Genomic DNA, 112,327 nt, shown 5'->3' on the forward strand with positions numbered 1-112,327 from the left:
GTGCTGGCTAATCTCAGATGGCATCCTTTTGAGCTGAACCCCAATATGCCGCCAGAGGGCCAGAACCTGCGCGAACATATTATGAAGAAGTATGGCTCTACGGTTGAGCAGAGCCAGCAGGCTCGCGATCGGCTGTCCCAGATCGGCGCCGAGCTTGGCTTCACGTTCAACTTCAATGACGACAGCCGGATGGTGAATACTTTTGCAGCACATCAACTGTTGGACTGGGCCGAAACGCAAGGCCGCCAGCATCCGTTGAAGACGGCCCTGTTCGAGGCTTACTTTACCAATCAACAGGACGTATCCCAATCCGAGGTCCTGCTTGATGCGGCCCAAGCGGCGGGTCTGGATCGGGACGCCGCCAAAGCGGCTCTGACTTCGGGCGATCACATTGCGCCAGTTCGCCAAAAGCAGCAATTCTGGACCAGCCGTGGTGTTTCAGGTGTCCCGTCAATGGTGTTTGAGGGCAAGTACCTGGTGACCGGTGCGCAAGGGGCCGAAACCTATTCTGACCTGTTGCAGCGGTGCCTGACCGAAGCTGCGTGACCTCTTTTCTTCGCCCTGCCCCGGCGGTAAGGAGCACTTATGGAATGGAAGATCACTGACGGGCTGACCGATTACAAAGATGCCGTCGCCTTCATGGAGGCGCGCGTGGCCGCAATTGCGGCGGGAGAAGCGGATGAATGTGTGTGGCTGCTGGAGCATCCGCCGCTTTACACCGCGGGCACCTCGGCCCGGATCGAAGACCTGACCGACCCGGATCGCTTTCCGGTCTTTGCGGCCAAGCGCGGCGGTGAATACACTTATCATGGCCCCGGCCAGCGCGTGGCCTATGTGATGCTGGACCTGAACAAACGCGGCAAGGATGTGCGTCGTTTCGTCAAGCAACTGGAAGAATGGGTGATCGCAGCGCTTGCCGAGTTCAACGTGCATGGTGAAATCCGTGACGGTCGCGTTGGAGTTTGGGTGCGGCGCAATGACAAACCGCTGACCCCTTCGGGCCAACCTGCCGAGGATAAAGTGGCCGCGATCGGATTGCGCTTGCGCAAATGGGTCAGCTTCCACGGCATCTCGATCAATGTCGAACCTGACCTCGAACATTTTTCGGGCATCGTCCCCTGCGGCATCACCGAACATGGGGTCACGTCGCTTGTCGATCTGGGGTTGCCGGTTACCTTGGTGGACGTGGACACAGCCCTGCGGAAAACCTTCTCAGAGGTTTTTGCCCCCAATGGGGGCTAAATCGATACCTGCGAATCGTTCAGAATCAATGCGCTGTTAACAATCCGGCAATTTTTAACCCCGCTGTTTCCATACTGAGCCAAAATTTCCCAATGGCTACAGTACAAATAGGGCAAATGGGTGAAAAACTCACTCAAATGGATACATCCCGCGTGTTTGCGGGTAGTATAGATTTACCGTTCTTAGAGTGAGTGGTGTGTTAACCGGTGATCTTGGGTCATCCTGAGTAATCGGAAAATTTTTTGTTAACGAGTCTGCCGTTCCGACCCCAAATCGGAGCGGCAATTCACATCCCACTCTATAGCTTCTCTTCTGTATGCCCAAAACGAGACGACCCGACACACGCGCGGTCGATCTGCTCAAGCTCAAGCGTGGCGTGACCAATGGCAAACCGGTCACGGAGCGATTGTCTGACGCTAGCCCTCACCCCTTCCGCATCGGCCCAGGCCGCCGCGTCCACGACCAGATGGGCCGTCAACGCTGGCTCTCTCTCCTGCATGCTCCACAGGTGGACATGGTGAACCTCGGACACACCCGGTATGTCCTCGATGGCCGAGGCGACCTCCTCCGGTTCCAGTTCTGGGGGCGCTGCCATCATCAGAACGCGGATCGTTTCGCCAATTTCACTTTTGACATGCCACAGTATGTAGACCGAAATCAGGATCGTGACGGCGGGGTCTACCCATGTCCAGTTGAACAGGATCACCGCGGTGCCGGCAATGATCACGGCCACCGATCCCAAGGCGTCCGCCACGTTGTGCAGAAAGGCCGCCCGGATGTTCATGCTGTCCTTGGCCATCGAGTAAGTTAGCGCAGCCGTGACAAGGTCCACAATCAAAGCCAGTGCCGCGATCCAGACGACCATCCAGCCGTTAACCGGCTCAGGCTCAAAAAACCGCATCACGCCTTCGTAGAACAAGTACACCGACAGCACGACCAGAGTGGTGTAGTTGACCAGCGCTGCGACGACCTCGGCCCGGCCATAGCCGAAGCTCATGCGTGGATCGGCAGGTCGGCGGGCGATTTTGCTGGCGAAAAACGCGATGACCAGCGCGATGGCGTCAGAGAAATTATGCAGGGCGTCGGCGATCAACGCCAGCGACCCTGAAAAAATGCCCCCAATGACCTGTGCCAGCGTCAAGAACATGTTGACGGCAATGGCCCAAGCAACGCGCGCGTCCCCTGCCTCCGGGTCTATGTGGTGGTGCGCGTGGCTGTGCCCCTTATGAGAGTGATCATGTGCCATCTAAAATGTGTGTCCCTTGTTACGGCTGCACATTGCATGTAATTCCTCTAGTGACTAGAGGTTCAAGAGCCCTGAGGAAAAAAGATGTATTCAATTGGGTATCTGTCGCGTCACACGCAGGTCAAGATTCCGACCATCCGGTTTTACGAAGACAAGGGGCTGTTGCCGCGCCCGGATCGAACAGCGGGTAATCAGCGCCGGTACGACGACACTGCCTTAAAACGACTGCTTTTTGTTCGCCATTGCCGCGATCTGGGTTTACCGCTGACCGACATCGAAGGTTTGCTGTCTCTGGAAGGCGCATCTGGCGGCGACCTTAACCAAGCGCATGAAATTGCCGAAAGACAACTGGCCGACCTACGGGACCGTATTTCCCGCCTGCGCAGCCTCGAGGCGGAACTGTCTCGAATTTCCAAAGCCTGCGATGGCAAGCACGACCATGTCTGCGCCGTGCTTCACGCATTTGGCGATCATAGTGAGTGCGCGGGGCCACACACGCACTTGACGTAACTGCCTCCCAGTCAGCTCAGCGCAGCTTTGATCTTTTCGGCATGCTGCGCGATCAGGTCGAAATCGCCCATCGTTCCGGGTGCCCGCACAGCAACACCATCATGGCGCGGCAGAATATGGAAATGCAGGTGGAACACCTCCTGCCCTCCGGCGGCCTCGTTGAATTGCTGGATCGTGACCCCGTCCGCATCGAACGCTGCGACGACAGCCTTGGCCATTTTCTGGACCGTTGCGGTCACAGCCGCCAGTTGTGCAGGCGTTGCATCCAGAATGTTGCGGCAAGGGGTTTTGGGGATCACCAGCAGATGCCCGTCCGCGCGCGGCATGATATCCATGAAGGCCACCGTATCGTCATCTTCGTATACTCGGCTCGAAGGGATCTCTGCGCGCAAAATCTTGGCAAAAATATTCTCGGGATCATAGGCGGTCATTTCAATTCTCCGATTGACGCGTTGCCGACAGTTCTGCGGCGCACCCCGGCCCGGGTCAAGCGGGGAACGCAATTCCCAGCCGCCCCCTTGAATTCGGGGCGCTGATACCCAGATGAATGCGGAATTTGGTGAAAATTTCGCGGGTCGCCCTCCTGCCCGCGACAATTAATCTTGATCCAGATCAAACTCGACCATTGAAGGTCGTCCCCCCGCAATCTAAAACCAGCAGGAATCCCGCGCGTTGGAGAGGTCCAACTGCGCGGTGCAGTTGCAACAGGAGGCACCTATAATGGCAGACGCAGCCATTCATGGTCACGACCATGAAGACCAGCGCACATTTTTCCAGCGCTGGTTCATGTCGACCAACCACAAGGACATCGGGATTCTATACCTGGTCGTCTCGGCACTTGCCGGTCTGATTTCAGTTCTGATGACTGTTGTCATGCGGATCGAATTGATGGAACCCGGGGTGCAGCATATGTGCCTGGAAGGCTTCCGACTGTTCGGTAGCGGAGCCGAGCTCTGTACGCCTAACGGACACCTGTGGAACGTTATGATCACCTACCACGGTGTTCTGATGATGTTCTTCGTGGTCATCCCCGCGCTTTTCGGCGGATTTGGCAACTATTTCATGCCGTTGCAGATCGGTGCACCGGACATGGCCTTCCCGCGGATGAACAACCTGTCTTTCTGGCTTTATGTCGCTGGTACGTCGCTGGGTGTGGCCTCGTTGCTGAGCCCCGGTGGTAACGATCAGCTCGGTTCGGGCGTAGGCTGGGTTCTGTACCCGCCGCTGTCTACGACCGAAGGCGGCATGTCCATGGACCTTGCGATCTTTGCCGTGCACGTATCGGGCGCCTCCTCGATCCTCGGCGCGATAAATATGATCACCACCTTCCTGAACATGCGTGCCCCGGGCATGACCCTGTTCAAGGTGCCGCTGTTCAGCTGGTCGATCTTTGTCACCTCGTGGCTGATTCTGTTGTCCCTGCCGGTTCTGGCAGGTGCGATCACCATGTTGCTGATGGATCGCAACTTTGGCTTCACCTTCTTTGATCCCGCCGGTGGCGGCGATCCGATCCTGTATCAGCACATCCTGTGGTTCTTTGGCCACCCGGAAGTGTACATCGTGATCCTGCCTGGGTTCGGCATCATCAGCCACGTCATCGCAACCTTCTCGCGCAAGCCGGTCTTCGGTTACCTGCCGATGGTCTGGGCGATCATCGCGATTGGTGTGCTGGGCTTTGTCGTGTGGGCGCACCACATGTACACCGTTGGCCTGTCACTGCGTCAGCAGGCGTACTTCATGCTGGCCACGATGGTAATTGCGGTGCCGACCGGGGTTAAGGTCTTCTCGTGGATCGCGACCATGTGGGGCGGTTCGATCGAGTTCAAGACACCAATGCTGTTCGCCTTCGGCTTCTTGTTCCTGTTCACCGTTGGCGGTGTGACCGGTGTGGTTCTGTCGCAAGCCGGTGTGGACCGTGCGTATCACGACACCTATTACGTGGTTGCGCACTTCCACTACGTGATGAGCTTGGGTGCCGTGTTTGCGATCTTTGCGGGAATGTACTTCTACTTCTCCAAGATGACAGGTCGCCAGTACTCGGAATTCTGGGGCAAGGTTCACTTCTGGATGTTCTTCATTGGCGCCAACCTGACCTTCTTCCCGCAGCACTTCCTGGGCCGTCAGGGCATGCCGCGCCGCTACATCGACTACCCTGAGGCATTCGCCCAGTGGAACTATGTATCGTCGATTGGCGCGTTCATCTCGTTCGCCTCGTTCCTGCTGTTCTTCGGCATCGTGATCTACGCCCTGCTGCGTGGCAAGCGTGAGACCCGGCCGAACCCCTGGAACGAATACGCGGATACGCTGGAATGGACCCTGCCGACCCCGCCGCCCGAGCACACGTTCGAGCAGCTGCCAAAGCAGGAAGACTGGGATAAAGGCCACGCCCACTAATCCCGGCAAGATAGACTGACAAAGCCCCGCAGATGCGGGGCTTTTCATTTTTCAGACCTCGAGAATTAAACAACGCTGGCATAGACTTGCCCGAGAATAAGCCGTTAGACTGATCTGCAATCGCCAATTGCGCAGGACCCGGTCGGTCATGATCCTTCACGACGGAATAACTGTACGACAGATGGTCAAAGGCTCCTTTGGCTTTATCTGCATCGTGCTGACATGGACGCTGCTGGTTGTACTGGCGGATGAACTCACGACAATCGAGCTGATCTCGAACCCCAGCCCGCCCGTCACCATGCTCGGGCTGGCAGTGGCATTCTTTCTGGGCTTCAAAAACACATCGGCCTTTGCGCGCTGGTCCGAAGCGCGCAGCATCTGGGGCGAGATCGTCAATGCCAGCAGGGACTGGGGCAACACTATTAGCAATCTGGTGCTGCCCGACGGCACACCGATTGATCCCGCGCTGCGCGACGAACTGATCGAACGTCACATCGCATGGCTCAATATGCTTGCCTTTCAGCTGCGCCAGCCCTCGCCGACAGGACGCAGCCGACGTCCATGGATGTTTGGACACAAACCTATTTCAGACCGCACCGAGCTGCATCAAAAGCCCGAATGCTGGCGTGAACGCCAATTGGAAAGCGACTTGCCCAGGCTTGAAGGCAAGAGCAATCGCGCCGCCTATCTGATGTTTCTTCAGGGCGAAAAGCTTGCTGAGTTGGCGCGCAGCCGTGGCATTGACCCCTATTGGCACGTCGCCCTGATGGACCGCCTCGCGCGGTTTACGACGACGCAGGGGCAATGTGAGCGTATCAAAAACACACCGTTCCCAAGACAGGTTGCCGAGGTCGGTCGCGTCTTCAGTTGGATCTTCATCTTCATGCTGCCGCTGGCGTTCAACGACGAGCGATCGATCATCCCCGAAACAGATATCTCCGTATTGCAGCTCGTGATTTTTGACTGGCTGACATTTGCGCCGGTTGGGGCGCTAGTCTGCTGGATCTTCTTTGTCACCGAACGCGTCAGCGCCTCGATGGAGGATCCGTTCGAAGGGGATGTAACCGATGTTCCGATCTCGGCCCTGTGTCGCAGCATCGAGATTGACCTGCGGCAGATGACCGACTGCGGGGTTGCGCCTCAACCCGCGCAACCCATCAAAAAAGTTCTGTTTTAGAGCGACCCGATTTGGCGCGTCCGCAACGGCGTTTCAGGGTGCGTTCGGTAATCTGCCAATTTTAGGGTATCATGTATCCAGAAACCCTGGGATCGGAGCCATCAGATGCCCGAAATTGACTTTTGGTTTTCCATCGGCAGCACATACAGCTTCCTGACAATCATGCGCCTGGATGATTGGTGTGATGAGCATGACGCGACCGTCAATTGGCGCCCGTTCAACGTTCGCACCATAATGTCCGAACAACAGAACATTCCCTTTGCGGGCAAACCGGCCAAATCCGCATATATGTGGCGTGATATCGAGCGGCGCGCCGCAAAGTACCACCTGCACGCAACGCTTCCTGCACCCTACCCGATCTCGGATCTTGCGCTGGCCAATCAGGTCGCTGTGCTGGGTATGTCGGATGGCTGGGGCAAGTCCTTTACCCAAAACCTGTACCGCATCTGGTTCGAAGAAGGGATTGAGGCGGGCAGCGAAACGGCGCTGTCAGAAGCACTGCACCGGTGTCAGCAGGACCCGCGCCTGACCCTTGCACGCGCCCGCAGCCCGGACACGATCTCGGCGCTTGAAACCGAAACAGAACAGGCCACAAAGCTGGGCGTTTTTGGCGCCCCCAGCCTGGTCGTTCGCGGCGAGGTTTTCTGGGGCGATGACCGACTGGATGACGCGTTGTCGTGGGCCAGAGTTGGGCACGTCATCTGATCTTTCCTGTTAGACACCGGCAGGTGTTGCGCTATTTTTGCACCATGCCGTATCGATGGAATCAAACCTCAAGTTCCGAGCAAGAGTTGCGCCTGTGGCCGCATAACTCTCTGCCCCCACGCTGGGCGATGCGTGTGGTGTTGGCGGTCTTCCTGTTTGGCTTGATTCCCCTGATGGCTGTTCTTGGGTCGGTTTTGCTGTGGGGTTTGCTGCCATTCATGCTGTTGACCGTTCTGGGACTGTGGTTCGCGATCCAGTCCAATTACCGTGCACGCAGCGTTTTCGAGGTGTTGACCTTGACCGGCTCGCAGGCCCGTCTGGTGCAGCATCACCCACAACGGGGGCAGCAGGAGTGGTCCTGCAACCGCTATTGGGCGCGTCCCGAAATGCATGAGCGCGGCGGCCCGGTCCCGAACTATGTCACACTGACCGGTGACGGCCGCGAAGTTGAAATTGGCGCCTTTCTGTCTGAGGAAGAGCGGATTTCGCTGTTTGATGAGCTCACAAAAAAACTGCGCGAACCTGTCGCGCAGCCTTAGCATCTTAGCAAACAATAATGCTTAGCAGCTGCCGCCTGGCGCAGCGCAGAGCTGATCTTTGACCATCGGGCCAACCTTGCCGAAATCCATCTGGCCGGTGTAACGGGTTTTCAGCTCACCCATCACTTTGCCCATGTCGCGGATCGACCCGGCGCCGGTGGCCGTGATTGCGGTCTGAATGGCCTTGCTCACCTCGTCATCGTCCAATTGCTTGGGCAGGAATTCCTCGATGACCTCGACCTCGCGCAGTTCCCGTTCGGCAAGATCCAATCGGCTGCCCTCTTCATAAGCACGGGCGCTTTCCTTGCGCTGCTTGGTCATTTTACCAAGAATTTCAAGCACCTCTGTGTCGCCGCAGCCTTTGGCTTCTTCGTTGTCAGACGCGCGCGAGGCGATGTCACGGTCCTTGATCGCAGCATTAATCAGGCGCAGCGTCGACAGACGCTCGGCATCCTTGTCTTTCATTGCTTGCTTCAGGGCAGTGTTCACCCTTGATCGCATATCCATATGTTCTGTCCATCCCCATGGCAAAGGAACCCCGACCATATCGAAACAAAAAGCGCGATACAACAGGGGGTTCATATGGTTAACTTATTGATTTTAAACAATAGCCTAAAAATTGAACAGACTTGACCCGAGCGTACAACCCCCTTAGGTATGCGCCGGTTTACCTTGCAGGAGAGTCGCGCCATGGCCCAGAACGCCCCGTCCAAGCCCACCGCATGTCTGGCATTGGCCGACGGTACATTGTTCTACGGTATGGGCTTCGGCGCCACCGGCCAAACCGTGGCTGAACTGTGCTTTAACACCGCCATGACCGGATATCAGGAAATCATGACTGACCCCTCTTATGCGGGACAGATCGTGACCTTCACCTTCCCTCATATCGGCAATGTCGGCGTGAACCCCGAGGATGACGAGACCGGCGATCCGGTTGCCGCCGGGATGGTGGTCAAATGGGACCCGACCGAGCCCTCGAACTGGCGCTCGGCCGAAGAATTGAAAACCTGGCTGGCCCGCCGTGGCCGCATCGCCATCGGTGGTGTGGACACGCGTCGCCTGACCCGTGCCATCCGTCAGCAAGGCGCACCACATGTCGCGTTGTCACATGATCCCGACGGAAACTTTGATATCGAGGCCCTGGTTGCTGCCGCGCGTGGCTTTGCCGGTCTGGAAGGTATGGATCTGGCCAAAGAGGTCACCTGCGCCCAAAGCTATCGCTGGGATGAAATGCGGTGGGCCTGGCCAGACGGGTACAAACGTCAGGAAGCTCCGGTTCATAAAGTTGTCGCCGTGGACTTTGGCGCAAAGCGCAATATCCTGCGCTGCCTCGCCTCGGCCGGATGCGACGTCACGGTTCTGCCTGCAACAGCGACGGCCGCCGAGGTGCTGGCCCATAATCCCGATGGCGTGTTCCTGTCGAACGGCCCCGGAGACCCGGCAGCCACCGGTGAATACGCCGTGCCGATGATCAAAGACGTTTTGGACACCACCGACCTGCCCGTCTTTGGCATCTGTCTGGGACATCAGATGCTGGCGCTGGCTTTGGGCGGTCATACCGTCAAAATGAACCACGGCCACCACGGGGCCAACCACCCGGTCAAAGACCTGGATACCGGCAAGGTCGAGATCACCTCGATGAACCATGGCTTCGCGGTGGACGCCCAGTCCCTGCCCGACGGCGTTGTGGAAACCCACCGCTCGTTGTTTGACGGGTCCAACTGCGGCATCCGCATGACCGATCGCCCTGTCTATTCAGTGCAGCACCACCCCGAGGCCTCGCCTGGCCCACAGGACAGCTACTATCTGTTTGAACGCTTTGCCGAAGCTATGGCAGACAAGAAAGAACAGGCTTAACCACTTCATCGTTTAGTGTTAACGCGCTGTTAACCTTGATTGAGCAACCCTGACGCGGGTCACCGTGTCAGGGTTTTTTTATGGTTGAACATAGCCTGCAGCAATTCGCGCGCGCCGCGCCGATTTCCAATCGGTCGCGGAAACCCCTAGGCACCCGTTTGGTCGAACGTGGATGTATCACCACCGCGCAACTGGAAATGGCTCTGCATCTGCAGTCCAGACAACAGGCCCCACTGGGCGAGATCCTTGTAGGTGAGGGTTGGATCAGCCGTCAGGAGGTCATGGATGCCCTGTCCGAGCAAACCAACCTGCAAATCGCCGATCTGAAAGACACGCCCCCTTCCCCGAGCTTATGTGACATCAAACCGGTCGAGTTCTGGCTGAAGCATAATGTGATCCCATGGCAACGCATCGGCCCAATCCTGCTGATCGCGACCGCAGATCCGAACCGCTTTGCCGCGGTGCGCGCCGCCCTGTCCCACACTGAACACACGATTGCCCCGGTACTTGCATCGGTCAGTCAGATTGATCATGCAATTGCCAGCGCATTTTCCGAAACTTTGGTAAAAGGCGCGGAAACCCGGGTCGACAAGGATCAGAGTTGTCGATCGTGGACGCCGACAAAGCGCGCGGGTCCCATCGCGGCCCTTGCGGGACTTCTTTTCTTTTTTACAGCCTTTCCTCTGGTTGGTCTGGCTGCTCTTTTGACCACGGCCACCGTTTCACTGCTCTTGTTCATGGTTTTGCGCATTGTGGGCTTGGTCTCATACCTTATGAGATGCCGCCAAGTGTGCCCAACCCCCGAGCCTGTTCCACTGCGATTGCCGCGCGTATCGATGATGGTGCCCCTTTACAAAGAACGAGAGATTGCAGGCGCTTTGATAAGGCGGCTGCAACGCCTGACCTACCCAAAAGCGTTGTTGGACGTCATTCTGGTACTGGAAGCCTCAGATGAGGTCACGCGCACCACATTAAGCCGAGTGGATCTGCCTAGCTGGATCAGAACGGTGGAAGTCCCGGAACTGAACGGACTGACGACAAAGCCCCGAGCGATGAACTACGCGCTGGATTTTTGTCGTGGGGACATTCTGGGTGTGTGGGATGCCGAGGACGCCCCGCAACCGGATCAGATCGAACGCGTGGTCCGGCATTTTGCGCGGGCTGGCGAAGATGTCGTCTGCCTGCAAGGTGTTCTGGATTATTACAACCCGCGCACAAATTGGCGGTCACGCTGCTTTACCATCGAATACAACAGCTGGTTTCGGATCATCCTGCAAGGCATTGCGAATCTGGGTCTGGTCGTCCCCCTTGGGGGCACAACATTCTATTTTCGCAGGGATAAATTGCTGGAGCTTGGCGGCTGGGATGCCCACAACGTAACCGAGGATGCAGATCTGGGCGTGCGCCTCAGCCGTGCGGGGTATCGAACCGAGATGGTCGATACCACCACCTATGAAGAGGCAAACTTTCGTGCCTGGCCGTGGGTCAAGCAGCGCTCGCGCTGGCTGAAGGGGTTCATGGTGACCTATTTGGTGCACATGCGTGCGCCGCGGCGTCTGATAAGCGACATCGGGCTCAAGCGATTTCTTGGTGTTCAGGCGTTCTTCTTGGGGACTATTGGCCAGTTTCTACTGGCACCAGTCCTATGGCTGTTCTGGTTGGCGACACTGGGCTTGCCTGGCCCGTTCGATCCGCTTTTGTCTGATTGGGCCTTCTACGCACTCATCAGCCTGTTTCTGGTGGCCGAAATTACCAATCTGATCGTTGGAATGCTGGCCGTAGCAGCACAAGAAAGACGGTTCCTGATGCCGTGGGTTCCAACAATGCCGCTTTACTTTCCGCTAGGCGTATTAGCCGCCTACAAAGCCCTGTGGGAGCTGGCCAGCAACCCGTTCTTCTGGGACAAAACTCAGCATGGGCAGGCCCGCGAAGAAGTACAGCCGCACTGACGGTCATTTCTCGCGCAACACCGCGTCCTGTTTCAGCCGGGTCATGAACGCCACCGAGATATGTTCTTTCAGCGCGCGCTCTGCCGCCTCTTCATCACGGGCGGTGATCGCCTCGACAATGCCCTTATGCTCACTTTGCGCAATCTCGCCACGGCCCTGAACGGCAAGCGAGGTCGTAGCCATCAGAGCCATTGTGCGGTGCACAAGATTCAGCTGCTGCACCAGATACCGGTTGTGCGAAGCCAGATGGATCTGTTCATGAAACCGCCGGTTGGCCCGCGACAGTGCCGTCGGATCATTCACCAAAGCATCGTCAGCGGCGACCATGTCCTGCAGCACTTTTATCTCTTCCTCGGTGGCGTGTTTCGCGGCCAGCTTTGCGGCCAACCCTTCCAACTCGCGCCGGACCACATAAAGTTCGGCCATTTGGTTGTGATCCAATGAGGCCACGATCAGTGATCGTCCGTCACGCTCTAGCAGGGACTGCGTCTCAAGTCGCTGCAACGCTTCGCGGATAGGTGTACGAGACACGCCAAATCGTTCTGCCAGCTCACTTTCGACCAATCGGTCGCCGGGCTTGTAAACGCCCACATCAATCGCTTCGAGAATAAGGCTATAGGCGTCTTTGTTGGGCTGACGGGATTGCGGCATGGGGTGTTTTTTCTCCTCGTTCGGACATGTCTATCCGCCTCAGGCCTGTGCAATCAAGTGTAGCATTGAAAACCTGTGCATGGCGGCCTAAACCCAACTCATGGTCAAACCTTCTTTTTCGCACGTCACCCAATGGGTGTTCGACCTCGACAACACGCTGTACCCGCCTCATATGCAACTATTCGACCAGATCGAGGTTCTGATGACGGAATACGTGGTGCAGGCTATTGGCGTCGACCGGGCCGAGGCGGATCGTCTGCGCTCGCACTATTGGCGGGAATACGGCACCACGCTGGCCGGCTTGATGGCCGAGCATGACCTGGATCCCGAACCCTATCTGTACGCTGTGCATCAGGTGGACATGAGCCACATGGACCCCGACGCCGAACTGGCCAATCACATCCGGTCCCTGCCCGGCCGTCGCATCGTTTACACCAACGGCAGCGCGCCTTATGCCGAACGTGTGCTAAAAGCACGCGGCCTCAGCGGTTTGTTCGATGCGGTTTATGGCGTGGAACACGCGGGCTATCTTCCAAAACCTGAACAGGCCGCGTTCGAGGCGATCTTTGCACAGGATGGCATCGACGCTGACAAGGCGGCCATGTTCGAAGATGATCCGCGCAATCTGGCTGCTCCGCACGCGATGGGAATGCTCACAGTTCACGTCGCGCCCGAGCCGCATAAGGCTGAGCATATCCACCATCATACCGACGATTTGACCGCGTTTCTGGCCCGCCTGCGATAGGCTGTCACACTGCGACGATCCGCACATTCTGCAGGTGCATCATCGACCCTATATGCGCCTCAGCGACGAACAGAATCGGAGACCCCATGAGCGCGATCGAGATGCCCGGACGCCTGCCCATCTGGCAGCGCCTGTTGTTTGCAATTCCCCTGTTTGGCTGGTTAGCCAAAGATGCCGCTCATGCAAAGGGCGAAGAGTGGGGTTATACAGCGGCCGCGATTTTCAGCATGTGGGGCTGTTCTGCCCTGTTGTTCGGTCTGCCGGGCCTATACATCCCAGCCGTGATGATGGTGCCGGTGATGTTCCTGATCCTCATCCTGATTTCACGCGGCTAACACGCGGGACAGGATGTCACTTGGCGCCCGATGCAGAACCGAACTAGGGTCTGCCAAACACTCGGAGGCCAAGGTCATGAAAGACAGCTGTGACATCCTGATTTCCGGCGGCGGAATCGCTGGTCTGACCGCTGCGGCGGCCTTTGGAACCGCCGGGTTCGACGTCATTTGCGTCGACCCGACGCCCCCGATAACCGAGCGCGACGTGGACGGCTCTGATTTGCGGACTACCGCCTTTTTGCAACCAGCGCACGGCTTGTTAGAGCAATGCGGGTTGTGGCAACGGCTGGACGCACACGCGGCCCCCTTACAGATCATGCGGATTGTGGACGCAGGCGGAGATGTTCCTGAACCCCGCGTGGTACGCGATTTCAACGCCGCAGATATTTCGGATCTGCCCTTCGGCTGGAACCTGCCCAACTGGCTGCTGCGGCGCGAGATGGTGGCACGACTGGCCGAACTGCCCAATGTCGATTTCCGCCCCGGTACTGGCACTGTCAGTCTGTTCACCCGCACTGCCGAAGCGCGTGTCGGCCTGAGTGACGGCAGCCGCATTCGTTGCAAACTGGTGGTCGCCGCTGACGGGCGCAACTCTCCCATGCGCGAGGCGGCTGGGATCAACGTCCATTCCACGCGCTATGGCCAGAAAGCATTGGCCTTTGCAGTCACACATCCCATCCCGCACGACAATGTTTCGACCGAGATTCACCGCTCGGGCGGGCCGTTCACCCTGGTCCCCCTGCCCGATTGGCAGGGGCAACCGTCTTCGGCGATTGTGTGGATGGAGCGCGGACCCCGCGCGGTTGAGTTGCTCAACACCGAGTCCGAGGCGTTTGAGGCGCTGATGACCGAACGGTCCTGTGGGTTGTTCGGACCGTTAAAACTGGCCTCGCGCCGGACCATCTGGCCGATCATCAGCCAGTCAGCAGAACGTCTGGCTGGCGAGCGAGTCGCGCTGATGGCCGAGGCCGCCCATGTGGTGCCGCCAATTGGAGCCCAGGGATTGAACATGTCGCTGAGCGATCTGAGCAGTCTGCTGGAACTGGCGCAGGCCCGTCCTGAAGGTCTGGGCGATGCGCAGATGCTCGAGGCCTATCACAAGGCTCGCCACACCGAAATCGAGATGCGGGTCAAAGGCATCGACCTGTTGAACCGCGCCTCGATGATCGAGGCGCGGCCGTTAAGGGACGTCCGGGCAATGGGGCTAAATGCGCTCTATTCTCTACCGGCTGTTCGCAAGACCTTGATGCAAATGGGCCTCGGCGTACGCTAAGGCCCGAATGGTTTCACAGAACCTGATCCAGCACGCGCTTGAGCCGCCCGATGGTGCCGTCGACGTCGTACAGTTTGTCCAGACCAAACAGACCAAGGCGGAAGGTGCTGAACCCTTCTGGCTCATCACATTGCAGCGGCACACCTGCTGCGATCTGCATGCCCAACGTCGCAAACTTCTTACCATTCTGAACATCCGGGTCCGAGGTATAGCTGACCACGACACCCGGCGCGCCAAATCCGTCCGCTGCTACCGAGACGATGCCCTTGTCCCGCAGCATCGCCCGCACTCCATCGCCCAACGCCCATTGGGCGTCCCGCAGCTTGTCGAACCCATAATCGCGGGTCTCGACCATCGTATCGCGGAACGCCTTCAACGCGTCCGTGGGCATGGTCGCGTGATACGCGTGCCCGCCATTTTCATAGGCCTGCATGATCTGCCGCCATTTCTTCAGATCAACGGCAAAGCTGTCAGACGTCGTCTCCTCCAACCGCGCTTCGGCGCGCTCAGAAAACATGACAAGGCCCGCGCAGGGCGATGCGCTCCAGCCTTTCTGGGGGGCCGAGATCAGGACATCCACACCAGTGGCCTTCATATCGACCCAGGCACAACCCGACGCGATGCAGTCCAGCACCATTAACGCCCCAACCTCATGCGCCGCGGCGGCCATGGCGGTCACGTAATCATCGGGCAGAATGACACCGGCCGAGGTCTCTACATGTGGGGCAAATACAACATCCGGACTCTGTTCACGGATTGTTGAAACAACCTCGTCAATCGGTGCGGGGGCAAAGGGAGACGGGCTGGAATTGCCGGTTTCACGAGCTTTGAGAACCGTCGCTGACGCCGTCAGATCACCGGATTCGATAATCTGGCTCCAGCGGTAGGAAAACCACCCATTCCGAACGACCAATACATTGGCGTTGCGCGCAAATTGCCGGGCGACGGCCTCCATGCCATAGGTGCCACCACCAGGGATAATCGCCACACCATCCGCATTATACACATCCTTCAGCAAGCCCGAGATGTCGCGCATCACCTGCTGAAACTGAACCGACATGTGGTTCAGCGACCTATCCGTAAACACGACCGAGAACTCTTCGAGCCCAGAGGGATCGACGGTGTCCAATAGCGCTGGCATGGTTTGTCCTTTCAAATTGTCGTCAGCGGCCTCGCGACCCGGGTTAATTTGCCGAGACCCGTACTGAACCCGAATATCTGACCTAAGGGAACTAAAAACAAAACACTCAAATGATATTTTGTTGGTCGAATTTGGCAAGAAATGACGCCAATTAGTGTCAGCTGCCCTTTACACTCTGACGTGTTTCTGACCAGATGCACTCACTTTACAGAAGAAAGGTATTTCGACAGGTGAATGCGCATAAGCGGATCAGTTTTCAAGTTGTAAGGGACGAAGTCAAACGGCGGATTGAAAGCCGCATTTGGCCGCAGGGATCGCTTCTGCCAACCGAAACGCAACTTGCCGAGGAATTCAATTGCGCACGCGCTACAGTGAACCGTGCCCTGCGCGAACTGTCCGATCAGGGCTTTGTCGAGCGCAAACGCAAAAGCGGGACCCGGGTCAAAAAGGAACCCAGCAAGCATGCCAAGCTGGAATTTTCTTTGGCTCGTCAAACGGTTGAAAACCAAAATGCAACCTATCGGTACTCGCTGGTCGAACGCAACGTGGTCGCAAGCCCCGGTTGGCTGGCTTCACAGATCGGTGTATCGGCGGACATTCGCGTCCTGCAAGTCATCTGTATGCACTATGCAGATAACCGTCCCTTCCAATTGGAAGAACGCTGGATCAACATAGATGCGGTGCCCGAAATCGAACATGCCGATCTGACCAACCACGGCCCTCATGAATGGCTACTGAACGCCTCTCCGTTTACCGAGGCTGAGGTCTCCTTTTGCGCGATCTCCGCGGACGGACGATTGGCGGAATTCATGGGAACAACCCCCGGAACGTCGATGATCCAGCTAGAGCGCACGACCTGGAAGAACGGAAATCCGATGGCATTTGCCCGGATGACGCACCATCCCGGATATTGCATCCGCACTCGGTACTGAACGGGTTTATCCGATCGGTCCCGGCAAACGTTCCTCACTTAGCAGGACGTTGGCTTCGACATCTCCTGCGCCGGGCAAGGTCATAATCCGACGGCGCAGGACCCGCTCAAAATCGGACAGGTCGCGGGCAACCACTCGCAGGCGATAATCGTACAGACCCAGCACATGCTCGACGGTCTGAACTTCTGGAATAGCACTGACGGCACGCTCAAAATCCTCCAGACTGACCTGCCCCTTGCGCGCCAGTTTCACGCCAAGGAATACCGTCACGCCAAATCCCAACGCCTCGGCATTCAGGCGCAGCCGGCGACCTTTGATAACGCCCGAGGTTTCCAGCCGGCGGATGCGGCGCCATGTCGCCGGTTGTGACAGACCCAGCTTACGCCCCAACGCCCCGGCGCTCTGGGAGGCGTCCTGAGCCAACGCACACAGTATTTTTCGGTCCAGCTCATCCAATTCGGTCATACCGGCAAGACCTCTTCGCTCTTGACCCTCGCGATATGCATCAAGGCCTCAATATCCGCGATATGCGGCAGGGTCAGAATGCGGTCACGGTAGAGTTGTTGGTAGTGTGACATGTCCCTGGCAATCACCGACAGCCGCACATCCACCCTGCCCAGAAATGTTTGCAATTCGATCACCTCGGGCACTTGCCGGGCGGCGGCAGTAAATTCGTCAAACGCGCGCGATTGCGTCTTGTCCAGCGTTACGCGCAGCGAAACCTCGACCGCATACCCAAGCGCCGCCCAATCGATCACGGCCTCCTGCCCCTGGATTATTCCGGTTGCCTGCATCTTTTCGACCCGGCGCCAGCAGACACCCTGGCTGATACGGCAACGCTCGGCCAGTTCCGCAGCAGTCAGGCTGGGATCGGCCTGAAAGTGGCGCAGGATTCGGCGGTCTATGTCATCAAGCATGAATTTTTCGCATTTCTGGTGTTACACGAATTATTCTTCATCTTTTTCACAAATACTCAAGTGCAACCCTATCGCCAATACAACATCCGGCAGGTAAAAACCTCGGCAATCTAACCAGAAAGGACCGGCGACATGCGCGTCTATTACGATCGCGATTGCGACATCAACCTGATCAAAGACAAGAAAGTGGCGATCCTGGGCTACGGCTCGCAAGGCCACGCCCACGCACTGAACCTGCGCGACTCGGGCGCGAAGAACCTTGTCGTCGCTCTGCGCGAAGGCTCCGCATCGGCCAAGAAAGCTGAAGCCGAAGGCCTGGAAGTCATGGGCATCGCCGAAGCGGCAGCCTGGTGCGACGTCATCATGTTCACCATGCCCGACGAACTGCAGGCCGAGACCTACAAGAAATACGTGCATGACAACATCAAGCCCGGCTCTGCCATTGCTTTTGCCCATGGCCTGAACGTGCACTTCGGATTGATCGAGCCGAAAGAAGGCATCGACGTCATCATGATGGCTCCCAAAGGCCCCGGCCACACCGTGCGCGGCGAATACGTCAAGGGCGGCGGCGTGCCTTGCCTGGTTGCCGTGAACAACGACGCGACCGGCAAAGCGCTGGAAATCGGCCTGTCCTATTGCTCGGCAATTGGTGGCGGTCGCTCGGGCATCATCGAGACCAACTTCCGTGAAGAATGCGAAACCGACCTGTTCGGCGAACAAGCCGTTCTGTGCGGCGGCATCGTCGAACTGATCCGTTGTGGTTTCGAAACTCTGGTTGAGGCAGGTTATGCGCCCGAAATGGCCTATTTCGAATGTCTGCACGAGACCAAGCTGATCGTTGACCTGATTTATGAAGGCGGCATCGCGAACATGGATTATTCGATCTCGAACACTGCCGAGTACGGCCAGTACGTCACCGGCCCACGGATCCTGCCCTATGAGCAGACCAAGAAAGCGATGAAAGAGACGCTGTCGGACATCCAAACCGGCAAATTCGTGCGTGACTTCATGCTGGAAAACGCTGTTGGTCAGCCGACCATCAAAGCGGCTCGCCGCCACAATGATGAGCACCAGATCGAGCAGGTTGGTAAGAAACTGCGCGACATGATGCCGTGGATTTCCGCCGGCAAGCTGGTCGATCAGGAAAAGAACTGATCCTGCCAAGCGAATGCGAAAGGGCGGCCCATCTGGCCGCCCTTTTTTGTCCATGCCCCAAGCCGAGACGAAGATGGTCCAGCACCCCACATCCCGCGATTGGAGCGGCGTTATCATCCTCGGCCTGATCTGGGGCGGGACATTCATGGTCGTTGCCATGGCGCTGGAAGGGTATGGACCTATCACCGTCGCCACCGCGCGGACGACGCTGGGCGCAGTAATGTTGCTGGGGCTGATGGCCGCTACAAACCGCAAGCTACCCTCGGGGTCGGCCGCCCTGTGGGCTTCGGTCATCGTGATCGGTATCTTGTCCTCGGCCCTGCCCTTTGTTCTGCTAAGCTGGGGGCAGCAATACGTACCGTCCGCCTTCGCGGGACTGTCCATGGCCGCAATCCCTCTGATGGTACTGCCGCTGGCGCACTTCTTTTCGGACGAGCCCCTGAACCTGAGAAAACTGGTGGGCGTGACCCTTGGATTCTGCGGTGCGTTGGTGCTGATCGGCCCCGGCTTGGCGCAACTCGGCCACGGGTCGGAACCTTTGGCGCAACTGGCCTGCATCGGGGCCGCTTTATGCTATTCCTGCGCGTCGATCTTCACCCGGCAGTGCCCGCCCATTGATCCGGTGGTTCTGGCCGCCCTGACCCTGCTGGTCGGCGCAGTAATCCTGCTGCCGATCATGTTCGTGACTGAAGGCGTCCCGACATGGGAAGGTACCCGCCCAAGCATTGCCATCATCGTTTTGGGGTTGGTCCCTACGGCATTCGCAACACTGCTGCGCGTATCCGTCATTCGCAGCGCAGGATCGGTGTTCATGACACTCGTTAACTACCAAGTGCCAATCTGGTCGATGGTGTTCGGCGCATGGGTTCTGTCCGAGGCGTTGCCGGTGCGCTTTTTCGTGGCGCTGGCTATGATCCTGACCGGGCTGGCCATCAGTCAGTGGTTCAGCCTGCGAAAGATGCTGACCGGGCGCTAGCCTGTGACGGCCTCGACCTCGGCAACGATGCCGTCGACAACCTGGATCAACAGCGCGTCATCTTCACATTCCGCCATGACGCGGATCAGAGGTTCCGTACCCGATTTGCGGATCAGCAACCGCCCCTGCCCGTTCAGCCGCGCCTCGGCGTCAGAAATTGCAGCCTGCACACTGGCGGCCTCAAGCGGGGCTTGTCCTTCGCCATAGCGCACGTTCTTCAGCATTTGCGGTACGGTTTCGAACTGCACCGCCAATTCCGATGCTTTGCGACCCGTATGAACCATCTCCGCCAGGAAATGGAGGCCCGCCATCAAGCCGTCACCTGTGGTCGCGTAATCGCTCATGACGATGTGGCCCGATTGTTCGCCGCCCAGATTGAACCCGCCTTCGCGCATACGTTCAACGACATAGCGGTCCCCGACGCCGGTGCGCTCCAGACGCAAACCATGGTTTTCAAGATGACGTTCCAGGCCTAGGTTCGACATCACCGTAGCAACCAACGCACCGCCTTTCAGGCGGTCTGCCTCGGCCCAGCTGGTCGCCAAAAGCGCCATCAACTGATCGCCATCCGCGACCTGACCATTCTCGTCGATCATAACGACGCGATCGGCGTCGCCGTCCAAGCAAATCCCGACATCTGCACCATGGGCCACGACGGTTTCGGCAGCCAGCTGCGGTTTGGTCGAGCCACAGTTTAGGTTGATATTCTTACCATTCGGCGTAATGCCGACCGGGATCACTTCGGCACCCAATTCCCACAAAACCTCGGGCGCCGTGCGGTGCGCGGCCCCATTGGCGCAATCGACAACAACTTTTAGCCCGTCCAAACGCAAGTCACGCGACAGCGAAGATTTGACGCGTTCACCATATCGGAACCGCGCATCATCCACCCGTCTGGCACGGCCGATATTCCGTGCCTGCGCAGGTTTGACACCTTCTTCGATCAGCTTTTCAATCTCAAGCTCCGCCTGATCAGACAGCTTGTATCCGTCAGGACCAAAGAACTTGATACCGTTGTCCTCGGCCGGGTTATGGCTGGCCGAGATCATCACCCCAAGGTCCGCGCGCATCGATCGTGTCATCAGTCCGACAGCAGGCGTTGGCACCGGCCCAAGCAGCAACACGTTCATCCCGGTCGAAGTCAATCCGGCAGTCAGGGCGTTTTCCACCATATAGCCGGACAGGCGCGTATCCTTACCGATCACCACACGGTGGACGTCGGATTGATCGCGGCGGAAGTAACGGCCAGCGGCGGCCCCGATGCGCAATGCCATTTCAGCCGTGATTGGATGGGTATTGGCGGTGCCCCGCACCCCATCGGTTCCGAACAGCTTGCGCATAATGTCACTCCGTCATTTCTTGCCTGCCTCTGGCTTACCGGACGGCGGCCCAAAGGCGCAAGGCCTGAGCGGTTTCTGCAACATCGTGCACGCGCAGAATTTGAACGCCTTGTGACAATCCAGCCAGCCCGACGGCGATTGATCCAGGCGCGCGGGCGTCCTTGCGCGGCTCTTTGCCAATTTGTCCAATAATACCTTTTCGGGACACGCCCAACAGGATCGGACAACCTAAACCATGAAACAGGCTGATCCCCTGCAGCAAGGCCAGGTTATGTGCCTCGGTCTTGCCAAACCCTATGCCCGGATCAACGATGATCTGATCCCGATCCAATCCGAGGTTTTCGAGACGATCCACCTGACCTTCAAGGAAATCGTAGACGTCCAGCAGAACGTCGTCATAGGTCGGGTTGTCTTGCATCGTGCCCGGATCGCCCTGCATGTGCATCACACAGACCGGAGCGCCAACTTGTGCGCAAAACGGTGCCAGCTGCGGATCAAAGGTAAAGCCGGTTACGTCGTTGATCAGCCCTGCTCCGGCCTCCCACGCTGCTTTGGCGACGGCGGATTTGCGCGTATCAATGGATATTAACGCATCAGTACGGGATTTGATGGCTTCGATCAGGGGGCGGGTCCGGGCGATCTCTTCATCTTCGGGCACGAAGGTTGCGCCGGGTCGGGTCGATTCGCCGCCGATATCCAGAATGGTTGCGTCTTGTGAAACCATCTGTTCAGCCGCAGATTGGGCCGCGCTGACCGAATTGTGCACACCGCCGTCCGAGAAACTATCTGGGGTCGCATTCAGAATGCCCATAATGTGCGGGCGATCCATGGCAAGGCCGGCGACATCGACACGCGGACGCGACAGACGGTCCAGCGTGTCGCTCGGCACATCCTCCACAGCAATAACCCTTGGGGACTCTTCACGGCTTAACCGTTCGACATTGGTAAACCACAGCGGCTGGCCCGCAATTGGGACAGCCCCCGAAGGACGGTTCAGACCATTCTGAACCAGTGGTCGAAAATACGCGGTCACAGTTGTGCCTGATCCACCGAGATTGCACGCAATGGGGTTTCAGGGGCGTCGGGCAGCGCGCCGCCGATCACCATCATCTCACTCGCCTCAAAAGTGGCAGCAAACCATGCCGCCAGCGCCACCGCATCCGAAGGTGCCGCCGATTGGCCGTCAACAGCATCCAGCACGATTTTTGAGGGTGCCCAGACGCAAATCTGGCCATTTTTCATGGCCCAATCCAGCTCAGTCCGCGTTGAAACGACAACACAGCGGTGATCGCGGGCAGCCAAAACCCAGGCGTTCTGTTCAATCGCCAACAGATCAATTCGGCGTTGTGTCATCGCGTGGCCAGTCTGTGAAACAGGCATATCCGCCGCGCCGACACATAGGATCAACGGGCGTTCACGATTTTCCAGCTGATCGATCCACCCGGTCAGATTTGTAGATGCGATGGCCTCATTCGACAGGAAAGCCAGTCGGGGATGCGGACGCTCTTCCTCGACGACGTCGTGGTGAGCCTTGTCTTTCCCGCGCACGATCTCGACACCCAAAGCGCCAGGACCACGATCCAGTTTTTCTATTCTGACAAAAGCTCTTACGGCCTGCGGTTCAAGTAAAATTCGCTCAGCCACCCGGTCTGCCAAAGTCTCAAGCAGGTTAAGACGTTCCGCCGCAAGCTCATACGCGATCGCCTCAGTCACCCGGTCATAAGACAGGATGCGATCCACGTCATCGTCGATGGGATCACTCAAGGGGCGAACCTCGACCACGATGTTAAAGCAAATCCGCTGGGTCGTTCCACGCTCGGCCTGAAACGCGCCGATTTCAACCTCGACGATATGATCACGCAGAGAAATACGATCCAACGGCCCCCGGGCAGCGGTCGCTTCGGACCGCTCGGACGGGTGCGCAAAGGCAAGACGGATTTCAGAGCTCATACAGGCGGACCTTTTCGGGCTTTGTGGACGTGTTTGCCCAAAATAAACGATGCGCGGGCGTATAACACCGCAACATGCGTCTTTCCAGCCATCGAATGCGGCGTCAGGTTACGCGGAACCAGCTCATCATACCCGAAGCAGCGTGTCCCAGCATATGGCAATGCAGCAGCCAGTCTCCCGGATTGTCCGCGACCAACGCGATCTGACGGGTCTGGCCCCGGTCCACCAGCACGGTGTCGCGCCAGGGCCCCAAACTGCCATCCGGCAGGACGAGCCGGAAGTGGTGACCATGCAGATGCATCGCATGTGGAAAGACAGTTTCGTTCACAAACTCGATCCGGTGCACCTGACCCAGACGCGCATCCAGAAACGGATCCTTGGGTCGTTCCGCGTATCCGTTCAACGCCCAGAACCGGCCCAGTTGAGCCAGCTCACGGCCTGTCAGGTCCTGATCGCCAAGCTTGGCCCCTTCCAGCCATCGCATCGCACCGCCCTGCAGGGACATACGATGCAGCGGTGCCTGATCATACTGAAATTCAGGCATATTGTTCGCAGGCAATGGTTCAATACCCTGCCTTTGCGATGTGGACGCTTCGGAAACTTGAAAGCGTACCAAGCCATAGCCGCCATCCCGCTCGATACTTGCGAGACCCGCGACATCTCCGGACGCGGACGTCACATCCACGACAAGGTCTGCCCGTTGTGCGGGCGCAAGTGGGAAGCTCTCCTCTACAGGCAATGGAACTGCCAGAGGCATGCCATCCAGCGCCACGATCCAACCCGCCAGCCCGTCCAACGCCAAATCAAATATCCGAGCGTTCGATGCATTGATCAGACGCAATCGCAATCGTTCCCCCGATCCAACAGGATAAGCCGGATCAAAGCCGCCATTGACGGACACCAGATTACCCAGCCGCCCCGCATGGCTAAGGTCGTGTCCATTGTCAAAATCATCCACGATATGCGCGCTTTCAGGGTCCAGCCGCCAATCATCCAACATCAGCGTCAGATCCTGATCAACATCCGGCGGGTTAGATTCTTCAACGATCAGGGGTCCATAGAGACCTCGGGCAACCTGTTCGGTAGACCGGTTATGCGAGTGATACCAATAGGTTCCTGCATCTGGCGCAACAAAGTCATAGTCGAAGGATTGGTCCATCTCGACCGCGTCCTGCGTCAACCCGGGCACGCCATCCATTGCGTTGTCGATCCGAATTCCGTGCCAATGCACTGCCGTCGGTTGAGACAGGTTGTTTATCAGCTTGCGACTGACGCGCCCGCCCTGAGGCAATCGGATGTCGACTCCGGGAACGCGGCCGCCATAGGTCCAAACCGGCGTAGCTGGATATCCGTCAGGCGCAATCTGTTGCACCGCTTCTTGCGCGACCAGATCAGAGCTGACCGCATGTGCTACCTTTGGCAGCAGAGCAAGCGCGGTCGAAGTTTGCAGAAACCGTCTGCGGGATAACATCATGGCGGACCTCCTGGCCCGCTACATAAGGCAGAAAACGCCCCGCGCAATCAAGGTTCCAGCGCGGGTGCGTCAATCAGTTGCTCGCGGTCCGATAGTTGTGGCGGTAGAAAATGTGAACGCCGATCCGGGCCGTTTCTTTGTAGACACGTGACCATGACGGGCGCACCGCTTTGGTGTGGTAGTGGGTCGCCCCTTCGGTCAGCCCGACGCCAACGCCGTCGATTGCCGCGCGGGCAACCTTGGACACACGCTCATAGGCTCTTTTCTCGCGGATAACTTCTTTCTGACCATCGCAGGTGTAGGTGAACTGGCATTGGTACTTCTTACCGGTTCCCTGCTTGATCACCCCGCACAGCGAACTTGGAAAGCGGCTACTTTTGACCCGATTCAGGATCACCTCGGCCACGGCGAACTGACCGCGAACGCTTTCGCCGCGCGCTTCAAAGTACAGCGCCTCGGCCAGACATTTGAAGTTCTCGTCCCCAGTGGCGGTTGGCAATTGGTCTAGCCAATTCTTTGAATAGGATACTTTTTCAAGCACAGGCGATTTACGCGGCTTGAACAGGCCCAAATAATCGCGGAACTTTTGCCCGGGCAATTCGCTTCGGGTCACAAGTTCGCGTTTGGCAGATTCGGTGGCTTCCCTCTCGGCGATGGAAACACTCGGCAGCACGGTTGCTGCCAATGTGGCAACAGCCAATATGTATCGTAGCATCAGATAACCTCGCACAGGCACATTCAGCGCCAGACCCTCCCCCGGCGGGCGCGATGAGGCTCTTACCGAATTCAAACGGCGACGTCCAGTTCTGACGGAAAAGCAAGTGGAAAATCGCCGTTTCGTCAACAATATTTGACGACGGCGCTTTCTGTTACCTACTAATTCTAGAGTGCCGCCCTTCTGTCAACCCCCAAGTCTGGACGAAATCGCCAGTTGAGCGGCAGCCAGCCGAGCGACGGGCACCCGGAAGGGCGAACAGGACACATAGTCAAAGCCCAATTCCCGGCAAATGGCGATTGATTCGGGGTTTCCGCCATGTTCACCGCAGACTGACAATGTCACTTCTGGCTGTGCTTGCCTGCCGCGTTCAGCCCCCAGCTTAAGCAATTCGCCAACTCCGTCCGCATCCAACACATGAAACGGATCTTCGACAAAGACACCCTGCCGGACGTAGGCCGACATGAACCGACCAGCGTCATCGCGGGACAGGCCATAGGTCATCTGCGTCAGGTCGTTGGTTCCGAAACTTAAAAACGCGGTTTGCGGCGCGATCTCGGCTGCCCGTAAACAGGCACGAGGGGTTTCGACCATCACGCCTAGCCGATACTCAAATTCCTGCCCGCGTTCACCGGCGACGGCTGCTGCCACAGAATCGATGCGCGCCTTGACCAGTTCGACCTCGCGCTTGGCGGATACCAGCGGGATCATCACCTCGGGCACCACCGGTGCGCCGTCTTTGCTGGCTTCAAGCGTCGCCTCGAAAATCGCACGCGCCTGCATGTCGTAGATTTCGGGAACCGTCACACCCAGACGTACGCCGCGCAGGCCCAGCATCGGGTTATATTCGGTCATGGCGTCGACCCTGCGTTCGACATCTGAGACTGGCAGGTCCAGCGCTTCGGCAAGTTCGCGTTGGCCGGTGCGCGTCGTCGGAAGAAACTCGTGCAACGGTGGATCGAACAGACGGATACAGACAGGCTGTCCCTCCATGATCCGGAAAAGCTGCGCGAAGTCATCGCGCTGCATCGGCAACAAGCGTTCCAACACCGCTTCGCGACCGGATGAGGTCTGCGCAAAGATCATTTCGCGCATTACGATCAGACGACCGGGGTCAAAGAACATGTGCTCAGTCCGACACAACCCGATCCCTTGCGCCATGAAGTTCCGCGCTGTTTGTGCGTCTGCGGGTGTGTCCGCATTGGCGCGAATTGCGATGTCCCGCTCTGCGTCAGCCCAGCCCATCAGGGTCTGAAAACAGTCATCCAGCGCGGCCTCGAGCATCGTCGGCTTCCCAGCCAACACCTGCCCCGAGCTACCGTCGATGGTCAATGTGTCGCCGGTTTTGAAGACCCGCCCGTCGGGAGCCATCAGCTGTTTTTTCTTTGTCTGAAACCGCATCTCGGACGCGCCGACGATACACGGCAGACCCAAGCCCCGGCCAATCACGGCCGCGTGGCTGGTCATGCCGCCCTTTTCCGTCAGGACCGCCACGGCGGCATGCATACCGCGCACATCTTCCGGAGAGGTCTCGCGACGCACCAAAATGCACGGCTCTCCCCGCGCGGCGCTTGCCTGCGCCTCCGCCGAGGTGAACACGATCTTGCCGGTCGCAGCACCCGGACTGGCGGCAATTCCGGTGGTCAGGGTGTCCCGTTCCGCATCAGGGTGAACCTGCCGGTGCAACAGCTCGTTCAGGGAATGTGGATCAACCCGCATTACAGCCTCTTGCGGAGGAATGATCCCGTCTTCGGCCAGGCGCACAGCGATCCGCATCGCCGCGCGTGCGCTGCGTTGAACCCGGACACCATCCAAAATGTGAACGTGGCCGTTTTCAATCACGAACTCGACCTGCATTTCCTCGCGCAGCTTGACCCGCATCAGCGCCGCATGCGTTTTGAGGTCCGCAAATGCCTTGGGCGCGACCTCCTCCAGGGACTTTCCGCGCGGATCCTTTTCCAGGTACAGCGCCGCGACGCCTTCCCCCAGCGCATCCCGCCCCTGACTTTGGCTCAGATACCGACCGGTGATCTGAGGCAATCCAGTGGTCGGATCAATTAGTTGCAGCACACCCGATCCGCACTCGCCCTGCCCAACGCCGGGGATCATCTCTTGGATCACCAAACCCAGACCCGCGTCCGCCGGCGCCCCCTTTGCCTGACGCAACAATCGCGCCGAGGTGCCCTCCCATGCGCGCGCCATCGAACGCAGCACGGCAATCAGCTGCTCTCCGCGATCCTGTGGAAAGGCTTCGTCCGTCTCGTCTTCGTAAGCCCTCAGAGATTTCTGCAGCCCCTCACGGCCATCTGCATCGATCTCGTCAAACACATCCGGGTCCAGCCGCGCAACATGAACCGCGTAGCTTTGGACAAAGCGCAGATACAGCGCAGCCGCGGCCTCGACCCCCATCGAATCCGACAGGTCAACATAGCGCGCGTCATTCATGCCGATGTTCAGGATGGCACCCGGGCCGCCCCAATCGGGATCTTCTGAACTGGGCCGGACACACAGCAGCGCGGTCTGTTCAAACTGCTCAAGAACAGCGGCCAAATCCGGCACCTGCCCATCCGATATCTGATGCACCGCATCAAACGACAACGCGACCGTTCGTGGAACCGGCAGTTCCAGACGAACCAGACGTTGCAGACATTTCGCCCGCCCGCCATGCGTGTTGGCAGCAACGGGCGCTTCGGACGTGATAAGCGTAGTATGCGGATTATTCTGCACTGCGGCACCTTTTGATTTCACCGCAGCATAAGCCCCTGCACCAATGGCGCAAGGGCGTTCTGGATCAGCCTTCGATGCGGCTCAGATCAGCAACACTGGAGCAGACCTGACGGATCTGGCTTAGCAGGTTCAGGCGGTTACGGCGCAGGATGTCATTGTCGGTATTGACCTGAACATCCTCAAAAAACGCATCCACCGGGCCGCGCAGGTCGGCCATGGCCGACATCGCACTTGGGAAATCCTCGGCTTTCAGCGCCGGGTCGATCTTGGCCTGTGCAGCTTCTAACGCGCCGAACAGAGCCTTTTCACTGTCAGTCTCCGCAAATTTGATATCAGCGCCATAGGAATACTCGACCCCGTCCTTTTCCTCGGCCTGGGTCAGAATATTGTTGGCGCGCTTGAACCCCTGCACGAGGTTTTCGCCATCCTCGGTCGCGATCACGGCATTCAGCGCGCGGGCGCGCTTGACCAGCAGGTTGAGGTCATCATTGCCGTCCATCGCGATGCAGGCGTCGATGATGTCGTGGCGAATGCCCTCGTCGCGGAGGAAGGTTTTGAGTCGGTCGTGGAAGAAGGAGAGGAGATCGTCGGACGCGTCCGGGACTTTCTTCTCCAACCCCAGAAATTCAGCGGTCGGCTTGTCGCCGAGATTGTCTTTGACCGCTTTGAAGGCTGCACCGAAGACGCCGTGACCCGCGATTTCTTCCAGCAGGTCCTCGACATCTGATTTCGGCAACGCGTCATTGATGGCACCCTCTGCCCGAACCAACTGGCTATCAAAGAACCGATCCAATCTTAGACGCAAATCGTTTTCGAGTATCAATCGCGTCACGCCCAACGCCGCGCGGCGTAGGGCAAACGGGTCTTTCGATCCCGTGGGCTTTTCCTCAATCGCCCAGAACCCGGTCAGCGTGTCCAACTTGTCGGCCAGCGCCACAGTTACTGACAACGGCGCGGTGGGCACATCATCCGACGGCCCCAACGGCGAGTAATGTTCCTGCGCCACGGCGGCCACGGCGGCGTCCTCGCCGGCGGCTTCGACGTAATAACGACCCATAAGCCCCTGAAGTTCCGGGAATTCATAGACCATCTCGGAGCTTAAATCGGCCTTGGCCAATCGAGCGGCTTTCTCGGCCTGATCGGCATCCACGCCCGTCACCGGGGCCAATTCGCGGGCAAGCGCCGCGATGCGGTCGATCCGCTCGGCTTGAGTTCCCAGCTTGTTGTGGAAGGTCACATTCTCCAGCGCGCGGGTCCATTGGGCGATGTCCGATTTGGCAACGCGCAGATCGTTCTCCCAAAAGAATTTGGCATCGGCCAGACGGGCCGACAGCACCTTTTGGTTCCCTGCCAGAATAGTCGCGCCATTGTCGGTGGTTTCACGGTTCGCAACAGTGATGAACTGCTCAATCCGGCCCGTTTTGGGGTTCTTCACGGAAAAGAACTTCTGATGCTCTTTCATCGAGGTCTGCAGAACCTCGGGAGGCAGTTCCAGAAACTCGTCGTCGATCTGCCCCATCAGGACAACTGGCCATTCCACCAGACCCGCGACCTCGGCCAGCAGGCCCTTGTCATCGACTACTTCCAGACCCGCCGCAAAGGCAAGGTTCTGGGCGTCGTTCCAAATATGCTCAGCGCGTTCTGCAGGCGACAGCACAACGAATGCGCGTTTCAGCTTTGCGGCGTAATCCTCAAAGGACGACACGGCGAACCGACCCGGGGCCATGAAACGATGACCCTCCGTGGTATCGCCGGACTTGATGCCTTCGATCTCCATCGGAACGACCTGCGCGCCAGCCTCATCGGTCAGAATACACAGGATCGAGTGCAACGGACGCACCCAGCGCAGACCGCCATTGCCCCATCGCATGGATTTCGGCCAGGGGAAGTTGCGGATCGTCGCCTCGAGTACCTCGGCGATGATCTCGGCAGCGGGACGGCCCGGTTTTTCGACGGTGGCGAAATAAACCGCGCCTTTGGGCGTTTCACGCTCTTCCAGTTGATCGCGGGTCAGACCTGCGCCCCGCAGGAAACCTTCGATGGCTTTGTCCGGCGCGCCGACTTTCGGACCCTTGCGTTCCTCGCGGATCATGGGGCTTTCCGAAAGCAACCCTTCGACCGCCAGCGTTAGGCGGCGCGGCGTTGTCAGCGTAGCAGCAGATGCGTAGGTCAAACCGGCCTCGACCAAACCATCGGTGATCCGCTTTTTCAGGTCTTCGCCGGCACGGGTCTGCATGCGCGCGGGGATTTCCTCGGAAAACAATTCGATCAGCAGGTCGGGCATATTCGGTCCTTAGAAATTAACGATCGTCTGAATGACGATGGCATTAGCGATATCCACAAAGAATGCGGATACAAGGGGCAATACGATAAAAGCAATAGGCGATGGGCCATATCGTTTGGTGACAGCGGTCATATTTGCAATAGCAGTCGGGGTGGCCCCTAGGGCAAAGCCTCCGAAACCGGCGGCCAGAACGGCGGCGCGGTAATTGCTGCCCATGACAGGAAACAGAACCCAGATCACAAATGCCACTGCGAACAAGGTCTGGGCCGACATGATGACCACAATGGCAAGGCCGAGTTCCGCGATGGTCCAAAGCTGCAGGCTCATTAATGACATGGCCAAAAACGCACCCAGCGAGAATTCCGAAATCAACGCCAGCGAGGGGGTGCGTTCAATTGGTGGGCGGCTGGGTGCAAGCCATGCGCGCAGGTTCGCGATGACGATGCCCATGATGAGACAAGGCACGAACAGCGGCAGCTTCAAACCGGCAGCGCTGATCGCCTCGCCCAGCGAATACCCCGCAATGATCGCCAGGTTGAGGAACAGGAGAACGCGCATGATCGACAGATGATCGATTTTGCTGGACACGTCATCGCCGTCAGTGGGAAGCCCCACTGTGTGATCCTCGTCGGGGCGTGCAGGGCTGAGGTTGCGCCCTTCGACCAGAAGCCGCGCTATCGGTCCACCAACCAAAGCAGCCAGAACAAGCCCAAGTGTTGCAACGGCAACGCCTAGCTCAGTTGCGCCGTCCAGACTGGTGGCCTCGGCCACCTCGGGTGCCCAGGCAATCGCAGTTCCGTGCCCGCCGATCAGAGATGCCGAGCCGAACAGAACCCCAGCCTGCGCCGGATACCCGAACATAGACGCCCCAATTGCCCCGATCCCGTTTTGCGCGACTATCGTCGCCAAAGTCAGGATCAAAAGTAAAAACAGAGGCTTGCCGCCTGATATAAGGTCAGAGAGCCGCGCGTTTAACCCGATGCCCGCAAAGAACACCACCAATAGAAAATCCCGTGTGGCAAGGTCAAAGGACAGCTCAAGATCGAAGGCCAGATACAATATCAGCACGACCAGTGAGGCCAGCAGGCCACCCGTGACAGGTTCGGGAATGTTAAACTGGCGCAATGCGGCGACGCGCGCATTGATCTCTACCCCCAAAAGATACACCGCAAAACCCAACGTAGCGGTCAGGAAATCAGGTATCTGCAGGGTCTCGGCGGTCATCTTATCCTCAATTCTGTGGCCGGTCCGGGCATTCTTCGCCAATCACGGTGCCGTCATAGGCCTTTTCGCCGCAATTGTTCAGCGCGTGCCAGACATAGCCTTTGCCGCCATTTGTAACGGCAACAATTCGGTCAACGCCAAAGTGGATGTTTTTTGCGCCCAGAAAGGCTTTGGCCTCGCCTGATTTCAGGGCATCCGCCACCGCCACGGCCTCAAAGCAATCGAACCATCCGGGCGCGGTCAGCGGCTCTGCATTCTCGACCGCGACATGGGTTTCCTTAATCTGCGCAAGCGTCAGATCCGTTTCGAAACAGGCACGGTAGCGGATGGGTGAGCTGTCCGCGTCAATCGCCTGAAACGCACTGTAGGATATAGGCGTCGGCGCCTCGGCCCCTTCCGTCATTAACATGACATCCTGACCGGGCTTGGATTCCACGTCATAATAAAATCCGTAGATCTGCAGGTAATACATCCCAAAACCGGCTACTGCCGCCGAGATCAGCACTATGATCGCAAGCACTTTTCCTGTCATCGTCTTTTCCTTTTGCTCACGATGCCTCTTTCACGATCGGTAAAAATAGGACAGGTTCCAATTGATTACAGGCCGGAAAGAGACTTTTGAAATGGACAGCACCCTTGCAGTAGGATTCTTCGGAGCGCTTTTTGCGATCATGAATCCAATCACGAACCTGCCAGTGTTTCTTAGCGTCACCGACGGCCTTGCCCCGGCTGAGCAACGCAAAGTGGCTACAAAGACGGCGCTCTACTGCCTGATCCTCGGCGCATCGTTTGCGGCTGTGGGAAGTCAAACGCTCAGCCTGTTCGGCATCAGCGTCGATGACCTGCGCGTCGCGGGTGGTCTGGTCGTTCTGATGATTGGCCTGAACATGCTGAACGGAAAGCCCAGCACGTCGCATCACGGAACCGAGGGGGAACGGCAATCCTATCCTGAACCGGACACGGTTGCCTTTTATCCGCTGGCCTTTCCGATCCTTGTCGGGCCGGGCACAATCACTACGTTGATCCTGTATGCAAGCCACATCCATAAACCGGTAGATGCCATTGTTTACGCTGGCGTTTTTCTGGCCGTCCTGCTGTTGCTGTTCGTGACATTTTGGAACGCCGCAGCCATTGCCAAACGTCTGTCTGACAATGCTCGTGTTATCATGAGCCGGTTCATGGGCATGATCCTGTCGGCCATCGCAATCAGCATGATCGCTGCTGGCCTTAAGGTCTTGCTGCCCGGACTGGCCTGAGCGGCGCATTAAGCTTGGAACCCGGCGGCCTCGGTCAGCAGGAATGCGTCTGCGCATTGCTTAGCCAAGGCCCGCACGCGGCCGATATAGGCCTGACGCTCGGTTACCGAGATCACGCCCCGTGCGTCCAGCAGGTTGAACACGTGACTGGCCTTGATGCACTGATCATATGCTGGGTGCGCCATGATGATGCGCTTGCCAGTTTTTGGGTCGTCATGCTCTTGTGCCAGAATGGCGGCGCACTCAGCTTCGGCTTCTTCGAAGTGGCGCAACAAAACTTCGGTGTTGGCCACGTCAAAGTTCCAGCGGGCGTATTCTTCTTCGGTCTGCTTGAAGATATCGCCATAGGAAAGCGGGCTTGGTGACTGCGGATCGTTGAACGGCATGTCCATCACGTGGTCGATGCCAAGCACATACATCGCCAGACGCTCCAGACCATAGGTCAGCTCGCCCGAGACCGGTGCGCAATCATGGCCGCCGACCTGCTGGAAATAAGTGAACTGGCTGACTTCCATGCCGTCGCACCAAACTTCCCAACCCAGACCCCATGCGCCAAGGGTGGGGCTTTCCCAATCATCCTCGACAAACCGGATGTCATGCAGGTTCATGTCGATGCCAATCGCCTCAAGCGAGCCCAAATACAGGTCCTGCAAATCCGGCGGACTGGGTTTGATCAGCACTTGATACTGATAATAATGCTGCAACCGGTTGGGGTTCTCGCCATAGCGCCCATCCGTCGGGCGGCGCGAAGGCTGCACATAGGCTGCGGCCCAGGTTTTCGACCCCAGCGCGCGCAAGGTGGTCGCCGGGTGGAACGTACCTGCACCAACCTCCATGTCATAGGGCTGCAGAATGGCGCAGCCTTTTGAGGCCCAATAGGTCTGAAGCCGCAAGATAATCTCTTGAAAAGAACGTGGTGCGCTGGACTGGTCGGTCATGACATTCCCTTTGGACGCCACTGCGCCCGGTTCCGTTGGGTTTTGTCCTTCCTATGCAAGGGGCCGTTGGGCGTCAACGGGCGGCAAAGCCTATGCTGTCACTGCGCAGCCACACTGGAAATTCCCCGTATTCCGGGCATGGCTTTCAGTACGTTGTTTCGCGTAGGGTCCGGCAAAGATAAAACACTGCAGACACGGGCAGACAATGACTCGCATATTTACGGCAATTTTGTTTCTTTTTCTCATCGGCGCGCGCGCTGTTTTTGCACAGCAGGACGCAGGCGTCTGGGTGCAGGTCGAAGCGCAGCCCTCGCTGCGCGAAGCGCAGGAACGTGCGCGGGCCTATGCCGGCACCCTGCCGGACGTAAACGGGTTTCGATTGAACTCTGGCTGGTATGCCATTGTTATCGGTCCTTATTTGCGCAACGACGCGGAACAGGTTCTAAGCGTTTACCGCGCCGAGGGGCAAATCCCTGCGGACAGCTATATCGCGTTTTCTAGTGCACTGGGTCAGCAATTCTGGCCGGTCGGAGAGAACATATTGGACCGGGGTGTCGTGACACCACCAGTTGAACCCCAGCCGGAACAGCCGGTTGTTGGCGTAACCCCGCAGGCCTCTGACGAGACACGCTCACAAGCGTTGCAAAGCGAGCGTCTTCTAAGCACGCAGGAACGCATGAATTTGCAAACCGCCCTGCAGGCCGCGGGTTTTTACAATTCAACGATCGATGGCGCATTTGGCCAAGGCACGCGGCGCTCCATGGGCGACTGGCAACGGTTCAACGGCTTTGAAGCAACCGGCGTTCTGACGACCGCACAGCGCAAGGCGTTGATTGACGACTTTAACGCCCCCCTTCTGAGCGTTGGGATGGAGCGTTACTCCGACCCGCAGGCCGGTATCGATTTGGATCTGCCGATGGGTGTCATCGCATTCGACCGTTATGAGGCCCCGTTTGTTCACTTCAAAAGCACAACCGATCTGGACGCCAAGGCCCTGTTGATCAGTCAGAAAGGCGACAAAGCCACGCTGCGCGCCCTTTATGAGGTGCTGCAATCGCTGGAAATCGTTCCGCTCGATGGCCCACGGCAGCTGCGCGGCGACAGCTTTACGCTGGAAGGGCGCGGTAAGGGGATCGTGACCTATAGCGAAGCACGGCTGGACGATGGCCAGATCAAAGGCTTTGCACTGGTTTGGCCCGAGGGTGACGATGCCCGGCGCGCCAGAGTGCTAGCCGCAATGAAGACCGGCTTTACCGCAACTGGCACGGTGCTGGACGCCGCAGCGGGTGCCAAGGCCGAGCAGCGGATTGATCTGGTGTCCGGACTGCAGGTACGCACACCGCGCCTGTCCCGTTCGGGCTTTTTCGCTGATACAATCGGCACGGTTCTGACCGTATTTGAGGCAGCGGACAGCTGCACACGCATCACGCTTGATGACGATCAGGAGTTCCAGGTCGCCTTGTCAGATGCAGATCTGGGCGTGGCAGTTCTGCGCCCCAGCCGCAATCTGGTTCCGGTCAACGTGGCAGAATTCAGCGCCGATGCGCCGCGTATTCAATCTGAGATCGCGGTGTCGGGCTTCTCGTATGAAGGCGCCTTGGGCGCACCGACACTCACCTTTGGTCAGATCGCTGATGTGCGCGGCCTGAACGGAGAAAACGGCGTGAAACGTCTGGCATTGGCGGCCCAGCCCGGCGATGCGGGCGGACCGGTATTTAACGGCAATGGCCAGGTTGTTGGCATGCTGCTGCCAACCCCGACCGAAGGACGCACCCTGCCCGCGTCCGTCAGCCTTGCTGCAACGGCCAACAGTCTGAACGAAGTTCTGGCCAAGGCGGGTGTGTCCGGTCAATCGGGTCAGCCGACGGCGCAAATCTCGCCCAATGAACTCAGCCGCCGGGCGACCGGAATGACCGTATTGGTTCATTGCTGGGATTGATCTCTGCGCCAAATTGCACAAAGCGACGCTCGTCCGAGCGGCGCTTTTTTTGTTGGCTAAAGGATATCCGGCGTGACACGGATCAGTGTCGGGACCGGGGCCGTAAAGGCGGCTCGGACCGCCTCTTGCATCTCGGGCAAACTGGAGGGCGCAGAGGACAACGCGCCAAAGGCCTGGGCGAGTTTGCAGAAATCCGGGTTCCGCGCGACAACCGCATTTGGGGCGATCTGACCTCGGACCATGCTGTCCTCAATCTCTTTGAGCTTTCCGTTGTCCCAAAGGATAATCGGCAGAGACAGGCCCAGTTCGACTGCTGCACCAAGCTCTTGCATCGTATAGTGAAAACCGTAGTCCCCGGCGATCACCGCTGTAGGCTTACCTCGGCGCGCCACAGCCCCGCCAATTCCGGCCGGCAGCGCATAGCCAAGCGTGCCGAATCCGGTCGGATGGTGCCAGTGATAGGGATAGCCCATATCCCAAACCTCTTTGGCGACATAAGCGAATTGGGTCATGTCAGAATAGATCATGGTGTCGCCGGGCATCGCCGCGCGAAGGGCATCCAGCACCGGGACGATACCCGGTCGTTCCGCATCCACTTCGGCCCGCCAACGGCGGCGCGTGTCAGCGACTTCCTCCGCTGTCCAGCCCGTCGAAGGTTTAACATGGTCGATAGCCGCCCAAAGTGCATGGGCAAAGCTTTCCCCGTCAGCCTGTAATTTCACTGCGGCGCGATGGTGATCGGACAGAACCTTCGGGTCCACATCTATACGCACCAGATTGCCGGTGTGGCCCAATGCATTTCGCCACAGGTCGACCTCGCCCAATTCCGCGCCCACGACGACCACAAGGTCGGCGGAAGCGATAACATCGGCGCTGCCCGGTCGTGGCAACATGGCTCCGTAGTCCAAGGCATAGCCCAACCCCGCCATTCCGCGCCCGGCATACGTGGTAAAACAGGCCGCACCCAACTGCGTCAGGATTTGCCGCCACAGATTCGACCGCGCACCACCACCCAGAATAAACAACGGGCGCCGTGCGATGTTCAGCATGGACATTACCGGAGCCAAGTCCGGCGGCAGAACTTTTGAGCGCAAACCAGGTTGGTTGGGAAACGGTGCCGGATCAGCATCGGCCTCAAGCTGTGCAATCGGCACCTGAATGTGCTTTGGACGTGGACGGCTGAGTTCAAACTCTTCAAACGCCCGCTCGACCAGACCATAAGCGGCCTGAGCGGTATTCGCCTGATGCGACCAGTCAGTCACGGTTTCAGCCGCAGCGCGTTGGTCTTTCATCTGGTGCAACTGCCCGTGCACGCCTTGCGTTTCATCAAGGCACGAGGACATCACCAGCATCGGGACAGAATCCGTATAGGCCTGCCCCATCGGTGTCATGATATTGCACAACCCCGGTCCGGTGATGACATATGCAACACCCGGCTTGCCGGTCGCACGGGCATAGCCGTCGGCCATGAACCCTGCCCCCTGCTCGTGCCGGGCCAGCACATGGGTGATTCCGGCCTCTTCGATCCCGCGATACATTTCCTGATTGTGCACGCCGGGAATACCAAAGATCACATCCACTCCGCGATCCCGCAGCATATGCGAAATCTGCGCACCAAGGGGTCTTTTCATCAATTCCTCCAGAACTGGACAGTGAAGAGTGCATAAACGGCCAAAAGCTCAAGCCGCCCTACCAGCATACCGATTGACAGCAGCCATTTCGCGGTGTCGCTGAGCCCTGCAAAGTTGCCGGCCGGTCCGATTTGATCCCCCAGCCCCGGCCCTACATTGGCCAGCGCTGTGGCTGCACCGGAGACGGCAGTTATGAAATCCAATCCCGTCAGTGCCAGCGCCCAGGCCAGCACGCCCAACGAGAGCACAAAAAACATGAAGAAGCTCATGACCGAGGTCAGGACGTCCGGACCAATCGAACGGCCATCATATTGCGGCTTAAAAACACCATGAGGTGAGCGGATGCGGCGGATCTGGGTCTTAATCGAAGCAAACAGCAGTTGATACCGGAAGATCTTGATAGAACAGGCGGTTGAACCCGCGCAGCCGCCAATCAGACCGATCAGAAAGAACATCATGATCGGGAAACTGCCCCAGCCCATGTAATCTACGCTGGCATACCCGGTACCCGAAATGATCGAGGTGATGTTGAACAGTGATTCCCGAACAGCCTGTTCCCAATGATGCGGGAAAACGGAGGTCAGAAAGACCGCCATAATGACCACCAGCACAAGAATGGTCGCCAGAAAGGTCCGTATCTGGCTGTCGCGGAAAATGGACCTCGTATTGCCATTGGCGAATTGGACGTAACGAACAAACGGCAGTGCCGCGAGGATCATGAAGACTGCGGCCGCATATTCTGCCGGGCCGGAAAACGTGCCAAAGGACGCGTCATAATTTGAAAACCCGCCCGTTGAGATCGTCGTCAGCGCGTGCACCACGGCATCAAAAAAGCCCATCCCCAGACCTGCATAGACCAGCGCGCAAACAATCGTCAGAAAGACGTAGATCAGGGAAATCTGGCCCGCGATCTCTTGCGCACGCGGCAGAATTTTCCCCATGGTTTCAAATCCTTCCGAGCGGAAGATTTGCATCCCCCCGACGCGAAGCTCGGGCAAGAAGACCATGGCCACGACGATGATGCCGATGCCGCCCAGCCATTGCAGCAGGCCACGCCAAAGCAGCAACCCCTGTGGCAGGTTATCGAGGCCGGAAATCACGGTCGAGCCTGTCGTCGTCAGGCCCGACATCGCCTCGAAATACGCATCGACAAAGCGCAGTTCGGTCTCGCCGAACAGAAACGGGATGGCGCCAAAAAACGGCAGTGCGACCCAGACCCCTGTGGTCAGCAAAAAGGTCTGACGGATCGTCAGACCTTCGCCCACCCCGTTCGAGCAGCTCATCGCCAGAATGACGCCGGTCAGAATCGTGATGACGCCGCTTTCCAGAAAAACGTGCCATTCGCCCCGGCCTTCGATGAAGTCCGCAAGCATAGGCAGCAGCATGGTCGCCCCAAGAATGGCGACCAATAGGCCAATCACATATCCAACCGGGCGCATATCCGTCATGAGGCGCAGCGTTGGCGCGCCTGCACGACTGTGTCAAGCCGGTGTCGGGTTTTACCCGTCCGTTTTGCGTGCCGTTGTTGGCATCGCGGGCGGATTAGACGGGGCGCGCGGGCGACGCGCCGCAGCTTCCTGTGCCACCTCGGGCTTTGCAGCATCGGCTTTTGCAGGCACAGGCTGCGCTGAGACCGGCTTGGCAGGTGCAGGTTTCGCCGCGACCGGCTTGGGTGCGGTTGGTTTGGCCGGTGTCTTTGGCACTGTGGTGTTCGCTGCCACAGGTTTCGGCTTGGCAACCGCTGCCGGTTTTGGCGCAGGTGTTTTTCTAGCAACGGCAGGCTTTGGTTTGGCTGCCGCTGCGGGTTTGGCCGCTGGCTGCCCTTTGGCGACGGCAGGCTTGGCGGCAGGCTTTTCTGCAACTTCGGTCGATTTGGCTGCAACCAGAGTGGGTTTGGTTACAGCAGCCACCGTTTTGGTCGCGGTCAACTTGGGTGATTCGACCTTAGGTTTTGCGGCGGCTTTCTTGCGGGCTACAGGCTTGGGCTTGGCCACCACCGCAGGTTTTGCCTTGGCAACCGATTTGGCCTTCGGCGCGGGTTTTGCCGAGGGTGCAGCCGGGGCCGGAGCAGCAGCCGACGCGTGCAAGGCACTAACCGACACAAACGGCAGCTCCATCGCCGAACGGGTCAAAATCTGCATAATTTTCATTTGGTTGCTAACCGCATAGCCGGCCACTCGGATGGCCGCAGCCTGAAATTCCAGCGGTTGGGAAATTGGATTCATACTTTAGTTCTCCTCTGAAAGCGATGCAGCCTGCAAAAGAGTGAATTGAGCTGCCCGTCCCGATTTTTCGGGCGGATCAAGCAGTCACGAAGTCCTGAGCGTCGCACGTCTCAGCTTCCTTTCAGAATGGCAGACGCACGAACAGAAATTCGCCTGCCACGGCTGCATTCCACAGCAGTGTTACTTGAATGACCGTGCAAATGCAGCATGAATTGCCGCGCTGCGGCGGAAAACCGCTCTTGGTCTAAAAATGATACTTTATTGATCCACCCTGCCCCGTCACCCGACGTGGAACAGGGTGGTGAACAGCCGCGGGTCCAGGCTGGGTGACACAAAGGTCGGACCTTCGGTCAGAACCGACACCGCATCGTGGCTGTGCAGGCTTTCCTGGTGGCTTGCGACCACGCGGAAATCGCCGATATGGTGATCGGCCAGCAATTCGGCACAGAACAAACGGGCAGCGTCTTCGACAAAGATCGGATTGGCCGCGTTAAGCTCGGCAAATGCCTGTTCATCCTCGCGTTTGACCATCACCTGCGTTTCTGTCGGAACGGCACGGCGGCACATGGCAATCAGATCCTCGAACCAAAGGCAATCCGCGTCGCAATCGACCACAACAGAAATCCGCGCCACTGAGCGTTGCGAATGCGGTGTGGCCAGCTGTCCACGTGTTGCGCGTGCGTGCTCGCTGAGTTCCAGCGAACAGGGACATGTTGAGGAATAGACATAGTCCAGATGCATGATCTTCTGGCGCACTCCGCCCTGTTCAACCAGCTCAAGTGCTATGTCGTAATACTGGTATCCTTCCAAACCGGACCGCAGGCTTTGCACACGGTCGGGATAGGAAAACCGCATCTGGATACGGGCGTCAAAGCTGTCCAGATCAGTCATATAGTCATCCAGCGCGGCCTCCATGACCTCAAAGCTGAACGTACGCTCGGCGTGTTTGTAAAACGAGCGCATGATCCGGGACATGTTGATGCCCTTCTTTTCGGCATCCAGACTGACAGTCCCGGTCACCGAGGTCTCAAGCGTCAAGTCATCGCCGCGCTTGCGATGAAAGCGGATCGGCAGGCGGAAGTTCGAGATACCAACATGCTGGATTTGTTGCTTTGCGCCCCGGATCAAGCTGGACGGGCCATTCTGCAGGTCCGGCAAGGTCGCACGATACGCGCTGTCGACCGTGAACCCATCAGGGTATTCGCGCGACAGGGACGGATAATTCACGGGCACCAGACCAGGCACAAGGCGCGCAATCGCCGGATCGAGCTGGCTGATCTCGGCCTCGGTTGCGGACTCGGCCCATTTGCGCAGCGTCTTCAGAGCGGCTGCGGCTTCGTCATTGTCGGGCGTGTCCTCAATGTCGCGGGGGTGCACGTTCATCGATCGGGTTCCTCGGTTGGTCGCCGAACCTTGTTTGTATTCGGCTTGCTTTCCAGTGTAGCTTTATACGCTGAAAAACACAGCCCGGATCGAAATTCGGCGAAAATCGCATGACTTACGTCATTTTCACCTAGTTTCGACCCGGTTGTCAGTAAACCGCTGCCGTTAGTTAACGTTGCGACACGTCCAGCGCATGCTTGATGTCTGCAAGCAGATCGCCCGCATCCTCCAATCCTACGGAAAAGCGGATCAGGCCCGGTGTAATGCCCAATTCGTCCTTCTGATCGTCACTCAGACGCTGGTGCGTTGTTGTGGCCGGATGTGTCGCGATTGACTTGGCATCGCCCAGATTGTTCGAAATGACAGGGATCGTCAGCGCGTTCAGGAACGCAAACGCTGCGTCCTTGCCGCCCTTGATGTCCAGTGACAGAACTGTTCCGCCCTTGCCGCCCAATTGGGCTTGGACCAATGCGTTTTGCGCATGGGTTCTCAGACCCGGATAAAGCGTCCGTTCCAGCGCCAGATGCCCCTCAAGCGCTTCTGCAATGGTCTGTGCCGTATCTGCCTGAGCGTTAACGCGCAGCGCCATCGTTTCCAGACCTTTCAGCATGACCCAAGCGTTGAACGGGCTCAGCGCACCACCGGTGTGTTTCAGATAGGGCTCAACCGTACCCCGGATGAAATCCTTGGTGCCAATGATGACGCCGCCCAAAGCACGCCCCTGCCCGTCGATATGTTTGGTCGCGGAATAGACCACGACATCCGCCCCCTGTTCGATCGCGCGCGAAAAAACCGGTGTGGAAAACACATTGTCCACGATGACAAGCGCGCCAACCGCATGGGCCAGTTTGGCAACCGCCTCGATATCAATGACCTCAAGCGTCGGGTTTGACATCGATTCAAAGAAAACCGCCTTGGTCTCAGGGCGGATCGCCGCCTTCCAGGCGTCCAGATCGGTGCCATCAACAAAAGTGACGTCCACACCATAACGGGAAAGGATGTTTTCGAGGATATACAGACAGGACCCGAACAATGCCTTGGCCGACACCACATGGTCGCCAGCCTGCAACATCGAGGTCAGCGCCGCGTTCACCGCAGCCATGCCGGATGCTGTGGCAAACGCGTCCTCGCCACCTTCCAGCGCCGCGATGCGCTGTTCGAACATCGAAACGGTCGGGTTGCCATAGCGGGCATAAATGAACTCATCCGGGCCGGATTCGATGAACCGCGCCTCGGCTTGTTCGGCTGTCTCATAGACAAAGCCCTGTGTCAGAAAAATTGCTTCGCTGACTTCGTTGTATTGGCTGCGACGGATGCCGCCATGGACGGCTTGGGTGCGTTTGTTCCAGCTCTCGCTCATCTCATTCCTCTCGACCCTTGTCTGGCAAGGGCATCAAAAAAACCCCAGACGCGGTCAAGCGAAAGGGGCCTTTCATCCTGACCTTTTAGCGGTGTTGTTTAGCGTGGCCCGCAATCCGGTAACAAATCGCCACGTAGCTTCTGCGATGCAAATACGCCGCGTGTACTTGGCCGTCAAGCCCGGTTGCCCTGTGTCACGCTTTCGTAACCGCCTCTTGCCGATTGCGCAGAATACCGCATGATCGCCTCAACCTGAGGAGGCACAATGATCGATCTGTATTTCTGGCCCACGCCGAATGGCTGGAAGGCGTCCATCGCTTTGGAAGAGATGGACCTTCCCTACACGACCCACCTGATCAATATCGGCAAGGGTGATCAGTTCGACCCCGAGTTCCTGAAAATTGCGCCCAACAACCGGATGCCTGCCATCGTTGACCCGGACGGCCCGGATGGCGCACCTATCTCGGTGTTCGAAAGCGGCGCGATCCTGATGTATCTCGCCCGCAAGACCGGGCGCTTTTATGGCAAAACCGAACGTGACCGGATCGCCGTCGAGGAATGGCTGATGTGGCAAATGGGCGGCGTCGGCCCAATGGCCGGTCAGGCGCATCACTTCCTGAAATACGCGCCAAACCTCGAGCCACCGCAGGACCTGCCCTATGCCAAAGACCGCTACCGCGCCGAAGTCGGGCGGCTGTACGGAGTATTGGACCGGCGGTTGGCCGAAAATGAATACGTCGCGGGCGATTTCTATTCCATCGCGGATATGTCGATCTGGGGCTGGGCAAGCCTGTGGGAAGGGCAACAACAGGTGTTGGAGGACAAACCGCACTTTGCCCGGTGGCTTGAGACAGTAAGTGCCCGTCCGGGCGTTCAATCCGGGCGCGCGTTACACGCCGAGCTGCGCGGCGATCACAGGGACAAGCAGGCGCAGGGAGTGTTGTTTAAGCGTTAAGGCACGTTGTTCCAATGTCCTCTATGAGCCCAGCGCCGACCTTGACCGATGCTTTTTACTTGGCTCGTGCAGCACTCGCGAACAACACAAACTGGACGTTGGACATATTGAAGAACAAAGGCGAGATAGAGGACGGGGCAGTCATCTGTCGTAGAGCCGAGAACTGACGCGCCGGAAGCATAGACACTCCACGCGTCTGGATGTAGCGCGAGACAAACCTTTGCCCGGAACCAAAATGACGGAAACGACATATCCTAGCCCTATCCGATCGCACCGCCATGCCGACATTGCCGTCCATGCGTTCGGGCAGGTAGCGATCCTGACGGCCGGGGGAGTACTTCTTTCAAAATCAATCCTCGGCCTCGAACCTAAACTGGTTCTCGCGGTTGTGGTTTACGTTCTTTGTGCGCTGTCATCCAACTTAGCATCCGTCGCCTATCACTTTTCCACGTGGCACCACGGGCGCAAGCTGATGCGGCGCATTGATCACGCAGCGATCTACCCCAGCATCTCGGGCACCTTCACACCGTTTTTCGTCTTGGCAGGCACGACATGGACGATGGCCTTGCTGTGGATTTGTTGGGGGCTGACAGCCGTGGCCATCTGGAACAAGATCACGAACGAAGCGGTCAAGTCACGATGGTCAACTGCATCCTACCTTGGACTGGGCGCAATTGGGTTGAGCGCCCTTCCAGACCTCACGAATGTACCCATCACAACATTGTGGTGCATTTTGGCTGGGTCCTCCGCCTACGTCATTGGAACGGTTTTTTACGCCCAAAAAACTATGCCTTATCGGTATGCTGTTTGGCACACATGGGTGAATATTGGCGGAGCGCTGATGTTTGCGGGCATATGGATCGCCCTATCCACTCAATGGTAGATTTTGTAGAGGCAGGGACTAACAGTTTCGCAACCGGTATGTTGGATAATGCCGCGGAATAATAGGTCTGCTTTGGGCTTATAGGACCTGTTATGTCTCACCGCAGAGAACGGCTGCGTTGAGCCCTTAAGGAGCGATGCAAAGTCCGCTATGCGGATGAATCCGCCCTTCGATCTTCTGGCACTTAGGTCAACTATTTGCTCTTCGCAGCCGCTGAAAAAAACACCACCAGCCGAGAGCGGAAATTCGCTGCGTTCCGTCTGAACGTCCGCTTTCGCAGCAACTGATGAAAGATACTCCGAGCGCAGTTCAGGCTAAACAGCAAATACGCAAAGCGTCTAGAATCGCGGCGTGCATATTGCGGCCTGCGATCGCGTCACCAATTCGAGCCAGATAGAACTGGCCATCCGGCTCTTCGTCACTGAACGGGAATGAGCCATTGATCAGCGCCTTGTGATCGACCTGCCCAAGGTTTCGCGAACCTGGCTTTAGATCGTGATAGAGCGCGTCCGTCGGGATTAGACCATGTTCGACAACCACGTGGTCGACAAGACGCTTGGTGATATCACCGGTCAAGATATTGCGCAGGCTGGCGCACACCCGGTTTCCCTCTTGGCTTAGAGCACCGAGTTCGTGGAGGCAGGTAAAGGTCACCCCGTTTGCTGCCAGATCGCGCAAAGCAACGGCAGAGGTCGTTGGGCCAAGGTCATGCAGAAGCGCACGGTCGGGGGTCACAAGTTCGACGCTGTGGCCGGCCCTTGCCAACGTGTCGGCCGTGACTGCCGCGGGATGGTCTCCAACCTCGTCGAACAACAGAACTTCGCCCGAGACACGTGCTTCTCCGGACAGAACCTCCCAGCTGGAGAGCGCCAGATCGCCGCCCGGAATGGATAATGGCTCGGGCCATCCGCCGGTAGCAACTATGACCAACTCCGGGAGTTCTCTTAGCACGTCACTGGCCTCGACATAGGTATTCATGCGGAGATCAACATTGAGGGCGGTCACCTCGGAAATCAACCAATCGGCAACACCCCATACCTGCCTACGTGTCCCCCCCTTGGCTGCCAAAACAAGCTGCCCGCCCAGTCGATCTGATGCCTCGAACAAAACCACATCGTGACCGCGCAAGGCACTGACCCGCGCCGCCTCCAGCCCACCAGGCCCGCCACCGACGACAACCACCTTCTTTCGGGTGCGGCTGGCAGGAATAACATGGGGTAAAGTTTGCTCCCGCCCGGTGGCGGCATTGTGTCCGCACACGGCAGGCTTGCCCTGATTGACGCGGTCTACGCAATACCCGAGACCAACACAGGTGCGGATACGTTTCTCTTCCCCGCGCGCCAGTTTTGCGACCAGATAAGGATCAGCCATTTGGGCGCGCGTCATGCCCACAAGATCGACATGACCGCCGGTAACCGCGTGTCGGGCCGTTGCAATGTCCGCGATGCCGCCTGCATGCAGGATCGGCAAGTTGACGGCTTCGCGGATGCGCCCGGCCACAGTAATATGCGGGGCAGCTGGCAGACCCATTGGGCGCACCCATTCAGCAAGACCAAGGTCATCGTAGGGCGCCCCGACCAGGATGTTGAGCAGGTCGACATGGCCACTGTCTTCCAGCATCCGGGCGGCGGCAACGCAATCCGCCGCGCTAAGCCCGCCCTCTATCAACTCATCGCCGGTGATACGCATGGACAGTATGAACTTTGGACCAACCTCTGCGCGCACCGCATCCAAAACCTGCAGGGTGAGGCGCATGCGGTTTTTCAACGTTCCACCAAAGGCATCGTCGCGTTGGTTGGTAAGCGGAGAAAGAAACTGGCCCAGCAAATGCGAATGGGACAGAAGCTCGATTCCGTCGAACCCGCCCTGCTGACAACGTCGCGCCGCAGCGGCAAAATCGCAGACCACTCGTTCAATGTCCTCTTGTTCCATTGCTTTGGGAAAGGCACGGTGCGCGCGCTCGCGCACGCCGGATGGCGCCAAAACCGGCAGCCAATGACCGTCATCCCAAGCGGTTCGACGCCCCATATGGGTGATCTGGCACATGACCGCGGCCCCGTGCGTGTGAACGCCATCCGTAAGCTTCCGGAACCACGGAATGATACTGTCATTGCCAGCATAGAGCTGGCCAAAAACCGAAGGGCTGTCGGGGGCAATATTGGTTGACCCGCCGATCATGGTCAGGGCTACACCCCCCTTAGCCTTCTCTTCGTGATACAGCCTGTATCGGTCTCGAGGGTGACCGTCTTCGACATAGTTGGGTGCATGAGATGTACTGACGATGCGGTTGCGCAGCGTCAGGTGCTTGAGCTGAAACGGATCAAGTAGTTTCGCCATGATCAACTCCCTTCGGTAACCACACATAGCCCCGGGTCGGGCCCGTTTGCCGCCTTCTGTGACTGACGACGTTTGCTGTCAAAGTTATGCTACTTGGGAAGTACGAGGAGAGAGTTCACTAATTCCGACACTGATCCACAAAATGACGACCAGACTAAGAAATGCAATTGCAGTAACTTCTTGGGACAAGGGAGACCGGACTGTACCGTTCATCTTGGTATGGCCTAGCAAGAGCTGGACCGCTTTGAGGTTGCCGGTTTTCTCCTAGATTTGGGTGACTTTCTTGCGCCTCATTGAATGGGTTCCGTTTGCGCTTGCTTCCAGGCCGATCGATGTAAACTTTCCTCGAACAATCCGCGCATATTTGACGCGTCGAGATGTGTGATCTTTCGTGGAATCCGCCAGGCCAAAGGTATTCTGAATCGGCCATGAGTTCATCTTCCATCCATTTCTGGACAGAGGCACGGGTGCCCTCGGCATCTCAAAGCGCACAGGTTTCTGCGTCTTGCTTTGCAGTACGAAAGTGCGTGCCTTGATCTGCCCCGATGACATAACATCGACCATCTTCACCAGATCACTGCAGCGAATCTTGCTGTCGATTGCCATGTTGAAGAGTGCAAGATCGCGATTGTTGCCGACAAGCTCGAGGCGAATTCGGATTGCCCAGGCGTGTTTTGGTTTGAGCGGGTGCTTTTGACCAACGATACGGCCTTCGTTCCAGGCTGGGTGAAGTGCCCGAATGACAGGTAAGATTGGTGTTCCCGTGACTGATCCTCCGATCCGCCATGCCCAGCCACAACGACAACCCGACTTTGACGCGGTCCAATATCACAGGATGCCGCGATTGCTCCGAGGTCCTCTCAGAGCCCGTTTTTCCAAATGCTGCAATGCGTCAGGGTGACTAGGATGGGCGCAAAGCTGACAATGAGCAGTATCGTTCCAGTCATTCGTCCAGCGCTGCGCAAAATGAGCCTTCAAGAACTACCGACCTACCAAATCATCAAAAACTGCCATCATGTCGCTTCTCAGGCGTGCGACATCCTCGTCCACTGATGCGGAAAGATCGCATTCGAATGAGGGCAAGACCTCGACGCGGATCGTTCCGCTTTTGGGTAAGTGTTTGCCGCGGGGCAGCAGGCGGTCCGAGGCGTGGATGACGATGGGCCGTATTGTACGGCCAGTAGCGCGCGCAGCCATCACCGCACCCGCCTTAAACGCCCCAAGACTTTCAGACTTAGTGCGCGTGCCCTCAGGGAAAAGCACGACTGAGCAGCGCGCGGGCATTGCGTGCACGGCAGCCGTGAGTGTTTCGAGCGCCACCGTGCCGCTTTTGCGGTCAATCTCCACCAGGCCCGCGCCTTTAAATCCTCGGCGCAGGAGGGCTGCGTCGCACAGTTCCTTTTTGGCAGCGAAGGTGATCCACTTGGCGTCGGGCACCACGTCCATCAGAACAAAGCCATCTAGGTGGCTGCGGTGATTGATCACGATGATGCTGCCGGTGTCGACGGCCAGCGTGGCCCTGTCGGCCTCTGTAATGTCTGTCCGGATGCTCAACAGCCATAAGAGTCGCGAACATGCGCGTTTGACTTGCCGCCAGTACCAACCGCGAAAGCCTCGCCGTTTACCGCAAAGCAGGGGAACAAAGGCGATGAAGAAGAAATAGAAGGGACCCATCAGGAACAACGCGGCGCGCTTTATGGCGCGCAGGCCTGCCTGGTCTGTGGCCGCTGGAGCGGCCCGTAAGTTCGGAGGTTGGAGTGACATGGGTCCCCGTTGCGCATGCTGTCTGCCGGGGGAAGTTCACTAGGACCCTTCGCTTGGCTTTCGCTGCCTGCCCTTTGAGCGCGTGGCCCGACAAGCACCCTGCGCCCCACCTCTATGGGGCAATGGGCGGGTCCAATCAATAGAAAGTCAGATATTGGCGATTGGCTTCAATGGCTGGTTTGAGATCAATGTGTTCATTCGATTTTATGCTGTGAGCGCAGGCCGCATCAAATATTCTGCAACTGTGTAGTTCCTGGTCCCGCCATGCGGCGGAGAAGTCAGCCGTTCGGTCGGCCTGCAGCGATTGTAGGACTGCGAATTCGCGCAGTACGCAGCAATGCCGCCATTGGCCATTTTCAATCAAAAGCCGCTCTGCGGTGTAATGCGAAACTTTGGCAAGCTAGCTGAGCTCGCGAAAACGTCTTAGTCGAACCACGATACGTCCCAGTTGGGCGTCTTTTATTGTTCTTCACATCACTGGTCACGCCCGGTGTTTGGCCAGTTCACTCCAACACAGTTCAAGAGCAGTCGACGTGTTTTGGGACTTGCGCGCCGCGCAGATGTTCCATGAAAGGCTCTGCTTCATCGAAACAGGTTTGACTTTCTTTGTGCTGATCAGTTCTGAAAAAGTGTCTGGCATCCCTCCCACGATATAGTCTGGCTCTGCCAATAATCCGGTCAGAAAGTTGTAGTCGTCGCATTCAATATTCGGCTGGGCATTGACCTTATTGACCGCATCGGTGTTGCCGCCAAGTGACTTTATCAGGGTCGCTCTCCAGTGTTTATGAAGATGCGGTGATGCAAAGGGAAAGTCGAAAACACCTGCCATTGTTTGTGGGCCGCGTTGGTGAATTTCATGATCGGGGTGCGCAACAAACTGAATTTGCCGTTTTTCCATCACCATGATTTCGACATTGTCGGCATCCGGTGTGTAGGTCAGATCGCCCAGAAACACATCGAACTGCCCCGCTTGCAACAAGTCGAGCGGACGCGCGTAAGCGCTCACCAGTATTCTGAATCGAAGGTCGGGCATTACCTGCCGCACAGATCGCAGGACGGGCACGATCAGAGATCTTGTGGTCAAAGGCCCGCAACCGATCAGAAAAGTGCCAGGTCCGGCGTCACGCAAACTGGCGACACGCGTCGCATAGCGATCCAGGTCTTGCCGCAGAGCCTTAGCGATAGGCAAAAACTCCTGCCCCGCCCGCGTCAGCGTACTGCTGTTGCGCCTTCGATGAAACAGCACGAGCCCTGCATGGTCCTCGGCTTGCCCGATATAGCGGGAAAACGACGCGTTGGAGACACCCATCACGCGGGCCGCGTGTTGGAAGCTGCCAGTTTCAGCCAAAGTGAGAAAGGCGGTTAATGCGTTTTCATTCATCGTACGGTCAATATCATCTCAGTTATCGGTTTTTAACTTTCATAATGTGAAATCCTAGTAAAGCTTTGTTGCAGCATTAAAGTTTCGACCGTTATCCCTGATGAACCTTCCGATATTCCCAGCATCGGTATCGCCTTCCACTTCCACAGAGGTCAAAATGTTCAACCTTCGATCCATTGCGTTTTCGGCAACGGTGGCCACAGCTTCGGTCTGTGCTACGTCTGTTTTGGCCGAAACCGACCAACCCAATATCCTTGTCATCATGGCCGACGATGTGGGATGGGCCAGTCTTGGCAGCTATCATCAGGGGGTTAAAAGCATCAAAACCCCCAATCTCGATCAACTGGCAGCGGATGGCATGCGCCTGACGGATTATTATGCTCAGCCAAGCTGCACGGCGGGGCGTTCGGCCTTTATCACCGGGCAGTTGCCGGTTCGTACCGGAATGCATACCGTCGGCCTACCCGGAGACCCCGAAAAGGGTCTGAGTGATGACGATCCCACCTTGGCCAACATGCTGAAATCCTTGGGTTACACGACCGGCCAATTCGGTAAGAACCATTTGGGCGATATGAACAAGTTTCTGCCAACAGTGAAAGGCTTTGATGAATATTGGGGTTGGCTCTATCACTTGAACGCGATGGAATACACGTCTGACCCGGACTGGCCCAAAGATCAGAAATTCAACGACACTTTTGGTCCTCGGAATATCATCCACGCTTATGCGACAGATACGGTTGATGAAACGGTAGACCCGCGCTGGGGTCTGGTCGGCAAGCAACGCATCATCGACGATGGCCCCGCTCCGCCTGAACGGCAAAAGACGCTGGATGACGAAGTGACGGCCCATACACTGGGCTTCATCAACCGCGCGGTTGAAAGTAACACTCCGTTCTTTGTCTGGATGGCACCAGCGCGTGCGCATGTCTGGACACACCTGAGCCCTGAATACGAAGACATGCTCGGCGATGGGCGCGGGCTGCAAGATGTGGTGATGAAGGAACTTGACGACAACGTAGGAAAAGTCATGGCTCGGCTGGAAGAACTGGGCGTTTCCGACAATACGATTGTTGTATTCACGTCCGACAACGGCCCCGAAACCATGACTTGGCCCGACGGGGGAACAACGCCGTTCCACGGTGAAAAGGGCACGACCTGGGAAGGCGGTTTCCGCGTGCCTGCCATTATTCGCTGGCCCGGGAAAGTTCCCGCCGGAACTGTGAGTAATGGCATCTTTGCCGGGCTCGACTGGATGCCAACCCTGGTCGCGGCTGCTGGTGGACCGGATGACTTGCCGGATGCTTTGTTACAGGGTCACGAAGGCTATCAGGTGCATCTTGATGGTTACAATCAGTTGTCGTTCTTGACCGGCGCAAGCGACAGCAGTCGCGAAGAAATCGTCTACTACGAGGGGCCGGACCTGCAGGCCGTACGTCACGGTGACTGGAAAGCGCATTTCACAATTCAAACCGAAGGGTGGGCTGGACCCAAAGAGGAACTGAATGCTCCGCTTCTATTCAACTTGCGCCGTGATCCTTATGAAAAGGCGGCCGAGGAGTCGGGGATGTATACCCGGTGGATGGGCAACAAAATGTGGGCCTTCGGTCCTGCGGCTAAGATCGTTCAGAACCACCTGTCTACGTTCAAGGACTATCCTCCGCGGGGATCGGACATAACCAATCAAACTCACGTGGAAGAACAAATCTCGACCGAAGGCGGGATGTCACAGTAAAAATGCTATATTAGGGAGGCATCCAATGGTGCCTCCCGATCTTCGCAATCGAGTACGGGAAAATACCTGCGCACGTGGGTCCGCTTTGATACCTTGCCCGGCCACTCGCGTATGCCGCAGCATCAAAAAGTCTGGGCTCGATGCTGATGTGGGAGCAGTCGCGGCAACATTTCGACTGCCCCACCTGGATCAGGTTTGGATCGGTTCTTACGGCGCGCGCTCACTCCGCCGTTCGCCATGCCAGAACAGTTCTTTATCGTCCGTGCGGCATCGGGCCGTTTTGAGCTCTTTTTTTTTGAGGCTGCAGTGCGCACGAAGGGCAAAAGTCCCCGGATTACTGCTATTCGTGACCGGACGGGAAATCCAAACCAAACTTGACGAACGACCCAAACTCGCCAGGTCGCAATAAGCAAATTCGCTTCACCACATGAGTTTCTGGTAAACACGTTTCACCCCACCGAAGCCGCCGCTGTGGCCGCAATCTATGCCTTCTTCATCGCCACCTTTGTCTACAAAGACATGGGGCCACTCGCCGCCCCCAAAACCCGTAGCCTGTTCGCCGCCGCTGTGATCGAAGACGCGCCTGCTGGCCCACGCATTCCCCTGAAGAGCAAGCCTTGGGCAGTTTTCACCGCGATTGTGCATCCGGACACTCAAAAGACCTTGTTTGATGCCGGCAAACTGACGATCACACCGCTGTTTGTGATCGCCAACGCGCTGATCCTGAAACACGTGTTGATGGATGAGCAAATCCCGCAACAGGTCGCCAATGCGATGCTGTCGGCGGGCTTTGGGCCTGTGATGTTCCTGGTCGTCGTAAACATCGTCCTGCTTATCGGTGGTCAGTTCATGGAACCCTCGGGCCTCTTGGTCATCGTGGCGCCTCTGGTGTTACCGATTGCCATCGAGTTAGGCATCGACCAGATCCATCTGGGTATCATCATGGTGGTCAACATGGAGATCGGCATGATCACCCCGCCGGTCGGCCTGAACCTCTTCGTCACCTCGGGCGTTGCCGGAATGCCGATGATGAGCGTGGTCAAAGCAGCCCTGCCGTTCCTGGCCGTGCTGTTCGTGTTCCTGATCATCGTTACCTATGTTCCGTTCCTATCTACATTCCTGCCCAATTCGTTCATGGGACCGGAAATCATAACCCAGTGACGCGGAAGGCGCTGGTCAAGTCTTAGGGGTGTTGTGAAGCGAACCCAGGGGGTGTTGATGTTAAACCGACCAAGGTCCGCTTAGTCCGCACAGCAAACATCGGCGCTCCTTATTGTAAACTGTCCATGGGTTTCTATCGCTCTCTACTTCCCACCATTTGTTCTGAAGTAGTAGAGGTAAGCCTAAGCTATGAACACCAATGAAAAAGCTAAGTCGACACCGAGATAAGAAGCACCAGTTGCCAACCTGACTACAACCATGGCCGCAACCATCACGCACAAAACCGCGAACTCGATCGATCGCCTATTCATGACTGCTCCTTATTGTGAACTTCGTTGCCTTAAGTATCCCCACCGACTCCGCAACGCTGACATTTAAGAAAAGGAGCGTCAGTAGTCCAACGTGCACGTCACTTGTAACCAAATATCCGACAAAACAACCGTTTCATCAGCACTCCTACCCAGTTTTTGAGTTCTTGATGTCGGCTAAAAACTTGTTACGCATCAGTAAGAAGGCAGCAACCAGGATCAAGGCCACGTAAAAAACTAGTTTCTCGTGGGAGGCGTATGGCTTTGGGAGGAAGTCGACGTCGGGGATTTCAATGCCGAAGAACTCTATTGGTAACGTGTACCTGACCGCTACTAGGTAAGCTACTGCGCTGAGAATATAGCAAACCTTCAGGGCGACCTTTTGATTAATCATAACGCCTCCACGCTCCTTATTGTGAACTAGCTCAAAAAATTCAGGAGGGCTTGTGACCCAACTGCTAAGAACGCAAATGTCGCTGCAAGCTTACCCCGGCCACTGATCGTCTCTTCACGGTTCGTCACTTGCTTAGGTAGATGGTAAGAGGCGTTATACCAGTTGAAGGCTGAGAATCCGCCGAATATCACCACAGCCCATTTTAACACTTTAACAAAAAAATCAATTCTCCTTATTGTTGACTTAGAACGTCTGGTCCGAGCCCATTTTAATCAATACTGCGCGTTCGATGGATGACTGCTTTGCCGGTCATTTTGCAGCTCACTGTAAGGGCAGACGTCTTCTTCAAATGGAACATAGCGGCGGCGAAAGCTAGTACCTTCCACGGCTGCTGGAAGACTGATCCTATCCATCCTGAAATGCCGAAAATCCTCCCTTACCGGGTCCCAGCCCACGAGGTACCATAAAGGGGGCAGGATCAGCATTGCCTGTGGCTCCACTTTACGGCGGGTCCGCCGTCCTTTTGCATCGCGATACTCAAACGAGATGAGCCTGCGTCCAAGGAATGCCACTTCAACGGCGGGAAGCAACTCAGCATCCATTTTGCCCAAGTCCGAAAGGTCTTGCAGCGGGGACAATTGACCAATGTGTAAGCAGTCCAAGAAAGCGCGCAGGTCGCGCACTTTGTCTGCGGGCAGGGCCTTTTCGATCTTGGCTAGTCCGGCATCTGCCAGTTCCAAGAAAGGAAGGTTTCCCGCCGCCCGCATGGCTGCCACGCTGATGAGCAGTGCAAAGACCTCTGGCACCGATAACTTGGCAGTTGTCTGCATGGATTGCGGATCAAGCTGCAAGCCGCCACCCCGCCCCACGTCGGAATGGATCACATAGCCTTCATCCCGAAGCGCGCTGATATCACGAAGGACAGTGCGGCGGGACACCCCCACCTCATCAGCAAGGGCATCAATAGTGGATGTACCGTTTCGGCGGAGGGTCCGCACAATCTTTTCATGTCTGAGTCGAACATTCATTCTGACACGATAGCACAAACGGTGACAACTTTTGTCACTGTTTTGATTTAAACCGTTTCCAGAAATGCAAAAAATGGAGAATTCGACATGGAACGGACAGCAGTGAATCCCTGGGAGTGGTCGCTCAAACTTGGCTACAATCAGGCCGAGGTGATCAAAGGCACGACACGTCTGGTCATTTGCGCAGGGCAGACAGCGGTGGACGAGAACGGCGCGCCCCAGCACCCTAGCGATATGCGTGCGCAGATCAATTTGGCCCTGGACAATCTGGAAGCCTTAATCAAAGAAGCTGGCATGGATCTGAGTAATGTCATCAAGCTGGGCGTCTATGCCACTGATGTGGATGAGGCATTGAAGAACTTCGATCTGCTGGGGATGCGCTTTGGCCCGCATCGGGTCGCCCCGCCCATGACCTTGCTGGGTGTCACACGCCTCGCTATCCCCGGATTGCTGTTTGAGATAGAAGCAACCGCAGCTGCATAGGTGAGATCATAGCGGCCATTTGATTTCGAAAACCAAGTGGCTGCCATGTCCCGCTTAGCGGACCTATCCCTCCCCCCGCACCAGCACATCCAGCATGCCCGAGATATCCTCAACCTCTTCCGCGATCACATGGGTCACCGAATGCGCCCGCTGCATCCGGCCCGTGACCCGAAGCAGCCGCCCCGAGATCACCGCCCGGCGGAAGGTTTCGTAGATTTTGCGCCAGACCACCACGTTCACGATACCGGTCTCATCCTCGAGCGTGACAAAGATCACCCCCTTGGCCGTTCCGGGCCTCTGCCGCAGGATCACCAGCCCCGCAACCGCCACCAGCGCACCCTCGGGCGGATCGTCCAGACGATTGGCCGGCAGACACGCGGGCGGGCGCGGCCAGTTCCGGTCCGAAGCCACAGGGCGGGTAGGTAACGCAATCATGAGAACAAAAATAGAACAAACGCAAGGAAAGTCCATAGGCGGCGTGACGAGTCGCAAATGAGGCTGGAAAGACCTAAATGCCTTCACTATGGAAGAATTCGACAAGCGAAAGAGGAAGACGCACGCAATGGCAAAGATTACCTATGTCGAGCACGGCGGTACCGAACATACAGTCGAAGTCGCCAGCGGCCTGACCGTCATGGAAGGGGCCCGTGACAACAATATCCCCGGCATCGAGGCCGATTGCGGCGGCGCCTGCGCCTGTTCGACCTGCCATGTCTATATCCACCCCGACTGGGTCGAGAAGGTTCCGGCCAAGGACGACATGGAAGAGGACATGCTGGATTTCGCCTTTGAACCCGACCCGGCCCGCTCGCGCTTGACCTGCCAGATCAAGGTCACTGACGAATTGGACGGGCTGGTTGTTCAAATGCCCGAAAAGCAGATCTGATGCTTTTCAAAGCGATCGCGGCTGCCGCGATCGCAATTGGAATCTTTCCGAGCCAGACAAGATCTCAGCAGCCATGGCAGTATGAGCCGCTGGGTTCGGCAGAGTACTCCGAACCCACTGCGCGATACCCGCACGGGGTACTCGGTGATCAGATTGAATACGGCGCCCTGATCCTGCAATATGCGCCGGAATGGGCGAAATACACAATCCGGCTGCCAAAAGAGCGCGTTTTCGAAGATATCCGACCGCGCCTGATTGATATTGACAACGATGGCCGTCGCGAAGCTCTGGTGGTTGAAAGCCATCGTGACAAAGGTGCACGGCTTGCAATCTACAATGGCGGCGGCCTGATTGCCGCTACGCCCTACATCGGAACCCGCTTTCGCTGGCTCGCTCCGGTCGGAGCGGCCGACATGGATGGCGACGGCAACGTCGAGATCGCCTATGTCGATCGCCCTCACTTGGCCAAAACCCTGCGCATATGGCGATTTGCAGACGGCGAGCTGACCGAAATCGCATCGCTGCCCAATCTCACCAATCACCGTATTGGAGAAGATTTCATCTCCGGCGGTCTGCGCGATTGCGGCGGCACTCCGGAACTGATCCTCGCCAACGGCAACTGGACCCGCGTCATCAGCGTCACTTACGAAAACGACTGGACCACCCGCGACCTCGGCGCGTTTACCGGCCCCAAAAGCCTGAACAACGCGCTCAAGTGCTGATCCGCCTCTTCATCTGGCTAAAAATTTCCTGTGAGTGAGGCGATAGGCCGAAGGGGCAAAGCCCCCTGACCTACCGACTGTTCAAAGAGCCCGCCAGCCGATATCGCGGCGGTAAAAGCCTTCGGGCCAATCCACACCTTCAATCATCGCATATGCCCGATCGCGCGCCTCTTGCAGAGTATTCCCGCGCGAGGTCACATTCAGCACGCGCCCGCCTGCGGCTTGAACCTGCCCATCAACGGCCTTAGTGCCAGCGTGAAAGACCATGTTGCCGCTGTCCTCAGGAAGCGCATCCAAGCCCTTGATCGCAGATCCTTTTACGTAGGAACCCGGATACCCCTGTGCCGCCATCACAACAGTGATCGCATGATCGTCGGCCCAGTTTACCTGTGTCTCGCTCAAACGGCCCTCGGCCGCGGCATGAAGCAGGTCCAGAACCTGGGCACCAAGCCGCATCATCAGAACCTGGCATTCCGGGTCACCAAAGCGGACGTTGTATTCGACCAACCTCGGTTGGGCATCCTTGATCATCAACCCCGCATACAAAACGCCTTGAAATGGCATGCCCCGGCGCTTCATCTCGGCCATGGTCGGGCGCACGATCTCTTCCATCGCGCGCGCCTCGATCTCGGCACTCAGGACCGGGGCTGGGGAATACGCCCCCATACCGCCCGTGTTCGGGCCCGTGTCGCCTTCTCCTACGCGCTTGTGGTCCTGCGCCGTGCCAATGGACAGAATGTCCTCGCCATCACACAAGACGAAGAGAGACGCCTCTTCGCCCTCCATGAATTCCTCAATCACCACCTCGGCCCCTGCGCCACCAAAAGCTCCGCCGAACATGTCGTCGATGCCCTCCAGCGCGGTCTGTTCGTCCATGGCGACGATCACACCCTTACCCGCCGCCAAACCATCGGCTTTGACCACGATCGGCGTGCCCTGTTTGCGGACGTAAGCCTTGGCAGGTTCGGCCTCGGTGAACCTTGCATAGGCTGCGGTCGGAGCGTTCGACGCGTCACAGATTTCCTTGGTGAAACTCTTCGATGCTTCCAACTGCGCCGCATCTGCCGACGGACCAAAGACCAGCACACCCGCTTCACGTAGACGATCCGCGACTCCAGCGGCCAGGGGCGCTTCGGGGCCGACGACCACGAAGTCAATCGCGTTCTCTTCGGCAAAACTGACAACTGCGCCGCCGTTTTCGACATCCAGTGCCGCGCACTCGGCAATTTGTGCAATCCCTGCATTTCCCGGCGCCACGATCAGTCGGTCACATTTGGGATTTTGCATCACCGCCCAGGCGAGGCTATGTTCCCGCCCGCCGCTGCCGAGAATAAGGATGTTCATGAAGGTCTCCGATCTGCTTGGCCTCGCCTTCCGGGCGTTCTAAGCTGGCCGGGCATTTGACACAAGGCGCTGAAATGTCCGACCTGCTTGATGACCCGATCCCGGGCCAAAACACCCCTGAATACACCGTTTCGGACATCTCGGGTGAGGTGAAACGCACGCTCGAGGGCACGTTCGGGCGAATCCGTGTGCGTGGTGAGGTCGGACGCGTGTTCACAGCGCGCTCGGGGCATCTGTACTATGACATCAAGGATGACCGGAACGTTTTGGCCTGCACCACCTGGAAAGGTCAGGTTTCGGGCCTCTCGGTGGTGCCGGAAGAAGGTCTTGAGGTTGTCGTCACCGGGCGCCTGACGGCCTTTGGCGCGCAATCGAAATACAACCTGAACGTCGATGAGGTCGCGGTCGCCGGGCAAGGCGCTTTGATGGCCCTGCTGGAAAAGCGCAAGAAACAGCTTGAGGCGGAAGGTCTGTTCGCACCCGAACGCAAAAAGCCTCTGCCCTACCTGCCCCAGATCATTGGCGTGGTGACATCACCATCTGGCGCTGTGATCCGGGACATCCTGCACCGCCTGCGGGATCGCTTCCCGCGCAAGGTGCTGATCTGGCCTGTCGCTGTACAAGGTTCCAACTGCGCACCCGAGGTTGCGCGGGCCATCGACGGTTTCAACAAACTGACGCCGGGCGGCTCGCTGCCCCGGCCCGACCTGATCATTGTCGCCCGGGGTGGCGGATCGATCGAAGACCTTTGGGGGTTCAACGAAGAAATCGTTGCACGCGCGATTGCCGCGTCGGACATTCCGCTGATTTCTGCCGTGGGTCACGAAACGGATACAACGCTGATCGACTTCGTCTCGGATCGACGCGCGCCAACCCCGACCGCCGCGGCTGAACTTGCCGTGCCGGTTCGGATGGAACTTCTGGCCTGGACGGGTGAGCAAGGTGCACGCCTTTCTCGTGCAGCGACGGACGCGGTTCAAAGACGCTCTCAACGGCTTCGCGACCTGTCACGCGCGTTGCCGCGCCCGGATAGCTTGTTGAACACCCCACGCCAACGCCTTGACTTAATTGCGGATCGGCTGGCACCCGCACTAAATCGCGGCGTGCAGAACCGACGTCTGCAAGTTGTCGAGCTGTCTGCACATCTGCGCCCTTCGACGTTGCGCAATCTCGTTTCGACCAGAAACGAGGCCTTACGCAACCTGTCATCCCGTCTGTCTCTGCGCCCAATCCACAGAGAGATCGAACAACAAAAGCAGAATATCAACAGGTTGGCCGACCGTATGAACGCGGCACAGGCCACGCGCCTGGATCGGATGCGGCAACAGCTGGACGCCGCTGATCGCCTGCGTGAAACACTTAGCTACAAGGCGACGTTGCAGCGTGGCTACGCTGTGGTCCGAGCTGAGGGCGAGGTTCTGACAACCAAGAAACAGGCGTCAAAGCACAGCGCATTCGAGATCGAATTCGCAGATGGTCTGCTGAATACGAGCCAGCCCACGACTTCACCGGCGGCACCTAAGAAGTCAGCAAAGAAAGATGCACCGGACCAGGGCTCGCTGTTCTAGCCGAATGCGCCTTCAGACCCCGACTTCGGGGCCGAGACAAACCATTTCTTCATTGATGTCCTCGGCCTCGTACAGCTCGGTGGCGTCCGAGTTGCCCTCGAACAAGGCGATCAGGCCCCCGTCAGACTTGGTAAAGACCCAGCATTGCGGGTCAATCCGGTCTTCGTAGACAAAGCAGATCTGGCCCGCTTGTTCGTACCAGACACCCTCTTTGCAATTGCCGTCCAGAAAAGACCAGATCACGCGGCGATTGGGCAAATAGCGCTCGACGCCGTAAACCGTTCCCTGAAACCCATAGAACATGGTTTTTCCGCGCGTATAACTGTCGAATTCAGCCCCAGACAAAGCTGACTGAGCCGCTGCCGTCTGCGCAGAAAGTGTCAGAAGAATCGCAATACGCCTGAGCATGGGAACATTCTGACAGATGCCGGTCAGCATCGCCAACAGACAATCCCCTAAAACCGGCTGCCTTAACGTCACCGCTTGAGTTGTAATGGCGATCCCGGTGATGCTGCCAAAAATAGCCAAATGGGGGGCATTTGATGACAACCGCTTTTTTCTGGATCGCTGCCGCGAGCGCGCTGGCCTATTTGCCGATGTCACCGCGCCCGGCCAGCCCCCTGCGATCCCTCTTCAAGACGGCCTCTGTCGCGCTACTGGCGCTGGTTGCTGTCTTAAGTGGCGCCCCCATGCTACTGACCCTTGCGCTAGTCCTGTGCGCCTTGGGCGACGCGCTGTTATCACGCGAGACGGACTCGACCTTCATGGCAGGGATCGGTGCATTTGCAGCAGGCCACCTGGCCTATATCGCTCTGTTCCTCAGCCACCCATCCAGCGACACCGCTCTGATCTTCGACAAGTCCGGCATCTTTTGGTCGCTGATCATCCTCGGGATCGTTGCTGCAACCCTGCTCGCCCCCCGCGCCGGTGACCTCAAGGTACCGGTTCTGGGCTATATCCCGATCATCCTTGGCATGGGCATTACGGTCCTCGCCTTGCCCGAGGCGGGCGCGTTACGCTGGGCCCTGCCCGCCGCACTGGCCTTCATCGCGTCGGACCTGATACTGGCGACTGAAAAGTTTCTGCTGCCTGACGGCCATCCGGCGCTACGCATCACGCCCTATATGATCTGGATCCTATACTGGGGCGCGCAAGCGGGGCTGTTGATTGCGTTTTTGTGACCCTTTGCAACTGCCGCAAATCCGCATTAGGTGAGAGGAACACCTGCGGAGACTAAAAATGGCGTTTTTCTCAAAGCTCAAGGACAAGCTGTTCAAATCCTCGTCCCGCCTCGAACAGGGGCTGGATGCCATCGTCGAAGACGGTGGCGAGGAAACGACCGCCCCCGATCCAGTTATCCCCGAGCCTGAGCCGCAGCCGGAACCGGTTCCCGAAGTTCCACAGCCGGTGCCAGAGACACCTGAACCCGCCCCTGTGCCACAGCCGGTCGAAACACCTGAACCCGCACCGGTCGACCCAACCCCTGCTCCGCCCCCGCCTGAGGCCGCGCCATCCAAAGGGGTGTTGGGACGCCTGTTTGGCCGGAACGAAGCCAAGGCCGTCATCCGTCGTACGTTGGACGACGATATGCTTGAGCAGCTAGAGGAACTGCTGATCGCCTCGGATATGGGCGTCGACACCGCTTTGCGGGTCACATCCAACATGGCCGAGGGGCGATTGGGCCGGAAACTCTCCACGCAAGAGATCAAGCAATTGCTCGCCCAGGAAGTCGCCCGTGTGATGGAACCGGTTGCCAAGCCTCTGCCCATCTACCCCAAGCGCCCGCAGGTCGTGCTGGTCGTTGGCGTCAACGGGTCCGGCAAAACCACAACCATCGGTAAGCTGGCCAGCCAGTTCAAAGCCGCGGGCAAAAAGGTCGTCATCGCCGCCGGGGACACCTTCCGCGCAGCCGCCGTCGAGCAGCTACAAGTCTGGGGCGACCGCGCCGGTGTGCCGGTGCTGACCGCACCCGAAGGGTCAGACCCGGCCTCATTGGCTTTCGACGCCCTGACCCGCGCGCAGCAAGACAGTGCAGACCTGCTGATGATCGACACGGCCGGGCGCCTGCAAAACCGATCGGATCTGATGGAGGAACTGGCCAAGATCGTCCGCGTGATCCGCAAAATCGACGAGACCGCCCCGCACAACACGCTGCTGGTGTTGGACGCCACCACGGGCCAGAACGCGCTAAGCCAGGTCCGGACATTCCGCGACCTCGCTGACGTGTCAGGGCTGGTGATGACCAAACTCGACGGCACCGCCAAAGGTGGCGTATTGGTTGCACTGGCTGACAAGTTCGGCCTGCCAATCCATGCCATCGGCGTCGGAGAACAGATCGACGACCTCGCCCCCTTCGACCCCGAAGAGTTCGCCGCCGCCCTCACTGGCCTGGACCAAACCTGATCCCCCCTCTATCTGGCCCCAAATATCCTCCGGGGGGCTGGGGGTGGAAAACCCCCGACCTCTCCTCCCAGCAAAAAGACTGACATTTGAGCGACTGGCTGATTTCTCTCGAAGGCACCGAAGCGGGCCATCAGCTGGCTCTTGGCCTCGCTCTGATGGCCGCCTTCCTGCATGCTGTATTTGGCGCGCTGCAGAAGGGCCGCCACGATCCCTGGCTGTCCCGAGGGGCAATCGACGCCTGCTATTGCCTGATGGCCGCCCCTTTTGCCTTTTTCGTGGTGCCGTGGCCTGAACCCTACATGTGGTCCATCTTCGCCGTGGTCTGGGTGATCCACATCGCCTACAAGGTCCTTCAGGCCATGGCCTATACAAAGGGTTCATACACTGTCGTCTACCCTGTCGTACGCGGCACTGGCCCCCTATTCACGGTCATCGGCGCCTATCTGCTCTTTGGCGAGACCTTTACCGGGATTCAATGGTTTGGCGTTTTGGTCCTGCTGGCCGGTATCTTCGGCCTGGCCGCCTATAATTTGCGTTTTCTGGAAACCAACCGGGAAACGCTGGGCATCGCCCTGGTACTGGCCATCGCAACCGGCCTGTTTGTCGCGCTCTACACCACTTATGACGCCTATGGTATCCGGGCCACCGCCGACCCGTTCACCTTTCTGGCGTGGTTTTTCATGATCGACGGTTTTGCGATGCCGATTTACGCCTTCTTCAGATGGCGCGCCATGATCAACCGCCCGGCCGTTGGACCATTGATGTTGCGGGGCTTGGCCGGAGGCATCATCGCCCCTATGTCCTTCGGAGCAATCATGCTGGCCACCCGTCTGGACAAGGTCGGCGAAGCCGCCGTTCTGCGAGAAACCTCGACAGTCTTCGCGGCGCTTATCGGGTGGCTGGTGTTAAAAGAAACTGTGGGGCCAAGACGGGTCGCGCTGATGGCATTGATTGCATTGGGCGCCGTAATAGTTGAAATGGGCGGGTAAAAATCAGGAAACCGACATGCCAGGCAAAAAAGAAATCAATCCATTTCTGAAACAAGCGTTAGAGCTTGGGCCGCCACTGGCCTTTTTCTTCATCTACCTACGTCTGCGTGACGACAGTTTCCTGATCGGAGGCATTGAATATTCAGGCTTTATCATTGCGACGATCATCTTCGTCCCGCTGATGCTGGCCGCCATGGGCATCCTCTGGGTCCTGACCGGCAAACTGAGCCGGATGCAGATATTCACCGCCTTCATGGTCATCTTCTTTGGGGGCCTGACCGCTTGGTTCAATGATGAGCGGTTCTTCAAGATGAAAACCACGCTGGTTTACGGTTTTTTCTCGGTCATCCTTGGAATTGGCCTTCTGCAAGGGAAATCCTACCTGGCCTATGTCCTCGAAGATATGCTGCCGATGCGCCATGAGGGCTGGATGATCCTGACCCGCCGGTTGTGCGGCTGCTTTGCGGTTCTGGCCGTTGCCAATGAATTTGTCTGGCGAACCATGTCGACGGACCTGTGGGTCAAAATTGAAACTTTCGCCTTTCCGATCGCGCTGATGGCGTTCCTGATGCTTCAGTTCAGTCTGTTGCAACGCTACATGGATGATCCAGACCACCAATAGGCGAACACTGATAATCGGCGCGCAGCTTAAGCGTTTGCTTTCATATTGAGCCGTCACACAGCGCACAATCAGGCAAACCAATAAAAACCTTGGAATAATAGCCCGGCTGTGGAACATTGGGGCACCACTCAACACCAGCAGCCGGAGACCCCTCAACCACATGAAGGCACTCCCAAACAGCGGATTCCTGTCCGAGGCATCAGACCGACTCAGGGCTATGCTTTCGGCACTCGCGACCGAGATTTCCTTGGATCAAGGCCAGGTGCTGTTTGAGCAGGGGGACGAAGGCGATGCGCTGTATGTGATTTCTGAAGGTACGCTCGAGGTTTCATTCCTTGCGATGAGCGGGCGCAAGCTGTCTTTGACCCTTATGAAGCCGGGCGAAGTGTTTGGCGAAATTGCGTTGTTCGACAGCGGGCCGCGGACCGCCACAATAGCAGCGGCCGAGCCATCTAGCGTGCTGCGCGTGCGCCGCAGCGACGTGATGGACCAGATCCGCCAGCACCCCGATCTTGCGGTCGACATGATCCGTCTGGCGGGCCTGCGCATGCGCTGGATGGGGTCACAGCTAAACGAACAAGTGTTCTTGCCGATGCCCATTCGTCTGGCGCGCAAATTGCTGCATCTGTCTGCCCTTCAGGACGACCCCGCCATGCGCATCACCCTGTCCCAAAGCGAATTGGCCGAGTTCGTCGGTGCCACGCGCGAGGCTGTATCCAAGACGATTTCCACTTGGAAACGCGACAATGTTGTCGAGGCATCCCGAGGCGGGTTGATGATCCAGGACTTTAACGCCCTAAAAGAACTGGCCGAATCCGACTTAATCTGACCTTGTGACCTCCTTCACATACGGCGCATGCCAAAATAGCTAATGTCTTAGTTGTTACCGTAGGGGGCCAGAGAATCATCCCCGATATCTGTCCACTGGCCTCTCCCTGTACCAGAGCCATGCGCCTCCCCGGCGTGTGGCTCACTTACTTTCAGCGCCACGTGGAACGGAAAAGGCCGAGGCATTGCCCCGGCCTTGTCACAACGTTTGATGTGGTGCGTTACTCGCCCAAACTCAGCGCCACAAAGCGGGGGTCGCCACCGCGTCGTACAAGCAACAACAGCGATTTACGCCCGGCCTCACGCGCTTCTTCCATGCGTGCTTCCAGATCTTCAATCGACGTCACCTTTTGCTGTCCAGCCTCGGTGATCAGATCGCCGGCGCGCAACCCTTTGGAAAACGCCTCAGAGGCTTCATCCACTTCGGTCACAACCAGCCCATCGGCGTCTTCTTCCAGACCAAGATCCGTGCGTAGCGTGTCCGTCAGCGGCGAAATGGTCAGACCAAGAATGTCAGCATTCTCTTCCGTTGGAGCCTCAGACGTTTCCTCCTCGCCCTGATCGGCCCGTTCGGCATCCTCACGACGCCCCAGAGTAACCAGGACGGTCTGTGTTCCGCCATCGCGATGCACGACAACACGCACGGCTTTGCCCACGGTTGTCTCGCCGACCTGACGCACAAGGCCGCGTGTATCTTCGACCTCGACCCCATCAAAGCTGAGGATCACGTCACCAGCCAGCAGACCAGCATCTTTCGCCGGCCCATCCGGAACATCGCTGATCAGCGCACCGCCCGGTTTGGCCAACCCCATTGCCTCGGCCATGTCCTCGGTTACGTCCTGAATGCGAACGCCCAGCCAACCACGGCGGGTTTCGCCGAATTCACGCAGTTGGTCGACCACCTTGACCACGACGTTGGACGCCATTGAAAAGCCAATCCCGATCGAGCCGCCGTTGGGCGACAAAATCGCTGTATTCACACCAATCACTTCGCCGTTCATGTTGAACAGCGGACCGCCCGAGTTGCCCCGGTTGATGGCCGCGTCGGTCTGGATGTAGTCGTCATACGAGCCGCTAAGCGCCCTGTTGCGGGCCGAAACGATCCCGGCCGAAACCGAGAAGCCCTGCCCCAACGGGTTGCCCATGGCAATAACCCAATCACCGACACGGGCGACGTCACTGTCGCCAAACTGCACGTATTGCAGCGGGCCCGGGGCCTCGACCTTCAGCAGCGCAATATCGGTTTTCTCATCCGTGCCGATCACCTTGGCAGGCAGTTCCTCCGGCGGCTGTCCATCACCGGGGAAGAACTCCACCAGGATTTCATCGGCCTCGGCGATCACGTGGTTGTTGGTGACGATGTAGCCGTCCTCGGAAATCACGAACCCCGAACCCAGCGCGTTGCTGCGGCGCGGGCGATTTTCATCATCACCGTTCCGGTCCTGAAAATCGCGAAAGAAATCTTCGAACGGTGATCCCTCGGGCACAATGCCCTGCGGGCCGGTCTGGCCTTCGATCAACGTTGAGGTGGTAATGTTGACCACGGCCGGGCTGATCTTTTCTGCCAGCGGCGCCAGGCTTTCGCTCCGCGCCTGTGCTGCGACGGTTTGGGCCAGAACAAGAATCATCCCTGCAATGGCCAGCCACATCAGCCGCATGAAACCAACACCCTCGTCCTGCCGGACTGAAATACTGCGTGCGTGTGCCTGCACTTGGGAACTCCTTGTCAACAAGTCTTGTAAAACTGCCCTCGGGCAGATCTTCTCAGGAACCAATGTAGTCGGTTTGTCCTTGCCCGCAACTCGGGATCGCGGGGAAATCACCTGCAAGTGAGGTCACCGCATCAAAACCCAACCTGATAAGCCCCCCATAGCAGGATAAAGCCACTGACCACGCTCAGCAAACCGGCCAACCGTCGCGCCTGCTCGGGCAGTGACCGCAATGCCTCTAACATGCGCTCAATAAGCGAAGGGGCCAGCGCATAGGCCAGCCCCTCTACAATCAATACCAGCCCGAAAGCCAGAAGGATCAGTCCCATTATTCGGAGGCCGCAGCAGCCGGAGCTGGTCGTCCGGTCGGCGAAGCGAGGTAGTTGAAGAACTCGGAATCCGGGCTCAGAACCAACGAGCTATTGCCGCCCTGCAACGCGTTCTCATACGCGGTCAGCGAACGGTAGAATTCAAAGAACTCCGGGTCCGCGCCATAGGCTTCCGCAAAGATCGCGTTACGTTCGGCGTCCGCTACACCACGGGTGATTTCGGCTTCACGACGGGCATCTGACACCAGTTCGACCACGGTCCGGTCAGCTTGCGCACGCACACGCTGCGCCGCCTCGTTACCACGGGCACGCTCGTCTGTTGCTTCACGTTCCCGCTCGGCCTTCATACGGTCGAAGGTCGCCTCAAGGTTGGCCTGTGGCAAGTCGGTCGCCTTCAAACGCACGTCGATTACAGTCACGCCCAGCGCCTGTGCTTCGGCGATCGCGCTGTTTCGGATGCGCAGCATCAGTGCCGCACGGTCCGAGCTCAGGATGTCACGGGACGAAACCGAGCCCAGAACTTCGCGGGTTTCGGCCCGCAAAATACGATCCAGACGATCCTCGGCAACCGGGATACCACCGACACCAACGGCCTGACGGAACTGGTTCAGATCTGAAATCCGGTAACGTGCGAATGCATCGACAACCAGACGCCGATCGTCCAGAGGGGTCACCTCAAGGGGCTGTACGTCAATAGACAGGATACGGTCGTCATAGCGGACAACTTCTTGAATCACCGGGATTTTGAACGCCAAACCGGGGTCTTCCTTGACCGCGACGACACGACCAAATTGCAGGACCAGCGCGCGTTCACGTTCATCCACGATGAAGATCGAAGACAGGCCAACGACGCCAAGGATCACGACAAGAATGAGGATAATGGGTGATTTACGCATCAGTTGCTCTCCCCGGCTGGGCTACGACGCAGCTCGTTCAGCGGCAGATAGGGCACGACACCCTGCCCTTGCCCGGATGAGTTCTGGTCCAGAATGATTTTGTCAACGTCACCCAGAATCTGCTCCATGCGCTCCAGATACAGACGCTTACGCGTCACATCGGGTGCTTTGGAGTATTCTTCCAGAACTGCGCTAAAGCGGCTGGCTTCACCCCGCGCACTGTTGATCTGTTGGGCACGATATCCTTCTGCCTCTTCCAGAACCTGCGCAGCTTCGCCGCGCGCTTCTGCCAACACCTTGTTCGCATAGGCATCGGCTACGTTCTGCAACCGGTCCCGTTCCTGCGCAGCAGCTTGAACGTCGCGGAAGGCGGCGATCACATCCTGAGGCGGGTCGGCTTTGTCAAAGTTCACGCGGACAATGTTGATCCCTGAATCATAGCTGTCCATTGTGGACTGGATCAGTTCCTGCAAGCGATCCGCGATAACACCACGATCCCGGTTCAGGATCGGTGCAAGCTCGCTTTGAGCGATAATCTCGCGCATCGCTGATTCCGACACCGCACGGATCGTTTGGCGCGGATCACGCAAGTTGAACAGGAACTTCGCAGGGTCGTTGATGTTCCAGACGACTTGATAGTCGATATCGACCACGTTTTCGTCGCCGGTCAGCATCAAGCCATCATCGCTGCCGCGCGCGCCGCCCATATCTTCGTTCTGTTCACGGGTGACCGGGATGACTTCGGCGGTAACGAAAGGCCACGGCGCAAAGTTTAGACCCGGATTTCCGACGGCCGAGAATTCGCCGAGGAACAACTCAACCGACTGTTCTTCGGGCTTGACCGTGTAAAAACTGGCCGCCCCCCACAATACCGCCGCGACGACGACACCAATAAGAACCGTACCTTTTGTGAAGATGGGGCCACCGCCGCCAGAGCCCTGACCGTTGCCACCTCGGCCTGAACCGCCGCGGCCGCCCATAAGGACGCGCAGCTGTTCTTGGCCTTTCTTCATCAGCTCATCAATCTCGGGGATCTGCGGACCATCGCCTTCGGGGGGCTTGCGCCCATCACCGTTGTCACCCCGATTTCCTCCGCCGCCCGAGGAGCCTCCGCCCCCCCAGGGGCCGCCGCTATTGCCCGCCATATGTATCTATTCCCTTGTGTTGGACCGTGTGATCACGGGTTCCCTTGTAACTTGTGTGCGCGCGGTTGCAAATCAAGCAGTGCGCACAGGTTGCCGCATTGTTACCAATTCCTCTGCCATCACCGGATGAACGGCAACCGTGCGGTCGAAATCTTCCTTGGTTGCGCCCATTTTTACGGCAATGCCAGCCAGCTGGATCATCTCACCCGCGCCCGGCGCGACGATGTGGCAGCCCAGAACCTTACGGGTCGCCTGGCTGACGATCAGCTTCATCAGCACGCGCTGCGTTCCACCGGCAAAGGCTTTTTGCATTGGTTTGAACGATGTCGCGTAAACCTCAATCGGTTCCTGTGCCGCGCCTTCTTCTTCGCTCAGACCTACCGTTCCGAATTCCGGCTGCGTAAAGATCGCGGTCGGGATCAGTTCATGATCCACAGGCGTCGGGTTGCCTTTGAACACGGTTTCGACAAAGGCCATCCCCTCGCGGATCGCGACGGGTGTCAGGTTCACGCGGTCGGTCACGTCGCCGATCGCATAGATCGAGGGTACGCCAGTCTGGCTGTACTCATCCACCACGATCTCACCTTTGCGGCCACGTTCCACGCCCAGTGCCTCAAGGCCCAGATTATCCGCATTCGGGGCACGCCCGGTGGCGTACATGACCACGTCGAACTGATCCTCGGTGCCATCGGTGGCCTTGACGCGGATCTTGTCGCCTTCTTTGGTCATTTCCAGCACATTGGTGCCCAAACGAACATCGATGCCGTTCTGGCGCATCTCTTCGCAGATCAGGCCACGTGCTTCTTCGTCGAATCCTCGCAGAATTTGCGCACCGCGATAGAATTGAGTGGTTTTGACGCCCATCCCGTTCATGATTCCGGCAAACTCGCTGGCGATGTAGCCGCCACCGACAATCAGAATGCTTTGGGGCAGCTTCTCAAGGTGGAAGATCTCGTTCGACGTGATCGCCAGGTCCGATCCCGGGAACTCGGGCACGACCGGACGACCGCCTGTAGCGACCAGGATGTGCTTGGCTGTCTTGCGTGTCCCATCCGCCAATTCGACCGTATGTGGATCCACAACGGTCGCCCGCTGGTCAAAACTTTCAACGCCGTTGTTTTTCAGGATATTGCGGTAGATGCCTTCAAGCCGGTCCAGTTCAGTCACCAGCTTGCCGTGAAAAGTATCCCAGTTCAAAGCACCGGCCTGAATGTCCCAGCCATAGGCTTGCGCATCACCGACCATACCCGAGAATTCGCTGGCGAAGACCATCAGCTTCTTGGGCACACAGCCTCGGATGACACAGGTGCCGCCGTAGCGGTCTTCTTCGGCCAGCCCCACTTTGGCACCGTTCTCACCAGCTGCCACACGTGCGGCCCGGACCCCACCTGAGCCTCCGCCGATAACGAACAGATCATAGTCAAAGCTCATTTGTCCTGCCTCTTCCAAATTTCCGCAAGCGCCCGCAGGCCTTGCATGGGGTGTACTCTATCTCGCGCTGCTGTCCAGAGTGATCGCCGGGGCTCCGGCCTCTTCGGTTGCTCGAACTTGCGCAGGGAACCGCTGCAGCGTTGTGAACAAACGCCCAGATATGGTTGCATTTGTTTTATTCAACGGCGGCCTCCGCGTCTTGGATTGGTCAAACCAAGTGCCAAATTGTACGTGTCCCAAATCGTTCGCGGTCACGACTTCACTCAAAGCAATGTAGCGTCCGAATAAAACGAGTGAAGAAAAGCGATCTGTGTCTGCTCCGCTTAATCCGCCAGATCCGAGAACAAGTTCTCGCCTGCCTCCACCGCCTGATCAAGTTCGATCGTTCCATCGTTGATATCGCGCAGCTCGACCCGACCATCGCCGTGGCCGATCACAACTTTGTCACAGATGTCGATGAACAAACCATTCTCGACCACACCCGGGACCTGATTAAGCACCAGCGCCAGTTGCCTGGCATTTCCGATGCGCTGAAGGTGGAGGTCCAGAATGTGATTGCCCTCATCCGTGACAAACGGCGCCTCTCCGTTCATGCGCAGCGCGGCAGAAGTGCCCAGAACGTCCATCGTATCCAGCGCCTCTTGGATCAGCGTTCGCGTTGTCTGCCAGCCAAAAGGGATAACCTCGACCGGTAACGGGAACGCGCCTAGCGTTTCGACCTCTTTACCGGCATCTGCAATAACGATCATCTGATCGCTTGCCGTGGCAACGATCTTTTCCTGCAGATGCGCGCCGCCGCCGCCTTTGATTAGGTTCAGATCGCCGTCAAATTCATCCGCGCCGTCGATGGTCAGATCCAGCCAACCCGCCTGATCCAGCGAGACGACCTCGATCCCCAACTCACGGGCCAGTTGCGCGGTGCGGGTTGAGGTCGGAACAGCCTTGATCCGCAAACCTTCCTCCTGCACCCGCTCTCCCAGACGGCGGACCATCCAGGCGGCCGTTGATCCGGTGCCCAGCCCAACGCGCATCCCGTCCTGAACCATGTCAGCGGCCCGAAGCGCCGCGGCATATTTGGCTTTGTCTATGGGTGACAAATCTCCGGTCATTGTTGCATTCCCCCTTGGTATTGCGGAATTTATACGGAATGTCCGACGCAACTGCGAGCGCCAATTGGCCGATCCAACAGGCCAACTTGTCGCGAAACTACGCGTTTCCAATTGGAAACGTCGCAATCGAGACGTTCGACATCCCTGCTGGTGTATAAATACAGCCTATGAACGCGCCCTATAGATTGCACTTTGCCCCCGACAATGCCTCTCTGGTGATCAGACTGGTGCTGGAAGAGATGGGCCTGCCTTATGAGACGGCTTTGGTGGATCGACGGCAAAACGCACAGGATGGCGCGGCTTACAGAGGGTTGAATCCGAACGGCCTGATCCCGGTTCTTGAAACGCCACAAGGTCCGATCTTTGAAACAGCCGCCATCCTTTTGTGGCTGGCAGATACACATGCGCAACTGGCTCCCGCCTCTGACAACCCGGATCGGGCTGCGTTCCTGAAATGGCTCTTTTTCGCATCGAACACTTTACATGCCGATCTGCGCATCCTGTTCTATGCCGAAAAATACACCGACGCGGCACAGGCCGAAACCTTGCGCAACGGTATCCGCCCGCGCCTACGCCAACATCTTCGGGTTCTGGATGACGTTGCTAAAACTGCGCCCAGCTGGTTGCACGCCGATCAACCCTCGGTCCTTACATACTACCTTGCCTGCCAGATGCGGTGGATGTCCCTTTACCCGGAGCGCGCTGATCGCAGTTGGTATCAATTGGCGGATACGCCTTACCTGCAATCCATTCTGATGCGCCTGGAAAGCCGTCCCGCAACCCGGGCTGCCATCGCGGCCGAGGGGTTGGGGGTTACCCCCTTCACCAGTCCATCTTATGCTCACCCTCCAGAAGGCTCTGCTAACTGATATGTTCTTGTCTGTTTTTGATATGTTCAAAGTGGGCATCGGCCCGTCCTCGTCACACACAATGGGGCCGATGGTTGCCGCCGCACGGTTTCTGGACCTGATGCGCGCCTCGCCGTTTGAATTCGCCGGTCTTCGCGGATCGCTGCACGGATCGCTGGCTTTTACTGGCGTAGGTCACGCAACAGACCGGGCTACGATCCTTGGGCTGGCCGGGTTTGTTCCTGACACCTATGACAACGACAAGGCCGAGGCCGCGTTGGCTGCTATTGCTGAAACGCACTCAGTCACGCCCGAGGGGTTGCCGACCCTGCAATTCGATCCAAAGGCCGATCTGATCTTTGACTACGACCACAACCTGCCGGGTCACGCCAACGGTATGATCCTGATGGCTACCGACGCACAGGGCGACGTGATCCTGCGGCAGGTCTATTATTCCGTAGGCGGCGGTTTTGTTCTGACCGAGGAAGAACTGGCCGAAGGCAAAGCCACCAATGACGGCCCTGCCGTGCCTTTCCCGTTCCACTCGGCGGCCGAAATGCTTGAGATGGCAAACGCCAGTGGCAAAAGCATCGCCCAGATGAAGCGCGAGAATGAAATCGCGCGGGGCTGTGCGGACAGTTTCGCCAAAGGCACCGCGCGCCTTTGGGAAGTCATGAACAACTGTATCGAACGTGGACTGAAGACGGATGGCATTCTGCCCGGCGGCCTGAAAGTGCGCCGCCGCGCCAAGGGCATCCACGACGCGTTGTTGGCCGAACGGGGTATGAACTTGAACGCGCCGCACACCATCAACGACTGGATGAGCGTCTATGCGATGGCGATAAACGAGGAAAACGCGGCTGGCGGGCAAGTCGTCACTGCGCCCACAAACGGGGCTGCTGGCACGATGCCTGCCGTACTGCGCTATTACCTCGATCACGTTCCGGGTGCCTCGGAAAGCCATATCGAGGACTTCCTCCTTACGGCAGCGGCCATTGGCGGGCTGGTCAAATACAACGCCTCGATCTCAGGCGCTGAGGCTGGGTGTCAGGCCGAAGTTGGAAGCGCCTCGGCAATGGCTGCAGCGGGCCTCTGCGCCGTGATGGGTGGTAGTCCCGAGCAGGTCGAAAACGCCGCCGAAATTGCATTGGAGCATCATCTGGGCATGACCTGCGACCCGGTCGCTGGTCTGGTGCAAGTTCCTTGCATCGAACGCAACGGGTTGGCGGCCATCAAAGCCGTCTCGGCTGCTTCACTTGCGCTGCGTGGCGATGGGAAACACTTCGTGCCGCTGGATTCGGTGATCGAAACCATGCGCCAGACCGGGCATGATATGCATGAGAAGTACAAGGAAACGTCTCTGGGCGGGTTGGCCGTAAACGTGCCAAACTGCTGACAGTGACAGCAATGGAGGTCAACGATGCAAGGACATTGCCTGTGCGGCACCATCCGCTACGAGGTTGATCCTCCGGTCCTGTCCTGCGTGAGTTGCCATTGCGATAGTTGCCGCAGGCAATGTGCCGCCCCGATGACGACCTATTTTGGCGTGCGCGACGGGCAATGGCGCTGGACTGGCGAGCCGCCGAAAACCTTTAACTCCTCGCCCGGTGTCGAGCGCAGCTTTTGTCCCAATTGCGGCACGCCGATCTCGTTTCGATCCCAAGCCATGTCGGACGTGCTGCATCTGTATGTCGCCACATTGGAGGATCCCAACCAATTGCAGCCCACGCTGCACGTGGCCCATGAAGAACGGCTGGATTGGCTGAAACTGGACGACGACCTGCCCGTCTGCATCGGACCCGACTACACGAAGGTGCAGCCGATTTCATAGAAGCTTTCAACCGGGTGCCAAAACCCGTAGCGTCGCCGCATGACCCAGGATCGTCCCGTCTTTGGCATCTTTTTGATGCTGTGTTTTTGCGTGCTTGCACCGATGGGCGATTCCATCGCCAAGCTGCTGGGCGAGACGACACCGATCGGCGTTCTGGTGTTTATTCGCTTTGCCGTTCAGGCGTTGATCCTGATACCTTTGGTGGCCCTGACCAGGCGGCACTGGCGCATGCGTGGACGTCTTGTGTGGCTGGCGTTCGTCCGAACGGTTCTGCATATCGTCGCTATCGCGGCAATGTTCAGCGCACTGCAATACTTGCCGCTGGCGGATGCAGTCGCCATCGCCTTTGTCATGCCCTTCATCATGCTGTTGCTGGGCAAGTACGTGCTGGGTGAAGAGGTCGGAATGCGCCGCCTGATCGCCTGTGTTGTCGGGTTCTTGGGCACTTTGCTGGTCATCCAGCCCAGCTTTGTTCAGGTCGGTGCCGCCGCTCTGTTACCCTTGGTCGTTGCAATTGTCTTTTCCCTTTTCATGTTGGTGACACGACAGATTGCCAAGGACACCGACCCAATAGCCTTGCAGGCTGTATCCGGAGTGATGGCGACGGTTCTGCTGCTGCCGGTTCTGGCGCTGGGAACACTCGGCAATATTTGGGAGCTGTCCTTCATCGTTCCCGAGCGTGAAAGTCACCTGCTGCTGATCGGGATCGGTGTCCTGGGCACTGTCGCGCATCTCTTCATGACGTGGTCGTTGCGCTATGCGCCGTCCGCCACGCTGGCCCCCATGCAGTATCTTGAGATTCCGGTGGCGACGTTCTTTGGTTGGTTGATCTTCCATGACCTTCCGGATGGCATGGCCGCTGTGGGCATTGGCATCACCGTCGCCGCGGGCCTATATGTCATTCTGCGCGAGCGGGCCAGCGCCCGGTCTGCCCCGACAGAAACGCCTGCGTAACCTGATCCAGAGCGTATCGCGGCACCATCACCAGCAATCCCGGCGCATCCACCGTCAGTTCAACGTCCGCCAGCGCGCGGTTGGATGTGCCTACCTGCCCGCCTGGTTCCATCACCAAATCGTCGATGGGCCACTCCAGCCCTCTGCTGGTACCGGTAACCCGCTGAAACGGAAAAAATGATACGACATCGCCAGGGGTGACACGCAGGGAAATCTGTGGAGGCGCATGGAAGACGACCTCGGTCTCGCCCAACAGGACACAGGGGCGATCCTGTCTCTGAACCAACGTGTTAAGAACAGCAAGCTGATGGTCCAACCTCCCGCCCAAGAACCCTGCCCCCAACACAACAGGCGCGTCGATGCTGCGCAGAGCCTTGTCAAAATCCGTGCTGTTTTGTTCCCGTATGGGATACAACCGGTCCACTGGAATTTGGTCTTTGTGTCGGCTGTCCAGCGAATCGAAATCACCAATCACGGCATCAGGGAGGCGACCCGATTCTACCAATGGGGCGGCTCCCCCATCGGCCGCCACGACCGTATTGGCGCGAATCAGCATCACCTTCAGGTCGTCAGGGCCGATTTCCCCACCTCCGACCAGTGCAATTGGCTCAAATGACCGTACAATTGGGCGTTTTTTACTTAGATTGATCATTTTTCCCGGATTTGGACACATTGAGACCACAAAATGATAGGTTCATGCAGAGAGTTCCGAGCCAATAGGTGTGCCTGCATAAGGTGGTTGGCTCTCGTAGTTTGTAGAGGACGTGCGTCTGATGGTACAGAACAACAAGGTATTGACCGTTTCTTATGGAACCTTCTCCTGCACTTTGGAAGGATTCGACGATTCATTCGAAACGATGAAGGCAATCGCAGAATACTTCCGTGATCTTTCTGCCGACGATCGGTATTTTGGTTCTGAACCCCCACAGCCTGACGCAGAAATGCTGACCCGGATCGCACAGCGTGACGCCGCAAAACATGTAGAAGCCAGCCAGAGCGATTCCGGCCTGTTGCTGCGCGCGACCCAGCAGGCTGCAAAGCCAGCCCCAGCTGTGGTTCCAACCGCGGCGCAAGCAGACCCCCAAGTAATGAGCCCCAGTGCCACCCCCCCTGCACAAGGGGCCGAGTCGTTCTTTGCTGATGCCGAGCCGGTTGAAAGCTCGCCTGCCCCAGCTGCCGACAGCATTGCCGCAAAACTGCAGCGCATCCGCGCCGTCGTTTCGCATTCCGAAGAAAACTCGGTGATTTATACGGAAGACGAAGACACAAGCCTGGGTAATCAGCCAGCTGCCCCGAAGGATGCGGTCGCCGCCGCGTTTGAGGCGGGTTCGCTCGAGGCGTCGGACCTTTCGGAATCGGACAAGCCCGAAGCAGCCGCTGAACCTATGGCACCAGCTTTTGAGGCAGAAGAAATCGAGGACACCCCTGCCGTGGCCGAGCCAGTGGCAGAAGCCGAAACAACGGAAGAACCGGTAGAACCCGTACAGCCGTTCTCTATGCAGCAGGACGCCGACTATGAAGACGAGGAAGAGGCGCCCACGCCATCGGCACTGTTCACCGATCTTGAAGAAACGGCCGAAACCGATGAGCCCGGCAATATCCTGAGTGAAGAGACCGAAGAGGATCAGATCGAAGAGGTCGCAGAGACCCAAGAGGGTTATCTGACCGCCGAGGATGAGGCCAATGTTCTAAGCGAGATTTCGAAGGTCGAGGCCGCAATGGACGGTCAATCATCGAACGAAACTGCCCTTGATCAGGATTTGTCCCGCCTGATGGACAAGGCCGACAGCCAGATGGATGACCCGGCGACCAGCACGCAGCGCGAAACCTATTCGCATCTGCGCACGGCCGTCGCCGCAACCGAAGCTGAGCGCGAGGACCGGCCCCAGCAAGAAGAGTCCGAGGAAAGCGGATATCGCGGCGATCTGACCTCGGTCGTCAGCCCGCGCCGCCCCGAGATTCAAGTCACCAGCATGCGCCCTCAGTCGGACACCTCGTCGCCGCTGAAACTGGTTGCGGAACAGCGTGTCGACGCAAGGGAACAGGACTCCGGTCCGGTGACCCCGCGCCGCGTTACGTCCAAGTCAGAAGACGAAGCAGGCGACTCCAACGAAGAAGGTGGTTTTGCCCTGTTTGCACAGGAACAAGGCGCACAATCGCTGCCCGACCTGTTGGAAGCTGCAGCCGCCTACTTGTCGTTCATCGAAGGTCAGGAACAATTCTCGCGCCCGCAGTTGATGAACAAGATTCGTTCGCTCAAGCAGGATGACTTCAACCGTGAAGAAAGCCTGCGCTCGTTCGGTCAATTGCTTCGGGACGGCAAGATCGAAAAAGCCGGTGGAGGTCGCTTCGCTGCATCAACGCAGATCGGGTTCCGTCCTGACGATGAGCGCGCCGCAGGCTGAACTTAAATAATCAAAAGAAAAAGGGGCCGATGCAATCATCGGCCCCTTTTTTGTAAGGTAAAAGAAGTGCTCTCTCAATCTTCCGACTGATCCGGGTCTGCTTGCCCAACGCCTTTGAACACGAACTTGAAGGGCAAGGCCCACACGATGCCCAGACCGACATAGACCAGCAGTTCAAGCCAGATCGGCGGGCGATCAAGCCAGTTCACAACCGTCACCACAGCCACGATGTAAAGCGGCAATCCAATCAGCAAAAGCGCCAGAGACCAGCGGCGGCGCGCCTTATAGCTGAGGCCTAGTTTCTGTTCCTCTGCCATCAGTCTGCAAACGGGTCTGTCACCAGAATGGTGTCATCCCGCTCCGGGCTGGTGGACAAAAGGGCGACGGGACAATCGATCAGCTCTTCGACCCGGCGCACATATTTGATGGCATTGGCCGGCAGATCCGCCCAGCTGCGCGCCCCTTCGGTGGATTCGCTCCAACCCGGCATCTCTTCATAAATCGGCTTGCAGCGCGCCTGTTGGTCGGCGGCGGTCGGAAGATAATCCAGACGTTCTCCGTCCAGCTCATAGCCAACGCAGATCTTCAGGGTTTCGAATCCGTCCAGAACGTCCAGCTTGGTCAGTGAGATACCGTTCACACCGCTGGTCGCGCAGGTCTGGCGCACCAGGCAGGCATCGAACCAACCACAACGACGTTTGCGGCCTGTGGTCGTCCCGAACTCGTGCCCGCGCTCACCAAGCCGCTGACCATCGTCGTCGTCCAGCTCGGTTGGGAACGGCCCCTCGCCTACACGGGTTGTGTAGGCTTTGACGATACCCAGAACAAAATCGATAGAACCCGGACCGATTCCTACGCCTGTGGAAGCTTGACCGGCGATAACATTGGACGACGTCACAAACGGGTAAGTTCCGAAATCGATATCCAGCAACGCACCTTGCGCGCCTTCGAACAGGATACGCTTGCCGGCCTTGCGCTTTTCGTTCAACACTTTCCAGACGGGTGCAGCAAACGGCAGAATTTGCGGCGCGATCTCTTTAAGCTGAGCGATCAGAGCATTACGATCAATCGGCTCCAGCCCAAGGCCGTTTCTCAGCGCGTTGTGGTGAACCAAGGCGCGATCAACTCGCAATGCCAGCGTTGCATCGTCTGCAAGATCAGCCACTCGGATCACACGTCGGCCAACCTTGTCTTCGTAGCAAGGACCAATGCCGCGGCCGGTTGTCCCGATTTTCGCAACCGAGTTTTGACTTTCACGCGCCCGATCCAGTTCACCATGGAACGGCAGGATCAGCGGTGTATTTTCAGCAATCATTAGATTTTCAGGGGTGATTTCGACGCCCTGAGCCTGAATGGTTCCGATCTCTTTGATCAGGTGCCAAGGATCCAGTACAACACCGTTTCCGATGACACTCAGTTTTCCGCCGCGAACAACACCGGACGGCAGCGCATGCAGCTTGTAGACTTCACCATCGATGACCAGCGTGTGACCGGCGTTATGTCCGCCCTGAAAGCGTGCAATTACGTCTGCACGCTCGCTGAGCCAGTCGACGATCTTGCCTTTTCCTTCGTCACCCCACTGGGCGCCGACAACAACCACATTGGCCATATCCGGTCCTTTTGCGCTGAGATATCAAACTCGGCTCGTATAACGGGGGTAACGCGACAGGGAAACCGGTAATTCGACGCAGTTGAGCAGTTCCGAGGACTACTTGTCCGTTAGCTGCACCGGATCGCCGTGTGGGGTTGTCAGGTATGCGTCTTCCCAGGCGTTGCGCAGCCGGTTTACGTCGTCAGGCATGGCTGTGCCTTGCTCGGCCAACAATGCCTCAAGCGTTTCCAGCCACGCGAAAAAGTAGTCGTTCCCGCCGTTCAGTTCCCGATCCAGCCCATGGCGCTTCAGGGTGTCCGAGAACCGCGCAGCCCAATCGGGCCAATCAAACCGGCCCGTCTCATTCAGTGCGACCGTCACGGCAAACACCTGCGCATGCCAGGGTTCAGCAAAAACAGGCTCAGGGGCGGTATGGGCAACGCAATCGCTCATACCGGGCCCAGATAGCTTTGCCAAAGATCTAAAACCACCTCGTCATCGGGATGTTCCGGGTTGGTCCAAAGTTCGGATGCCGGGAATACAACAGCATATAGTGGCTCAGGCGCGTCTCCCAATCTGTGAGCGCTGGAATCCGGCAGCACGTGCGTCCCGTGCATCATTAGAATGCGCCCCTTCGCTCCGGCGGCATAGTGGGGCAACCGAGTATGACCGCCGTCGACGAGGCGGTTGGCAGTTGGACGTGTTGTCACGACCTCCTGCCCTACCGCATATTCCGTCGGGACGTTCGAAGGTCTATCCGCAGGACCGCCGCTGGCCAGCACACCAGCAACCGCTTCGGCCTTCATCTTGCGGCCTGCCAGCGGGTGTTCTTCTTTGTCTGCCTCGCCACGTAGGTCTTCTTCGGTCAGCACGCCGCTTTCGACCAGCAGGTCCGTCAGGGCTGAAATCCATTTCTCATAATAAGAAAATCTCGTGTAATCCTTGGGTGAGAGCCTCTCGCGGGCGTGACGTGAGATATCAATATTCCATTGTCCCAGCGATCCGGCAGCCAGCGTGACCGCCAATGCCCGCGCATGCCAGTCTTCAGCAAAAACCGGGGCATCATCGGGTTCGGGGTGCACAGGCCCATCGCCGAACCGCCCCCCCATATCGTGAACTCTGGTCATGACGGCACCTTTGGCAGGCCGGTTCCGATCATGCTGTCGCGTGTGACAAGTGCCGCCAACTCGTCTTCGGTTAAGCCATCCGTGTCTTCTGGCCGCATCGGAAGCACAAGGTACCGCACCTCAGCTGTCGAATCCCAAACGCGAACCGAGGACGTCTCGGGCAGGGTCACCCCGAACTCAGCCAGAACCTTGCGCGGCTCACGCACAGCCCGCGCCCGATAGGCATCGGATTTGTACCAACCCGGCGGAATACCAAGCAGCGGCCACGGGTAACAGCTGCACAAGGTGCACACGACCATGTTGTGCTGTTCAGGTGTGTTTGCGACGACAACCATGTGTTCGCCCTGACGCCCGTAATAACCCAGATCGGCGACAACCGATGTGGCATCTTTCAGCAACGCGGCTTTGAAGTCCGGGTCAGTCCAGGCTTTGGCGACGACCCGCGCGCCGTTCTGCGGGCCGATCTTGTTCTGATAGGTATCAATAATTTCATCCAGCGCCGCCGGATCGATCAGTCTCTTGCGAGTCAGAATCGTTTCCAGCGCCTTTACGCGCAACGCAGGATCAGGTGGCAAAAGGGTGTGCGGGTGGTCGTGATCATCATGTGGCATGGCCGCAGCCTGCGCGAGGTGCGGCCATGCTGTCCAGTCCCTTTGCCGTGATCTGAAACATCACCGTTCTTGATCCCAACTCCTCCCTTGCCCCCGCTGGAAAACTTGCATAAGTACCACGCGATACACGCCACGCTGTACAGGAACACCATGGAAAACGTCGTTCTCATTATCCACCTCCTCTTGGCTCTGGGCCTGATCGCCGTCGTTCTGATGCAGCGGTCCGAAGGCGGTGGCCTTGGCATGGGCGGCGGGGGTGGCGGCGCCATGACCGGACGCGCCGCAGCGACTGCTTTGGGCAAGGTGACGTGGATCCTGGCCGCTTGTTTCATCGTGACATCAATCACGCTGACCATTCTGGCCGCACAGAAATCCTCGGGTAGTTCGGTGATCGACCGTTTGGGCGTTCCGGCACCAGCACCGACCGAGGAAAGCACACCTGCGGTTCCGTCGGCTGACGATCTGCTGCCTCCGGCAGATGGCGACAACGCGCCGCTGATCCCACAAGCCAACTGATCCACAAAACCTAGAAACCTGAAAGAGAACTGCAACAGCATCTTGCGGTTCTCTTGCGCTATTGGCGCGAATCCTTTATATGTGAAGTCCCGTGGTGCAGCGGTTTTTCGGAACCGTCGGGCAGCTGATTTTGACGTCTCACGGGAGCAGCCGAAAACATGGCGCGTTTTATTTTCATCACTGGTGGTGTGGTTTCGTCTTTGGGTAAAGGACTGGCTTCGGCGGCTTTGGGCGCGCTGTTGCAGGCCCGAGGGTATTCGGTGCGTCTGCGCAAGCTGGACCCCTATCTGAACGTTGACCCCGGCACGATGTCGCCGTTCGAGCATGGCGAAGTGTTCGTGACCGATGACGGGGCCGAAACCGACCTGGATCTTGGTCACTACGAACGATTCACCGGCGTGGCGGCCCGCAAGACCGACTCGGTTAGTTCAGGTCGAATTTATTCCAACGTGCTCGAGAAAGAGCGCCGCGGCGACTATCTGGGCAAGACCATTCAGGTGATTCCGCACGTCACCAACGAGATCAAAGACTTTATCTCGATCGGTGAGGATGAGGTCGATTTCATGCTGTGCGAGATTGGCGGCACCGTCGGCGATATCGAAGGCCTGCCCTTCTTTGAAGCTATCCGTCAGTTCAGCCAGGACAAGCCACGCGGCCAATGCCTGTTCATGCACTTGACCTTGCTGCCATACATCAAGGCCTCGGGCGAATTGAAAACCAAGCCGACACAGCACTCGGTGAAAGAGCTGCGCTCGATCGGTCTGGCCCCTGACATTCTGGTCTGTCGTTCCGAGGGTCCCATCCCGGTCAAAGAGCGCGAAAAGCTGGCGTTGTTCTGCAACGTGCGCCCGGACAGCGTGATCGCGGCACAGGATCTGTCGACCATTTATGACGCCCCGCTGGCCTATCACCGCGAAGGTCTGGATCAGGCGGTTCTGGATGCGTTCCAGATCAGCCCTGCCCCCAAGCCTGATCTCACAAAATGGGAAGATGTCAGCGACCGCATCCACAATGCTGAAGGCGAAGTCAAAGTCGCCATCGTCGGCAAATACACGCAGCTTGAAGATGCCTATAAGTCGATTGCCGAGGCCCTGACCCATGGCGGTATGGCCAACCGGGTTCGCGTAAAAGTCGAATGGGTCGATGCCGAGGTGTTTGATACCGAAGACGCAGCCCCGCATCTGGAAGGATTCCACGCGATCCTCGTTCCCGGTGGATTTGGCGAACGCGGCACTGAAGGCAAGATCAAAGCCGCGCAATACGCACGCGAACACAAAGTGCCCTACCTGGGAATCTGCCTTGGTATGCAGATGGCTGTAATCGAAGCAGCCCGCAACGCCGCTGGCATTACCGAAGCGGGCTCGGAAGAGTTCGACCACGAAGCGGGCAAAAAACGTTTTGAGCCTGTTGTTTACCACCTGAAAGAATGGGTGCAGGGCAACCACAAGGTCGAACGCAAGGTCGGTGACGATAAAGGCGGTACCATGCGTTTGGGCGCCTATGACGCGGTACTGGCCGATGGCTCGAAAGTGGCAGAGGTATACGGCGGCACCAATATCGAAGAACGCCACCGCCACCGCTATGAGGTGGATATCAAGTATCGCGACAAGCTGGAAAAGGCTGGTCTGAACTTCTCGGGCATGTCGCCCGATGGCCGTCTGCCTGAAATCGTCGAATGGTCGGACCACCCTTGGTTCATCGGCGTCCAGTACCATCCGGAACTGAAATCCAAACCATTTGAACCGCATCCACTGTTCCGCGATTTTGTGCGCGCAGCGAAAGACACCTCTCGCCTCGTTTAAGAGCTATCTGTGTCGGACTGTCACCCCGCATTGTTTTGTGGGGTGTAACCTCCTAACTATTTGAACAAGCAGGCCCGCGTGCCGCGTAATTTGATGCAGTTCAAAGATTCAGGAGTATTCCGATGAGCAATTCGACAACGATCACAAACCTCCAACAAGCGCTTCACATGGAAATGACAGCAGCGCATCAGTACCAGTTGCATGCGCATGTGCTGAATGACTGGGGCTTGGACATCCTGGCCGAGAAGATGCGCGGCGAGATGCAGGAAGAACTGGGGCATTCTGATGCCTATATCGAACGCATTCTTTTCCTGGGCGCAAAGCCAGAGCTTGAGCTTCAGAAAAACCCAAAGACGGCGGACGACCTGGAAGAGATGTTTACCGCAGACCTGAAGGATGAAATGGAAGCCATCGATTTCTACACCCAAGCCGCAGCACAAGCGGCCGAGGCTGGCGACGTTGGAACCCGAACATTGTTTGAACGAATTTTGCTGGAGGAAGAAGGCCACAAAGCATGGCTGGAGACCGAGTTGTCACTTCTCAAGCGGCTAGGCGAGTCGGCGTTCAGCGCCAGATACGTATCTGGCACTGCCGGCCAAGACTAAATCCTCTTCAACTGATCTCACCATGTCGCAGAATTCGGGCCAACAAATGTTGGCCCATTTTCTTTCGTCACCGCAAAGTGACGGTGTGCGGCCAAAAAACACTACTCGGGCACAGTTCCACGTGGTTACTGTTGGGTAAATGATGACAGGAGAGGCCCAAATGACCGATCAAATCCAAAACGCGGAAACCTTTGCGGCCCTGCACAAAAAGGGCGATCCGGTCATCCTTTTTAACATCTGGGACGCTGGCAGCGCCGGTGCCGTGCGGGATGCAGGCGCCATGGCATTGGCGACCGGCAGCGCACCCGTTGCAATGGCGCAGGGGTTTGGCGACGGCCAGAACATCCCGCTGGATGTCGCTTTGGACAACGCCGGCAGAATCGTCAGCGCCGTAGACCTTCCTGTTTCTTTGGATTTCGAGGGGGCCTATGCCGAGGACGCGGTGGGAATCATCGCCAATGTCCAAAGTGCACTTGAAACAGGTGTCGTCGGCTTCAACTTCGAAGACCAGATTGTCGGCACCAAAGACCTGTACGACATCGAAACCCAGGCGGCTCGCGTTGGTGCGATGCGCGAAGGGTGCGACGTCGCTGGCATCCCTGTTTTTATCAACGCCAGAACGGACATCTTCCTGAAGGCTGCGCCGGAAACGCATGACGAGGCGATGCTCGACGATGCGATGGCCCGCGCCAAAGCCTATGCCGACGCGGGTGCCAACGGGTTCTTTGCACCCGGCCTCAAGGATGAGGACATGATCGCCCGGCTTTGCGAATCGACTGATCTACCTGTGAATATCATTGCCCTGCCCGGGACGCCGGATACCGCGACGCTTGCGTCACTGGGCGTCGCCCGGATCAGTTATGGGCCTGTGCCGTACCGGAAGATGCTGGGCTGGCTGCAGGAACAAGCGAAACAGGCGCTGCAGTCAGGCGCCTAGCCAGCGGGTAGATACCGATACAAGCGGATACCGGCAAAGTTGTGACCATTCACGGCTATGACGGGTAGTCAGCGCTTGGCGGGCCACAAAATATGGAATAACCTCGCGACATGTTGAAAAAATTCCTTCAGGCGTTTCGCCCGCCACAGCACGACCATTTGCCCGATCCTGACGCCGAACTGGCCTTGGGTGCTTTGATGGTGCGCGTGGCGCAGGCTGATCGGGATTACAAGCTGGAAGAAATCAGCCTGATCGACCGTATTCTTGCGCGGCTCTATCAGCACAACGCGATCGAGGCCGCCAAAGTCCGCGCCACCTGCGAAAAATTGCACGCCGCCGCGCCAGACACCGATACATTCGGCAAGTTGATCCGCGAAACAACCGACCTGCAGGAACGTCTGGCCGCGCTGGACGCTTTGTGGGAGGTCGTTCTGGCCGATGGCAATTCGGACGAAGGCGAAATGAAGATCGTCGAAGAAGCCCGCATCGCCATGGGCCTGAGCTTTAAAGACAGCCAAGAAGCGCATGAACGGGTACAAACGCGCTTGGAACAGAAGTAGTCCGCTTCTATAACCACTTCATGTTCAGCGATTTTCTGTCCCGGCTCACGCAGCCGCAGCCCGACCCACTTGCCGATAACGACGCCCGTTTGGCCCTTACGGCCCTTCTGGTACGCATCGCCAGATCCGACAACGACTATGCCGACACGGAAATGGCACGAATCGACCGGATATCGGCGGAACGCTATGGCCTGTCCCCTTTTGAGGCCGCAGCCCTTCGCGCCAGCGCCGAAGATCTAGAAGCCGAAGCCCCCGATACCGTCCGCTTTACCCGCGCGATCAAAGAGGCTGTCGCTTATGATGACCGATTGGCCGTGGTTCAGGCGATGTGGTCGGTCGCACTGGCCGATGGGCATCGGACCGGCGAAGAAGATTCGCTGCTGCGTCTCGTAGTCAGCCTGATGGGTGTCAGCGATGTCGATTCTGCCCTGGCCCGGCAAAAGGCAGCCAAATCGTGATTGCAATGCTGGGCATGTATGACATGCCCGCGCTGCAACCAGCCAATGATCGGTTCTGGTCGTCGATTCGGGCGCATCTTGGATTTGGCCTCGCGCATCTGACACGTGGCGCTGACGTTTGGGATGTCTGGCATAGCCCCGACCTAGTTTTTTCTCAGACGTGTGGCATGCCTTACCGCACCCGATTGTATGGGAAGGTTCAGCTTGTCGGCACGCCGGACTACGGTCTGGCAGGCTGTCCGCCCGGGTACTACCGGTCTGTTATCGTGGCCCGAAGAGACGATACCCGCGATCTGGACCAGCTTGCCGACGGCACCTTTGCTTACAATGAATCGCTTTCTCAGTCCGGTTGGGCTGCGCCCATGGTTCATCTGTCACGTCACAGCCGCCTTCCAAGTTCAGTGTTGGAAACCGGCGGTCATGCCCTTTCGGCAGCCGCTGTTGCGGAAGGCCGCGCGGATTATGCCGCGCTGGATGCGCTTACGTGGGAATTACTCAAGGAACACTCGAATTTGGGGACTGAGCTTCGCGAGGTCGCAGCAACGGAACCTTCGCCCGCCCTGCCCTACATCACGGCCAATAGTCAGGATGCGCCCCAGATTGCAAAGGCGGTTCGTGCAGCCATCAACGATCTTTCCCCTGCCGACCAAAAGATGCTGCACTTGCGTGGTCTGATCGACATTTCAGCCGAGCATTACCTTGCCGTTCCCGACCCGTCCCCTGATGCTGCCAAATTGATCGATCCGTGACCACTTTGGTCAGAACGTCTGGTCATTTTGACAGTTTGTGGCCCGTTCCGTGTCATTTGCGCATTGCATTGCTCTGAAATTTCAGCCCTAGTACCGCACCAACACCAATAGCAGCTGGACCACCCGTGACAGATTCCACTCCGGTCATCGAGATCAAGAACCTACACAAGAGCTTTGGCAATCTTGAGGTATTGAAAGGGGTGGATATCACCGCCAGACGCGGTGATGTCGTCTCACTCATTGGTTCGTCCGGTTCTGGCAAATCGACGCTTCTGCGCTGCTGCAACCTGTTGGAAGACAGCCAAGAGGGCGAGATTCTGTTCAAGGGCGAACCGGTCCGCTGGACTGGCAACGCACATAACCGCCGTCCAGCCGATCCCAAACAGGTCCTGCGTATTCGCACAAACCTGTCGATGGTGTTTCAGCAGTTCAATCTGTGGGCCCATATGACCATCCTGCAAAACGTGATGGAGGCCCCCGTGACCGTCATGGGCCGCGACAAGGCCGAGACTGAAGACAGCGCCCGTAGGTATCTGGAAAAGGTCGGCATCGGCGACAAATGCGACGCATATCCCGCGCAACTGTCAGGCGGTCAGCAGCAACGCGCCGCGATTGCGCGCGGCCTGTGCATGGAGCCTCAAGCCCTGCTGTTCGACGAGCCCACATCGGCGCTGGACCCCGAACTGGAACAGGAAGTGATCAAAGTGATCAAGGATCTGGCCGCCGAAGGCCGCACCATGATCATCGTGACACACGATATGAAAATGGCTGCCGATATCTCGAGCCATGTGGTGTTCCTGCATCAAGGCCTCATCGAAGAAGAAGGCCTGCCGGAAGACATCTTTACTACCCCTGAATCCACGCGACTTCAGGGTTTTCTCTCCGCCACCATGGCGGCATAAATTCAGGACAGAACCAAAAAGGGGAGTAACAATGAAAAACCTGATTCTGACCACAGCAGCACTGGCGCTGAGCGCCGGTATGGCTATGGCCGATACGGTCCGCATGGGCACCGAAGGCGCCTACCCTCCGTGGAACTTCATCAATGACGCCGGCGAGATCGACGGTTTCGAGCGTGAGCTGGGTGACGAGCTGTGCAAGCGCGCAAACCTGGAATGCGAATGGGTCAAGAACGACTGGGATTCGATCATTCCGAACCTGGTGTCTGGCAACTATGATGTCATCATCGCGGGCATGTCGATCACCGACGAGCGTGACGAAGTGATTGATTTCACTCAGAACTACACGCCTCCGGATCCGTCGGCTTATGTTGCAACCTCCGACGACGTTGATGTCGCGAACGGCGTTGTTGCGGCACAGACCGGCACCATTCAGGCCGGCTACATTGCCGAATCCGGTGCAACTCTCGTCGAGTTCGCCAGCCCCGAAGAAACCATCGCAGCCGTGCGCAATGGCGAAGCTGACGCTGTTCTGGCCGATAAGTCTTTCCTTGCGCCTATTGCAGATGAAGACGCGGACCTGCGCTTTGTCGCCGAAGATGTCCCGCTGGGCGGTGGTGTCGGCATCGGTGTGCGCGAGTCGGACGGTGATCTGAAAGAGAAGCTCAACACTGCCATCCAGTCCATGAAGGACGACGGCAGCCTGAACGAGCTGATCACCAAATGGGAAGTGTCCTCGACCTTCTGATCTGAATCAGGTTGCGCGCCCCAATACCGGGGCGCGCCGCCCCTGAGCCTTAGCACCTCAAGAGGCCCGCCATTTTCTCGTTTTGCACTGATCCCGATACGCTGGGCACGTTCCGCTGGTTTTCCTGCTACCTCACCAACGGCGTGCACTGGTCGTTCTACCTGTCGTTCCTGAAGGTCCTGCTGTTGCTGGCCGTCACAGCGCCCGTAGCGTTGAGTTTCGGGTTCGTTGGTGCCATGGCCGCCCGCTCGCATATCCCCCCCGTCAGCTGGCTGGGCAAGGGCTATATCGCGATTGTACGGGGTGTGCCGGACATCGCCTTCTTCATGTTCTTCGTGATCGCCCTGGATCAGGCTTTTGAATGGACGCGCCATAAGATCCTTTGCCCCGATTGGCCGGACCCGATCCGCCAGGGCAACGACTTCATCGTTTGCCAGTCGGCAAAACTACCGCTCAGCACCGCGCCGGAATTTGTGCATGAAACCTATGGTTTCTTCCTCGCGGTGATCACCTTCTCGATCGTTTTCGGAGCTTTTGCGGCCAACGTGCTGTTTGGCGGAATGCGGGCGGTTCCCCATGCGCAGCTGGAAACAGCAGCTGCATATGGTCTGTCCCCCAGCCAGACATTCTGGCGCATCCTCGTGCCGCAAATGTGGGTTTACGCCCTGCCCGGTCTGTCGAACCTGTGGATGGTGCTGATCAAAGCCACCCCACTGCTGTTCCTGCTGGGTATCGAAGACATCGTCTATTGGGCCCGCGAATTAGGCGGGACCAAGACCACGAAATTCACCCAATACCCCCATGGCGACTGGCGGATGTGGTACTTCCTGGCTCTGCTGATCTTCTACCTCGGCATGACCCGCGTCTCAGAAATCGGGCTTGAAAAGCTGATGCGCCGCCTGTCCCACGGACAGGCCACATCAGGCGGAGAGCTTCTGCGCAAGGAGACCACCGCATGAGCTGCATCCAGACCATCCAGGATTACGGCCTGCGTTCCCTGGGCCTTGGTGAGCGGCTACTGCCGCGCAACGATTTTACCCTGTGCGAGCAATTCACCCTGATCGGTTCAGGCATGATCTGGAATATCTATTTCGGCATCATGGCACTGGTCACCGGGTTCTTTCTGGCAACCGCCGTGGCAATGGGAAAAGCATCCACCAACAAGTGGCTGCGCAAACCATCCGAGTGGTTCATCTTTATCTTCCGCGGCTCGCCGCTGTTCATCCAGTTCTTCTTTGCCTACTTCTTCTTCCTGTCGCTGAAGAAGTCCTATCCCATGTTCGACGCCCTGACGTCGGCATGGCTGGGGGCGTTGATCGTTTTGTTCCTGAACACCGCCGCCTATACCGGTGAGATCTTCTATGGCGCGCTGCGCTCGATCCCCAAGGGTGATATCGAGGCCGCTGATGCCTATGGCATGTCGGGCTGGTCACGGTTCCGTCGGATCATCTGGCCCACCATGCTGCGTCTGGCTTGGCCTGCCTACACGAACGAAGCAATCTTCCTGTTTCACGCCACTACACTGGTCTTCTTTTCGGCCTTCCCCGCCTGGCAACAGCGTGGCGACGCGCTGTATTACGCCAGCTATTTCGCCGACAAGACGTTCAATCCGTTCATTCCCTACCCGATTCTGGCCTTTTACTTCATCCTGCTGACACTAGTGGTTGTCGGTGTTTTTGGGCTGATCAACAAACGGCTGAACCGGCACTTGCCAACAGCCAGAAAGGCCAAGATGAGGTTCCGTCTGAACCTGGCGCGCTAAGTCAGGCAACCAAACAATTCGGCAGCCGGGCTTGTTTTTGGCCCGGTTTTTTCTTTCCGAGAATCTCAGGAAAGTACTGAGAAAGCGTTATGAATAAGGGAAAATGGTACCGCCTGCTGGATTCGAACCGGCGACCTCTGGATCCACAATCCAGCGCTCTAACCAACTGAGCTAAGGCGGCACTCGTGAGGGGCGATGTACCGAACACGCGCAGGGAATGCAAGAGAATTAAAGACGAATTTCCCAGCTTTGTTCGACAAGATCACAGCCAAAAGAATGAACCTTTTTGCTGCCGGTTAATTGCCATCCGGATGCCCTGTAAAGTGCACAAGCTGCCCGATGGCTTTCATGCGTCCACAAGGCCATATCACGATAACCAGAATCGCGGGCGAACCCCATGCATGTGTTGAGCATACGTTTACCCAAGCCCTGTCCACGGGCCTCTGGCATCAACAGAAACAACCTCAATTTTGCGGTGTGGTCGTTCAGCGCGACACAAAAGATACTGCCAAGGCGCGCGCCACCCTGCTCCGCGATCCAGCCCCGCTCTCGTGTCGGATCGTGCGCGTCAACGAATTCCGCCAGAATCCGTTCAACGAGGGGCGCGAAAGTGTCATCAAACCCCTCGTCTAGCTGATAGAGGCGACCGTGCTGTTCTACCAACCAGGGCGCATCATCTGGTCGGAATGGTCTGATCAGAATATCATTCATACCTTACCTGACCTCAAAGGCGGCTTGATTCTCAACCCTTTGCGCGCTAGCAGGAACGCTCAGTCCCGGAGGCACAAATGGGCATCAACACCGAACGTGACATTCAGGCAAACCTTCAGATCGGCCCGACCGACCACGGCATGGTGCGCCTGTTCATCGAGGCCGACGGCGTCGAAATTCCGATGGATTTCGAACCTGAAGAAGCGGAAGAAATCGCGGACGAAATCCTCGCCGCCGTGCAAGCTGCCCGGATTGTAAAAGACTGACAGTTCAAATTCTTGGATCACGCAATGCCTGCAATCTGCGGGCAGTATCTGTTGCAAACTTCTGAATCATCTTCTTGCGCCGCGCAGGTGCCAGCTTATCTTCCGGTGCCATTCGGATAATTTCGGCGTCATAAGCATCTGCGATGATCAGCCCGGTTTCCTCGGGCAACAGATCGGTTGGGAAGTCGGTATCCACGGCCCAGAAAAAGCGATCACACCAATCCAGATACCCCTGCCATTTGGAATCCGTCAGATAATCTGCGCGGCTGGATTTGCACTCGATGACCCACAGTTCCCCCTTGGGGCCCAATCCCATGACGTCGACGCGCAGACCGCGGGTAGGGACAAATTCCTCAACAGATACAAAGCCATGCGCCAACAAGTGGCGCGAAACCCCACGGGCCAGTTTTTGTCCGGGCTGTAAATCCAGTGTCATTCCTGAAATGTGAACAATTCGTGAACAAAAATCAAGCACCTGAAAGACCCTTGACATGATACCATCTGGTATCCCATAAATTGCAATACCAAATGGTATCACTACTGAGGTGACCAATGCAGACGCAAATTCAAAACGCATTCCGCGCCCTAGCGGACCCGACCCGACGGGAGATCGTCCAAATCCTTGCCTCCGGCGATATGACCATCGCTCAGCTGACCGATCAGTTCGATATGACCCGTGCGGCGGTCAAAAAGCACCTGACCGTTCTTTCCGATGGCGGCCTCATCACCGTCGAGGCGCGTGGACGCGAGCGCATAAACCGACTGGAGCCGAATGGATTGGACCCCATCCTCGACTGGTTTAGCTATTTTGACCAGTTCTGGGATGATCGCCTGAACAATCTGAAGGAAGCTATTGAAAGGAATAAAAAATGACGAATGCAGTTCTGCAAAAGCAAATTTTCCTGAGGGCCACGCCGGAAACCGTATGGGCCTATTTGACCGAACCCGCCCGCTTGGCAGAGTGGTTTCACAAACCAGAGCGTCCGTTGGCCGCCGGTCAGAAGCTTGAGATGTTCGGTACATCCAGTGGCGATCTTCTGATCTGGGGTGAGGTACGCGCTGCCCGTCCGCCCGAATATCTCGAATATACATTTACCATCAAACCCATGGGAGACGCTGTTAGTGTCGTAAAATGGACGCTGGTCCCGGTACCGGGCGGTACCCGGCTGGGCTTGGTTCACGAAGGGCTGCCGCAAGGCGCAGAGGCATTTGGCCTGATCCTTGCACTCGATGACGGTTGGGACGAACATTTGGGCAAGATGCGCAATGCGCTGCACGAAACTGTTGACGCCTGACCCCTTGTGCAAACCCGCCGCAACCCCTACTTAGGCCCGTGGCGGGTTCTGCCCTTCTTGTGATTGGTAGCATTCTGGTGGCCTTAAGCAATTCCGAGGGGGCTGGCTCTGTTCAGGTCCTGGCCTGATTACCTGGCGCCCACCTGTACATACAGGTCCTCGGGAATCACACCGCACGGTTGACTGGCGGTCCCGCCACATAAACTTATCTCTCGCCCGGTCTGGGTGAGTCTTCATTTTCCGAAATAAGTTGGCTCAGCCCTTGTCCACCGCCACGCGGGCGGGTTCGAATTTGGCCGCAATAGGTGTACCGCGTCTAGGGCCCTGCGGCTTTTCCGCCATACTCATGATCGCGTAAGCGAACTGAACACCGGCGAAAACAATGCCATTCATGAACCAGATCATTGCCAGAGCGATTAACCCGATCTCGGATCCGAAAATCAGGCCGCGCAAGTTGGCCACGTTCAGCGCCAGCAGTACCCCGACAAACACGGCTGAGATGACAAATCCCCATGCAACTTGCGTGATGTAAAGGCGGATCAGTTTGGGCACGACAAAGCTCCTTGTCTGATACCGTGATGATAGCGCATGGTCGTGCTGAGTAAACCGCGGCCTCAACGGGTGCGACACTATATTCGGAGTCTCTATGAATGCCCTCAGCCTGTTCACGCTTGATCTTCTCGAAGAGCTGTCATTGCGCCATGATGATCAGGAACGTTGGGAGTTCACGTTAGACCGTCTGAATGAGATCGGGTTTAACGCCCTGAACATGCTTTGTTTTACACCCGAGACTGGCGCCATTCATTGGGTTCGAAGTTCAATGTCCAAAGGTTGGCTGAACCGCTATGACAGCCAAGGTTACGCCGAAGCAGATCCGATGCTGGCGCAGGTTCAAAATGGCAAGGAAAGCCTCTACGTGCAGGCCGCAAGCCTCCGATCCGCGGACGGCCATTCCTCCAAGGCGCTGGGTCTGAACCACGATCTGGAAAAGGCCGGATATATTCACCTTTACTCTCTGGTGGTTCCCTGCCCCGACAACGAGGCCAAGCTTGTGGTTCTGTCATCGGACAGACCGGACGCCCAGGTTCAGATGACTGAACGGCAGCGCGAAATGCGTGTCCTGGCAACCGTGCTGGCCACCAATCTGGGATCGGATATCCCCAGCAATCACGGTCGTGTGTACGACATCGCCAGCATTGCTCCAACCGCTCCGGACCTGACGCCACGAGAGCTGCAGGTCCTGAACCTTTTGGCTCTTGGGCACCGAAACGATAGAATCGCCGAACTTTTGAACCTCTCGGAAGTTACGGTACAAACCCATTTGAAGAATGCGCGCGAAAAATTGAGAGCCCCGACCCGAGAATCCGCACTGGTCCGTGCGATGCAACTTGGCCTGATCAATCCGCCGGGCTATCGGAATCGATAGGTGGCACGCCGGCTACGTTCCGGTAAAATGTTGGTGTCTTTGGAAAAAACTGTGAGTGGTGGAGGCCGAAGACTTGTTTGAACAAGTGTATTTTTAGATTTCAGGCGCAGCGCTTTGTGTGGCTGCGCCTTATTCTTTTGGACTAAGGCTTTACTCAAAACGCCTCTGGCTGCGCCTCGCGGGCCATGTGATCCAAAACTGCGTTGACGAATTTCGGTTCTTTACCTTCCGGGAAGAACGCGCGCGCCACATCAACGAACTCGGTGATGACGACCTTTGGTGGCGTATCGCCTTGGGTCAGTTCGGCCCCGGCTGCACGGAAGGTGGCGCGCAGGGTCGGGTCAATGCGCGCGATGGGCCATTTGGCGACCAAAGCGCGGTCGGTCATCTGGTCAATCGGTGCCTGATAATTCACCGCGTCTTCAACCAACTTGCGGAACACGCGGATATCGCCGTCCAGCATTTCCTCACCCTCATAGACAGCGCCAAACCGATGATCCAAAAACTCGTTCACGACTGCTTCCGTCGTTTGGCCCGATTGCTCCATCTGGAACAGCGCCTGCACGGCATAAAGCCGGGCGGCGGATTTCATCAGGCGTTTCTGGTTGGCCGGTTTCGGCGCGTCTGTCTGGGTCATGCTGTCGTGGGTCCGTTGTTGTCGCCCGCCACAAGGATGGACTCGGACGGCGGCTTGAACCCGACGCCCTTTTTGGAAGAGCCCCACTTACGGCTGAGTGCAATCAGATGCAAGGCCGCAGCTGCAGCGCCGCCACCTTTATTCATCTTTTTAGGATTTGCGCGGACTTCGGCCTGATCGTCATTTTCGACCGTCAGGATGCCATTCCCAATAAGAAGACCCTGCAGACCCATCAACTGGATCGCCCGGCTCGAGTCGTTGCACACCGTTTCATAGTGCGTGGTCTCGCCACGAATGACACAGCCCAGCGCCACGTAGCCATCATAGTTGCACTGGCGATCTGCCATGGCGATGGCGGTCGGGATTTCAAGCGCGCCCGGAACCTCAACAACTTCGCAGGTACCGCCAGCGGCTTCGATCTCGGCCATGGCACCAGTAACCAGATTGTCGGCAATGGCGCGATAGAACGGGGCCACCACGATCAAGAGTTTCACAGGCTTGTCGAATGTCGGCGTTGGCAGTACGCCATGTTTGTCTTGTTCAGCCACGATCAATCATCCTTGAGAATGGAACGGGTTCCGACGATGGAGATTCCAAACGCGTCGAGACCCAGATATTTCGTTTCCGGTGTATCGGTCAGCAACACCAGTTCCTGGATACCCAACTTGGACAGGATCTGCGCCCCTAGACCGGTTTGCTTGATGGTGCGCGGGCCTTCGTCATCGGTTGCGTATAGCGCGTTGCGCGGTTCACGAAACAGGCAAACCACGCCGCGTCCTTCGGCGGCGATCTTTTCCATAGCACGCGGCAGTTCCTGCGGCGATTTTGGACCCAGGCCCAGAACATCAGGCGCTTCATGCAGTGCATGGGTTCGGGTCAAAACCGGCTCGGGCGTGGTGATGTCACCCTTGATCATGACGACATGTTCGATGCCATGTGTCTGATCCGTGAACAGACGCATTTCCCATTCGCCGCCGTATTCTGACGTCACAGTCCTGCGCGAGGTTTCGACGACCAGATTGTCGTTGCGCGAGCGATACGTGATCAGGTCGCTGATCGTGCCGATCTTCATGTCATGTTCTTTGGCGAACGCGACCAGATCAGGCAGGCGCGCCATGGTGCCGTCGGGCTTCATGATCTCGCAAATCACCCCTGAGGGGTTCAACCCGGCAAGCCGAGAGATATCGACCGCCGCCTCTGTATGACCGGCGCGCACCAGCACCCCGCCCCGTTTGGCGCGCAGCGGAAAGATATGACCCGGTGTCGCGATATGCGCCATCGTGTTCTGTTCGTTGATTGCTGTTTCAACGGTCAGCGCGCGATCTGCTGCCGAGATGCCGGTTGACACGCCTTCGCGCGCCTCGATGGAAACGGTAAACGCGGTTTCATGACGGGATGAGTTGTTCACAGCCATCATCGGCAGGCCAAGGGCGTCGACGCGCTCTGCCGTCATCGGCAGGCAGATCAACCCGCGCCCATGGGTGGCCATAAAGTTGATCGCCTCGGCATCCGCAAACTCGGCCGCGATGACCAGATCACCCTCGTTCTCGCGATCTTCATGATCGACCAGGATATACATCCGGCCCTTGCGCGCCTCTTCGATGATATCTTCGATCGGGCTGATCGCGTCGCGCAGCTGGGCCTCGACGGGACCGGGGGTTTCAAAGCTCATGGGGCAGCCTTTCACAAGAGCGTGTCTGGACGGCTGGATAGACCACAAAGCGCTCAAATACCAGAGCGCTTGCGGCCACGGATCGTCAAAACGCGGCGTCGAAACCGTTGGGTCAGGACATCTCGGCCAAACGGGCGACGTACCGCGCCAACGTGTCAATCTCGAGGTTCACCTGATCACCGACCGAGACATCGCCCCATGTTGTCACCTCTTTGGTGTGGGGGATGAAATTGATCCCGAAATCGCAACCGTCCACGTCATTGACCGTCAGCGAAGTTCCGTTCAGCGCAACTGATCCCTTGGGCGCGACAAAGCGGGCCAATTCCTTGGGCGCGCGCAACGTTACTCGGGTGCTGTCGCCTTCGTCCTGCAGGGCAACAACCTCGGCCACGCCGTCGATATGGCCGGAAACGATGTGCCCCCCCAGTTCGTCCCCAACCTTGAGGGCGCGTTCAAGGTTCACGCGTTTGCCAACTTGCCATGTGTTCAGATTGGTTTTCGACACCGTCTCGGCGCTGATCTGCACATCGTACCAATCATCCCCAAGGGCAATCACAGTCAGACAGACGCCGTCACTGGCGATGGATGCGCCAATATCAATACCCGCAGTGTCATAGCCGGTTTTGATCCGAGCACGCAGATCCCCTTGCTGGTCCAACTCGGTAACAATTCCGATATCGGTGACGATCCCTGTGAACATTGCTTTCACCCTTAGCTTATAACCTGTGCGTATGTGTAACCGCCGAGGTAAGCCCAAGAAACGCTGCGGGCAAGCCCTGCCTTGCCTGGATTGATGTATACAGGCATAATTTTGGTACCAAACGATAAAGAGCAGTCCCGGATGCACCCACTCGCCACGCGCTCGCATCGCCGTGTATTCCTGTTTTTGCAGGGACCGCATGGCCCTTTCTTTAGCGCACTGGCACGTGCTTTGCGCGCCGCCGGGGCTGATGTTCTGCGCGTGGGGTTTAACGCGGGCGATGAAGCGTTCTGGTTTGATCGCAGCACCTACATCCCGTTTTTAGACAATTCCGAGCAATGGCCCGAAACCCTTAGGGAACTGATCCGGTCACAGTCGGTCACAGATATCGTTCTATACGGCGACACCCGCCCGGTTCATGCCAAAGCTGCGGATGTTGCGCGCGAAGTGGGCGTGACTGTCCATGTCTTCGAAGAGGGGTATCTGCGCCCGTGGTGGGTCACTTACGAACGGAACGGATCAAATGGACACTCACGGTTGATGTCTTTGGACGTCGCCCAGATGCAAGATGCGCTTGACCAGTCCGAGGCACCAGTTCCACCGCCACCGTCCCATTGGGGCGATATGCGGCAACACATATTCTACGGTGCGCTTTATCACTGGTTTGTCCTGTTCCTGAACCGGAGGTACTCCAACTTCAAGACGCACCGGGAATTGCCTGTATCAACAGAGTTTCGCCTGTACTTCAAACGGCTTGCGCTGATGCCTTTCCACAGAATTAGGCGTCGCTGGGCCACCATGCGCGTTCGGCAAAACGGTGCACCCTATCACCTGGCCCTGTTGCAACTGGGTCATGACAGTTCGGTGCAGGCCCATTCAGATTATACCTGCATGTCGGACTTTTTGGAGCATGTCATATCAGGTTTTGCCAAAGGCGCTCCGGCCCATCACCTTCTGGTTCTGAAGGAACATCCGCTGGAAAACCATCGCGAGCCACTGCGCCGTAGGGCGCGCGAAATAGCTCGCGCGCATCAAGTGGCGGATCGCGTGCACTACGTTCCCGGCGGCAAACTGGCTGGATTGCTGGATGACGCGAACACAGCAGTGACGATCAACTCTACGGCCGGTCAACAAGTTCTGTGGCGCGGAATCCCTTTGCGCAGTTTTGGAAAGTCCGTGTACGACAAACCCGAGTTTGTTTCACAGCAACCCATTGCCCAGTTCTTTGCCGACCCGGACGTACCGGACCACGGAGCCTATCGGGCTTACCGGAAATTTCTATTGAAAACCAGTCAGTTACCCGGCGGCTTTTATTCACTGCGTGGGCGACGGCAACTGCTGCGCCGCGCCGCCGACATGCTGTTGCAGTCGCATGATCCCTACCAGTCCGTTTTGTCCGACAACGAGGCGTCGACGCCACAGTTGAAACTCGTCGAATAAGCTGGGTTGGTTGGTGCTGGATGTTGAACCCCGATCAAGCTAAGTTGACGCAAACAAAAGACGACTGAGGATAATCGGCAGTGCAGTGCTTTCCAATTCGCTGGGTGCGAGGGGCCGCCCTTGTGGCTGTATGTGGCGTGCTGGCCGCGTGCCAGCTCCCTAAATCTGGCCCCAACAAGTCCGAGATTTTGGCGGGTTCAGTTGAAAATGGTGGCAATGCCTTTGTCGTCGAGGTGGATGACAGGGTCGCACGAGCGACATCCAAAATCCCCCAATTCGGTTTCTCGTCTTCCTTCACCAGCGCGCAAAGCCTGACGGCGGATACCGTTCGCCCTGGAGACGTGTTGGGATTGACGATCTGGGAAAACGTCGATGACGGCCTGCTGTCAGGTGAAGTCGGATCCTCGACCACGCTGAGTGAAGTTCAGGTGGACGCCGACGGATTCATCTTCGTGCCATATGCCGGACGTGTGCGTGCGTCTGGAAACACACCCGAGCAGTTGCGTCAGGTGATCACTGCAAAACTACAAGATCAAACGCCAGACCCTCAGGTCGAGGTCCGCCGGTCCGCCGGGGATGGCGCAACTGTCGCGGTGTCTGGAAGCGTCGCGGCGCCGGGAATTTATCCAATCGAACTCCCGACCCGTACGTTGACCGGCATGCTGTCAGAGGCCGGAGGTGTATCAACTGGTGTAGGTGCATCAGGTGGTACTGACATTTCGCTCGTGACATTGATCCGCGGAAACCAAAAAGGGACCATCTGGTACGATGACCTGTTCAGCAATTCCAAGCTGGATGTGGCCCTTCGCGGCGGTGACCGCATTCTGGTCGAAGCGGACAGCCGGTCGTACATTGCCCTTGGTGCAACTGGCGGTCAGTCGCGCGTGGCGTTTGACACGCAGGACCTTTCGGCGCTTGAGGCTTTGGCGCAAGTCGGTGGCCTGCTGTCGCTGTCTTCCGATCCAACGGGGATATTTATCTTGCGTGACGAACGTCAGGATATCGCACGCTCGGTGATGGGCCGTCCGGACCTGCAGGGCGATCAGCGTATGATTTACCTGCTAAACCTGACGGCACCAAACGGTCTGTTCATTGCACGGGATTTCGTCATTCGCGATGATGACACTATTTACGTGACCGAAGCACCATATGCGCAGTGGACCAAGTCTATTTCCCTGATCTCCGGTGGCCTTACACCCCTGGCCAATGTCGCCACGCTGACAGGCAACTGATGTCGCCTGAAACAACAGCCGGGTCTGAACGTACCCGGCTGCTTGTCTACAATGGTGGTTTCCTGACATCCCGCCGAATTCGCCGAATATTGTCCCTGTCCGGTTACGACATCCGGATTGGCTTGCACAAAGACGGTGATGCCGTCGGAGTTTGGGGCAACAGCCCGACGGCCCATCGCGGCCTTGCTGTTGCGGCTCGGCATAATGCCCCAGTGCTGCGCGTCGAAGACGCCTTTCTTCGGTCTTTGCATCATGGCCGCAGCGGAGAGCCGCCTCTTGGCCTGTTGCTTGATCGATCCGGCTTACATTTCGATGCGGCTCAGGCGTCCGATCTGGAAACGCTGTTGGCCACCGATCCCTTGGACGACACCGCCCTGCTGAACCGCGCACGGGGCGGGATTGAACGGATGCGCGACCTGCATCTTAGCAAATACTCGGCCTTTGATCTGACCGCTCCGCCCCCTGACCCCGGCTATGTACTGGTGGTGGATCAGGTCCGCGACGATGCGGCTGTGACGGCCAGCGCTGGGGATGAGGCCCGGTTTCGCGAAATGCTGGTCATGGCGCAGGAAGAGAATCCTGGCGCCAAAGTTCTGATCAAGACACATCCCGAAACCATCGCCGGGCATCGTTCAGGCTATTTCACCACCGCTGACCAAACCGATCGCGTCTCGGTCATCAGCACACCGGTTAGTCCGTGGGCTTTGTTGGAAGGTGCGGTTGGCGTTTACACCCTGTCCTCACAGATGGGGTTCGAGGCGATTTTGGCCGGACATAAGCCGCGTGTTTTTGGCCAGCCCTTCTATGCAGGTTGGGGACTGACGCAGGATGAAGCACACCTGCCACGCCGCCAACGCAACCTGACGCGCGCGCAATTGTTCGCTGCAGCGATGATCCTCTATCCAACCTGGTACGATCCATACCGGGACCAGCTGTGCGAGTTGGAAACCGTTCTGGACACGCTTGAGGCGCGAGCCCGCGCCTGGCGTCAGGATCACAAGGGATGGACCGCCTCGGGTATGCGCCTGTGGAAACGCAAACATCTGCAACGGATGTTCGGGCGTGAGAAAACGGTCCGCTTCACCGACGATCAACCAGCGCAGTCAGATCGTCCTCATATGGTCTGGGCAAGTAAAGCCAAGGGCACGGAAAGTGCCGTCCGGGTCGAGGATGGCTTTCTACGCTCGCGCGGGCTGGGCGCAAAACTTGTACCGCCCCTGTCATTGGCAACGGACAATCAGGGGATCTATTACGACCCGACGCATCCCAGCCAACTGGAAGGGTTTATTGCCGCCCGGGAAACTCTGCGGCCAGATCAGGAATTGCGTGCCGAAAGGCTGATCGCTCAAATCGTGTCCGCCCAAATCACCAAGTACAACACAGGGGTTGGCGCACCGGATTTGCCTGAGGGGCATCGCATACTCGTCCCCGGTCAGGTTGAAGACGATGCTTCAATCCAGTTGGGCACCAGCACTGTTCGCACAAATACCGATCTGTTGCGCGCCGTGCGCGAGGCACACCCAAACGCCATTCTGATCTACAAACCGCACCCCGATGTCGAAGCGGGCTTGCGCGATGGGGCAGTCGAGGCCGCAGCCCTCGCCGATGTCATCGCCACCCATTGCGACCCGGCAGCTCTGCTGTCGCAGGTCCAGGAGGTCTGGACCATGACCTCATTGCTAGGGTTCGAGGCTTTGATGCGCGGTGTCAGAGTGACCACCCTGGGCGCGCCTTTTTATGCGGGTTGGGGGCTGACGAACGATTTGGGAACCGTCCCAGTCCGCAGGGGCGCACGACCAACGGTTTTAGGTTTGGTTCACGCGGCGCTGATCGATTATTCCCGGTATATGGACCCTGTGACAGGTGAGCCCTGCCCCGTAGAAGTTGCGGTTGAACGGCTGTCACAAGGTGCGGCGCCCGCAGGCGGTCCACTGCTTCGAGTTTTGTCAAAACTACAAGGCGCATTCGCGACCCATGCACATATCTGGCGTCGTTAACGCAGCGCCCGCGCCCAACGGTGCATGATGTCCGGCCCGATGACCTGGGTCTCGATCAACTCAAAACGCGGGGCATTGTCCAACTTGTCCAGCCCAAGCGTGCCGATGGCTGACAACCCTTCGGCACCGATCGCAAGCCCGGCGGTGAACCCGACCAATTCATCGACCAAATCCGCAGCAACCAGCGACGCCGCCAATGCCGCCCCGCCCTCGCAGAATACGCGGGTCAGACCTGCTTTACCCAACTGCTGCAACAAGTCCGCTGCATCGATCTGGTGATCGTCCAGCGCGCAAGGCAGCAGTTGCGCCCCAAGCCCGTCCCACGCGCGGGCGCGCTCGGCATCCGGGGATGGGCCGTGACATAGCCATACGGGTATCTCAGCAGCCGTGCGCGCCAGCTGCCCCAACAAGGGAATGTCCAAATGGCGCGAGACCACAATTCGCACAGGCTGAGCGTCGACCCCTATATCCCGAACGGTCAAGGATGGGTCATCGGCGCGCGCGGTGCCCGCCCCGACCATCACCGCATCATGGCGTGATCGCACGGCATGCACGGCACGCCGCGCCTTTGGGCCGGTGATCCATTGACTGTGCCCCGTGGCGGTGGCGATGCGCCCATCAAAACTGCTAGCCAGCTTCAGGGTTACGAAAGGACGCCCCTGTTCGGTTTTCAGGAAGAACCCCGCAAGATCCTGGGCTGCTTGGTCAGCCAGAACACCGGTGACAACTTCGATCCCCGCCTCGCGCAGCATGGCAAAGCCCTGCCCCGCAACACGCGGATCGCTGTCTTCGATGGCCGCGACAACACGGGCCACACCGGCAGCGATCAGGGCCTCGGCGCAAGGGGGTGTTTTACCGTGATGGGCGCAGGGTTCAAGCGTGACATAGACCGTGGCACCCCGTGCCGCGTCTCCGGCTTGTGCCAGCGCTTGGGGTTCGGCGTGCGGACGACCACCCGGCTGGGTCCAGCCGCGTCCCACAATGCGCCCGTCACGCACGATCACGCAACCGACCGCTGGGTTTGGCCAGCACGTCCCTTGACCGCGCCGGCCCAAAGACAGGGCAAGCGCCATGTATCGCTTATCTGTTTCGCTCACTCGTCCGTCGAAGGCTGCGGCGGGCGCAGTTCGTGGACAAACTCCTCGAAGTCATCGGCCGCCTGGAAATTCTTGTATACGCTCGCAAAGCGAACATAGGCGACGGTGTCGATCCGCGCCAGAGCTTCCATAACGATCTCGCCAATTTTGCTGGACGGGATATCGGTCTCGCCCATGCTTTCCAGGCGACGCACGATACCAGAAATCATCTGGTCAATACGTTCCGGATCAATCGGGCGTTTCTGCATCGAAATGCGGATCGAACGTTCCAACTTGTCCCGATCGAAATCTTCGCGTTTGCCGTTGGTTTTGATTACCACCAGATCACGCAACTGGACACGTTCGTAGGTCGTAAACCGCCCCCCACACGCGGGACAGAACCGACGCCGACGAATGGCCGCATGGTCCTCTGCCGGGCGTGAATCTTTGACTTGAGTATCGATATTTCCGCAAAACGGGCAGCGCATCCACCGTCTCCTCGTCCCTGGTTCCGCCTCTTTTTGTAAGCACTATGACTTACTTATCCACAACTATAGGGTAGCCGCTAGGATTTGGGTAGTCGGAAATTTCCACCGCAACATAAAGGGGTCAGGCGAAATGCGCCGCGACCTTTCGCACATGCGCTGCGGTGCGGTGTTCAAACAGGTAAATGCCCTGCCATGTTCCCAGCACCGGTTGCCCCGCGGACACAGGAACAGAAAGCGATACAGGTAAAAGTGCCGCCTTGATATGGGCGGGCATGTCGTCGGGGCCTTCGTACGTATGGCGCAGATAGGCCATAACCGGGTTATCAGACGGCGGCACCAAACGTTCAAAAAAGGCGTGCAGATCTGTTTGCACCTCAGGATCAGCGTTTTCCTGAATGGTCAGCGAACACGACGTATGCCGCACAAACAATGTCAGCAAACCATCGCCTGAGACCGAGTTAAGCCAGTTGCGCACGTCCCGGGTGAATTCGTACAACCCTGGTCCGTTCGTCGAAATAATAAACTCGGTCTGCATATGGCGATCAGTCCTCGATCAGTCGCGGAATGGGCGGATGTTGCAACGTCCGTTTGCCCCCTGAACCGACATGCTTTCGCCAGCCTTGAAACCGACTGAGATCGAACTGCTTTGCTGGGCAACGTTTGTAGGTTGCTGCAGCGAGAATTGAACAGCCGTGCGGCGGCCCGTTGCTTCGCTGGGACCATAGCCGCGCACCACATAAATACGTTGCTGCCAACCTGCACCCAAAGTCCGGCGCGCAAAGTCTGCAGCCGCGCACCAATACCCGTCCACGTCCTGACGGGCCCGCGGGATCACTTCGAACATATTGCTGTTGACGGCAACCGTCTGAAATCCGTTTCGCGCAGCCGAGGCCGACGATAGGGGCACAGACAGCAAGATCGCGGCAGAAACCGCCAATGTCATAACCTGTTTCATTATCATACTCTCATTCATTTCGAGGTAATTTCTCAAATAGTGTACATTCTTACCGGGCAAAGCTGGTTCACAATCAATTCAGTCAACACGGGTCCTCGCGTGATCGAACGTTAGCCAGCCCTGATACCGGATCAAAGCCCCAACAAGCGGCATCCGGGCCGACACGTCAAACCGGAACCGTCCTTCATCATCCTGCCATTCCTCGGTCTTTGATTGCGGCAGAAGCACCTTCGGGAAAGGAACTCGCAACAGGCTGAGGCGCATGATCTGGATCTCTAACCTCTCGGGTACAAATACCGGCTTTAACCATACGGAGACCTGCCCAAACTGCTCGCAGACACATCCCTGGTCCTGGTCTAAAGTCAGCCGCGATCGGGTGATGTGTCCATCGAAATCGCGCGTCCATATCCAAGCGTTTCCCTCTTGCTCGACCCTGAGACGCACCGGGATGTCGTCACCCCCGGACGGCATGCCGGCAAAACGCAACGCGAGTTTGGCCAGCCACCCCTTGCCCGGCGTGACTGAGCATCGCCCGGAATAAAATCCGCCCGTGCTGTGCAAGGCCTGCAGCGCCTTGGGCAGGTTCGTGCCCACGGGCAAGGCTTGCAAAAAGGGATCAGGGTGCACTCAGAACCCCTCAGGCAGAAAGCGAGCTTGCAGCGTTTTGTCCGGGATCATGCAGGTCGGCGAACGTCCGAAGATTGCGTACCGGTTTCTGGCGATTACATAGTACAGCGGGTCTTTGATGATGCGAGGAAGAAACCTGCAGACCGAAAGAACCCACCAAAACCCCGGCAACTTGCGCATCGCTGCTGCGAAAGCATCCAACCGTTGATGAACCACGCCATCGGTAACGACGAGATTGGTTTCAAAGTCCCGCGTCGGTAGTCCGAGGTGAGAATACAGCCTTTGCCCCAATGGCGACTGCGCGGTGGCAAATTTGAACCGCTGCGCCTTGTCCCGGGCGGCCATGAAACGAAAAAACCCAGAACATAGAACGCATTCGCCGTCAAAGACGATGAAATCCTGACCATCCGCCGCATCTGTTGCCAGTCTGGTCATGCCAGTTACGCTCGTTAACCCGTTTTGACGCACATTCGCATCACTGCGCATTCCGGGCAATGCGACACTGGGCCATTTTTGCGAATTGATATGTGTCGGGGAGCCTCGGGTCATCTGCGCGACAAGTTTCCTGGGCTCTGACCTCATCCCCACAAGGCTTAACCCGACAGCACGCGGAAAATACGTATGACACCCAATGTAGTCTTGCGAAATTCTGCCATTGTTATTTGAATAGATGACAGCGGCCGGAACAAATGCCGCGAAATGAAATACGCTGCTAACTCGGGTTTGAACATGGACGTCGATATTGCCCGCATTCAAGTGTTGTCCAAAACACTAGATCAAAGGGCAGAAGATCCTTCGATTGGTGATCGCGTGCTGGCCAAATCCGGTCTGAGCCGCAGCGACATTGCGCCACCTGCAACAGCCTATAGCGCGCACAAAGAGGCGTTGTTTGTCCGCTACGCCTGCGACGCGCTCAATGACATCACCTTTTCGGCCAGTGCTGGGCTTGGCTTCATGTCGTCCTCCAGCCTGACGGCGTATATCAGTAAATACTCGCGTGATCTGAAGCAGGTGATCGAAAACTCGTCGCGGTTTCACGGGATGATAGACCCGGCGTTATTCTTCAGTCTGCGCGTTTCCGGAAATTTTGCTTCAATCGAAGCCGACTGGAAGGATGCCAGTTTTGCCCGATATCACCGTCGTACCGAATTTTTGATTTTCGCGGCACTCGCCCGCATACGCTCGTTAACGCAGACAAGTTTTTTTCCTATCGAAATCCGCTTTCAGCACGAGGTCGGCGAAGCCGGAAAAGAGTTTCAGAAACTAGCGGGCTTTCCTGTGTCCTTTGGTGCAGAACGGTTGGAAATAATACTGACGCTGTCTTCATTGGATCTGCCGGTGCCGACATATGACCCCTCCCTGCGCGAGCATCTTCTGTCATATGGCGACAGGGTTCAGGCCGAAAGTGACCAGCCCGCGCAAAAACTCAGGGCGCAAGTCGAGGGGCTGATCACCCGGTCGATGCCCGGCGCGATCATTCAGGCGGACGACGCAGCCTCGAACCTTGGGATGAGCCCGCGCACGTTTGCCAGACGGCTGAACAATGAAGGCACAAGCTATCGTGAGATTGTCGAAGACTTGAGGTGCGATCTGGCGCAGACCTTTATCACCAACGGGATGCCCTTGTCGGAAATCGCCTATTCGCTGGGTTATGCGGATCAACCTGCGTTTTCTACGGCCTTCAAACGCTGGACCGGTCAGGCACCCAGCGCGTTCCGCACTCGGTTGGGACCGTAACACGGAAAGGGTGGCCGGGGGTCGTCAGCGGCACAGCCTCGCCCCGGCCTGTCCCATGAGTGGACAAGGCAGAAATAGGGGCCACATCGCCGCATGACTTGTGAGTTCTCGCCAATTTGAGGTTTGAACCGGTCACCGTGATAACGCGTGAACGGATAAGAAAAAGGCGCCTCGATTGAGGCGCCTTTTTGATTACTGATCCAGGAAGGACCGCAATTTGCGCGATCGGCTGGGATGTTTGAGCTTGCGCAGCGCTTTCGCCTCGATCTGACGAATACGTTCGCGGGTCACGCTGAACTGTTGACCAACCTCTTCCAGAGTGTGGTCGGTATTCATACCGATGCCAAAACGCATCCGCAGAACACGTTCCTCACGCGGTGTGAGCGAGGCCAGAACCCGGGTGGTCGTTTCCTTGAGGTTTTCCTGAATGGCGCTGTCCAAAGGCAGCACAGCATTCTTATCCTCGATGAAATCGCCCAGTTGGCTGTCTTCCTCGTCGCCAATCGGCGTTTCAAGGCTGATCGGTTCCTTGGCGATCTTCATCACCTTGCGAACCTTCTCAAGCGGCATCTGCAGCTTTTCGGCCAGTTCTTCCGGAGTCGGCTCACGTCCGATTTCGTGAAGCATCTGACGACCGGTCCGGACCAGCTTGTTGATCGTTTCGATCATGTGAACCGGGATACGGATCGTACGGGCCTGATCCGCGATGGAACGCGTGATCGCCTGACGGATCCACCAGGTCGCATAGGTCGAGAACTTGTACCCGCGGCGGTATTCGAACTTGTCCACCGCCTTCATCAGGCCGATGTTGCCTTCCTGAATAAGATCAAGGAATTGCAGGCCACGGTTCGTGTACTTTTTGGCAATCGAGATCACCAGACGCAAGTTGGCTTCGACCATTTCCTTCTTGGCCTGACGCGCCTCTTTTTCACCCTTTTGAACTTGCTGCACGATGCGGCGGAATTCAGGGATGTCCAGGCCGACATACTGACCGACCTGAGCCATATCGTTGCGCAGTTCCTCGACCTTGGCGGTCGAGCGTTCGATGAACATCTGCCAACCCCGGCCCGGCTTTTCTGCCATCTCGGTCAGCCAGTTCGGGTCCAGTTCGCGTCCACGATAGGCGTCGATAAACTCACGACGATTGATGCGCGCCTGATCCGCCAGTTTCACCATCGAGCTGTCCAGAGACATGATGCGACGGTTAATGCCGTACAGCTGGTCGATCAGCGCTTCGATACGGTTGTTATGCAGATGCAGACCGTTCACCAATTCGACGATCTCAGATCGCAGCTGTTGATAGGTCGCCTCTTGTTTTTCCGAGAAGGTGTCGTCTTCGTTCAGGGTCGCCGAGATCCGGCTATCCTGCATTTCCGACAGCATCGAGAAGTCGGTCGAGATCCGTTCCAGTGTGGTCAGAACCTGATCTTTCAGCGCGGCTTCCATCGCGGCCAACGACATGTTGGCCTGCTCGTCGTCGTCATCATCGTCATCGTTATTCAGCGGGTTGCCATCAGCGTCCAGCTCGGGGCCGGTGTCCTTGGCGGGTTTTGCCGCCTGAACCGCAGACGTGTCGACAACCGGCTCTTCAACATCCCCGTCTTCGTCTAACTGGTTGCCAAACGTGGCCTCCAGATCAATGACGTCGCGCAACAGAATGTCTTCGGACAACAATTCGTCGTGCCAGATGGTGATCGCCTGGAAGGTCAGCGGGCTTTCGCACAGACCGGCAATCATGGTGTTGCGACCGGCTTCGATCCGTTTGGCGATGGCAATCTCGCCTTCGCGGCTCAGCAGTTCGACGCTGCCCATCTCGCGCAAATACATGCGGACCGGGTCATCTGTGCGATCCAGCTTTTCAGCACCAGCACCCGCCAGCGCAACCTCTCGGTTGCTTTCTGCAGCAACCAGTTCGGTCGAGCCTTTGTTCTCTTCTTCCTCGGCCTCTTCATCTTCGATGATGTTGATGCCCATCTCGGACAGCATCGACATAACGTCTTCGATCTGTTCCGAGCTTACCTGATCAGGCGGCAGAACCTGATTGAGCTGGTCGTAGGTGATGTAACCTTTCTCGCGGGCCTCGGCGATCATTTTCTTGACGTTGGCCTGGCTCATGTCCAGCGAGATTTCCTGTTCCTGCTCGTCGGATTTGCGGTCTTCGTTTGTATCCTTGGCGGCCATTCAATGCTCCTGCAGGGATGGGTGATTCGTTTGTACCGAATCATTAGCGCGTAGAAGTGATTCGGCCACCCGTTTACCCGTTTTTCTTTTCCAGTGCCTTACGAAAACACCACTTTAGCGACGTTTCCGTTCAAAATTGATGCCAGACATGATCGCCTGAAACGCGTCTTTCTCGTCGCGGTTGATTCGTGCGCCGTTATCGGCGATGTCAAAAACCGCCCTATCCTCGTTCTGACTGCGGCTTGTGCGGTTACGCTCTTCGGCGGCCTGGGCCAGCCGGTATGTCAGCGCTTCATCAGCCAGATCAGACAGTTCCTCTGCAGCTTCGGCAATCTCGGCATCCAATCCCCGGAGCGCTTTGATTTTCGCGAGTTCCTCGGCCAGAGTCATCTCGGCCTTTTCGACGTCGCCTGGTTTGAACACACAAGGGATTACTGCGACATGGCGAAGGGCCAGCAGGTTTTCAAGGATTTCGCCGCCCAAAGTTTCAAAAATGTGGTCTTTCAGATGCTCTGGGTCGTCGATCGCATGCCGAAGGATGGCGGCGCGCAAGGCGGCATGATCGGGATCATGGCACTCCATTTCTTCAAGCTGATGTTCGAATTGAACCACAACGGTGGGATTCAGGATGGCGATTGCCAGAATTGCAGCCTCGCGCATCTGGATATCCGCGGTTTCTGAAGACGCCAGAAAAGATGAACGCGCACCTGGGGTTGCTGGTTGTTTCGGAGGTTGCCATTTGCCGCGTGGCTGCCATTGGCGATTTTGCGGCTGACGTTGCGGGCGGAACAGTTGCCAGCGCAGGTCTTTGATCTCTTGCCCGTAATGCGCCCGGATCGAGGGGTCGCGGATCAGTTTGATCTTGTCCCTCAGTGACTTATCCAACGCAGCTTTGCGTTCAGGGCTGTCGAACACCTTGCCCTCTGTCTCACGCTGCCACAGCAGTTTGACCATCGGGATCGCGCCTTCAAGCACTGATTTCACAGCTGCCGGACCCTCAGCCCGCAGCAGATCATCGGGATCCTTGCCCTCGGGCATCAGAGCAAAGCGTAGGGATTTCCCGGCCTCTAACAGTGGCAACGCCAGATCAACGGCCCGCATCGCGGCACGCAGACCGGCCGTGTCGCCATCCAATGCGATGATCGGCTCATCCGAGACACGCCAAAGGAGTTGCAATTGATGCTCGGTGATTGCCGTGCCTAACGGGGCGACCGACGCCCCGAATCCAGCTTCGGCCAGTGCGATCACATCCATGTACCCTTCGGCCACGATCAGAGGTTGCCCTTTGCCTGCGGCCTGACGCGCAGGGCCGTGGTTATAAAGACTGCGCCCCTTGTCGAACAATTCCGTTTCGGGCGAGTTCAGGTATTTCGCATTGTCATTGGGGTCCATTGCCCGACCGCCAAACGCGACGCACCGCCCGCGCGGATCGCGGATAGGGTACATGATCCGATTGCGGAACGTATCATAAGGCTTTTTGCCCTTGTTCGAAGGTTTGGCCAGCCCGGCCCCAAGGATCAGGTCCTCGGCCACGTTCTTGCCGCGCAGGTGATCCCACAAACCTTGCCAGCCATCAGGCGCAAACCCGATCTCCCACCGCTCCAACGCCTGTGCATCCAATCCTCGACGGGTCAAGTAATCGCGCGCGGCGCCCCCTGCTCCGGTCTTGAGGTGCAAGCGGAAGAATTGCGCGGCCTGCTCCATGACGTCGGCCAGTTGCGACCGGCGGTCCTGTTTTTCCTGTGCCTTTGGATCGCGTGCAGGCATGGGCAGGCCTGCCTCGCGCGCCAAAATTTCAACCGCTTCGATGAATGAGACATTCTCGGTCTCTTTCACAAAGCTGATCGCATCGCCTTTGGCATGGCACCCGAAGCAGTAGTAGAACCCCTTTTGGTCATCGACGTGGAAGGACGCGGTCTTTTCGTGGTGAAACGGGCATGGCGCCCACATGTCCCCCTTGCCCTGGTTGGACTTGCGCGGATCCCACATGACTTTACGCCCGACAACCTGAGACAGGCTCAGGCGGGTGCGTAGTTCATCCAGAAATCCGGGGGGCAGAGACATGGGTCAAACCTGACAGAAACAAGAACGCGCGCCAAGGGTATGACGCGCGTTTGTCCACAGGGAAATGATGGGGCTGTGGATTATTGCAGCAAACACAGCTCAAGCCACGCGGCGCCCAGATCCTTTTTGCGTACATCGCGCATCTTTTGCTCATAAACCCAAGGCGCGATCAACGGGATGGCAGCATTGTAATTTTCGGGCCAGGTCGGGCTGGTATCGGCAACTGCCTGGGGCACGTCACGCTCTTTTACCCGGTCCAGCCGTGCCTTCTGGATCGCCGCAACAACTTCAGCCTGGTATTGGCAGCTTTGCTCTTTGGTTTCTTCCGCAACTAATGGGGTGGCCAGCAAAGCGGCTGCAATGGCGATACGCAACATAGGGAACTCCGGTAATCGATTCTGTCGCTGCAGCTTACCTGTCGCAGGCACGGCCTGCCATTGCCGTTTTTGGCGTGTCTACCGTGGTTAAGTCGGCCAGCCCTTACCGTTGGGGCAGCCAGACAAAGCTAGGCTGCCCCTGATTTCAAAACATCACAGCCCTTTGGCGCGATAGCTCTTGGACACACGGTCGATGGCCACAATATAGGCCGCCGTCCGCAGATCCTCGACATCATCGCGACTGTGCCAGACTTCGCGCATAGATTGATAAGCAATGCGCATCGTGTCATCGAGGCCCGAGCGCACCAGTTCCAGCTCGTCCGCGCCGCGAAGGTACTTGGCCTTAAAGTCCGGAGACATCGACCAGGCATCGCCAAGATAACGATCCAGCCGCTGCAGCTCGCTCACGATCAGCTCGTGCCGCGCCTCTTCCTGACGGCGCTGCATGCGACCGAAGCGAATATGGCTCAGGTTCTTGACCCATTCGAAATAGGAAACGGTCACACCGCCCGCGTTTGCATACATGTCCGGTATGATCACCGTGCCCTTCTTGCGCAGAATCTCATCCGCACCTGCAGTCACAGGACCATTCGCAGCCTCGATGATCAAAGGCGCCTTTATCCGGTCTGCGTTTGACAGGTTGATGACCGCCTCCAGAGCAGCCGGGATGAGGATATCGCATTCTTCTTCAAGAACTGCACCACCCTCGGCCGAGTGCGTCGCATCCGGATAGTCACTGACACCGCCATGCTTGACGATCCATTGCCGCACGGATTCCACGTCGATCCCGTCGGGATTATAAAGCGCGCCATCCCATTCGATGATGCCGACAATTCTGGATCCATCCTCTTCGCTCAGGAACTTCGCGGCGTGATAACCCACATTGCCCAGCCCCTGAACGATGACACGTTTTCCATCCAGCTTGCCGGTCAGCCCCGCCTTTTGCATGTCTTCCGGGTGGCGGAAGAATTCACGCAGGGCGTATTGGATGCCGCGACCTGTTGCTTCAACCCGGCCTGCGATACCGCCCGCGTTCAGCGGCTTTCCTGTAACACAGGCGCGTGCATTGATGTCCGTCGTGTTCATCCTGGCGTATTGATCCGCCATCCAGGCCATCTCACGCTCACCCGTTCCCATGTCGGGGGCTGGCACGTTTTGCGAAGGGTTGATCAGATCGCGCTTGGCCAGCTCATAGGCAAAGCGGCGGGTGATCTGCTCCAACTCGTGCTCTTCGTATTTTCGGGGATCGATGCACAATCCCCCTTTTGATCCGCCAAAGGGCGTTTCAACCAGAGCACATTTATAAGTCATCAGGGCGGCAAGCGCCTCGACCTCGTCCTGGTTCACAGCAAGGGCGTAACGAATACCGCCCTTAACAGGCTCCATATGCTCGGAATGGACCGAGCGGTAACCGGTGAATGTATGGATATCGCCGCGCAGGCGGACGCCGAACCGAACAGTGTAGGTGGCGTTGCAGACACGAATCTTTTCCTCCAACCCCGGCGGCAGGTCCATAAGGGACGCCGCCCTGTTAAACATCAAATCTACACTTTCGCGAAAGCTGGGTTCATTAATGGCCGTCATGTAATCCTCCGTGCCGACGAACGACGAGCGTTCTGACGTTTTGTCGCACCCATTGGCTAAACGATCAATAATTAAGCAACAATAAAACCCGAAATCGCCACGAAAGCTCTCGGACCGGGCTGAGTCGCGCACGGCGCTTAACTTTGGAAGAATTGTCGCCTGACCGAAAACAGAGGCAAAAAAGCCGTTCAATTATCTACGGTTCGCGCCCAAAGTTGCCATATCTTCGGCACTTCCGCCCAATTCACGCCACGATTCGCCGTTAGTTTTCAAACGTTAACTTTTCCTTAGCAGCGCCGGATGTCTGCTCAGCGAGGTCGGCCAGATGAAAATGCGCATATTTAAGTGCAACACCAAGAATTTTAAGAAAGCAGCTGCGTCTGCTGATCGTTTTTCCCGCGACGAGGATGGCGGGGTCTTTACGATCTTTGTTGCCGTCGGATTTATCCTCATCATGGCGACAGCCGGAATCGGTGTGGACATAATGAACTTTGAGCGTGACAGGGCCAGCCTCCAAGGTACGCTCGATCGTGCGGTTCTTGCTGCAGCGAACGTCAAACAGGAACTCCCACCGGTGGAAGTGGTTAAATCCTATATCGAGAAGTCTGAGGTCCGGGGCAAACTAACCGGAGAACCTGTGGTGGTCGATGATCCTCGCGGTGGATCAAGGAAGGTCACGGCCAACGCTGAAGTAGACGTTAAAACACACTTCCTGACGTTTTTTGGATACGGAACGCTTACAGCCGCGGTCACAAGTGTCGCGGAAGAGTCTATCGGCTCGATCGAAATCGCGATGGTTCTCGATATCTCCGGATCGATGAGCTGGGATTCCGCGACGGAAAACAAAACAAAAATGGAAGCTC

The 112,327-nt window shown here is 57.6% G+C and carries 112 protein-coding genes, 1 tRNA gene, 2 pseudogenes and 1 riboswitch (2 of these 116 running past the window's edge); of the genes and pseudogenes, 55 read left to right on the forward strand and 60 right to left on the reverse strand.

Going from position 1 to position 112,327, the window contains the following annotated elements:
• Both AC2FJE_RS02870 and lipB read left to right on the forward strand, forming a co-directional pair.
• Positions 1-546, forward strand: partial view of a DsbA family oxidoreductase gene (locus AC2FJE_RS02870; RefSeq protein WP_496753643.1) — the 3' portion only. 114 nt of this gene lie to the left of the window's left edge; the window shows 546 of its 660 coding nt (coding positions 115-660); its start codon lies beyond the left edge, outside the window; its stop codon occupies positions 544-546.
• Positions 547-585: 39 nt separating this feature from the next.
• The gene (gene lipB, locus AC2FJE_RS02875) at positions 586-1,242 is read left to right on the forward strand and encodes a lipoyl(octanoyl) transferase LipB (RefSeq protein WP_496753642.1); all 657 of its coding nucleotides are present in this window, start codon (positions 586-588) and stop codon (positions 1,240-1,242) included.
• 298 nt (positions 1,243-1,540) lie between these two features.
• Here the strand turns inward: lipB and AC2FJE_RS02880 are convergent, their stop codons facing one another.
• On the reverse strand, positions 1,541-2,488 hold the full coding sequence (locus AC2FJE_RS02880; RefSeq protein WP_496760614.1) for a cation diffusion facilitator family transporter: 948 nt from the start codon (positions 2,486-2,488) through the stop codon (positions 1,541-1,543).
• A gap of 84 nt (positions 2,489-2,572) precedes the next feature.
• Here AC2FJE_RS02880 and AC2FJE_RS02885 point away from each other — a divergent pair, with 84 nt between their 5' ends.
• Positions 2,573-2,998, forward strand: coding sequence for a MerR family transcriptional regulator (locus tag AC2FJE_RS02885; RefSeq protein WP_496753640.1), 426 nt, complete (start codon positions 2,573-2,575; stop codon positions 2,996-2,998).
• Positions 2,999-3,009: 11 nt separating this feature from the next.
• Here the strand turns inward: AC2FJE_RS02885 and AC2FJE_RS02890 are convergent, their stop codons facing one another.
• Positions 3,010-3,429, reverse strand: coding sequence for an HIT family protein (locus tag AC2FJE_RS02890; RefSeq protein ID WP_282118720.1), 420 nt, complete (start codon positions 3,427-3,429; stop codon positions 3,010-3,012).
• Between the two features lie 289 nt (positions 3,430-3,718).
• Between AC2FJE_RS02890 and ctaD the strand changes: the two genes are divergently transcribed.
• From ctaD to AC2FJE_RS02910, 4 genes are all read left to right on the forward strand, one after another.
• On the forward strand, positions 3,719-5,392 hold the full coding sequence (ctaD, locus tag AC2FJE_RS02895) for a cytochrome c oxidase subunit I (RefSeq protein WP_058277640.1): 1,674 nt from the start codon (positions 3,719-3,721) through the stop codon (positions 5,390-5,392).
• 148 nt (positions 5,393-5,540) lie between these two features.
• Entirely contained in the window at positions 5,541-6,569 is a 1,029-nt protein-coding gene (locus tag AC2FJE_RS02900) for a bestrophin family protein (RefSeq protein WP_282168545.1), read from the forward strand.
• Positions 6,570-6,674: 105 nt separating this feature from the next.
• On the forward strand, positions 6,675-7,274 hold the full coding sequence (locus AC2FJE_RS02905; protein WP_282168546.1) for a 2-hydroxychromene-2-carboxylate isomerase: 600 nt from the start codon (positions 6,675-6,677) through the stop codon (positions 7,272-7,274).
• A gap of 44 nt (positions 7,275-7,318) precedes the next feature.
• Positions 7,319-7,813: a DUF2244 domain-containing protein gene (locus tag AC2FJE_RS02910; RefSeq protein ID WP_282118866.1), complete on the forward strand. Its 495-nt coding sequence runs from the start codon at positions 7,319-7,321 to the stop codon at positions 7,811-7,813.
• Between the two features lie 21 nt (positions 7,814-7,834).
• On the opposite strand, the gene AC2FJE_RS02915 is transcribed toward AC2FJE_RS02910, so the two are convergent.
• Positions 7,835-8,320, reverse strand: coding sequence for a GatB/YqeY domain-containing protein (locus AC2FJE_RS02915; RefSeq protein WP_058274249.1), 486 nt, complete (start codon positions 8,318-8,320; stop codon positions 7,835-7,837).
• 183 nt (positions 8,321-8,503) lie between these two features.
• Here AC2FJE_RS02915 and carA point away from each other — a divergent pair, with 183 nt between their 5' ends.
• Positions 8,504-9,670, forward strand: coding sequence for a glutamine-hydrolyzing carbamoyl-phosphate synthase small subunit (gene carA / locus AC2FJE_RS02920; RefSeq protein WP_496753639.1), 1,167 nt, complete (start codon positions 8,504-8,506; stop codon positions 9,668-9,670).
• Positions 9,671-9,750: 80 nt separating this feature from the next.
• Positions 9,751-11,619, forward strand: coding sequence for a glycosyltransferase (locus AC2FJE_RS02925; RefSeq protein WP_496753637.1), 1,869 nt, complete (start codon positions 9,751-9,753; stop codon positions 11,617-11,619).
• A gap of 3 nt (positions 11,620-11,622) precedes the next feature.
• Here the strand turns inward: AC2FJE_RS02925 and AC2FJE_RS02930 are convergent, their stop codons facing one another.
• Entirely contained in the window at positions 11,623-12,270 is a 648-nt protein-coding gene (locus AC2FJE_RS02930; RefSeq protein ID WP_058273905.1) for a GntR family transcriptional regulator, read from the reverse strand.
• A 100-nt stretch (positions 12,271-12,370) separates the two neighbouring features.
• Here AC2FJE_RS02930 and AC2FJE_RS02935 point away from each other — a divergent pair, with 100 nt between their 5' ends.
• The 3 genes from AC2FJE_RS02935 to AC2FJE_RS02945 all read left to right on the forward strand — a co-directional run bounded on the left by AC2FJE_RS02935 (position 12,371) and on the right by AC2FJE_RS02945 (position 14,623).
• Positions 12,371-13,015 carry a pyrimidine 5'-nucleotidase gene (locus tag AC2FJE_RS02935; protein WP_496760615.1) on the forward strand — a complete coding sequence of 215 codons (645 nt, stop codon included), beginning with the start codon at positions 12,371-12,373 and terminating at the stop codon, positions 13,013-13,015.
• 86 nt (positions 13,016-13,101) lie between these two features.
• Positions 13,102-13,350, forward strand: a complete 249-nt coding sequence (locus AC2FJE_RS02940; protein WP_282168549.1) for a hypothetical protein — start codon at positions 13,102-13,104, stop codon at positions 13,348-13,350.
• Positions 13,351-13,426: 76 nt separating this feature from the next.
• Positions 13,427-14,623 (forward strand): UbiH/UbiF family hydroxylase, encoded by a 1,197-nt coding sequence (locus tag AC2FJE_RS02945; protein WP_496760616.1) that lies wholly within the window; start codon positions 13,427-13,429, stop codon positions 14,621-14,623.
• Between the two features lie 13 nt (positions 14,624-14,636).
• Here the strand turns inward: AC2FJE_RS02945 and AC2FJE_RS02950 are convergent, their stop codons facing one another.
• The gene (locus AC2FJE_RS02950; protein WP_496760617.1) at positions 14,637-15,764 is read right to left on the reverse strand and encodes an aminotransferase class V-fold PLP-dependent enzyme; all 1,128 of its coding nucleotides are present in this window, start codon (positions 15,762-15,764) and stop codon (positions 14,637-14,639) included.
• 230 nt (positions 15,765-15,994) lie between these two features.
• On the opposite strand from AC2FJE_RS02950, the gene hutC reads away from it, so the two are divergent.
• Positions 15,995-16,696: a histidine utilization transcriptional repressor HutC gene (gene hutC / locus AC2FJE_RS02955; RefSeq protein WP_282118729.1), complete on the forward strand. Its 702-nt coding sequence runs from the start codon at positions 15,995-15,997 to the stop codon at positions 16,694-16,696.
• 6 nt (positions 16,697-16,702) lie between these two features.
• On the opposite strand, the gene AC2FJE_RS02960 is transcribed toward hutC, so the two are convergent.
• On the reverse strand, positions 16,703-17,161 hold the full coding sequence (locus AC2FJE_RS02960) for an Lrp/AsnC family transcriptional regulator (protein ID WP_113789069.1): 459 nt from the start codon (positions 17,159-17,161) through the stop codon (positions 16,703-16,705).
• Positions 17,158-17,613 (reverse strand): Lrp/AsnC family transcriptional regulator, encoded by a 456-nt coding sequence (locus AC2FJE_RS02965; protein ID WP_108858913.1) that lies wholly within the window; start codon positions 17,611-17,613, stop codon positions 17,158-17,160. The genes AC2FJE_RS02960 and AC2FJE_RS02965 overlap by 4 nt, the downstream gene beginning before the upstream one ends.
• Before the next feature lie 132 nt (positions 17,614-17,745).
• On the opposite strand from AC2FJE_RS02965, the gene ilvC reads away from it, so the two are divergent.
• Together ilvC and AC2FJE_RS02975 are read left to right on the forward strand one after the other, a co-directional pair.
• Positions 17,746-18,768 carry a ketol-acid reductoisomerase gene (ilvC, locus tag AC2FJE_RS02970; protein ID WP_108858914.1) on the forward strand — a complete coding sequence of 341 codons (1,023 nt, stop codon included), beginning with the start codon at positions 17,746-17,748 and terminating at the stop codon, positions 18,766-18,768.
• A gap of 73 nt (positions 18,769-18,841) precedes the next feature.
• Positions 18,842-19,744: a DMT family transporter gene (locus AC2FJE_RS02975; RefSeq protein ID WP_496753632.1), complete on the forward strand. Its 903-nt coding sequence runs from the start codon at positions 18,842-18,844 to the stop codon at positions 19,742-19,744.
• On the opposite strand, the gene glmM is transcribed toward AC2FJE_RS02975, so the two are convergent.
• The 9 genes from glmM to AC2FJE_RS03020 form a co-directional block, all read right to left on the reverse strand.
• Positions 19,741-21,084: a phosphoglucosamine mutase gene (gene glmM / locus AC2FJE_RS02980; RefSeq protein WP_282118731.1), complete on the reverse strand. Its 1,344-nt coding sequence runs from the start codon at positions 21,082-21,084 to the stop codon at positions 19,741-19,743. The genes AC2FJE_RS02975 and glmM overlap by 4 nt on opposite strands.
• 34 nt (positions 21,085-21,118) lie before the next feature.
• Positions 21,119-22,117, reverse strand: coding sequence for a dihydropteroate synthase (folP, locus tag AC2FJE_RS02985; protein WP_496753630.1), 999 nt, complete (start codon positions 22,115-22,117; stop codon positions 21,119-21,121).
• Positions 22,114-23,034, reverse strand: a complete 921-nt coding sequence (locus AC2FJE_RS02990; RefSeq protein ID WP_496753629.1) for a dihydroneopterin aldolase — start codon at positions 23,032-23,034, stop codon at positions 22,114-22,116. Before AC2FJE_RS02990 ends, folP begins: the two co-directional genes overlap by 4 nt.
• Before the next feature lie 103 nt (positions 23,035-23,137).
• Complete coding sequence (locus AC2FJE_RS02995) at positions 23,138-24,508, reverse strand: multicopper oxidase family protein (RefSeq protein ID WP_496753627.1); 1,371 nt, start codon at positions 24,506-24,508, stop codon at positions 23,138-23,140.
• A 73-nt stretch (positions 24,509-24,581) separates the two neighbouring features.
• The gene (locus AC2FJE_RS03000; protein ID WP_145975887.1) at positions 24,582-25,223 is read right to left on the reverse strand and encodes a cell wall hydrolase; all 642 of its coding nucleotides are present in this window, start codon (positions 25,221-25,223) and stop codon (positions 24,582-24,584) included.
• A 186-nt stretch (positions 25,224-25,409) separates the two neighbouring features.
• Positions 25,410-27,971: a putative PEP-binding protein gene (locus AC2FJE_RS03005; RefSeq protein WP_496753625.1), complete on the reverse strand. Its 2,562-nt coding sequence runs from the start codon at positions 27,969-27,971 to the stop codon at positions 25,410-25,412.
• Between the two features lie 43 nt (positions 27,972-28,014).
• The gene (glyS, locus tag AC2FJE_RS03010) at positions 28,015-30,234 is read right to left on the reverse strand and encodes a glycine--tRNA ligase subunit beta (protein WP_496753624.1); all 2,220 of its coding nucleotides are present in this window, start codon (positions 30,232-30,234) and stop codon (positions 28,015-28,017) included.
• Between the two features lie 9 nt (positions 30,235-30,243).
• Positions 30,244-31,458, reverse strand: a complete 1,215-nt coding sequence (gltS, locus tag AC2FJE_RS03015) for a sodium/glutamate symporter (protein ID WP_496753623.1) — start codon at positions 31,456-31,458, stop codon at positions 30,244-30,246.
• Between the two features lie 7 nt (positions 31,459-31,465).
• Positions 31,466-31,990, reverse strand: a complete 525-nt coding sequence (locus tag AC2FJE_RS03020; RefSeq protein ID WP_496753621.1) for a DUF6446 family protein — start codon at positions 31,988-31,990, stop codon at positions 31,466-31,468.
• Between the two features lie 91 nt (positions 31,991-32,081).
• Here AC2FJE_RS03020 and AC2FJE_RS03025 point away from each other — a divergent pair, with 91 nt between their 5' ends.
• A complete protein-coding gene (locus AC2FJE_RS03025) occupies positions 32,082-32,714 on the forward strand; it encodes a MarC family protein (RefSeq protein ID WP_058277621.1) in 633 nt (210 codons plus the stop codon).
• An 8-nt stretch (positions 32,715-32,722) separates the two neighbouring features.
• On the opposite strand, the gene AC2FJE_RS03030 is transcribed toward AC2FJE_RS03025, so the two are convergent.
• A complete protein-coding gene (locus AC2FJE_RS03030; protein WP_058274256.1) occupies positions 32,723-33,652 on the reverse strand; it encodes a glycine--tRNA ligase subunit alpha in 930 nt (309 codons plus the stop codon).
• Between the two features lie 205 nt (positions 33,653-33,857).
• Between AC2FJE_RS03030 and AC2FJE_RS03035 the strand changes: the two genes are divergently transcribed.
• Positions 33,858-35,591, forward strand: a complete 1,734-nt coding sequence (locus tag AC2FJE_RS03035) for a serine protease (protein ID WP_496760618.1) — start codon at positions 33,858-33,860, stop codon at positions 35,589-35,591.
• 56 nt (positions 35,592-35,647) lie between these two features.
• Here AC2FJE_RS03035 and AC2FJE_RS03040 read toward each other — a convergent pair whose 3' ends face one another.
• From AC2FJE_RS03040 to metZ, 5 genes are all read right to left on the reverse strand, one after another.
• Positions 35,648-37,222 (reverse strand): thiamine pyrophosphate-binding protein, encoded by a 1,575-nt coding sequence (locus AC2FJE_RS03040; RefSeq protein WP_496760619.1) that lies wholly within the window; start codon positions 37,220-37,222, stop codon positions 35,648-35,650.
• Complete coding sequence (locus AC2FJE_RS03045) at positions 37,222-38,670, reverse strand: TrkH family potassium uptake protein (protein WP_282168562.1); 1,449 nt, start codon at positions 38,668-38,670, stop codon at positions 37,222-37,224. The genes AC2FJE_RS03040 and AC2FJE_RS03045 overlap by 1 nt, the downstream gene beginning before the upstream one ends.
• A 51-nt stretch (positions 38,671-38,721) precedes the next feature.
• Positions 38,722-39,447, reverse strand: a complete 726-nt coding sequence (locus AC2FJE_RS03050; RefSeq protein WP_496760620.1) for a hypothetical protein — start codon at positions 39,445-39,447, stop codon at positions 38,722-38,724.
• Between the two features lie 279 nt (positions 39,448-39,726).
• Positions 39,727-40,830, reverse strand: coding sequence for a GTP cyclohydrolase FolE2 (folE2, locus tag AC2FJE_RS03055; protein ID WP_496695036.1), 1,104 nt, complete (start codon positions 40,828-40,830; stop codon positions 39,727-39,729).
• A gap of 169 nt (positions 40,831-40,999) precedes the next feature.
• Positions 41,000-42,190: an O-succinylhomoserine sulfhydrylase gene (metZ, locus tag AC2FJE_RS03060; RefSeq protein ID WP_496760621.1), complete on the reverse strand. Its 1,191-nt coding sequence runs from the start codon at positions 42,188-42,190 to the stop codon at positions 41,000-41,002.
• Between the two features lie 65 nt (positions 42,191-42,255).
• Positions 42,256-42,333: riboswitch (SAM riboswitch) on the reverse strand.
• 121 nt (positions 42,334-42,454) lie between these two features.
• Here metZ and AC2FJE_RS03065 point away from each other — a divergent pair.
• Together AC2FJE_RS03065 and trhA are read left to right on the forward strand one after the other, a co-directional pair.
• The gene (locus AC2FJE_RS03065; protein WP_282168565.1) at positions 42,455-43,144 is read left to right on the forward strand and encodes a glutathione S-transferase N-terminal domain-containing protein; all 690 of its coding nucleotides are present in this window, start codon (positions 42,455-42,457) and stop codon (positions 43,142-43,144) included.
• Positions 43,145-43,379: 235 nt separating this feature from the next.
• On the forward strand, positions 43,380-44,027 hold the full coding sequence (gene trhA, locus AC2FJE_RS03070; protein WP_496753612.1) for a PAQR family membrane homeostasis protein TrhA: 648 nt from the start codon (positions 43,380-43,382) through the stop codon (positions 44,025-44,027).
• Positions 44,028-44,336: 309 nt separating this feature from the next.
• Here trhA and AC2FJE_RS03075 read toward each other — a convergent pair whose 3' ends face one another.
• The 4 genes and pseudogenes from AC2FJE_RS03075 to AC2FJE_RS03090 all read right to left on the reverse strand — a co-directional run bounded on the left by AC2FJE_RS03075 (position 44,337) and on the right by AC2FJE_RS03090 (position 49,509).
• A complete protein-coding gene (locus AC2FJE_RS03075; RefSeq protein ID WP_496760622.1) occupies positions 44,337-46,364 on the reverse strand; it encodes an oxidoreductase in 2,028 nt (675 codons plus the stop codon).
• Positions 46,365-46,448: 84 nt separating this feature from the next.
• A pseudogene (locus tag AC2FJE_RS03080) lies at positions 46,449-47,144 on the reverse strand (tyrosine-type recombinase/integrase).
• Positions 47,145-47,345: 201 nt separating this feature from the next.
• The gene (locus AC2FJE_RS03085) at positions 47,346-48,128 is read right to left on the reverse strand and encodes a lysophospholipid acyltransferase family protein (protein ID WP_496753609.1); all 783 of its coding nucleotides are present in this window, start codon (positions 48,126-48,128) and stop codon (positions 47,346-47,348) included.
• 481 nt (positions 48,129-48,609) lie between these two features.
• The gene (locus AC2FJE_RS03090) at positions 48,610-49,509 is read right to left on the reverse strand and encodes a LysR family transcriptional regulator (protein ID WP_496753607.1); all 900 of its coding nucleotides are present in this window, start codon (positions 49,507-49,509) and stop codon (positions 48,610-48,612) included.
• Between the two features lie 157 nt (positions 49,510-49,666).
• Here AC2FJE_RS03090 and AC2FJE_RS03095 point away from each other — a divergent pair, with 157 nt between their 5' ends.
• Both AC2FJE_RS03095 and AC2FJE_RS03100 read left to right on the forward strand, forming a co-directional pair.
• Complete coding sequence (locus tag AC2FJE_RS03095) at positions 49,667-51,241, forward strand: arylsulfatase (protein WP_496760623.1); 1,575 nt, start codon at positions 49,667-49,669, stop codon at positions 51,239-51,241.
• 447 nt (positions 51,242-51,688) lie between these two features.
• A pseudogene (locus tag AC2FJE_RS03100) lies at positions 51,689-52,402 on the forward strand (TRAP transporter large permease subunit); the annotation flags it as partial.
• 974 nt (positions 52,403-53,376) lie between these two features.
• Here the strand turns inward: AC2FJE_RS03100 and AC2FJE_RS03105 are convergent.
• The gene (locus AC2FJE_RS03105) at positions 53,377-54,132 is read right to left on the reverse strand and encodes a helix-turn-helix transcriptional regulator (RefSeq protein WP_282168571.1); all 756 of its coding nucleotides are present in this window, start codon (positions 54,130-54,132) and stop codon (positions 53,377-53,379) included.
• An 87-nt stretch (positions 54,133-54,219) separates the two neighbouring features.
• On the opposite strand from AC2FJE_RS03105, the gene AC2FJE_RS03110 reads away from it, so the two are divergent.
• The gene (locus tag AC2FJE_RS03110) at positions 54,220-54,615 is read left to right on the forward strand and encodes a RidA family protein (RefSeq protein ID WP_282168572.1); all 396 of its coding nucleotides are present in this window, start codon (positions 54,220-54,222) and stop codon (positions 54,613-54,615) included.
• Positions 54,616-54,678: 63 nt separating this feature from the next.
• Here AC2FJE_RS03110 and AC2FJE_RS03115 read toward each other — a convergent pair whose 3' ends face one another.
• Positions 54,679-55,050: an OB-fold nucleic acid binding domain-containing protein gene (locus AC2FJE_RS03115; RefSeq protein WP_282168573.1), complete on the reverse strand. Its 372-nt coding sequence runs from the start codon at positions 55,048-55,050 to the stop codon at positions 54,679-54,681.
• Positions 55,051-55,177: 127 nt separating this feature from the next.
• Between AC2FJE_RS03115 and AC2FJE_RS03120 the strand changes: the two genes are divergently transcribed.
• A complete protein-coding gene (locus tag AC2FJE_RS03120; RefSeq protein ID WP_058273927.1) occupies positions 55,178-55,501 on the forward strand; it encodes a 2Fe-2S iron-sulfur cluster-binding protein in 324 nt (107 codons plus the stop codon).
• Entirely contained in the window at positions 55,501-56,223 is a 723-nt protein-coding gene (locus tag AC2FJE_RS03125; RefSeq protein WP_496753602.1) for an FG-GAP repeat domain-containing protein, read from the forward strand. Before AC2FJE_RS03120 ends, AC2FJE_RS03125 begins: the two co-directional genes overlap by 1 nt.
• An 81-nt stretch (positions 56,224-56,304) precedes the next feature.
• Here the strand turns inward: AC2FJE_RS03125 and purD are convergent, their stop codons facing one another.
• Positions 56,305-57,567: a phosphoribosylamine--glycine ligase gene (purD, locus tag AC2FJE_RS03130; RefSeq protein WP_496753600.1), complete on the reverse strand. Its 1,263-nt coding sequence runs from the start codon at positions 57,565-57,567 to the stop codon at positions 56,305-56,307.
• A gap of 74 nt (positions 57,568-57,641) precedes the next feature.
• On the opposite strand from purD, the gene xseA reads away from it, so the two are divergent.
• Positions 57,642-59,135, forward strand: a complete 1,494-nt coding sequence (xseA, locus tag AC2FJE_RS03135) for an exodeoxyribonuclease VII large subunit (RefSeq protein ID WP_496704409.1) — start codon at positions 57,642-57,644, stop codon at positions 59,133-59,135.
• A 12-nt stretch (positions 59,136-59,147) separates the two neighbouring features.
• Here the strand turns inward: xseA and AC2FJE_RS03140 are convergent, their stop codons facing one another.
• Positions 59,148-59,573, reverse strand: coding sequence for a hypothetical protein (locus AC2FJE_RS03140; protein WP_282118867.1), 426 nt, complete (start codon positions 59,571-59,573; stop codon positions 59,148-59,150).
• Positions 59,574-59,677: 104 nt separating this feature from the next.
• Between AC2FJE_RS03140 and AC2FJE_RS03145 the strand changes: the two genes are divergently transcribed.
• The 5 genes from AC2FJE_RS03145 to AC2FJE_RS03165 all read left to right on the forward strand — a co-directional run bounded on the left by AC2FJE_RS03145 (position 59,678) and on the right by AC2FJE_RS03165 (position 63,978).
• A complete protein-coding gene (locus AC2FJE_RS03145; protein WP_496760624.1) occupies positions 59,678-60,316 on the forward strand; it encodes a lysoplasmalogenase family protein in 639 nt (212 codons plus the stop codon).
• Positions 60,317-60,374: 58 nt separating this feature from the next.
• Positions 60,375-61,538 carry a signal recognition particle-docking protein FtsY gene (gene ftsY, locus AC2FJE_RS03150; RefSeq protein ID WP_496753596.1) on the forward strand — a complete coding sequence of 388 codons (1,164 nt, stop codon included), beginning with the start codon at positions 60,375-60,377 and terminating at the stop codon, positions 61,536-61,538.
• A gap of 86 nt (positions 61,539-61,624) precedes the next feature.
• Positions 61,625-62,527, forward strand: a complete 903-nt coding sequence (locus tag AC2FJE_RS03155; RefSeq protein WP_282150924.1) for a DMT family transporter — start codon at positions 61,625-61,627, stop codon at positions 62,525-62,527.
• Between the two features lie 16 nt (positions 62,528-62,543).
• Positions 62,544-63,149 (forward strand): inner membrane-spanning protein YciB, encoded by a 606-nt coding sequence (locus AC2FJE_RS03160; RefSeq protein WP_058274883.1) that lies wholly within the window; start codon positions 62,544-62,546, stop codon positions 63,147-63,149.
• A 160-nt stretch (positions 63,150-63,309) separates the two neighbouring features.
• Positions 63,310-63,978, forward strand: a complete 669-nt coding sequence (locus tag AC2FJE_RS03165; protein ID WP_058274845.1) for a Crp/Fnr family transcriptional regulator — start codon at positions 63,310-63,312, stop codon at positions 63,976-63,978.
• 220 nt (positions 63,979-64,198) lie between these two features.
• Here AC2FJE_RS03165 and AC2FJE_RS03170 read toward each other — a convergent pair whose 3' ends face one another.
• From AC2FJE_RS03170 to rpiA, 6 genes are all read right to left on the reverse strand, one after another.
• Complete coding sequence (locus AC2FJE_RS03170) at positions 64,199-65,635, reverse strand: Do family serine endopeptidase (protein WP_496760660.1); 1,437 nt, start codon at positions 65,633-65,635, stop codon at positions 64,199-64,201.
• A 185-nt stretch (positions 65,636-65,820) separates the two neighbouring features.
• Positions 65,821-66,015, reverse strand: a complete 195-nt coding sequence (locus tag AC2FJE_RS03175) for a DUF2065 domain-containing protein (RefSeq protein WP_113788722.1) — start codon at positions 66,013-66,015, stop codon at positions 65,821-65,823.
• Positions 66,015-66,911 carry a protease modulator HflC gene (hflC, locus tag AC2FJE_RS03180; protein ID WP_108858947.1) on the reverse strand — a complete coding sequence of 299 codons (897 nt, stop codon included), beginning with the start codon at positions 66,909-66,911 and terminating at the stop codon, positions 66,015-66,017. The genes AC2FJE_RS03175 and hflC overlap by 1 nt, the downstream gene beginning before the upstream one ends.
• The gene (gene hflK, locus AC2FJE_RS03185) at positions 66,911-68,056 is read right to left on the reverse strand and encodes an FtsH protease activity modulator HflK (RefSeq protein ID WP_108858948.1); all 1,146 of its coding nucleotides are present in this window, start codon (positions 68,054-68,056) and stop codon (positions 66,911-66,913) included. The genes hflC and hflK overlap by 1 nt, the downstream gene beginning before the upstream one ends.
• A gap of 72 nt (positions 68,057-68,128) precedes the next feature.
• Positions 68,129-69,487, reverse strand: coding sequence for a glutathione-disulfide reductase (gor, locus tag AC2FJE_RS03190; protein ID WP_496753594.1), 1,359 nt, complete (start codon positions 69,485-69,487; stop codon positions 68,129-68,131).
• 323 nt (positions 69,488-69,810) lie between these two features.
• A complete protein-coding gene (gene rpiA, locus AC2FJE_RS03195; protein WP_496753592.1) occupies positions 69,811-70,596 on the reverse strand; it encodes a ribose-5-phosphate isomerase RpiA in 786 nt (261 codons plus the stop codon).
• 167 nt (positions 70,597-70,763) lie between these two features.
• On the opposite strand from rpiA, the gene AC2FJE_RS03200 reads away from it, so the two are divergent.
• The 4 genes from AC2FJE_RS03200 to AC2FJE_RS03215 are packed head-to-tail and all read left to right on the forward strand — an operon-like array spanning position 70,764 to position 74,229.
• Positions 70,764-71,465 carry a glutathione S-transferase family protein gene (locus AC2FJE_RS03200; RefSeq protein WP_496753590.1) on the forward strand — a complete coding sequence of 234 codons (702 nt, stop codon included), beginning with the start codon at positions 70,764-70,766 and terminating at the stop codon, positions 71,463-71,465.
• 1 nt (position 71,466) lies between these two features.
• On the forward strand, positions 71,467-72,840 hold the full coding sequence (locus tag AC2FJE_RS03205) for an L-serine ammonia-lyase (protein ID WP_282118765.1): 1,374 nt from the start codon (positions 71,467-71,469) through the stop codon (positions 72,838-72,840).
• A gap of 24 nt (positions 72,841-72,864) precedes the next feature.
• Complete coding sequence (locus tag AC2FJE_RS03210) at positions 72,865-73,275, forward strand: GFA family protein (protein ID WP_082636958.1); 411 nt, start codon at positions 72,865-72,867, stop codon at positions 73,273-73,275.
• A 39-nt stretch (positions 73,276-73,314) separates the two neighbouring features.
• Positions 73,315-74,229, forward strand: a complete 915-nt coding sequence (locus AC2FJE_RS03215; protein ID WP_496753588.1) for a DMT family transporter — start codon at positions 73,315-73,317, stop codon at positions 74,227-74,229.
• Here AC2FJE_RS03215 and AC2FJE_RS03220 read toward each other — a convergent pair.
• Positions 74,174-74,881, reverse strand: a complete 708-nt coding sequence (locus AC2FJE_RS03220) for a thiamine diphosphokinase (protein ID WP_496753586.1) — start codon at positions 74,879-74,881, stop codon at positions 74,174-74,176. The two genes, AC2FJE_RS03215 and AC2FJE_RS03220, sit on opposite strands and share 56 nt — an antisense overlap.
• Before the next feature lie 121 nt (positions 74,882-75,002).
• Here AC2FJE_RS03220 and AC2FJE_RS03225 point away from each other — a divergent pair, with 121 nt between their 5' ends.
• Positions 75,003-76,634 (forward strand): hypothetical protein, encoded by a 1,632-nt coding sequence (locus AC2FJE_RS03225; protein WP_282118768.1) that lies wholly within the window; start codon positions 75,003-75,005, stop codon positions 76,632-76,634.
• 74 nt (positions 76,635-76,708) lie between these two features.
• Here the strand turns inward: AC2FJE_RS03225 and AC2FJE_RS03230 are convergent, their stop codons facing one another.
• From AC2FJE_RS03230 to nthA, 5 genes are all read right to left on the reverse strand, one after another.
• Positions 76,709-76,951 carry a DUF2842 domain-containing protein gene (locus AC2FJE_RS03230; RefSeq protein ID WP_282118769.1) on the reverse strand — a complete coding sequence of 81 codons (243 nt, stop codon included), beginning with the start codon at positions 76,949-76,951 and terminating at the stop codon, positions 76,709-76,711.
• A complete protein-coding gene (locus AC2FJE_RS03235; RefSeq protein WP_058276100.1) occupies positions 76,951-78,243 on the reverse strand; it encodes an adenylosuccinate synthase in 1,293 nt (430 codons plus the stop codon). Before AC2FJE_RS03235 ends, AC2FJE_RS03230 begins: the two co-directional genes overlap by 1 nt.
• A gap of 99 nt (positions 78,244-78,342) precedes the next feature.
• Positions 78,343-78,678, reverse strand: coding sequence for a nitrile hydratase accessory protein (locus AC2FJE_RS03240; RefSeq protein ID WP_496753583.1), 336 nt, complete (start codon positions 78,676-78,678; stop codon positions 78,343-78,345).
• The gene (gene nthB, locus AC2FJE_RS03245) at positions 78,675-79,352 is read right to left on the reverse strand and encodes a nitrile hydratase subunit beta (RefSeq protein ID WP_496753582.1); all 678 of its coding nucleotides are present in this window, start codon (positions 79,350-79,352) and stop codon (positions 78,675-78,677) included. The genes AC2FJE_RS03240 and nthB overlap by 4 nt, the downstream gene beginning before the upstream one ends.
• A complete protein-coding gene (gene nthA, locus AC2FJE_RS03250) occupies positions 79,349-79,963 on the reverse strand; it encodes a nitrile hydratase subunit alpha (protein ID WP_496753581.1) in 615 nt (204 codons plus the stop codon). Before nthA ends, nthB begins: the two co-directional genes overlap by 4 nt.
• 150 nt (positions 79,964-80,113) lie before the next feature.
• On the opposite strand from nthA, the gene secG reads away from it, so the two are divergent.
• The 11 genes from secG to AC2FJE_RS03305 all read left to right on the forward strand — a co-directional run bounded on the left by secG (position 80,114) and on the right by AC2FJE_RS03305 (position 88,999).
• Entirely contained in the window at positions 80,114-80,479 is a 366-nt protein-coding gene (gene secG, locus AC2FJE_RS03255) for a preprotein translocase subunit SecG (RefSeq protein WP_058276104.1), read from the forward strand.
• Between the two features lie 158 nt (positions 80,480-80,637).
• Positions 80,638-82,281: a CTP synthase gene (gene pyrG, locus AC2FJE_RS03260; protein WP_058276105.1), complete on the forward strand. Its 1,644-nt coding sequence runs from the start codon at positions 80,638-80,640 to the stop codon at positions 82,279-82,281.
• A gap of 122 nt (positions 82,282-82,403) precedes the next feature.
• Entirely contained in the window at positions 82,404-82,886 is a 483-nt protein-coding gene (locus AC2FJE_RS03265) for a bacterioferritin (protein ID WP_496760625.1), read from the forward strand.
• A gap of 160 nt (positions 82,887-83,046) precedes the next feature.
• A complete protein-coding gene (locus AC2FJE_RS03270) occupies positions 83,047-83,823 on the forward strand; it encodes an isocitrate lyase/PEP mutase family protein (protein ID WP_282168588.1) in 777 nt (258 codons plus the stop codon).
• 110 nt (positions 83,824-83,933) lie between these two features.
• Entirely contained in the window at positions 83,934-84,383 is a 450-nt protein-coding gene (locus AC2FJE_RS03275) for a tellurite resistance TerB family protein (RefSeq protein WP_058276107.1), read from the forward strand.
• 20 nt (positions 84,384-84,403) lie between these two features.
• A complete protein-coding gene (locus tag AC2FJE_RS03280; protein WP_282168589.1) occupies positions 84,404-84,841 on the forward strand; it encodes a tellurite resistance TerB family protein in 438 nt (145 codons plus the stop codon).
• A complete protein-coding gene (locus tag AC2FJE_RS03285) occupies positions 84,838-85,590 on the forward strand; it encodes a phosphate/phosphite/phosphonate ABC transporter substrate-binding protein (RefSeq protein ID WP_496760626.1) in 753 nt (250 codons plus the stop codon). Before AC2FJE_RS03280 ends, AC2FJE_RS03285 begins: the two co-directional genes overlap by 4 nt.
• A 125-nt stretch (positions 85,591-85,715) precedes the next feature.
• Positions 85,716-86,492, forward strand: a complete 777-nt coding sequence (locus AC2FJE_RS03290) for an ABC transporter ATP-binding protein (RefSeq protein ID WP_496753578.1) — start codon at positions 85,716-85,718, stop codon at positions 86,490-86,492.
• A gap of 31 nt (positions 86,493-86,523) precedes the next feature.
• Positions 86,524-87,237 carry a transporter substrate-binding domain-containing protein gene (locus AC2FJE_RS03295; protein WP_058276110.1) on the forward strand — a complete coding sequence of 238 codons (714 nt, stop codon included), beginning with the start codon at positions 86,524-86,526 and terminating at the stop codon, positions 87,235-87,237.
• A gap of 71 nt (positions 87,238-87,308) precedes the next feature.
• On the forward strand, positions 87,309-88,196 hold the full coding sequence (locus AC2FJE_RS03300) for an ABC transporter permease (RefSeq protein WP_108858966.1): 888 nt from the start codon (positions 87,309-87,311) through the stop codon (positions 88,194-88,196).
• The gene (locus tag AC2FJE_RS03305; RefSeq protein WP_496753576.1) at positions 88,193-88,999 is read left to right on the forward strand and encodes an ABC transporter permease; all 807 of its coding nucleotides are present in this window, start codon (positions 88,193-88,195) and stop codon (positions 88,997-88,999) included. The genes AC2FJE_RS03300 and AC2FJE_RS03305 overlap by 4 nt, the downstream gene beginning before the upstream one ends.
• Before the next feature lie 104 nt (positions 89,000-89,103).
• Here AC2FJE_RS03305 and AC2FJE_RS03310 read toward each other — a convergent pair.
• Both AC2FJE_RS03310 and AC2FJE_RS03315 read right to left on the reverse strand, forming a co-directional pair.
• A tRNA-His gene (locus AC2FJE_RS03310) sits at positions 89,104-89,180 on the reverse strand.
• A gap of 47 nt (positions 89,181-89,227) precedes the next feature.
• Complete coding sequence (locus AC2FJE_RS03315) at positions 89,228-89,710, reverse strand: GNAT family N-acetyltransferase (protein ID WP_496753574.1); 483 nt, start codon at positions 89,708-89,710, stop codon at positions 89,228-89,230.
• Positions 89,711-89,787: 77 nt separating this feature from the next.
• Here AC2FJE_RS03315 and AC2FJE_RS03320 point away from each other — a divergent pair, with 77 nt between their 5' ends.
• Positions 89,788-89,976: a DUF6324 family protein gene (locus AC2FJE_RS03320; protein WP_058274816.1), complete on the forward strand. Its 189-nt coding sequence runs from the start codon at positions 89,788-89,790 to the stop codon at positions 89,974-89,976.
• 4 nt (positions 89,977-89,980) lie between these two features.
• Here the strand turns inward: AC2FJE_RS03320 and AC2FJE_RS03325 are convergent, their stop codons facing one another.
• Positions 89,981-90,412, reverse strand: coding sequence for an MmcB family DNA repair protein (locus tag AC2FJE_RS03325; protein WP_058274815.1), 432 nt, complete (start codon positions 90,410-90,412; stop codon positions 89,981-89,983).
• Positions 90,413-90,528: 116 nt separating this feature from the next.
• On the opposite strand from AC2FJE_RS03325, the gene AC2FJE_RS03330 reads away from it, so the two are divergent.
• The gene (locus tag AC2FJE_RS03330; protein ID WP_496753572.1) at positions 90,529-90,849 is read left to right on the forward strand and encodes an ArsR/SmtB family transcription factor; all 321 of its coding nucleotides are present in this window, start codon (positions 90,529-90,531) and stop codon (positions 90,847-90,849) included.
• Positions 90,846-91,271 (forward strand): SRPBCC family protein, encoded by a 426-nt coding sequence (locus AC2FJE_RS03335; protein ID WP_496753570.1) that lies wholly within the window; start codon positions 90,846-90,848, stop codon positions 91,269-91,271. The genes AC2FJE_RS03330 and AC2FJE_RS03335 overlap by 4 nt, the downstream gene beginning before the upstream one ends.
• Positions 91,272-91,526: 255 nt before the next feature.
• Here AC2FJE_RS03335 and AC2FJE_RS03340 read toward each other — a convergent pair whose 3' ends face one another.
• Positions 91,527-91,823 carry a hypothetical protein gene (locus AC2FJE_RS03340; RefSeq protein ID WP_472723480.1) on the reverse strand — a complete coding sequence of 99 codons (297 nt, stop codon included), beginning with the start codon at positions 91,821-91,823 and terminating at the stop codon, positions 91,527-91,529.
• 94 nt (positions 91,824-91,917) lie between these two features.
• Between AC2FJE_RS03340 and AC2FJE_RS03345 the strand changes: the two genes are divergently transcribed.
• Positions 91,918-92,697, forward strand: a complete 780-nt coding sequence (locus AC2FJE_RS03345) for a helix-turn-helix transcriptional regulator (protein ID WP_496760627.1) — start codon at positions 91,918-91,920, stop codon at positions 92,695-92,697.
• Positions 92,698-92,851: 154 nt separating this feature from the next.
• Here AC2FJE_RS03345 and nusB read toward each other — a convergent pair whose 3' ends face one another.
• From nusB to AC2FJE_RS03365, 4 genes are all read right to left on the reverse strand, one after another.
• Positions 92,852-93,334: a transcription antitermination factor NusB gene (nusB, locus tag AC2FJE_RS03350; protein WP_058274810.1), complete on the reverse strand. Its 483-nt coding sequence runs from the start codon at positions 93,332-93,334 to the stop codon at positions 92,852-92,854.
• A complete protein-coding gene (locus AC2FJE_RS03355; protein ID WP_058277314.1) occupies positions 93,331-93,882 on the reverse strand; it encodes a 6,7-dimethyl-8-ribityllumazine synthase in 552 nt (183 codons plus the stop codon). Before AC2FJE_RS03355 ends, nusB begins: the two co-directional genes overlap by 4 nt.
• A gap of 2 nt (positions 93,883-93,884) precedes the next feature.
• The gene (gene ribB / locus AC2FJE_RS03360; protein WP_282118783.1) at positions 93,885-95,006 is read right to left on the reverse strand and encodes a 3,4-dihydroxy-2-butanone-4-phosphate synthase; all 1,122 of its coding nucleotides are present in this window, start codon (positions 95,004-95,006) and stop codon (positions 93,885-93,887) included.
• A 112-nt stretch (positions 95,007-95,118) separates the two neighbouring features.
• Positions 95,119-95,706 (reverse strand): riboflavin synthase, encoded by a 588-nt coding sequence (locus AC2FJE_RS03365; RefSeq protein ID WP_496753568.1) that lies wholly within the window; start codon positions 95,704-95,706, stop codon positions 95,119-95,121.
• Positions 95,707-95,847: 141 nt separating this feature from the next.
• On the opposite strand from AC2FJE_RS03365, the gene AC2FJE_RS03370 reads away from it, so the two are divergent.
• The 3 genes from AC2FJE_RS03370 to AC2FJE_RS03380 all read left to right on the forward strand — a co-directional run bounded on the left by AC2FJE_RS03370 (position 95,848) and on the right by AC2FJE_RS03380 (position 100,375).
• Entirely contained in the window at positions 95,848-97,146 is a 1,299-nt protein-coding gene (locus tag AC2FJE_RS03370) for a capsule polysaccharide biogenesis protein (RefSeq protein ID WP_496760628.1), read from the forward strand.
• Between the two features lie 80 nt (positions 97,147-97,226).
• Entirely contained in the window at positions 97,227-98,378 is a 1,152-nt protein-coding gene (locus tag AC2FJE_RS03375) for a polysaccharide biosynthesis/export family protein (protein WP_282118786.1), read from the forward strand.
• Positions 98,378-100,375: a capsule polysaccharide biogenesis protein gene (locus AC2FJE_RS03380; protein WP_496760629.1), complete on the forward strand. Its 1,998-nt coding sequence runs from the start codon at positions 98,378-98,380 to the stop codon at positions 100,373-100,375. Before AC2FJE_RS03375 ends, AC2FJE_RS03380 begins: the two co-directional genes overlap by 1 nt.
• On the opposite strand, the gene ribD is transcribed toward AC2FJE_RS03380, so the two are convergent.
• From ribD to AC2FJE_RS03410, 6 genes are all read right to left on the reverse strand, one after another.
• The gene (ribD, locus tag AC2FJE_RS03385) at positions 100,372-101,472 is read right to left on the reverse strand and encodes a bifunctional diaminohydroxyphosphoribosylaminopyrimidine deaminase/5-amino-6-(5-phosphoribosylamino)uracil reductase RibD (protein ID WP_496753562.1); all 1,101 of its coding nucleotides are present in this window, start codon (positions 101,470-101,472) and stop codon (positions 100,372-100,374) included. The genes AC2FJE_RS03380 and ribD overlap by 4 nt on opposite strands.
• Positions 101,469-101,939 (reverse strand): transcriptional regulator NrdR, encoded by a 471-nt coding sequence (gene nrdR, locus AC2FJE_RS03390; RefSeq protein ID WP_058274803.1) that lies wholly within the window; start codon positions 101,937-101,939, stop codon positions 101,469-101,471. Before nrdR ends, ribD begins: the two co-directional genes overlap by 4 nt.
• Positions 101,940-102,060: 121 nt before the next feature.
• Positions 102,061-102,474, reverse strand: coding sequence for a secondary thiamine-phosphate synthase enzyme YjbQ (locus AC2FJE_RS03395; protein WP_109311975.1), 414 nt, complete (start codon positions 102,472-102,474; stop codon positions 102,061-102,063).
• An 18-nt stretch (positions 102,475-102,492) separates the two neighbouring features.
• Positions 102,493-102,894, reverse strand: coding sequence for a hypothetical protein (locus tag AC2FJE_RS03400; RefSeq protein WP_282118790.1), 402 nt, complete (start codon positions 102,892-102,894; stop codon positions 102,493-102,495).
• 78 nt (positions 102,895-102,972) lie between these two features.
• Positions 102,973-103,521: a DUF4166 domain-containing protein gene (locus AC2FJE_RS03405; RefSeq protein WP_496753561.1), complete on the reverse strand. Its 549-nt coding sequence runs from the start codon at positions 103,519-103,521 to the stop codon at positions 102,973-102,975.
• Positions 103,522-104,070, reverse strand: a complete 549-nt coding sequence (locus AC2FJE_RS03410; RefSeq protein WP_496760630.1) for a thiol-disulfide oxidoreductase DCC family protein — start codon at positions 104,068-104,070, stop codon at positions 103,522-103,524. It abuts the gene before it with no gap.
• 150 nt (positions 104,071-104,220) lie between these two features.
• On the opposite strand from AC2FJE_RS03410, the gene AC2FJE_RS03415 reads away from it, so the two are divergent.
• The gene (locus AC2FJE_RS03415) at positions 104,221-105,258 is read left to right on the forward strand and encodes a helix-turn-helix domain-containing protein (RefSeq protein ID WP_496760631.1); all 1,038 of its coding nucleotides are present in this window, start codon (positions 104,221-104,223) and stop codon (positions 105,256-105,258) included.
• A gap of 192 nt (positions 105,259-105,450) precedes the next feature.
• Here AC2FJE_RS03415 and rpoD read toward each other — a convergent pair whose 3' ends face one another.
• The 4 genes from rpoD to AC2FJE_RS03435 all read right to left on the reverse strand — a co-directional run bounded on the left by rpoD (position 105,451) and on the right by AC2FJE_RS03435 (position 111,464).
• Positions 105,451-107,439: an RNA polymerase sigma factor RpoD gene (gene rpoD / locus AC2FJE_RS03420; RefSeq protein WP_058277324.1), complete on the reverse strand. Its 1,989-nt coding sequence runs from the start codon at positions 107,437-107,439 to the stop codon at positions 105,451-105,453.
• Between the two features lie 114 nt (positions 107,440-107,553).
• The gene (dnaG, locus tag AC2FJE_RS03425; RefSeq protein ID WP_496753555.1) at positions 107,554-109,503 is read right to left on the reverse strand and encodes a DNA primase; all 1,950 of its coding nucleotides are present in this window, start codon (positions 109,501-109,503) and stop codon (positions 107,554-107,556) included.
• 80 nt (positions 109,504-109,583) lie between these two features.
• Positions 109,584-109,880: a hypothetical protein gene (locus tag AC2FJE_RS03430; RefSeq protein WP_109311971.1), complete on the reverse strand. Its 297-nt coding sequence runs from the start codon at positions 109,878-109,880 to the stop codon at positions 109,584-109,586.
• Between the two features lie 153 nt (positions 109,881-110,033).
• A complete protein-coding gene (locus AC2FJE_RS03435) occupies positions 110,034-111,464 on the reverse strand; it encodes a Glu/Leu/Phe/Val family dehydrogenase (protein ID WP_282118794.1) in 1,431 nt (476 codons plus the stop codon).
• Positions 111,465-111,795: 331 nt separating this feature from the next.
• Between AC2FJE_RS03435 and AC2FJE_RS03440 the strand changes: the two genes are divergently transcribed.
• Positions 111,796-112,327 carry the 5' end (the start) of a pilus assembly protein TadG-related protein gene (locus AC2FJE_RS03440; RefSeq protein WP_496760661.1) on the forward strand. Its footprint extends 1,250 nt past the window's final position, so 532 of the gene's 1,782 nt are visible here — the first part of the coding sequence; it begins with the start codon at positions 111,796-111,798; the stop codon falls past the right edge of the window.

Source organism: Ruegeria sp. CDSC002 (assembly GCF_059610905.1).

Excerpts from the sequence above, each read along its gene's own strand:
- lipB (WP_496753642.1), top strand. The coding sequence starts at position 586 with ATGGAATGGAAGATCACTGACGGGCTGACCGATTACAAAGATGCCGTC.
- AC2FJE_RS02880 (WP_496760614.1), bottom strand. The coding sequence starts at position 2,488 with ATGGCACATGATCACTCTCATAAGGGGCACAGCCACGCGCACCACCAC.
- AC2FJE_RS02885 (WP_496753640.1), top strand. The coding sequence starts at position 2,573 with ATGTATTCAATTGGGTATCTGTCGCGTCACACGCAGGTCAAGATTCCG.
- AC2FJE_RS02890 (WP_282118720.1), bottom strand. The coding sequence starts at position 3,429 with ATGACCGCCTATGATCCCGAGAATATTTTTGCCAAGATTTTGCGCGCA.
- ctaD (WP_058277640.1), top strand. The coding sequence starts at position 3,719 with ATGGCAGACGCAGCCATTCATGGTCACGACCATGAAGACCAGCGCACA.
- AC2FJE_RS02900 (WP_282168545.1), top strand. The coding sequence starts at position 5,541 with ATGATCCTTCACGACGGAATAACTGTACGACAGATGGTCAAAGGCTCC.
- AC2FJE_RS02905 (WP_282168546.1), top strand. The coding sequence starts at position 6,675 with ATGCCCGAAATTGACTTTTGGTTTTCCATCGGCAGCACATACAGCTTC.
- AC2FJE_RS02910 (WP_282118866.1), top strand. The coding sequence starts at position 7,319 with ATGCCGTATCGATGGAATCAAACCTCAAGTTCCGAGCAAGAGTTGCGC.
- AC2FJE_RS02915 (WP_058274249.1), bottom strand. The coding sequence starts at position 8,320 with ATGGATATGCGATCAAGGGTGAACACTGCCCTGAAGCAAGCAATGAAA.
- carA (WP_496753639.1), top strand. The coding sequence starts at position 8,504 with ATGGCCCAGAACGCCCCGTCCAAGCCCACCGCATGTCTGGCATTGGCC.
- AC2FJE_RS02925 (WP_496753637.1), top strand. The coding sequence starts at position 9,751 with ATGGTTGAACATAGCCTGCAGCAATTCGCGCGCGCCGCGCCGATTTCC.
- AC2FJE_RS02930 (WP_058273905.1), bottom strand. The coding sequence starts at position 12,270 with ATGCCGCAATCCCGTCAGCCCAACAAAGACGCCTATAGCCTTATTCTC.
- AC2FJE_RS02935 (WP_496760615.1), top strand. The coding sequence starts at position 12,371 with ATGGTCAAACCTTCTTTTTCGCACGTCACCCAATGGGTGTTCGACCTC.
- AC2FJE_RS02940 (WP_282168549.1), top strand. The coding sequence starts at position 13,102 with ATGAGCGCGATCGAGATGCCCGGACGCCTGCCCATCTGGCAGCGCCTG.
- AC2FJE_RS02945 (WP_496760616.1), top strand. The coding sequence starts at position 13,427 with ATGAAAGACAGCTGTGACATCCTGATTTCCGGCGGCGGAATCGCTGGT.
- AC2FJE_RS02950 (WP_496760617.1), bottom strand. The coding sequence starts at position 15,764 with ATGCCAGCGCTATTGGACACCGTCGATCCCTCTGGGCTCGAAGAGTTC.
- AC2FJE_RS02960 (WP_113789069.1), bottom strand. The coding sequence starts at position 17,161 with ATGACCGAATTGGATGAGCTGGACCGAAAAATACTGTGTGCGTTGGCT.
- AC2FJE_RS02965 (WP_108858913.1), bottom strand. The coding sequence starts at position 17,613 with ATGCTTGATGACATAGACCGCCGAATCCTGCGCCACTTTCAGGCCGAT.
- ilvC (WP_108858914.1), top strand. The coding sequence starts at position 17,746 with ATGCGCGTCTATTACGATCGCGATTGCGACATCAACCTGATCAAAGAC.
- AC2FJE_RS02975 (WP_496753632.1), top strand. The coding sequence starts at position 18,842 with ATGGTCCAGCACCCCACATCCCGCGATTGGAGCGGCGTTATCATCCTC.
- glmM (WP_282118731.1), bottom strand. The coding sequence starts at position 21,084 with ATGCGCAAGCTGTTCGGAACCGATGGGGTGCGGGGCACCGCCAATACC.
- AC2FJE_RS02990 (WP_496753629.1), bottom strand. The coding sequence starts at position 23,034 with ATGAGCTCTGAAATCCGTCTTGCCTTTGCGCACCCGTCCGAGCGGTCC.
- AC2FJE_RS02995 (WP_496753627.1), bottom strand. The coding sequence starts at position 24,508 with ATGATGTTATCCCGCAGACGGTTTCTGCAAACTTCGACCGCGCTTGCT.
- AC2FJE_RS03000 (WP_145975887.1), bottom strand. The coding sequence starts at position 25,223 with ATGCTACGATACATATTGGCTGTTGCCACATTGGCAGCAACCGTGCTG.
- glyS (WP_496753624.1), bottom strand. The coding sequence starts at position 30,234 with ATGCCCGACCTGCTGATCGAATTGTTTTCCGAGGAAATCCCCGCGCGC.
- gltS (WP_496753623.1), bottom strand. The coding sequence starts at position 31,458 with ATGACCGCCGAGACCCTGCAGATACCTGATTTCCTGACCGCTACGTTG.
- AC2FJE_RS03020 (WP_496753621.1), bottom strand. The coding sequence starts at position 31,990 with ATGACAGGAAAAGTGCTTGCGATCATAGTGCTGATCTCGGCGGCAGTA.
- AC2FJE_RS03025 (WP_058277621.1), top strand. The coding sequence starts at position 32,082 with ATGGACAGCACCCTTGCAGTAGGATTCTTCGGAGCGCTTTTTGCGATC.
- AC2FJE_RS03030 (WP_058274256.1), bottom strand. The coding sequence starts at position 33,652 with ATGACCGACCAGTCCAGCGCACCACGTTCTTTTCAAGAGATTATCTTG.
- AC2FJE_RS03035 (WP_496760618.1), top strand. The coding sequence starts at position 33,858 with ATGACTCGCATATTTACGGCAATTTTGTTTCTTTTTCTCATCGGCGCG.
- AC2FJE_RS03040 (WP_496760619.1), bottom strand. The coding sequence starts at position 37,222 with ATGAAAAGACCCCTTGGTGCGCAGATTTCGCATATGCTGCGGGATCGC.
- AC2FJE_RS03045 (WP_282168562.1), bottom strand. The coding sequence starts at position 38,670 with ATGACGGATATGCGCCCGGTTGGATATGTGATTGGCCTATTGGTCGCC.
- AC2FJE_RS03050 (WP_496760620.1), bottom strand. The coding sequence starts at position 39,447 with ATGAATCCAATTTCCCAACCGCTGGAATTTCAGGCTGCGGCCATCCGA.
- folE2 (WP_496695036.1), bottom strand. The coding sequence starts at position 40,830 with ATGAACGTGCACCCCCGCGACATTGAGGACACGCCCGACAATGACGAA.
- metZ (WP_496760621.1), bottom strand. The coding sequence starts at position 42,190 with ATGAGCGAGAGCTGGAACAAACGCACCCAAGCCGTCCATGGCGGCATC.
- AC2FJE_RS03065 (WP_282168565.1), top strand. The coding sequence starts at position 42,455 with ATGATCGATCTGTATTTCTGGCCCACGCCGAATGGCTGGAAGGCGTCC.
- trhA (WP_496753612.1), top strand. The coding sequence starts at position 43,380 with ATGACGGAAACGACATATCCTAGCCCTATCCGATCGCACCGCCATGCC.
- AC2FJE_RS03075 (WP_496760622.1), bottom strand. The coding sequence starts at position 46,364 with ATGGCGAAACTACTTGATCCGTTTCAGCTCAAGCACCTGACGCTGCGC.
- AC2FJE_RS03085 (WP_496753609.1), bottom strand. The coding sequence starts at position 48,128 with ATGTCACTCCAACCTCCGAACTTACGGGCCGCTCCAGCGGCCACAGAC.
- AC2FJE_RS03090 (WP_496753607.1), bottom strand. The coding sequence starts at position 49,509 with ATGAATGAAAACGCATTAACCGCCTTTCTCACTTTGGCTGAAACTGGC.
- AC2FJE_RS03095 (WP_496760623.1), top strand. The coding sequence starts at position 49,667 with ATGTTCAACCTTCGATCCATTGCGTTTTCGGCAACGGTGGCCACAGCT.
- AC2FJE_RS03105 (WP_282168571.1), bottom strand. The coding sequence starts at position 54,132 with ATGAATGTTCGACTCAGACATGAAAAGATTGTGCGGACCCTCCGCCGA.
- AC2FJE_RS03110 (WP_282168572.1), top strand. The coding sequence starts at position 54,220 with ATGGAACGGACAGCAGTGAATCCCTGGGAGTGGTCGCTCAAACTTGGC.
- AC2FJE_RS03115 (WP_282168573.1), bottom strand. The coding sequence starts at position 55,050 with ATGATTGCGTTACCTACCCGCCCTGTGGCTTCGGACCGGAACTGGCCG.
- AC2FJE_RS03120 (WP_058273927.1), top strand. The coding sequence starts at position 55,178 with ATGGCAAAGATTACCTATGTCGAGCACGGCGGTACCGAACATACAGTC.
- AC2FJE_RS03125 (WP_496753602.1), top strand. The coding sequence starts at position 55,501 with ATGCTTTTCAAAGCGATCGCGGCTGCCGCGATCGCAATTGGAATCTTT.
- purD (WP_496753600.1), bottom strand. The coding sequence starts at position 57,567 with ATGAACATCCTTATTCTCGGCAGCGGCGGGCGGGAACATAGCCTCGCC.
- xseA (WP_496704409.1), top strand. The coding sequence starts at position 57,642 with ATGTCCGACCTGCTTGATGACCCGATCCCGGGCCAAAACACCCCTGAA.
- AC2FJE_RS03140 (WP_282118867.1), bottom strand. The coding sequence starts at position 59,573 with ATGCTGACCGGCATCTGTCAGAATGTTCCCATGCTCAGGCGTATTGCG.
- AC2FJE_RS03145 (WP_496760624.1), top strand. The coding sequence starts at position 59,678 with ATGACAACCGCTTTTTTCTGGATCGCTGCCGCGAGCGCGCTGGCCTAT.
- ftsY (WP_496753596.1), top strand. The coding sequence starts at position 60,375 with ATGGCGTTTTTCTCAAAGCTCAAGGACAAGCTGTTCAAATCCTCGTCC.
- AC2FJE_RS03160 (WP_058274883.1), top strand. The coding sequence starts at position 62,544 with ATGCCAGGCAAAAAAGAAATCAATCCATTTCTGAAACAAGCGTTAGAG.
- AC2FJE_RS03165 (WP_058274845.1), top strand. The coding sequence starts at position 63,310 with ATGAAGGCACTCCCAAACAGCGGATTCCTGTCCGAGGCATCAGACCGA.
- AC2FJE_RS03170 (WP_496760660.1), bottom strand. The coding sequence starts at position 65,635 with ATGCGGCTGATGTGGCTGGCCATTGCAGGGATGATTCTTGTTCTGGCC.
- AC2FJE_RS03175 (WP_113788722.1), bottom strand. The coding sequence starts at position 66,015 with ATGGGACTGATCCTTCTGGCTTTCGGGCTGGTATTGATTGTAGAGGGG.
- hflC (WP_108858947.1), bottom strand. The coding sequence starts at position 66,911 with ATGCGTAAATCACCCATTATCCTCATTCTTGTCGTGATCCTTGGCGTC.
- hflK (WP_108858948.1), bottom strand. The coding sequence starts at position 68,056 with ATGGCGGGCAATAGCGGCGGCCCCTGGGGGGGCGGAGGCTCCTCGGGC.
- gor (WP_496753594.1), bottom strand. The coding sequence starts at position 69,487 with ATGAGCTTTGACTATGATCTGTTCGTTATCGGCGGAGGCTCAGGTGGG.
- rpiA (WP_496753592.1), bottom strand. The coding sequence starts at position 70,596 with ATGACCGGAGATTTGTCACCCATAGACAAAGCCAAATATGCCGCGGCG.
- AC2FJE_RS03200 (WP_496753590.1), top strand. The coding sequence starts at position 70,764 with ATGAACGCGCCCTATAGATTGCACTTTGCCCCCGACAATGCCTCTCTG.
- AC2FJE_RS03205 (WP_282118765.1), top strand. The coding sequence starts at position 71,467 with ATGTTCTTGTCTGTTTTTGATATGTTCAAAGTGGGCATCGGCCCGTCC.
- AC2FJE_RS03210 (WP_082636958.1), top strand. The coding sequence starts at position 72,865 with ATGCAAGGACATTGCCTGTGCGGCACCATCCGCTACGAGGTTGATCCT.
- AC2FJE_RS03215 (WP_496753588.1), top strand. The coding sequence starts at position 73,315 with ATGACCCAGGATCGTCCCGTCTTTGGCATCTTTTTGATGCTGTGTTTT.
- AC2FJE_RS03220 (WP_496753586.1), bottom strand. The coding sequence starts at position 74,881 with ATGATCAATCTAAGTAAAAAACGCCCAATTGTACGGTCATTTGAGCCA.
- AC2FJE_RS03225 (WP_282118768.1), top strand. The coding sequence starts at position 75,003 with ATGGTACAGAACAACAAGGTATTGACCGTTTCTTATGGAACCTTCTCC.
- AC2FJE_RS03230 (WP_282118769.1), bottom strand. The coding sequence starts at position 76,951 with ATGGCAGAGGAACAGAAACTAGGCCTCAGCTATAAGGCGCGCCGCCGC.
- AC2FJE_RS03235 (WP_058276100.1), bottom strand. The coding sequence starts at position 78,243 with ATGGCCAATGTGGTTGTTGTCGGCGCCCAGTGGGGTGACGAAGGAAAA.
- AC2FJE_RS03240 (WP_496753583.1), bottom strand. The coding sequence starts at position 78,678 with ATGAGCGATTGCGTTGCCCATACCGCCCCTGAGCCTGTTTTTGCTGAA.
- nthB (WP_496753582.1), bottom strand. The coding sequence starts at position 79,352 with ATGACCAGAGTTCACGATATGGGGGGGCGGTTCGGCGATGGGCCTGTG.
- nthA (WP_496753581.1), bottom strand. The coding sequence starts at position 79,963 with ATGCCACATGATGATCACGACCACCCGCACACCCTTTTGCCACCTGAT.
- secG (WP_058276104.1), top strand. The coding sequence starts at position 80,114 with ATGGAAAACGTCGTTCTCATTATCCACCTCCTCTTGGCTCTGGGCCTG.
- pyrG (WP_058276105.1), top strand. The coding sequence starts at position 80,638 with ATGGCGCGTTTTATTTTCATCACTGGTGGTGTGGTTTCGTCTTTGGGT.
- AC2FJE_RS03265 (WP_496760625.1), top strand. The coding sequence starts at position 82,404 with ATGAGCAATTCGACAACGATCACAAACCTCCAACAAGCGCTTCACATG.
- AC2FJE_RS03270 (WP_282168588.1), top strand. The coding sequence starts at position 83,047 with ATGACCGATCAAATCCAAAACGCGGAAACCTTTGCGGCCCTGCACAAA.
- AC2FJE_RS03275 (WP_058276107.1), top strand. The coding sequence starts at position 83,934 with ATGTTGAAAAAATTCCTTCAGGCGTTTCGCCCGCCACAGCACGACCAT.
- AC2FJE_RS03280 (WP_282168589.1), top strand. The coding sequence starts at position 84,404 with ATGTTCAGCGATTTTCTGTCCCGGCTCACGCAGCCGCAGCCCGACCCA.
- AC2FJE_RS03295 (WP_058276110.1), top strand. The coding sequence starts at position 86,524 with ATGAAAAACCTGATTCTGACCACAGCAGCACTGGCGCTGAGCGCCGGT.
- AC2FJE_RS03305 (WP_496753576.1), top strand. The coding sequence starts at position 88,193 with ATGAGCTGCATCCAGACCATCCAGGATTACGGCCTGCGTTCCCTGGGC.
- AC2FJE_RS03315 (WP_496753574.1), bottom strand. The coding sequence starts at position 89,710 with ATGAATGATATTCTGATCAGACCATTCCGACCAGATGATGCGCCCTGG.
- AC2FJE_RS03320 (WP_058274816.1), top strand. The coding sequence starts at position 89,788 with ATGGGCATCAACACCGAACGTGACATTCAGGCAAACCTTCAGATCGGC.
- AC2FJE_RS03325 (WP_058274815.1), bottom strand. The coding sequence starts at position 90,412 with ATGACACTGGATTTACAGCCCGGACAAAAACTGGCCCGTGGGGTTTCG.
- AC2FJE_RS03330 (WP_496753572.1), top strand. The coding sequence starts at position 90,529 with ATGCAGACGCAAATTCAAAACGCATTCCGCGCCCTAGCGGACCCGACC.
- AC2FJE_RS03335 (WP_496753570.1), top strand. The coding sequence starts at position 90,846 with ATGACGAATGCAGTTCTGCAAAAGCAAATTTTCCTGAGGGCCACGCCG.
- AC2FJE_RS03345 (WP_496760627.1), top strand. The coding sequence starts at position 91,918 with ATGAATGCCCTCAGCCTGTTCACGCTTGATCTTCTCGAAGAGCTGTCA.
- nusB (WP_058274810.1), bottom strand. The coding sequence starts at position 93,334 with ATGACCCAGACAGACGCGCCGAAACCGGCCAACCAGAAACGCCTGATG.
- ribB (WP_282118783.1), bottom strand. The coding sequence starts at position 95,006 with ATGAGCTTTGAAACCCCCGGTCCCGTCGAGGCCCAGCTGCGCGACGCG.
- AC2FJE_RS03365 (WP_496753568.1), bottom strand. The coding sequence starts at position 95,706 with ATGTTCACAGGGATCGTCACCGATATCGGAATTGTTACCGAGTTGGAC.
- AC2FJE_RS03370 (WP_496760628.1), top strand. The coding sequence starts at position 95,848 with ATGCACCCACTCGCCACGCGCTCGCATCGCCGTGTATTCCTGTTTTTG.
- AC2FJE_RS03380 (WP_496760629.1), top strand. The coding sequence starts at position 98,378 with ATGTCGCCTGAAACAACAGCCGGGTCTGAACGTACCCGGCTGCTTGTC.
- nrdR (WP_058274803.1), bottom strand. The coding sequence starts at position 101,939 with ATGCGCTGCCCGTTTTGCGGAAATATCGATACTCAAGTCAAAGATTCA.
- AC2FJE_RS03395 (WP_109311975.1), bottom strand. The coding sequence starts at position 102,474 with ATGCAGACCGAGTTTATTATTTCGACGAACGGACCAGGGTTGTACGAA.
- AC2FJE_RS03400 (WP_282118790.1), bottom strand. The coding sequence starts at position 102,894 with ATGAAACAGGTTATGACATTGGCGGTTTCTGCCGCGATCTTGCTGTCT.
- AC2FJE_RS03410 (WP_496760630.1), bottom strand. The coding sequence starts at position 104,070 with ATGACCCGAGGCTCCCCGACACATATCAATTCGCAAAAATGGCCCAGT.
- AC2FJE_RS03415 (WP_496760631.1), top strand. The coding sequence starts at position 104,221 with ATGAAATACGCTGCTAACTCGGGTTTGAACATGGACGTCGATATTGCC.
- rpoD (WP_058277324.1), bottom strand. The coding sequence starts at position 107,439 with ATGGCCGCCAAGGATACAAACGAAGACCGCAAATCCGACGAGCAGGAA.
- dnaG (WP_496753555.1), bottom strand. The coding sequence starts at position 109,503 with ATGTCTCTGCCCCCCGGATTTCTGGATGAACTACGCACCCGCCTGAGC.
- AC2FJE_RS03430 (WP_109311971.1), bottom strand. The coding sequence starts at position 109,880 with ATGTTGCGTATCGCCATTGCAGCCGCTTTGCTGGCCACCCCATTAGTT.
- AC2FJE_RS03435 (WP_282118794.1), bottom strand. The coding sequence starts at position 111,464 with ATGACGGCCATTAATGAACCCAGCTTTCGCGAAAGTGTAGATTTGATG.